The following is a 96,570-nucleotide window of genomic DNA, read 5'->3' as shown; positions in this document are numbered from 1 at the left end:
CGCGCAGGTGCTGGGCCAGGCCGGCACTGCGGGCGGCCCATTCGCGGTGGCAGGCCCAGGGGCGGTCGCCGTGGAACACGGCGGGCGCGTCGGGCGCCAGCAAGGCCTGGCGGCGCAGCAGGTCGGCAAGGCTCACATCGGTCTCCTGTCGTGGTGGGGCACGGCGTCCCACTATAGACGCTGCGGCCCCCGCGGCAGCGGCCGGGGAGTCACCTGCAAGACCCCGGGCCGCGACCCGCTGGCTGCTGCTTAAAATTTCGGCACACCGCCAATACTCCAGGCGCGACAAGCACTTGGCCGCTCCGCCCCCACCTTATCCACAAGCTTGACCACGCCCGCTGGGGGCGGCCCAGTGCCGCGCCAAGGCCGCCAGGGCCGCCTGCAAGCCCTGGTGCCCGGCCTCGGGGCCGTGGACCACCGCCGTCAGGCTGTGCGCCAACATCAGGTTGAGGGGCAGGCCAAAGTCCTCCACGGCACAAGCTTCGGCGTCCTGCGCCACCCCCGCGGGCAGGCCCATGCGCTCCAGCAGGGACTGCGGACCGGGCAGGTAGCCCACCACCGGCTTGCCCCGGGCCAGGGCGTAGGCCGCTTCCCACACCGTGCCGCTGTCGGGTTCGTGGCCGCGGAAATCGCGCAGGTTGGCCACGACGGCGTCGGCCCGGTCGATCATGGCCCGGTTCGCGGTGTAGATGGCATGGGACAACGCCCCGCCCTCGGCCAGCACCGCGGCGTCCAGCGGGTACAGGCCTTCGCAGCCGAAGGCACGGCACAGCGCCTGCATCGCCCGGCCGCGCGCGCGGGCGTCGGGGTAGAACACGTCGGGGCCCGCCAGGTACACCGTTTTCATCAGAACCGTTCCATCCGGGTGGCATTTATGCACACTCGCGTGGCCCGCCCCAGTGGAGCAGCGCGAACACCCACCGATCTGGGGCGGGCGGGCCAGGCAGCGCTAAGTGATTGATTCATATCGGTCGCCACGCCCTGCCCAAAACCTGGGCAAGCCAATGGAGGCCTTGTGGCACAAGCCCTTGGCGGGGGTTTTCAGGGGTTTTCAACAAAGTTACCCACAGATTTTCGGGGCAACTGAAAAAAGCTTTTCGCGACAAAGGGTTAGCCCTCAACGCTGGAAAAATCATCAAGTTTGCAGGCGCCATGCAACCCGGTACCAGCGGCGGCGGGTAGCCCCACGATCGGCATCGGCATCGGCATCGGCATCGGCATCGGCATCGGCATCGGCATCGGCATCGGCATCGGCATCGGTGCAGGCCATGGCGCTGGAGCGGATGTACGGCGCCCAAGCCACCTGCCGCCACTGTACCCCCGTCAGGGGCGGGCCGCGCGGGCCTGGCGGCGGAAGGCCCAGGGCGGCAGCGGGTCGTCGTCGGCCCACAGGCCCAGCCGGTGCTGCCGGGCCTCCTGTTCGGCCGCGGCGTAGGCCAGGCGGTCGGCCAGGGACTGGTCGCGCTGGTAGGCGGTGTAGTGCCAGGCCCAGCCGCCGCGCACCAGGGCCAGGCCCACGTCCTCACCGTCGCGCCAGACCTGCCCGACCAGGCGCCGGTAGCGGTCGCGCTTGCGGTAGGACACCCGCACCTCGCGCTGCCAGACCGCCGCCGCCAGTTGCTGGCGCGCGCGCTGGCTGTGCGCCTGCCGGCGTTCGGGCGCGTCGATGGCCACCAGCCGCACCGTGTGCAGCTGGCCGCCGTCCCAGACCTTGAGGGTGTCGCCGTCGTGGATGGACACCACCCGGCCGGTCACCCAGTCCAGGTCCGAGGCCCACGCGCCGGCCAGCCCGCACCACAGCAGCAGCCCGGCCAGACAGGCCCAGCGCACGCCGGGCCGCAGCCCGCTCCACACCCGGGCTCCGCCCTTCACACCAGCGGCCTCAGTTCGCGCGCCGCGTCTTGCAGCAGGGGCAGCAGTTCGCGCTGCACCACGCCCGACTGCAAACGCTTGTGCGACAGCACCGCGTTGAGCGCGGCCACGGTGTCCCCCGCCATGTTGCGCAGGGGCACGGCCACGGCGTGCACGCCCAGTTCGTGCTCTTCGCTGGCGATGCAGTGGTCGGCCTGGCGCACCGCCGCCACCGTCTGGCGCAAGACCTTGGCCTCGGTGACGGTGTGGGGCGTCAGGCGCGGCAACACCCGGCCTTTGAGCCAGGCGCTGAACGCCGGCCCCGGCATGGCTGCCAGCAGCACCCGCCCGGTGGAGGTGGCGTGCACCGGCAGGCGCGCGCCCAGGTGCAGACCGTGGGCCAGCAGGCGCACCCCGGCGGCGCGTGGCGCCGGCAGGCCGAGCGAGCTGCTCTCGTCCCAGTCGCCGTCGCCGTGCGTGGCCAGCAGCGAGACGCTGCGTGCCACGATCACCACCGCGTCGCCCTCCAGCACCGCCACCGAAAACGCGTCGCGCGACTGGGCCGCCAGCCGGTTCAGAACCGGCTGCACGGCGCGCGGCAAGCGGGCGCTGGCCAGGTAGCTGCCGGAAAAGCGCAACACCTTGGGCGACAGCCAGAAGTAGCCACCGTCGCTCTCCAGGTAACCCAGGTGGGCCAGGGTCAGCAGGTGGCGCCGCGCCGCCGCCCGGGTCAGACCGGTGCGCTGCGCCGCCAGCGTGGCGTTCAGGCGCTGGCGGTCGGTGTCAAAGCTTTCCAGCACCGCCATGCCCTTGGCCATGCCTTCGATGAAGTCGGATTTTTCGATCGCCATGGCGCTGGCCCCCGGATGCGTCGCCTCAAAAGATTGCGCGATCATCGCACAAATCGTTCGTTCATCGCACAAAACCCGCACACCCCCACTTCTGCCGGGCCGGGCCGGCGCCTACGATCGGCGCCACATTCCACCCACAGGAGATTTTCCATGCGCACCCAGGTTGCCATCGTCGGCGCCGGCCCTTCCGGCCTGCTGCTCGGTCAGTTGCTGCACAAGGCCGGCATCGACGCCGTCATCGTTGAACGCCAGAGCCCCGACTACGTGCTCGGCCGCATCCGCGCCGGCGTGCTGGAGCAGGTGACCATGGACGTGCTGGACGAAGCCGGCGTGGGCACCCGCATGCACGCCGAAGGCCTGCTGCACGGCGGCTTCGACCTGCTGTTCAAAGGCCAGCGCCACCGCATCGACATGGCCAAGCTGACCGGCGGCAAGCAGGTCATGGTCTACGGCCAGACCGAGGTGACGCGCGACCTGATGGACGCGCGACAGGCCGCCGGCCTGCCCACCGTGTACGAAGCCGCCCACGTGGCGGTGCACGACTACGGCACCGACCACCCGCGCGTGACCTACGAGAAAGACGGCCAGACGCACACCATCGAGTGCGACTTCATCGCCGGCTGCGACGGCTTCCACGGCGTCTGCCGCGCCAGCGTGCCCAAAGGCGCGATCAAGGAATTCGAGAAGGTCTACCCCTTCGGCTGGCTGGGCCTGCTGGCCGACACGCCGCCGGTGCACCACGAACTGATTTACGCGCACAGCACCCGCGGCTTTGCCCTGGCCTCGCAGCGCAGCCTGACGCGCAGCCGCTACTACCTGCAAGTGCCGCTGACCGACCAGGTGGAGCAGTGGTCCGACCAGGCCTTCTGGGACGAACTCAAGCGCCGCCTCGACCCGCAGGCCGCCGAACACCTGGTGACCGGGCCGTCGCTGGAAAAGAGCATCGCCCCGCTGCGCAGCTTTGTGACCGAGCCGCTGCGTTTTGGCCGCATGTTCCTGGCGGGTGATGCCGGCCACATCGTGCCGCCCACCGGCGCCAAGGGCCTGAACCTGGCCGCCACCGACGTGAAATACCTGGCCAACGCGCTCATCGAGTTCTACCTGGACAAGTCCGAAGCCGGCGTGGACGCCTATTCCGAGAAGTGCCTCAAGCGCATCTGGCGCGCCGAGCGCTTCTCGTGGTGGTTCACCAGCCTGATGCACCACTTCCCGGAAAACGGCGAAATCGGCCAGAAGTTCCAGGAAGCCGAGCTGGACTACCTGATCCACAGCGAGAACGGCGCACGCACCATCGCCGAAAACTACGTCGGCCTGCCGCTGGACTTCGGCCAGTAAGCCTCAAAAGCCGCCCGCCAGCCCACACCCAGTCCGGGGGCTGGCGTGGCGCGCAGTCGCCTCCAGGCCTCGGCCCTGCGGGGCGGCCGCAGCGACTCCGGCCGTCAGCGCCGAGGGGGCCGCCCGAAATTCAGGATCTGCGTCGCCAGCAGCGTTTCGGCCAGGAAGCAAGCCAGCGCCAGCATGAAGCACAGCACCCCGCCCATGAAACTCACGATGGCGGCGCGGTTGCCCTCGAAACCGGTGGTTTCGCCCAGGAACAGCAGCAGGATCGTCAGGCCGATGAGGAAGGCGCACAGCGTCAGGCAGGCGATGGAGCCGTTGGCAATCAGGCCGCGCTGGCGCAGCCGCCCCAATTCCTGCCGGGCGGTGTCGGCAAAATCCGGGTCGCTGGACTGCTTCAGACGGTCTTCGAGCACGCGGGCGCGGTCGATGATGCGGGACAGGCGCCCGGCCACGGCGGCGATCATGCCGGAGACCGCCGTCAGCAAAAACACGGGAGCCACGGCCAGCTGGATGCCGTGGGTGACCGAACTGGGATCGGTGAACAAAGCCATGCGCCGATTTTAGGGGCAGCGCTCGGCGGGCCGGCGTCAGCGTCAGGGCGGCGGGGGCGACTCGGTTGCCATGCCGCGCAGCCATTCGCGCCAGATCGACACCAGCAAGGCCATCAGCACCGGCCCGACGAACAGTCCGACGATGCCCATGGTCTTGACCCCCCGACCAGGCCGAAGAAGGTGGGCAGGAAGGGCAGCTTCACCGGCCCGCCCACCAGGCGCGGGCGCAGCGTCTTGTCGACGATGAACAGCTCCACCGTGCCCCAGACGAACAGCCCCGCGCCGGCCACGGCCTGGCCCGCGCCCACCAGGTAGAGCGAGACCAGGGTGAAGGCCAGCGGCGCGCCGCCCGGAATCAGCGCCATGAAACCGGTGACCACGCCCAGCAGCACCGGCGAGGGCACGCCTGCGATCCAGTAGGCCACGCCCAGCACCACGCCCTCGCCCATGGCGATCAGGCTCAGGCCGGTGACGGTGGCGCTGACGGTGGCCGGCACCACCCGCGAAAAGCGCTGCCAGCGCTCGGCCAGCAGGTGCTCGCCCACCTGGTCGATCTGCTGCACCAGCCGGGCACCGTCTTTGTAGACGAAGAACAGCGTGATCAGCATGAACAGCAGCAAGAGCAGCAGGCCGAACAGGTCGCCCGTGGCCGCCAGCACCGTGCGGTAAATATTGCCCAGGTGCTGCCCGCTGAGCAGTTGGATCCATTCGCCCAGGGCCTGCGGTTCGCCCAGGTGTTCGCGCCAATAGTGGGCCAGTTGTTCACCGACCACGGGCAGGTCGCGGATCCAGTCGGGCACCGGGGCGCCATGGCGGTTGGCGCGGACCAGCCAGTCGAACCAGACGCTGGCCTCGCGGACGGCGTAGTGCAGGGCCAGCGCCAGGGGCACCACCAGCACCCCCAGCACCACCGACAGGGCCAGGCTGGCGGCCCAGGTGGTGCGGCCGTGGCAACGGACCACCAGGCGGCGGTACAGCGGCCAGCTGGCAAAGCCGATGGTGAGCGCGGCCAGCACCGGCACCAGGAAGCCGTGAAAGAACACCACCCCGGCCAGCAAGATGAGCAGCAGCAGGCCGCGGACGACGAGGGGGGCTTGGAAAACAGGCGGCATGGGCGCGATTCTGACCGGCGACTGTGTCAATCCACCGGACTCAACGCCCCTGGGGTTTGCGCAATTTGGTCGGAGCCTTGCCAGGCGCCCCGGTCACACCGGCCCGCGGCGGCAGGCCGGTGTGCTGCGTCAGTAACTGGCCGCGCACCGGTGCCTTGGCGGTGCGCCCCCCTGCGCCAGCGGCCGGGGCGCCGCCCGGCTTGGCCGACGGCGTGGAATTGGTGCGGCGCGGGCTCTGGTAGCCACCATCCGTCAGCGGCTGGAAGGTGGGAATCAGGTGCTGCTTGCCGTTGCCGATCAGGTCGGCACGGCCCATGCGCTTCAAGGCCTCGCGCAGCAGCGGCCAGTTGTTCGGGTCGTGGTAGCGCAAAAACGCCTTGTGCAGGCGGCGGCGCTTGTCGCCTTTGACGATGTCCACCCGCTCGGCGCGCTCGTCGCGGTGGATGCCCTTGAGCGTGTTCAGCCCCGTGTGGTACATGGCCGTGGCGGTGGCCATGGGGCTGGGGTAGAAGGTCTGCACCTGGTCGGCGCGGAAACCGTTGCGCTTGAGCCAGAGGGCGAGGTTCATCATGTCCTCGTCGCTGGTGCCGGGGTGGGCGGCGATGAAGTACGGGATCAGGTACTGCTTCTTGCCCGCTTCCTCGCTGTACTTCTCGAACATCTGCTTGAAGCGGTCGTAGCTGCCGATGCCGGGCTTCATCATCTTGGACAGCGGACCGCTTTCGGTGTGCTCGGGCGCGATCTTCAGGTAGCCGCCGACGTGGTGCTGCACCAGTTCCTTGACGTACTCGGGGCTTTTCACCGCCAGGTCGTAGCGCAGGCCGGAGCCGATCAGGATCTTCTTGATGCCCTTGAGCGCCCGCGCGCGGCGGTAGATTTTGATGAGTGGGTCGTGGCTGGTGTTGAGGTTGGAGCAGATGCCCGGGTACACACACGAAGGCTTGCGGCAGGCGGCCTCGATTTCGGGCGTTTTGCAGCCGATGCGGTACATGTTGGCGGTGGGCCCGCCCAGGTCGGAGATGACGCCGGTGAAGCCCTCGACCTTGTCGCGGATGTCCTCCAGTTCGCGGATGATGGAGTCTTCCGAGCGGCTCTGGATGATGCGGCCCTCGTGCTCGGTGATGGAGCAGAAGGTGCAGCCGCCGAAGCAGCCACGCATGATGTTGACGCTGAAGCGGATCATCTCCCACGCCGGGATTTTGGTGGCGCCGTCGTGGCGGCCGTGTTCGTCGGCGTAGCTGGGGTGCGGGCTGCGGGCGTAGGGCAGGTCGAACACGTGGTCCATCTCGGCCGTGGTCAGCGGGATGGGCGGGGGGTTGACCCAGACGTCGCGCGCGGACGAGCCGCTGCCGTGGGCCTGCACCAGCGCGCGGGCGTTGCCGGGGTTGGTTTCCAGGTGCAACACCCGGTTGGCGTGGGCGTACAGCACCGGGTCGGCCTTGACCTGCTCGAAACTGGGCAGGCGGATAACGGTCTTGTCGCGCGGTGGCTTGCCTTGAAAGGGCAAGGCCGGGTTGCTGACAAAGCGCAGCGGCTGCACCGCGCCGGCCTGGGCCTTGTGGCCGACGGCGTGGCCCCCGGCGGCGTCCAGCGCGGCGTCGGCCGTGCGCTGGGCATTGGCCGCGTCGGCCTGGGCTTGCGCTTCGTCGTCGCGGGCGCAGCTCTGGCCCTGGGCCTTGGCCTGCTCCGACACCATCAGGTAGGGGTTGGTGTGGGCGTCCACCCGGCCTGGCTGGTCCACCTCGGTGGAGTCGATCTGGAACCAGCCCTCGGGCGTGCTGCGGCGCACGAAGGCGGTGCCGCGCACGTCGGTGATGGATTCGATGGGCTCGCGCTTGGCCAGCCGGTGCGCCACCTCCACCAGGGCGCGCTCGGCGTTGCCGTAGAGCAGCAGGTCGCACTTGCTGTCGAGCACCACGCTGCGGCGCACGGTTTCGGTCCAGTAGTCGTAGTGGGCGATGCGGCGCAGGCTGCCTTCGATGCCACCCAGCACGATGGGCACGTCTTTGTAGGCCTCGCGGCAGCGCTGGCTGTACACGGTGGCGGCGCGGTCCGGGCGCTTGCCGCCCACGTCGCCGGGGGTGTAAGCGTCGTCGGAGCGGATTTTGCGGTCCGCCGTGTAGCGGTTGATCATGGAGTCCATGTTGCCCGCGGTCACGCCCCAAAACAGGTTGGGCTTGCCCAGCGCCTTGAACGGCTCGGCGCTGTGCCAGTCGGGCTGGGCGATGATGCCGACCCGGAAGCCCTGTGCCTCCAGCACCCGGCCGATCACCGCCATGCCGAAGCTGGGGTGGTCCACGTAGGCGTCGCCGGTGACCAGGATCACGTCGCAGCTGTCCCAGCCGAGCCGGTCCATTTCGGCCCGGCTCATGGGCAGGAAAGGCGCGGGCCCGAAACGCTTGGCCCAGTACGGCTTGTAGCTGGTGATGGGCTTGGCGGCGCGCGCGAAGAAGGAGACGTCGAGGGGGGCGTTCATGGGCGGGGGATGGGCCGGCACCCCCGGGGCGTGGGCGTGCAACCCCTGATTTTAGGTTTTCGGCGCCCGGCGCGCTGTAGTTTCGGCCATGGCCCCACGGTGGGGCTCAAAGATCGAGCAAGGCGGCGTCGAGCTGTTGCTGAAAGCGCGCGGCACAGCCCAGCGCCTGGGCGTTGAGCAGCGCCAGCTTGACCAGGAACAGCTCGGTTTTCTCCGGACCTGCGCGGTCGATGGCGCTGGCCAGGGCGTCGTACACGGTTTCCAGGCCGGCGATGTCCAGCGTGGGGGCGGCGGTGTGGGGGGTGGCGTTCATGGGGGATTCCTGGTTGGGCCGTGAGGGGGTCTCAGGTGCTGGGCAGGGCTTGTTGCAGGGCCGCGTGCAGGCGTTCGGCGTCCAGCGTCAGCCAGCGGGCACAGACGTGCTGGTCGGGCCGCAGCAGGTAGGCGGCGCCACTGGCGGGCACGCCGTAGCGGGTGCGCACCCGGCCGTCGGCGTCGGGCAGGGTCTGGTCGGCGCCCGGCACGGGGTGGTAGACAGCGCCGATGGCGGTGACGCGCAGCGCCACGCCTTGGACGCGCGCGCGGTCCACCACCGCCTGCAGCGGCTCGGGCACGGCGGCGCCATCGGTGAAGTACAGCAGCTCGAAACCGCCGCCCAGGTGGTCAAGCAGAAAATCATCGGGCGCCAGGCACACGTTCTGCGGCGGCGCCCCGTGGGCCGGGCCGGCAGCGAACAGCGCGTTGTCGTCGTCCGGGCTGTTCAGCGCCGACCGGCGGTATTCGTGCGGCCGCGAGGTGCGCCAGTGGTAGAGCGGGCGCACAAACGCCTGCGTGAGCGACAGCGACAGCACCGCGTCGCGCAGCAGCCGAAAGCCCCGGCTCGGCGGCGTCATGAAGCGGGTGCTCTTGCCGGCCTCATCGACGATTTCGCGCGCCGCGCCCACGCGCTCGGCGCTGTGGTTGGCCAGCAGCGCCGGGCCGGCCAGGCCTTTGAGGGTGTAGGCCAGGTGCCAGCCGAGCGACTGCGCGTCCTGGAAGGCGGTGTTGGCGCCGCGCACCCCGAAGATGGGCAGCAGGTGGGCCGCGTCGCCGGTGAACACCACCCGGCCATGCACGAAATCGGGCAGCGTCAGGGCGCGTGCCGAATACACCGAACTCCAGTCCATCTCCCAGGGCGTGCCACCGAAACCGATCATGTCCAACTGCGCGTCGATGCGGGCCCGCAGCGACTCGGGCCGCAGCGCCTGTTCCGGCGTTTCGCCCTCGGGCAACTGGTAGTCCACGCGCCAGATGCCGTGCGGCTCGCGGTGCATCAGGATGGTGTTGCCCCGGTTCCAGTCGGGGTCGAAAAAGGCCAGGCGCTCGGTCGGCAGCGGCAGGTCGATGCGGATGTCGGCGATGACGAACAGCCCTTCGTAGGAGGCCCCTTCCATCTGCAAACCGAGCTGGCTGCGGATGCCGGAACGCCCGCCGTCGGCGGCGACCAGCCAGTCGGCCTCCAGGGTGTAGGGGCCTTCGGGCGTGTCCACGGTGGCGCTGGCGTGGTCGGCGGCGTTGTGCACCTGGGTGACGAGGTTGCCCCAGCGGAAGTCGATCAGCGGCTGCGCGGCGCAGGCCTCGTACAGGTACTGCTCCAGGTACTGCTGCTGCAGGTTGAGCATGGGTCCATAGCGGTCGTCCGGGTCGTGCGGTGCTTCCATGCGGAACACGCGCTGGCCGCGGTAGAAGGAATTGCCAAAGCGCCACGGCAGGCCGTGGGCCACCATGCGACCGGCCACGCCCACCTGCTGCAGGATTTCCAGGCTGCGCCGGGTGAAGACGATGGCGCGGCTGCCTTGCGAGAACTGGCGCTCGGCGCACAGCACCACGCTGCGCACGCCGTGGCGCGCCAGTTCCAGCGCGGTGACCATGCCCGCCGGCCCAGCCCCGACGATGGCGACCGGGTGCCGCCCCTGAGGCCCGTGCGCCGACGGCAGCCAGGGCGCAAACACCCGGTAAGGGTAGTAGAGAGATGGGCGCGGTTCGCTGCTGGGCTGGTGCATGGGGGCGGTCTCCGGATGTTCTGCCTGCCAGTGTAGGCAGGCAGAACGAAGACCATGTCACTGAAAAGGGACAAAATAAGCTGGCTGGCCGTGGCTCAAGCCCGGTCGGGCTGCACCAACAGGCCCAGCAACTCGCGCTGGCTGCCGATGCCCAGCTTGCGGTGGACGCGCTTGACGTAGGTTTGCGCGCTCGACAGCTCCAGCCCCAGCCGCTGTGCCAGGGCCGCGTTGTCCAGCCCGTCGAGCAGGGCGCGCAGCACGTCCAGGTCGCGCTTGCTCAGCGCCGGGTGGCGGCGGTGCAGGCGCGCCAGCAGCCATTCGGCCAAGTCGGCGTCGAACAGCTGGCCGGCGTAGTGCAGGCGCACCGCGTGCACCACCAGTGGTGCCAGGGCCTCCAAGCGTTGCAGGTCGTCTGCGCCCAGGGGCCCGTGTTCGGTGCCGCGGTAGAAGTTGACCGACAGCCAGCGCCAGCCGTCGTACAGCGCCAGCATGGCCAGGCGCTCGGCCACCTGCGGCAGTTCGTAGCAGACGTGGCGGTAGTCGGGGTGGGCGATGTCCTGCGGGCGCTGCCGGTGCAGCACGGTGTGCGGTTGCGCCGCGCTGGCCCGGCGCGCGGCGTCGAACTCGGCACGCATGGCCTCGCGGCTGCCGTCCAGCAGGTGGTAGCGCGTCACGTAGTCCTGGGTGATGCGACGCAGCGCGGCGGTGCGCGAGCGGTCGCCCACGGCCACGGTGCGCGGGGGCGAGTCGCCCTCGAACGAGAAGATGGTGCACTGCGCCATGGGTACCTGCGCGCCGACGATGCGCAGCAGGTCTTCGGCCACCGCGTGCCGGCCAGACAGGCCCAACTTCTGCAACAGGGCGCTGACCTGGGCCAGCGGCAGCTCGACCGCCGGGCCGGCCGCCGTGGCCGGCGGCAGTACCCACCAGGGGCGTGCGTCGGTCACGGCCGTCAGCCCGGGGCGGCCGGGCCCTCGAAGGCCAGGCGCAGGGCGCGCGCCGCGTCCTGGTGGGCGCGCAAGGCCTCGGGGATGGCGCGGCCCATCTTGATGAACTCGTGCGTCACGCCGCGGTAGATCTCCAGGTCCACCGGCACACCGGCCAGGCGGAAGCGGTCGGCCATCATCACGCCCTCGTCCACCAGCGGGTCGCATTCGGCCAGGCCCATCCACACCGGGGCGGCGCCGTCCAGGTCGGGTGCGTTCAGGGGCGAAAAGCGCCAGTCCTCGCGGTCGGCCGGGGTGTTTAGGTACTGGCCAAAAAACCAGGCGATGCTGTCGGCCTCCAGCACAAAGCCGTGGGCAAAGGTGCGGTGCGAGGGCGTGTCGGCGTGGGCCGCGCAGCCAGGGTAGAACAGCAGCTGCAGCCGAAGCGGCAGGCCGGCGTCGCGCGCCTGCAGGGCGGTGACGATGCCCAGGGTACCGCCGGCGCTGTCGCCGCCCACCGCGAGGCGCGCCGGGTCCAGCCCCAGGGCGGGGGCCTGGGCGTGCAGCCATTGCAGCGCGTCCCAGGCGTCGTGCACGGCGGTGGGGAAGGTGTGTTCGGGTGCCAACCGATAGTCCACCGAGAGCACCGCGCAATGCGCCAGGTGGGCCAGGTGGCGGCACAGACTGGCGTGGGTGGCCACGCTGCCGATGGTGAAGCCACCGCCGTGCAGGTAGAGCAGCACCGGCCAGGGCCTGGGCGCGGGCGTGTGCCCGGCTGCGTGGGCGTCGTCCGGCCCGTGCGGGTGCGGTACCACCAGTTCGGCGTGCAGCGTGGCGCCGTCGCGGGTGGGGATCTGCAGCGCCTCGACCCGCGCCATCTTGTGCGGCGGGATGTCGAGCACGCCGGAGCCCACTTCGTAAAACGCCCGCGCCTGCTGCGGCGTCAGGGCATGCAACGGCGGGCGGCCGGCGCGGGCCATGCGGTCGAGCACGCCGCGCATGGCGGGGGTCAGCTGGGAATGGGGGTGGGCGTGGGCACTCATGCTCCGGATTGTCGCTGCAAGCACGCCCGGCGGGGACGGGCGGCACGGCAGGCCCCAGACCGCTGTCGCACACACAACTTTCGGCAGAAGCGTGCCGGCGTATAGTGCCCCCACAACAAAACCACGCCACACCGGAGACAACGTGTCACAGATCCTGTACCTGACCAACATCCAGATCGACTTTGGCGCGCTGCAGCTGCTGGCCAGCGAATGCGAGCGCACCGGCATGCGCAAGCCGCTGATCGTGACCGACCCGGGCGTCAAGGCCGCTGGCCTGCTGGAGCGGGCCGTGGCGGCACTGGGCACGGGCGCAGGCGCCCTGCCCCACGCGGTGTTCGACCAGACCCCCTCCAACCCCACCGAAGCCGCCGTGCGCGCGGCCCAGGCCATTTACGAGCAGCAGGGTTGTGACGGCCTGGTGGCCTTGGGCGGCGGCAGCGCCATCGACTGCGCCAAGGGCGTGGCGATTGCGGTGGCCCACCCCGGCCCGCTGAAAACCTACGCCACCATCGAAGGCGGCTCGCCCAAAATCACCGACCGGGTGCCGCCGCTGATCGCCATCCCCACCACCGCCGGCACCGGCAGCGAGGTGGCGCGCGGCGCCATCGTCATCGTGGACGACGGGCGCAAGCTGGGCTTCCACAGCTGGCACCTGATGCCCAAGACCGCCCTGCTCGACCCCGAGCTGACGCTGGGCCTGCCGCCACTGCTGACCGCCGCCACCGGCATGGACGCCATCGCCCACTGCATGGAAACCTTCATGGCCGCGCCCTTCAACCCGCCGGCCGACGGCATCGCGCTGGACGGGCTGGAGCGCGGCTGGGCCCACATCGAACGCGCCACCACGAACGGCCAGGACCGCGACGCCCGCCTGCACATGATGAGCGCCAGCATGCAGGGCGCCATGGCCTTCCAGAAAGGGCTGGGCTGCGTGCACTCGCTCAGCCACAGCCTGGGCGGCGTCAACCCGCGGCTGCACCACGGCACCCTGAACGCGCTGTTCCTGCCGGCGGTGATCGCCTTCAACGCCGGCGCCGCCTCGGTGCAGCAAGACCGGCGCCTGGAACGCATGGCCCGCGCCATGGGACTGGCCGGCGCCGCCGACCTGGGCCCGGCCATCCGCGACATGAACGCGCGCCTGGGCCTGCCCAGCGGCCTGGCCGCCCTGGGGGTGACCGAGGCCGACTTCGACCGCGTGATCACCGGTGCCCTGGCCGACCACTGCCACAAGACCAACCCACGCCTGGCCAGCGCGGACGACTACCGCGCCATGCTGACCGCTTCGCTCTGAGGCGCCCGCGCCCGGTCGCTCAGAAACCGGGGGCGCCGTCCATGCGCGCGCCCACGTGCACCTCGCCGCGGGCCTCGGCCAGTTCCACCTGGCGTTGGCGTTCGGCCAGACGGGCTTTTTCTTCCGGGGTGCGCTGGTCGTGGCAGTGGGCGCAGCTCACGCCTTTCACATAGTGCGGCGAGGCCTTGTCCGCCGCCGACAGCGGCCAGCGGCAGGACCGGCACAGCTCGTGCGGCCCCGGCACCAGGCCGTGGCCCACGCTCACCCGCTCGTCGAACACGAAGCATTCGCCTTCCCACAGGCTCTGCTCGGGCGGCACCTCCTCCAGGTACTTGAGGATGCCGCCCTCCAGGTGGTAGACCTCGTCGTAGCCCTTCATTTTCATGAGGGCGGTGGACTTTTCGCAGCGGATGCCGCCGGTGCAGAACATGGCGACGCGCGGCTTTTTCACCGAGCCGTCGGGCCCTGGCTGCGCTTGCAGTTCGGGCTGCGCGTCCACCCAGGCCGGCAATTCGGTGAAGGTCTTGATGTTCGGGTTGCGCGCGCCCTGGAAGGTGCCGATCGCCACCTCGTAGTCGTTGCGGGTGTCCACCAGCACCACGTCGGGCTGGCGGATCAGGGCGTTCCAGTCCTGCGGTGCCACGTACTGGCCCACGGTCTTGTTCGGGTCCAGTTCGGGCACCCGCAGGGTGACGATTTCGCGCTTGAGCCGCACCTTCAGGCGGTGGAAAGGCGGCGTGGTGGCCCACGAGGCCTTGTGCTGCAGCTTGGCCAGTCGCGGATCGGCGCGCAGCCAGTCCAGCACCGCCATCACCCCCGCCTGTGGCCCGGCGATGGTGCCGTTGATGCCCTCGCGGGCCAGCAGCAGCGTGCCCTTGACCTGGCCGGCCTCGCACAGCGCCTGCAGCGGCGCGCGCAGGTCGGCGTGGTCCGGCAGATCGACGAACTGGTACAGCGCCGCGACATAGAACGGCGCGCTTTCGGAAGACGGGACTTGCATCCCCGGATTATCCCCGCTGGTGCCCGAACGCCCAGGGGCAGCGGCGCGGCCCAGGCCCGCCAGCGCACCACACCCCCGCACCAGCGGGGGCTACAGGGGCAGCACCCGCGCCGGGTCGGGGCGCTCCAGCCAGGCGGCCCATTCGTCGGCCAACTGCTGGCTGGCCGACACGGCGCTGCGCCACACGGCCATGCGCCCGGCCAGGTCGTTGCCGTAGCGGGTGAAGTCGGTGCGGTCGGGCAGCTTGCCATGGGGCAGGCGCGCCACCCAGGCCGGGTTGGGCGCGAGCACCACGGTGTGGTCCAGGAAAGGGCTGGCAACGTGGCGCCATTTCAGCGCCTTGTCCAGCCAGCCCGGCACCACCTGGCGCTGGAAATGCGGGTACAGCACCAGGCCCAAGGCCGGGCGGTAGGCCAGGTGCAGGTGGTAGTCGGTGATGCCGCCGTCCCAGTAGGCGCCGGGCGGCGCGCCGGGAATGTGCGACACCGCCTGCAGCACGAAGGGGATGGAGCAACTGGCTTGCAGCGCGGCCATGAAGTTGGTCTCGGTCAGCGGCACCTGTCGGCTGCGGTAGTCGTGGGTGGCAAAGGGCAGTTCGGCCCCGGCGCTGGAGAACACCACCCGCTCCAGCCAAGCCCCCATGGCCCGGCGCCGCAGCGCGTTGGTGGCAAAGGCGCCGGCGTAGCCCAGCGGCGTGCGCCAGGGCCCTTCGCGGCCCAGCACGTGCCGCCCGCGCGAGGCAAGCAGGTGCAGGCGCCAGCGCGGGTGGCCCAGCACCTCGGCCACGCGGCCGCCGTAAAAATCGGCCAGACTGCGGCCGAAGGTGTCGCTCACCTGCTGCGCGCTGGGGCGCTTCTGGCCCGGCGGCAGCTCGTAGTGCTGGGCGATGTAGTCGCGCTCCAGCCGCTGGAACGCCCGCACCGGGTCGTTCAGGCAGGCCGTGGCCATGCGCCAGGCACCGATGGAGGCGCCCACCAGGTGCAGCTCGCGCGTGGCACGGGGCAGCCATTCGCCGAACAGGAAGCGGTCCAGCGGCCCCAGAATCAGCCCCTTGGGGCCACCGGCGGCGCCGGGCACCACGCCCACATCGGCGGCTTGCAGGCCGTGTGCACGCAGGTGGCGCAGGGCGGCCGGTCCGGCGTGGATGTGCAAGGCGTTCACGGGCAGGGCTGGGAGGTGTGGTTCACAGCACAGAGAGCTGGTCCAGCCCGGCCACGTCGGGCGCGACCAGCCAGTCCGGGTCCAGGCCCAGGATTTCGCCCACGGCGTCGGGGTAGGTGTGGATCAGGTCGTCGGGCCGGTTGCCGTTGACCAGCACGCGCGCGCGCCAGGCGGCCATGTGCACCACGGCGGCCAGGGGCTCCAGCCTGTCGTGTGCCAGCGGCTGTCCGTGCTGTTCGATGGCGGTGACCAGCAGCGGCGGCAGGTGCCAGTGGCGCGCCAGGGCGGCGCCGGCTTCGGCGTAGGAATAGCCCAGCGCCCGGTACTCGGCACCGGCGCGGTGCAGGGCCAGCAGGGGCGTGTCGCGGTCGATGGGCTGCATGGCTTCGACCATGCCCATGTGCATCACCAGCTCGCCCACGCCGTGCAGCAGGCCGGCGGTGAAGGCGACGTTTTCGTCCAGCCGGCGCGGGGCGCAGATGAGCCGGGCCACGGTGGCGGCGGCGAAGCTGTAGTGCCAGAAATCGTCCAGGTCCACCCCGACCACGGCGCGGAAGCTGTCCTGCATGGACGCGCCGATGACCAGGGCCCGCACCTTGTTCAAACCGAGCACGGCCACCGCGTCGCGCACGCTTTGCACCGGGCGCGCCAGGCGGAAGAAGGAGGAATTGGCCTGGCGCAGCAGGCGCGCGGCCAGGGCCGGGTCGCGCTCCACGTCGCGGTTGACGGCCTGCAGGTCCACGTCGTCCTGGTGGAAGGTGGCGATCAGCTTGGCCGCCACCTCGGGCACAACCGGCAGGGCCTGGGGCTGCCGCAACAGTTCGGTCAAGCGCATGGGCCGCCGCACCTCAGGCCAGGAAGGCCGACAACTCGCCGGCCGAGGTCCACTCGCTCGGGTCCTTGTCCAGCACCATGTCCAGGTCCAGGCCCAGCAGAATGGCCACCACGTCGGGGAAAGTGGCCTTCAGGCCTTCGCGGTCGAGGTTGATTTCCTGCGCACGGGCGCGCCACGCCGCCATGTGCACCACACCGGCCAGCGGCTCGTAGGTGTCCCCCTCGAAGGGCAGCAGCTGGTGTTTGAGCGCGGCCACGATGGCCTCGGGGAAGTCCCACTTGGCGGCGAAGGCCGCGCCCACGTCGGCGTAGGTGTAGCCCAGGGCGGCTTTTTCGGCCTCGGCGCGCTTCATGTCAAAGGGCGACACCGTCCAGTCGATGCGGGCGATCAACTCGGGCATGCCGATGTGCATGACCAGGTCACCCACGGCGTGGGTCAGGCCGGCGGTGAAGGCTGCGCCGTCGGACATTTTCAGGCTGCGCGCCAGGGTGCGGCAGATCTTGGCCGTGTTCAGGCTGTAGCGCCAGAACTGCTCCAGGTTGACGCCGGGCACGGTCTTGAAGCTGCTGCTCAGCGCCACTGCCTGCACCAGCGTGCGGACGTGGTTGAAGCCGAGGATGCTGATGGCGTCCTGCACGCTGTCGATCTTGCGCGTGAGCCCGAAAAAGGCCGAGTTGGCCAGCTTGAGCATGCGCGCGGTCAGGCCCGGGTCGATGGCCACGGACTCGCTGATCTTGCGCGGGTCGGGGTCTTCGCGGTTGAGCTCGGTCATGACCTCGGACACCACCCGCGGGATGCTGGGCAGTGCCTTGGCTTTGGTCAGGAGTTCTTCGAGTTCCATGGGGGGCTGGGGCCAGAAGGGGTGGCGCGGTGGGTTCGGCGCCAGTATAGACCGGCCAGCCGCGCCCGCACGCACCTGGGCGACGGGGCGGCTGGGGCGGGCCGCGTCAGCGTTTGAAGCCTTGCAGCTTGGCAAAGGCCGAGGCCATGGCGCCTCCGCTGGCCGGCTCGTTGTGGCGCTGGCCACGCCCGGCCTGCTGCTGGCGCCCGGCCGGCTCGAAACGGTTGCCGCCCTCGCGGCGTTCGCTGCGGGCGCCGGTGGGGGCGTCCAGCTTCATGGTCAGGCCGATGCGCTTGCGCGCCACGTCCACCTCCACCACCTTCACTTTCACGATGTCGCCGGTTTTCACCACCTCGCGCGCGTCGTTGACGAATTTGTGGCTCAACTGGCTCACGTGCACCAGGCCGTCCTGGTGCACGCCCAGGTCCACGAAGGCGCCGAACTGGGCCACGTTGCTGACCGTGCCCTCCAACACCATGCCTTCCTGCAGGTCGGTGATGTCTTCCACCCCTTCGTTGAAGCGCGCCACGGCGAAGTCCGGGCGCGGGTCGCGGCCGGGTTTTTCCAGTTCGCCGATGATGTCCTTCACGGTGATGGCGCCGAACTGCGCGTTGGCGAACAGCTCCGGTTTCAGGGTCTTGAGCACATCCACCCGGCCCATCAGTTCGGCCACCGGCTTGCCGGTTTGCTGGATGATCTGCTCCACCACCGGGTAGGTTTCGGGGTGCACGCCGGTCATGTCCAGCGGGTTGTCACCGCCGCGGATGCGCAGAAAGCCGGCGCTTTGCTCGAAGGTCTTGGCACCCAGGCCGGTGACCTTGAGCAAGTCCTGGCGGCTCTTGAACGCGCCGTGCGCCTCGCGCCAGCGCACCACCGACTTGGCCACCGTGCCGCTCAGGCCCGACACCCGGGCCAGCAGCGGCGCGCTGGCGGTGTTCAGGTCCACGCCCACGGCGTTCACGCAGTCTTCCACCACCGCGTCCAGGGTGCGCGCCAGCTCGCTCTGGTTCACGTCGTGCTGGTACTGGCCCACGCCAATGCTCTTGGGGTCGATCTTCACCAGTTCGGCCAACGGGTCCTGCAGGCGGCGGGCGATGCTGGCCGCGCCGCGCAGGCTCACGTCCACGTCGGGCATTTCCTGGCTGGCGAATTCGCTGGCGGAATACACCGACGCGCCCGCCTCGCTCACCACCACTTTTTGCGGGGTCAGGCCGCGGTCGGCCAGGCGCTTGATCAGGTCGGCGGCCAGCTTGTCGGTTTCGCGGCTGGCGGTGCCGTTGCCGATGGCGATGAGCTGCACGCCGTGCTTCAGGCACAGCGCGCCCAGGGTGGCGATGCTGCCTTCCCAATCGCGGCGCGGTTCGTGCGGATACACGGTGGCGGTGTCCAGCAGCTTGCCGGTGGGGTCCACCACCGCCACCTTCACCCCGGTGCGGATGCCGGGGTCCAGCCCCATCACGGCCTTGGGACCGGCGGGCGCGGCCAGCAGCAGGTCGCGCAGGTTGTCGGCAAACACCTTGATGGCCACCTGTTCGGCGGCTTCGCGCAGGCGGGCGAACAGGTCACGTTCGGTCGAGAGGCTGAGCTTGACGCGCCAGGTCCAGGCCACGCATTTGCGGATCAGGTCGTCCGCCGGGCGGGCCTGGTGGCTCCAGCCCAGGTGGCGGGCGATGCGGCCTTCGGCCAGCGAGGGCACGGCGCCGGGTTTGCCCGTGGTCTTGGCGCTCTCCGACAGTTCCGGCTCCGGCACCACCAACTTGGCGTCCAGGATTTCCAGCGCGCGGCCACGGAACACCGCCAGGGCGCGGTGCGAGGGCACGCGGCCGATGGGTTCGTCGTATTCAAAATAGTCGCGGAACTTGGCCACGTCGGGGTCGTGCTCGTTCTTGCCGTCCACCTTCTGGCTTTGCAGCAGGCCTTCCTGCCACAGCCATTCGCGCAGGCCCTGCACCAGCGTGGCGTCTTCGGCCCAGCGTTCGCTCAGGATGTCGCGCACGCCATCCAGCACAGCCGGCACGGTGGTGAAGTCGCTGCCGTCCTCGCCCTTGGCCGGTTTGACGTAGGCCTGGGCCTCATCCGCAGGCACGCGGGTGGGGTCGGCGAACAGCAGGTCGGCCAAGGGCTCAATGCCATTCTCGCGCGCGATCATGCCCTTGGTGCGGCGCTTGGGCTTGTAGGGCAGGTACAGGTCTTCCAGCTCCTGCTTGGTGGGCGCGGCCTCGATGGCGGCGCGCAGCTCCGGCGTGAGCTTGCCCTGTTCTTCGATGCTCTTCAGCACCGCGGCGCGGCGGTCTTCCAGCTCGCGCAGGTAACCCAGGCGCTGCTCCAGCTCGCGCAGCTGGATGTCGTCCAGACCGCCGGTGGCCTCTTTGCGGTAACGGGCGATGAAAGGGACGGTGGCGCCCCCGTCCAACAAAGCCACGGCGGCCTCCACCTGGCGTGGCTGAACCTTCAGTTCCTGCGCGATTTGCGCGGTGATTTTCTGCATCGTACTCTCGGGACCCACCGGCGGCGGCCGGCTTCGCAAGGGAAAAGCGGCGAGTTTGCCACAGCACGGCCCGGCGCCGGCCCCACCCCGGGCACAGGCTTTGCTAATGCGGATGTGCTTGCATTTTTCCCATATCGACACGAGACATGCCCGACCGATCCCCCCTGCGCGTGGACACCTTCCTCCCCTACATGCGGGACGTGAGCCAGTGCGAAACCTCCCTGAACGAGCTGAGCCTGCTGTGGCGCATGATCGAGTCCTCGGCCAAGATGAACTGCCCGACCGAGGCCCGGACCATCCTGCCGTCCATGGCGGCCACGCGCGCCGGCTTCCAGCGGCTGGAACGCGACATGGTGCACAGCCTGGTGGGCGAAAAAACCGGCAATGTGCTGGACGCCATCGGCACCCAGGCGCAGTACGTGATCGACATCGTGGTGCGCAACCTGTACGAACGCACCGCCGACGTGGGCTTTCTGGCCACCGACCGGGTGCTGTGCGAGTTCGTGGCCGCGCCCACACGCCACACCAGCGAGGTCGATGCCATCCGCGAGCGCCTGCGCTCTTACCGCGAGAAATACACCGTCTACCTCGACGCGATGCTGCTCGACACCGAGGGCAACGTGCTGGTGCAGACCGACCCGACCCACGCCACCGAAGGCAGCGTGGACCCGCTGATCGCCGCCACCCTGCAGAGCGACACTCACGTGGAAACCTTCCGCGCCACCGACCTGCGCCCCGGCGCCGGGCCCTGCCTGGTGTACTCGCGCCGCATGCTGCACCCCACGCTGGGCACCCCGGTGGGGCTGCTGTGCCTGTTTTTCGATTTCGACCGCGAACTGCAAGGCATCTTTCAGGCCCACCGCGACCCCGAGGGCCGCAGCAACATGCTGCTGCTGGACGGCGACGGTCGGGTCATCGCCAGTGCCGACGGGCACTGGATCGCCCGCGGCGCCACGGTGCCCCTCAACCCGGACGGCCAGCCGCGCCCCATGCTCTGCGCCGGCCGCGAGTACCTGGTGGCGACCCGCGCCACCCAGGGCTACCAGGGTTACCCGGGCCCGAGCGGCTGGCGCGGACAGGTGATGGTGCCCATCGAGCTGGCCTTCCAGCAGGACGGCAGCGGCCTGCTCGACCGGCTGGACCCCGAGATGGCCGCCGGTCTGCTGACCCACGCCCGCCGCTTCAGCCCGCCCTTGCACGAAGTCATCATGGCCACGGAAACCATCCGCCGGGTGGTCTGGAACGGCCAGGTGGTGACCGCGGGCCAGCGCGACGAACTGCAGCGGCTCAAGGCCATCCTCGATCAGATCAGCGAAACCGGCGCGCGCAGCAACGCCCTGTTCACCCAGTCCATCCGCGAGCTGTACCAGACGGTGCTGCAGTCGAACCTGCAGCAGGTGGCATTCAGCGCCCGGCTGCTGGTGGACCTGCTCGACCGCAACCTGTACGAGCGCGCCAACGACTGCCGCTGGTGGGCCCTGGCGCCCGAACTGGCCGCGGCCCTGACCGACCCGGCCGCCACCGACACTGCCACCCAGACGCTGCGCTGCATCCACTCGCTCTACACCGTGTACAGCCGCCTGGTGGTCTACAACCGCCAGGGCCAGATCGTCGCCGAATCGGCCCGCCCCGGTCACGCGGCCCTGAGTGGCCACAGCGTGGACCGCGACGACCTTGCGCGCGTGCTCGAGCTGAGCACCGAACAGCACTACCATGCGTCGGCCTTCGCGCCCTCGCCCCTGGCCGACGGCCATGCCTGCTACGTTTACCACGCCGCCGTGCGCCACCCTCAGCAAACGCAGCAGGTGCTGGGGGGCATCGGCATCGCCTTCGACGCCCACGCCGAACTGGCGGCCATTCTGAACGGCGCGATCGAGGCCCGGCCCGGGGCCCAGGCCTACTTTCTGGAACGCAGCGGCCGCATCATCGCCAGCACCGACCCGAACCGCCCGGTGGGTGCCCTGCTGGCCCTGGACGCCGATCTGCTGACCCTGGCCAACGGCGACTGCGCCACCCGCGTGACCGTGTGGGACGGGCAGTACCAGGCGCTGGCCTGCAGCGTGTCCAGCGGCTACCGGGAATTCAAGGTGAGCGACGGCTACAGCGCCGATGTGCTGGCCGTGGTGGCGGCCCCGCTGGGGCCGGTGGTCCCAGGTGCCGGACGGGCCGGCCCGTCCGATGCGGCCGACTGGGACAGCGCCCAGCCGCCGGGTGGTGGACTGGAACACGCCAGCTTCTACCTCGGCGGGCAATTGCTGGCCGTGCCCGCCCTGCACGTCCTGGAGGCCCTGCCCGCCGAAGGGCTGGCCGCGGCCCCCCAGGGCGGACACCCCGCACGCATCGGCATCCTGCCGCCGCAGGGGCAGGACGGTCAGGCCCGCTTCCATTGGGTCTACGACCTGGGGACCCTGCTCCAAGGCCAGCCCAGCGCACGACGCGCCCACCAGCAGGTGGTGGTGCTGCGCCAGGGCGAACAACGGCTCGGGGTGCTGGTGGACGAACTCCACGGAGTGCCCGAATTCCAGCCGCAGGATCTGATGCCCTCCCCCTTCGGGATGGGCAGCGGACAGGGGCTGGTGTCCCAGTTTGCCAAAGCGGCCCAGGGCCGGGTGCTGGTGGGGGTACTGGACGTACCGACCCTGTTCCGGGCCCTGGCCTGACCCGCGCCCCGCGGCAGCCTCAGGCGCTGCGCAGGGCGGCGCGCAGCTGCACGCCCACGTCCGGCCGCTCGGCGAACGGGTCGGGCGGGTTGCTGCCGGCCACGATGGCCGACATGCGCGTCTGCACATTGCCCAGCGCCTTGGGGTGGCTGTAAATGTAGAAGGCGTCGGCGGCCATGGCGTCGAACACCTTCTGCGCCACCTCGGCCGCGGTCACCTTGCCGCTGCTCACCGCCTTGTCGCTCATGGCCTGGCCGATGAGCTGGCTCTGGGTCGGCTGGCCGGTGGCCAGTTCGCCCGGTCGGTTGCGTTCGCTCTGGCTGATGCCGGTGGGCACGAAGTACGGGCACAGCACGCTGGCGCCGATCTGGTCGCTCACCAGGTGCAGATCCTGGTACAGCGTCTCGGTCAAGGCCACCACCGCGTGCTTGCTGACGTTGTAGACGCCCATGTTGGGCGGCGTCAACAGCCCGGCCATGCTGGCGGTGTTGACGATGTGACCGCGGTAAGCCGGGTCGGCCTGGGCTGCGGCCAGCATGCGCGGGGTGAAGGCGCGCACGCCGTGGACCACGCCCCACAGGTTCACGCCCAGCACCCACTGCCAGTCGGCCACGGTGTTTTCCCACACCAGGCCACCAGCGGCCACGCCGGCGTTGTTGAACACGAAGTGCGGCGCGCCAAAGCGCTGCTGCACCGCCTCGGCCAGGTCGTCCATGGCCTCGGCGCTGGACACGTCCACGCGTTGCGCCAGCACCGCGGCACCGGCGGCCTCCAGCTCGGTGCGGGCGCGCTCCAGCGCGTCGGCCTGCACGTCCACCAGCACCAGGTTCATGCCCTGGCGGGCGCCGATGCGCGCCACCTCCAACCCGAAACCCGAGCCCGCGCCGGTGATGACGGCGGTCTTGCCTTGGAGTTCTTTCAGCATGGGGGGCTCCTCAGACCAGCTGGACCAGTTGTTTGCCGAAGTTCTTGCCTTTGAGCAAGCCCAGGAAGGCTTCCGGCGCGGCCTCGATGCCCTGCGCCACCGACTCGCGCGGGCGGAACTGCCCGCTGCCCACCAGGCGCCCCAGTTCGGCCAGCGCCTCGGGCCAGACCTCCATGTGTTCGCTGACGATGAAGCCTTCGATGCGCATGCGGTTGATCAGCAACATCGACGGGTTGGCCATGGGCAGGGGCTGGCCGTCGTAGCCGGCGATCATGCCGCACACCGCGATGCGGGAAAACGCATTGGCACGCAGCATCACCGCGTCCAGCACCATGCCGCCCACGTTCTCGAAGTGGCCGTCGATGCCGTTCGGGCAGGCCACTTTCAGGGCCTTGGCCAGCGAGCCGTAGTCTTTGTGTTCGCGGTAGTCGATGCAGTCGTCAAACCCGAGTTCGTTTTTCACGTAAGCGCATTTGTCCGCCCCGCCGGCGAAACCGACCACGCGGCAGCCGCGGGCCTTGGCCAGGGCGCCCACCGCGCTGCCCACGGCGCCGCTGGCGGCGCTGACGGTCACGGTCTGCCCCGGTTTCGGGTCGATCAGCTTGACCAGGCCGTACCAAGCGGTCACGCCGGGCATGCCGACCGCGCCCAGGTAGTGGCTCAGCGGCACGTGGGTGGTGTCCACCTTGCGCAGCTCGCCCGGGGTGTTGGCGTTGACCACGCTGTACTGCTGCCAGCCGCCCATGCCCACCACCGCGTCGCCCGGGGCGTAACGCGGGTGGCGGCTCTCCACCACCTCGCCCACGGTGCCGCCGATCATCACCTCGCCCAGCGGCTGCGGCTGGGCATAGCTCTTACCGGCGTTCATGCGGCCGCGCATGTAGGGGTCCAGGCTCAGGTAGTGGTGGCGCACCAGCACCTGGCCGTCCTGAAGCGCAGGGGTGTCCACGGTTTCGGTCTTGAAGTTGCCGACGCTGGCCTCGCCCTCGGGGCGGTTGTCCAGCAGGATGCGGGTGTTTTGGGGCATGTGGGTCTCCTGTGGCGGCTGGGCCGCCCATGTGGGTTCAATCAAAAGACAGGCCTGCGGGACGGGCCCGGTCAGGCGGACGGCGGAACGGCCCTGGGGGCCTCAATCGGTGGAAATGCCGGCCGGGCCGTTGAGCGGCTGGCTTTCCCTCGCACCCACGGGCAGGCGCTTGACGTACTTGAACGTGCCCGAGGCGTGGGCGCAGAGCTTGCCCTGCGCGTCAAACACGTGGCCTTCGGTGAAGGCCATGGTGGGGGTGCGGTGCAGCAGGCGCCCGGTGGCGCGCAGCGGGCCGCGCGCGGCCTGCATGAAGCTGGTTTTCATTTCGATGGTGACGCACCCCATGTCGGTCTGCACGCTGCGCGCGGCGTGGGCCATGACCACGTCGAGCAAGGTCATGCTGGCGCCGCCGTGCACCACGCTGAACGAGTTCAGGTGCTCGGGCGCCGGGTCGTAGGTGATCTCAGCCTCGCCGTCGGCCCAACGCTGCAGTGCAAAGCCCAGGTGGGCGACAAAGGGGATGTGTACCTGAAATTCCAAACCGTGCTCCTGTCAGCCACCGGTGACGATGCTCACGCCACCATCCACCGCGAGCCACTGGCCGGTGATGTGCTTGCCCGCGTCGGAAGCGTACAGCAGCGTCAGGCCCTTCAGGTCTTCGTCGTCGCCCAGGCGGCCCAACGGTGCGCCGGCGGCCATCTTGTCCTCGCCCAGCGCTTCCAGCGTGCCCTGCGTCATCTTGCTCGGGAAAAAGCCCGGGCAGATGGCGTTGACGCGGATGCCGTGCGGGCCCCACTCAGCCGCCAGCGCCCGGGTGAAGTTGATGACCGCGCCCTTGGAGGTGTTGTAGGCGATGGTGTTCATGCCGCGCGGGTTGCCGCCCAGCCCGGCGATGGAGGCGATGTTGACGATGCTGCCGCGGCGGCGCGCGATCATGCTGTGCTTGGCCAGGTACTGGCTCAGCAGGAAGTAGCCGCGCACATTCAGGTTCATCACCTTGTCCCAGGCGTCGATCGGGTGGTCCTCGGCCGGGGCGCCCCAGGCGGCGCCGGCGTTGTTGACGAGGATGTCCACGTCGCCCAGGCGTTCCAGGGTTTCGGCGCCCAGGCGGTGGATGTCGGCCTCCTTGGCGCAGTCGGCGGCGATCCAGCGCGCGTCGATGCCGGCGGCCTGCAGTTCCTGCACGGCGGCTTCCAGTTCGTCGGCCTTGCGCGCGCTGAGCATGATTTTGGCGCCGGCCTCGCCCAGGGCGTGGGCCATCTGCAAGCCCAGGCCGCGCGAGCCGCCGGTGACCAGGGCCACTTTTCCGTTGAGGTCAAACAGTTGTTGGATGGTGCGTGTCATGTGTGCGTGTCCGTGGGTTCAGAAAGCCGCCTCCGGCAGTTCGGCGCAGGTCATGTCGCGTTGCGACACCACCTGCAGCCAGGCCCCGATCTTGGGCAGCTCGTAGTGGAAGAAGTAGCGGCAGGCGGCCAGGCGGCCTTGTTGTGCGGCATCTGCGGCGGCTTGCTGGGCGGCCAAAGCCACGTCCAGCCAGACCCAGGCCAGCACGGTGTGGCCAAAGGCCTGCATGTAGGGCACGGCATTGGCCAGGGCCTCGGCGGGCTGGCCCGTGGCCCACGCCGCCTTCGTGGCGGCACCGACTTGCTGCAAGGCCTGCGCCAGGGCGTTGGCGTGCAGTGCCAGGGCCGGTTGCTGGATGGCGCGCTCGATGGTGGCCTGCATGCGCCCGGCCAACCGTTGCAGGCCCTTGCCGTTTTCCATCAACACTTTGCGGCCCAGCAGGTCCATGCCCTGGATGCCGTGGGTGCCCTCGTGGATCATGTTCAAGCGGTTGTCGCGCCAGTACTGCTCCACCGGGAAGTCGCGGGTGTAGCCGTAGCCGCCGTGCACCTGGATGGCCAGGCTGTTGGCCTCCAGGCACCACTCGCTCGGCCAGCTCTTGGCAATGGGTGTCAGCACCTCCAGCAGCAGGCGGGCGTCGTCGGCCGCTTCGGGCGCGCCGGTGTGCTGTTCGTCCACCAGGCGGGCGCAGTACAGCTCCAGCGCCAGGGCGCCTTCGCAATAGGCCTTCTGGGCCAGCAGCATGCGCTTGACGTCGGCGTGCTCGATGATGCGCACCTGGGGCTGGGTGGCGTCTTTGCCACCGGCGCTCATGGGTCGGCCCTGCGGCCGGTTTTTGGCGTAGTCCAGGCTGGCGTGGTAACCGGCCATGCCCAGCATGGTGGCGGCCATGCCCACGCCTATGCGGGCCTCGTTCATCATGTGGAACATATAGCCCAGGCCCTTGCCCGGCTCGCCCACCAGGTAGCCCACGGCCCCGGCGCCCTGCCCGTCCAGCCCCGCGCCCACACCGGCGCCCTGCACCGGAAACTTGCCCTCGCCAAAGTTGAGCAAGGTGTTGGTGGTGCCGCGCCAGCCGCACTTGTGGTTCAAGCCGGCCAGGGCCACGTCGTTGCGCACCCCGGTGAGTTGGCCTTGCGTATCCACCAGCTTTTTCGGCACGATGAACAGCGAAATGCCCTTGACGCCGGGCGGCAGCTTGCCGTCCGGCCCTGGGATTTTGGCCAGCACCAGGTGGACGATGTTCTCGGTCAACTCGTGTTCGCCGGCCGAAATCCACATCTTGTTGCCGCGCAGGCGGTAGCGCGGGCCCAGCGGGTCGGCCTCGAAGCCGTCACCGTCGGGCACGGCGCGGGTGGCCACGTCGCTCAAGCTCGAACCCGCCTGCGGCTCGCTCAGGCACATGGTGCCGGAAAAGCGCCCGCTGAAGGTGTTGAGCGCGAACACCTCGCGCTGCAGCGGAGAGCCGTGCGCCATCAGCAGGTTGGCGTTGCCCACGCTGAGCATGCCGGCCCCGATGCTGACCGAAGCCATGGCAAAAAAGGCGTTGCCCGCGGCCTCCACGGTGTAGGGCAACTGCATGCCGCCGAGGGCGTAATCCTGCGCCGCGCTCAGCATGCCCGATTCGGCATAGGCGTCCCAGGCGTCTTTGGTCGCCTGCGGCAGGATCACGTGCTCGCCGTCGAAGTGCGGCTCCTGGGTGTCCACCAGGCGGTTGAAGGGCGCGTACTTGTCGCGGGCGATGCGCTCGCAGGTGTCCAGCACGGCCTCGAAGGTTTCGCGGCTGTGGTCCGCGAAACGCTCACGCTCGCTGAGGGTCTGCGCCCCCAGCCAGTCGTACAGCAGAAAATCGACGGTGGGGCGCAGAGACATGCTCACTCCGTCGTCACAAGACTTCAAACACCCCGGCCGCGCCCATGCCCCCGCCGATGCACATGGTCACGCACACCCGCTTGGCCCCGCGGCGCTTGCCCTCGATCAGGGCGTGCCCGGTCAGCCGCTGGCCGCTGACGCCATAGGGGTGCCCCAAAGCGATCGCACCGCCGTTGACGTTGAGCCGCTCGTTCGGAATGCCCAGCTTGTCGCGGCAGTACAGCACCTGCACCGCAAACGCTTCGTTGAGCTCCCACAGGTCGATGTCGTTGACGGTGAGGCCCAGTTTTTTGAGGACCTTGGGCACGGCGAACACCGGGCCGATGCCCATCTCGTCGGGCTCGCAACCGGCCACGGCGAAGCCGAGGAAACGGCCCAGGGGCTGCAGGTTGTGCTTGGCGGCGTAGTCTTCGCCGACCACCACGCAGGCGCCGGCGCCGTCGCTGAACTGGCTGGCGTTGCCGGCGCTCACCAGCCCACCCGGCAGGGCCGAGCGCAGACCGCTGATGTTCTCTTTCGTGGTGCCTTCGCGGGTGCCTTCGTCCCGGCTCACGGTCACCTGCTTGGTGATCAGGCCGAGCGCCTTGTCGGCCACGCCCATGGTGACGGTGATGGGCGCGATTTCTGCATCAAACAAACCGGCGGCCTGGGCGGCACAGGCTTTTTGCTGGCTGGCCGCGCCGTACTCGTCCATGGCGTCGCGGCCGATGCCGTAGCGCTGGGCCACCTGTTCGGCGGTCTGCAGCATGTTCCAGTAGATTTCGGGCTTGGCTTTCTTCAGCGCGGGGTCGAAGGCCATGTGCATGTTCATCTCCTGCTGCACGCAGGAGATGCTCTCGACGCCACCGGCCACAAAGACCTCGCCTTCGCCGGCGATGATGCGCTGGGCGGCCAGGGCGATGGTCTGCAGCCCGGAGGAGCAGAAGCGGTTGACGGTCAGGCCCGAGGTGGTGATGGGGCAGCCAGCGGCCAGGGCGATCTGGCGGGCGATGTTCATGCCGGTGGCGCCTTCGGGGTTGGCGCAGCCCATGATGACGTCTTCGACGTGGGCGGCGTCGATGCCGGCGCGTTCGATGGCGTGGCGCACGGCGTGGCCGCCGAGGGTGGCGCCGTGGGTCATGTTGAAAGCGCCCTTCCAGCTCTTGGCCAGGGGGGTGCGGGCGGTGGAGACGATGACGGCTTGGGTCATGGTGGTGTCCTTGGTGTTCCGGTGGGTCCGCTCGGGCTTCAGCGGTTGAGGTCGGCGAAGGTCTTGCCTTCGGCGATCAGGCGCTGGATCAGCGGCGCCGGCTGCCAGAAGCGGGCGTCGTCGTGCGGGTTCTTGGCAAAGCGCTTCATGGCTTCGGCGACGTTGAAGAGGCCGGTGAACTCAGCAAAGTGCATCGGGCCACCGCGGTGGATGGGGAAGCCGTAACCGGTCAGGTACACCATGTCGATGTCGCTGGGGCGGCTGGCAATGCCCTCTTCCAGGATGTGGGCGGCCTCGTTGACGAGCGAGAACACCAGGCGCTGGACGATCTCGTCGTCGCTGATCTTGCGCGGGGCGATGCCGAGGTCTTTGCGGTGCTGCTCGATCATGTCCACCACCACGGGGCTGGGGATGGCGTCGCGCTTGCCCGGCGCGTAGTCGTACCAGCCGGCACCGGTTTTCTGGCCAAAGCGGCCGAGTTCGCACAGCAGGTCGGCGGTCTTGCTGTAGCGCACGTCGGGTTGCTCGATGTAACGGCGCTTGCGGATGTACCAGCCGATGTCGTTGCCGGCCAGGTCGCCCATGCGGAAGGGGCCCATGGCGAAGCCGAAGCGCTCAATCGCCTTGTCCACCTGCGCCGGGGTGCAGCCTTCTTCGAGCAGGAAGCCGGCCTGGCGGCTGTATTGCTCGATCATGCGGTTGCCGATGAAGCCGTCGCACACGCCGGAGACGACACAGGTTTTCTTGATCTTCTTGCCGATGGCCATGACGGTGGCCAGCACGTCCTTGCCGGTCTTGGCGCCACGCACCACTTCCAGCAGCTTCATGACGTTGGCGGGGCTGAAGAAGTGCATGCCCACCACGTCCTGCGGGCGCTGGGTGAAGGCCGCGATCTTGTCCACGTCCAGCGTGGAGGTGTTGGAGGCAAGGATGGCGCCGGGCTTCATGACGGCGTCGAGCTGTTTGAACACGGCCTCCTTGACGCCGAGGTCTTCGAAGACGGCTTCGATGACCAGGTCGGCCTGGGCAATGTCGTTGTAGCTCAGGGTGGTGCTGAGCAGGGCCATGCGCTGCTCGTACTTGTCCTGCTTGAGCTTGCCCTTTTTCACCTGGGCTTCGTAGTTCTTGCGGATGGTGGCGATGCCACGGTCCAGCGCTTCCTGCTTCATCTCGAGGATTTGCACCGGCACGCCGGCGTTGAGGAAGTTCATGGCGATGCCGCCGCCCATGGTGCCCGCGCCAATCACGGCGACCTTCGCGATCGTGCGCTGCGGGGTGTCGGCCGGCACGTCAGGGATCTTGCTGGCGGCGCGTTCGGCCACGAACAGGTGGCGCAGGGCCATGCACTCGGGCGTCATCATGAGGTTGACGAAGAGTTCGCGCTCGTGGGCCATGCCGTCGTCGAACTTCTTCTTCGTGGCGGCTTCGACCGCGTCCACGCACTTGGCCGGCGCCGGGAAGTGCTTGGCCATGCCTTTGACCATGTTGCGGGCGAACTGGAAGTAGGCGTCGCCTTGCGGGTGTTTGCAGGGCAGATCGCGCAGGCGCGGCAGGGGGCTGCCGTCGGCGTGCTGGGCGGCTTTGGCTTGGGCCAGGGCGATGGCCTCGCCCAGCAGGCTGTCGGCGCTGGCGGCCATCTGGTCAAAGAGTTTCTGGCCAGGGATCTGGGCGAGCAGTTCGCTGTTGACGGGTTCACCGCTGACGATGAGGTTGAGCGCCGGCTCGACACCGATGGCGCGCGGCAGGCGTTGGGTGCCGCCGGCGCCGGGGATGAGACCGAGCTTGACTTCGGGCAACGCGACTTTGGTGCCGGGCGCGGCGATGCGGTAGTGGCAGCCGAGCGACAGTTCGAGCCCGCCCCCCATGGCGACGCTGTGCAACGCGGCAACGACCGGCTTGGGCGAAGCCTCCAGCGCGTTGATGACGGCGATGAGGTTGGGGTCCTGGTAGGCTTTGGGCGAACCGAATTCCTTGATGTCGGCCCCGCTGGAGAAGGCCTTGCCCCCGCCGGTCAGCACGATGGATCGCACCGACGGATCGTTGATGGCCTTGTCCAGGGCCTGGACGATCCCCTGGCGGGTGCTCAAACCCAAACCGTTCATCGGCGGGTTGTCCAGACTGATCACGGCCACTTCGCCGCGAACTTCGTATTGCGCTGTCATGGGGTCTCCTCGGGTGCGCGTTCAGGTGGGGCGCCGGCCTTCAAAAAAAGAACGACCGTTCGCTTCTATGGATTCTAGGGATCGGTGCGCAGGCAGCTGTCGCCTGTTTGTCTGTCACCCGCGCCAACAGTCGTGCGGGCGACAGGGCCGTCACACCTCCAGCCATTCCTTGCGGACGTAAGGGTTGGCCTTGAGCGCCGCAGGCGTGTCGTCGAACACGATGCTGCCGTGCCCCATCACCAGGGCACGGTCCGAAATGTTCAGGGCAATGGTCAGCTTCTGCTCGATCAGCAGCACCGAAATGCCACGCGCTTTCAGCCGCTGCAGGTACTCGCCCACCAGCTCCACGATCTTCGGTGCCAGGCCTTCGGTCGGCTCGTCGATGATGATCAGGTCCGGGTCGCCCATCAGGGTGCGGCACAGCGTCAGCATCTGCTGCTCGCCGCCCGACATCACGCCGGCCTCGGTGTGCTGGCGCTCCTTCAGGCGCGGGAACATGGCGTACATGTCGTCGAAACTCCAGCGGCTGTTCTTGGCCCCGGACTTTTCGCCCAGCATCAGGTTCTGGTGCACGGTGAGCTTGGGGAAGATCTCACGGTTTTCCGGCACGTAGCCCAGCCCCAAGTGCGCCACCTCGAACGGCTTTTTGCCGCGGATGGGCTGCCCCTTCCAAGCGATGTCACCCTCGCAATCGACCAGGCCCATGATGGCCTTGGCCGTGGTCGAACGGCCCGAGCCGTTGCGCCCCAGCAGGGCGACGATCTCGCCCTGACCCACGTTGAAATGCACCCCGTGCAGCACGTGGCTTTTGCCGTAGTAGGCGTGCAGGTTTTGAATTGCCAGCATGTGTGTCGCTCCGCCTTGTCAGTGTCCCGCTGCCGCGGCTTGTTCTTCGGCCAGCACCGAGCCCAGGTAGGCCTCCTGCACCCGGGGGTTGGCGCGCACCGCTTCCGGCGTGTCGAAGGCGATCACCTCGCCATACACCACCACCGCGATCTTGTCGGCCAGGCCGAACACCACGCCCATGTCGTGCTCCACCGTCAACAGGGTCTTGCCCACCGTCACCTCGCGGATCAGGTCGATGAAGCGTGCCGTCTCGCTCTTGCTCATGCCCGCGGTCGGCTCGTCCAGCAGGATCACGTTGGCCCCGCCGGCAATGGTCACGCCGATTTCCAGCGCACGCTGCTCGGCGTAGGTCAGGTTCACGCCCAGCACGTCGCGCTTCTTGTCCAGGCGGATCATGTGCAGCAGTTCCTCGGCGCGTTCGTTGGCGTCGTCCAGGTTGGCCAGAAACTTGAGAAAGGTGTAGCGATAACCCAGGCTCCACAGCACGCCACAGCGCAGGTTCTCGAACACGCTCAGCTTGGGGAAAATGTTGGTGATCTGGAAACTGCGGCTCAGGCCCAGGCGGTTGATCTCGAAGGGCTTCTTGCCCTGGATCGGCTCGCCGTTGAGCAGCACCTCACCGCTGGTGGGCTCGAAGCGGCCACTGATCAGGTTGAACAGGGTGGACTTGCCCGCCCCGTTCGGCCCGATGATGGCCACCCGTTCGCCGGCCTGCACGGCCAGGTTGGCGCCACGGATGATCTCGGTCTTGCCGAAACGCTTGCGCAGGTCTTTCAATTCGAGGGCGTAAGGGGTGCTCATCAGTGCGTCTCCCGGCGTTTGATTTCTTTTTCAATGTAGGTCTGGATCTCGGCCCAGTGCCGCAGGAAGTGCTGGCGCGTCAGTTCGAACAGGCCCAGGCCGGTCAGGGCCACGAAGGCCGCGCCAAACCAGCTGGTTCCCTGCTGCGCGTGCAGCTCCATGCCCAGGAAGCGCACGGTGTCGCCCATGGCGCTGTTGAGCTGCAGGTGGTAAACCATCTCGATCATGGCGCCGGCCCCCAGCAGCACCACCAGCCCGGTCACGGCCAGGGCCAGGTAGCTCACCCACAGCTCGCGCAGGCGGCCGAAGGAAGCCACGCGCAGGTTCATCATGATCAGGCTGGCGATGCCGCCGGGCGCGTACATCACCATGAACAGGAACACCAGCCCCAGGTACAGCAGCCAGGCCTTGGTCAGCTCGGACAGCAGCACGAAGGCCAGCACCATCAGCACGCCGCCGATGATGGGACCGAAGAAGAAGGTGGCGCCGCCCAGGAAGGTGAACAGCAGGTAGCCGCCGGAACGCGCAGGCCCCACCACCTCGGCGGTGACGATCTCGAACTGGATCGCGCCCAGCCCGCCGGCAATGCCGGCGAAGAAGCCCGCGATGATGAAGGCCAGGTATCGCACCTTCTGGGTGTTGTAGCCGATGAACTCGACCCGCTCCGGGTTGTCGCGCACCGCGTTGAGGATGCGCCCCAGTGGCGTGCGGGTGAAGGCGAACATCAGCGCCACACACACGAAGGTGTAGACCGCGATCAGGTAATACACCTGGATGCTGGGCCCGAAAGTCAGGCCCATGAAGGGCTCGCCCGCCATGCGGTCGGCGGTGATGCCGGCCTCGCCGCCGAAGAATTCCGAGAACATCAGCGACATGGCAAACACCAGTTCGGCCATGCCCAGGGTGATCATGGCGAACGGCGTGCCCGATTTCTTGGTCGTCACGTAGCCGAACAGCACGGCAAACGCCATGCCCGCCAGGCCCCCGATCACCGGAACCAGGCTGACCGGCACGCCCCAGACGCCGTCGGCCACCTTCAGCAGGGTGTGAATGGCCACGTAGGAGCCCAGGCCGGTGTAGACGGCGTGGCCAAAGCTCAGCATGCCGCCCTGCCCCAGCAGGATGTTGTACGACAGGCAGGCGATGATGGCGATGCCCATCTGCGCCAGCATGCTGACCGACAGGTTGCTGGTGAACACCTGGGGCGCGCACAGCAGCACCAGGGCAAACAGGGTCCAGATCACCCAGCGCCCCACGTTGTAGGGTTTGAAACGGTAGTAAGTGCTTGTCATGGTTGTGCGGCCTCAGGATTCGCGGGTGCCCAGCAGGCCCTTGGGCCGGAAAATCAGGATCAACACCAGGAACAGGTAGGGCAGGATCGGAGCGATCTGCGACAGCGTGAGCCGCAGCACCGAGTTCTCCCGCATCGCGTCCGACAGGGTCAGCCCCAGGTTCTGTGCCAGGGTGACGAAGGAGTGGTCCAGCGCCACGGCGAAGGTCTGGATCACACCGATCAGCACCGACGCCAGGAAGGCACCCGACAGCGATCCCATCCCGCCGACCACCACCACCACAAAAATCACCGAGCCCAGGGTGGCCGCCATCGCCGGTTCGGTGACGAAGGTGCTGCCCCCGATCACCCCGGCCAGGCCCGCCAGCCCGGTGCCGGCGCCGAACACCATCATGAACACCCGCGGCACGTTGTGGCCCAGGCTTTCCACCATCTCGGGGTGGGTCAGCGCGGCCTGGATGACCAGGCCCACCCGGGTGCGGGTGATCAGCAACCACAGGCTGACCAGCATCACCACGGCCACCAGCATCATGAAGGCACGGGTGGCGGGGAACGGCGTGCACACCGCACCAGCGGCGGCACACAGCTCGGGGGCGGCCACCCCCCAGATCAGGTCCAAGCCTCCCGCGGCGTCTTTCAGCAGCGTGAAGGCCGGGCCTTGCAAAACCTCGGGCGGACGGAACTCCACCGCCGTGCGGCCCCACACCAGTTGCACCAGTTCCAGGATCACGTAAGACAGACCGAAAGTGATCAGCAACTCGGGCACGTGGCCGTATTTGTGGACCTTGCGCAGGCTCAGCTTTTCAAACAGGGCCCCGAGCACGCCGACCACCAGCGGCGCCAAGACCAGGCCCGGCCAGAAGCCCACCACCTCGGCGATGGAGTAGCCCACGTAGGCCCCGACCATGTAGAAACTGGCGTGCGCGAAATTGAGCACACCCATCATGCTGAAGATGAGCGTGAGCCCCGAACTCAGCATGAACAGCAACAGCCCGTAACTCAGACCGTTGAGCATGGAAATGATGAAGAACTCCATGGTTCCTTCTTTCGCGGCCAAATGGCCAACTTCAGGACGAGCAGGCCCCTGGCCCTGTGCACCGAGGCACAAGCACCGCTCGAATCAAACGAAACTGGGGGATGGAAAAGGGGCCGGTGGCCGACAGGCGGCTGTCACCGGGCCGGCCCCTGGGCGCGTCAGCGCGGACGCTTCATGTCGCAGCTGGTCGGGGTGCTGGCCACGTAGGCCGGGAATTCCTTCACCGGGGCCAGGGTCATGCCGGTGTTCTCCGGGCTGACCGGGTACTTCGCATCGGCCTTCTGCCAGACGGTCAGGAACAGGGCCTGCTGCAGTTGGTGGTCGGTCTTGCGCATTTCGACCTCACCGTTGAAGCCCTTGTACTTGAGCCCCTCCATCGCCGCGGCCACCTTCACCGGGTCGGTGGACTTGGCCTTGGCCATGGCCTCACCCAGCGCCGTGTAGGCGTTGGGGATGGAGCCGGTGAACATGTCGTCGTTGAAGCGCTTCTTGAACTCGGTGTTCCAGGTCTTCATCGGACCGTCCAGGTTGTAGTGCTGGTAGGCGATCTGGAACACCCGGCCGGCACCGCCCTGGCCCAGCGCGGTGGGGGTGCCCGTCACGCCGGTGTAGTAGGTGTAGAACTTGCCGGTGTAGCCACCTTCGTTGGCCGCCTTCACCAGCAGCGCCAGGTCGGAACCCCAGTTGCCGGTGATCACGGTGTCGGCGCCAGAGGCCTTGATCTTGGCGATGTACGGGGCAAAGTCGCGCACTTGGGCCAGCGGGTGCAGGTCCTCGCCGACGATCTGCACGTCCGGGCGCTTGCGCTTGAGGTTTTCCTTGGCGAACTTGGTCACCTGGTGGCCGTGCGAGTAGTTCTGGTTCAGCAGATAGACCTTCTGAACGTCTTTCTGGTCCTTCATGAAGGTGGTCAGCGCCTCCATCTTCATGGAGGTGTCGGCGTCGAAGCGGAAGTGCCAGTAGTTGCACTTGCTGTTGGTGAAGTCGGGGTCCACCGCGGCGTAGTTCAGGAACACCACCTCTTTGCCCGGGTTGCGGCTGTTGTGGCGGTTGATGGCGTCGATCAGCGCACCGGCCACCGACGAGCCGTTGCCCTGGGCGACGTAGCGGATGCCCTGGTCGATGGCGGCCTGCAGCGCGGTCAGGCTTTCGGCCGGGCTCAGCTTGTTGTCAAACGCCACCAACTCGAACTTGACGCCGGCCGGGTTGCTTTGGCTGAACTTCTCGGCGAAGAACTGCCAGCTGCGCATCTGGTTGTTGCCCAGCGGGCCCATCAGGCCGGTCTGCGGGTCGATCAGGGCGATCTTCACCGTCTCGCCCTTTTGCGCCTGCGCCGAGAGGGCGCAAGCCAGCAGGGCGGTGGCGGTGAGGGTCTTCAACACGAACTTCATGGTTTTGTCTCCTTATGGGTGGTTGAATGACATCAAGCTTACAAGGCATGCACGGGCCGGCTCTCAGGGATTGCCCCTAGCCCCTATCGCCTGCGCGACTGACCCGTGCGTCGGGAAAATCACAGGCCGGGCAGGCGGTAGTCGGCCAGCTGTTCGCGCAGCTTCACTTTTTGCATCTTGCCGGTGGCACCCAGGGGGATCGCGTCCACAAACACCACGTCGTCAGGCACCTGCCACTTGGCGATCTTGCCCTCGTAGAAGGCCAGCAGCGCCTCGCGCGTCACCTCGGCCCCGGGCTTCTTGACCACCACCACGATGGGGCGCTCGTCCCACTTGGGATGGCGCATGCCGATGCACGCGGCCATCAGCACCGCCGGGTGCGCCATGGCGATGTTTTCCACGTCGATGGAGCTGATCCACTCGCCACCGGACTTGATCACGTCCTTGCTGCGGTCGGTGATCTGCATGAAGCCGTCGGCGTCGATGGTGGCCACGTCGCCGGTGGGGAACCAGCCGTCAACCAGCGGCGAACGGCCTTCGCCCCGGTAGTACTCGCGCAGGATCCAGGGACCGCGCACCAGCAGGTCGCCGGCGCTCTTGCCGTCCCAGGGCAGCTCGGCGCCTTCGGCGTCGACCACCTTCATGTCCACCCCGAAAATCGCGCGGCCCTGCTTCAGGCGGATCTTCATCTGTTCGGCTTCGGGCAGGCTCAGGTGCTTGTTCTTCAAGGTGCACAGGGTGCCCAGCGGGCTCATCTCGGTCATGCCCCAGGCGTGCAGCACCTCCACGCCGTACTGCTGGCGGAAGGCGTCGATCATGGCCGGCGGGCAGGCCGAGCCGCCGATCACGGTGCGGCCCAGCTTGGGCAGCTTCAGGCCGTTCTGGCCCATGTGGGTCAGCAGCATCTGCCACACGGTGGGCACGCCAGCGGCAAAGGTCACGCCTTCGCCGTCCATCAGCTCGTACACCGACTTGCCGTCCAGCGCCGCGCCGGGGAACACCAGCTTGCAACCCACCGCGCAGGCCGAATACGGGATGCCCCAGGCGTTGACGTGGAACATCGGCACCACCGGCAGCACGCTGTCGCGGGCGCTCAGGCACATCACGTCGGGCAGGGCGGCGGCGTAGGCGTGCAGGATGGTGGACTTGTGGCTGTACAGCGCCGCCTTGGGGTGGCCGGTGGTGCCGCTGGTGTAGCACATGCTGGAGGCGGTGCCGTCGTCCAGCGCGGGCCAGGCGTAGGTGCTGGGCTGGTCGCCGATCAGGGTTTCGTAACTCACCAGGTTGGGAATGCCACCACCCTCGGTCAGCTTGGCCAGGTGGGCGTCGTCGCACAGGGCGACCCAGCGCTGGACCGTGGGGCACTTGTCGTGGATGGCCTTGACGATGGGCCAGAAGGTCATGTCGAAGCACAGCACCCGGTCTTCGGCGTGGTTGACGATCCAGACCACCTGCTCCGGGATCAGGCGCGGGTTCACGGTGTGCAGCACGCGGCCGGAGCCGCTGACGCCGAAGTACATCTCGAAATGGCGGTAGCCGTTCCAGGCCAACGAGGCCACGCGTTCGCCCTGCCCGACGCCGAGCGCGTCCAGGGCATTGGCCAACTGGCGGGCGCGGCCGGCGGCTTCGCGGTAGGTGGTGCGGTGGATGTCGCCCTCGACCCGGCGCGACACGATCTCCACGTCGCCGTGGTGGCGCTGGGCGTGTTCGATGAGGTCGGAAATGAGCAACGGGCGGTCTTGCATCAAACCAAGCATGGGATCTCCTGCAATGCGTATGGGAATCGGTGTCGCTGCGGCCCCCACGCAAAGAGGGGGGCCGGTCAGTCCGCAACTATCCTAGCCGGGGGGTGCGCCCGTCATCGTGGCAAACCCCGAGAGGGCAGCGATAATTGTCGCGAAGCCGACATCTTTCGTTCGGCTCACCGGAGACTCCCCATCCATGCTGCTGGACAAGCGTTCCCCCGCAAGCATCTTCCTGTACGGCCAGCCCTGGTTCGACCGTCTGGCCACACCCGAGCGCTGCGCCCTGCTGGATCTGTTGGTGCTGCGCAAAGCCGCCAAGGGCGAGGTCCTGCTGCACAAAGGCCAGGCCATCGATGGCTGGTACGGCGTCCTCTCGGGCATGGCCAAGCTGCAAACCAGCGGCCCCGACGGCAAGGTCTCGGCCTTCTTGGGAGTGCCCGCCGGCGAATGGTTCGGCGAAGGCTCGGTGCTGCGGGGCGGTGCCTGGCAATACGATGTGGTGGCGATGCGCGACACCACGCTCATCGGCATGCCCCTGGCCCAGTTCCAGGCCCTGTACCGCCAAGACCTGTCGTTCAACCACTACCTGATCGAACGCCTCAACCTGCGCCTGGGCCAGGCCATGGCCATCATCGAATCGGGGCGGCTGCGCTCGCCCGAAGAACGCGTAGCCCAGTACCTGAGCCACTTGTTCTGGCAGGGCATGCGCAAGATCAACCTGTCACAGGAAGACCTGGGCCACCTCGCCGGCCTGTCGCGCCAGACCATCAACCGGGTGCTCAAGCAGTTCGAGGCACAGGGCTGGGTATCGCTGGAGTTTGGCCGGGTTGACATCCTCGACCAGGACGCGCTGGAAGGCCTGTTGCGGGCCATCCCCACCGAAGCGAGCGCCGAACCGAACTGAAGGCCGGGCACAGGCACAACACCCTGGTGCCACCCTGGTCATCCGAAGCGGCCACAATGTCGGCAGCGCCGCACCCCCTGGAGTCCGCCCATGAGCTTTCCCCTGCAAAAAACCGACGCCGAGTGGCAAGCGGAACTGGCCGCCAAAGGCGCCGAGCCCCTGGCCTTCCACGTCACCCGCCGCGCCCACACCGAACGGCCTTACACCGGCAAGTACGAACAGGTCTGGGCCGACGGCACCTACCACTGCATCTGCTGCGGCAACACCCTGTTCGACAGCCACACCAAATTCGATGCCGGCTGCGGCTGGCCCAGCTTTGCGCAAGCGCTGCCCGGCGCCATCACCGAACACGTGGACCGCTCCCACGGCATGGTGCGGGTGGAAACCGTGTGCAGCCAGTGTGGCGCCCACCTGGGCCACGTGTTCGAAGACGGCCCTGCCCCCACCGGCCTGCGTTACTGCATGAACTCGGCGGCGCTGGAGCTGCAAAAGCGATAATCCGGGCATGCGCTTCCTGATCGACTTTTTCCCCATCGCGCTGTTCGTGGTGGCCTACAAGCTGCAAGGCATTTACACCGCCACCGGCGTGCTGATGGCCGCCACCGTGCTCCAGACCGCCCTGATCTACGGCATCGACCGCCGCCTGCAGACCCTGCAGAAAGTCACCCTCGCGCTGGTGCTGGTGTTCGGCGCCCTGACCCTGGTGCTGCAGGACGACCGCTTCATCAAATGGAAGCCCACCGTGCTCTACGCCAGCATGGCCGTGGTGCTGGCTGCTGCCCTCTGGATCTGGAAAAAGAACTTCCTGCAAATGCTGCTGGGCAGCCAGCTCAAACTGCCCGACGGCGTCTGGGCCCGGCTCACGGTGGTCTGGGTGGCCTATTTCCTGTTCATGGCCGGGCTCAACGCCTATGTGGCGGCCCTCTACTCCACCGAGGACTGGGTCAACTTCAAGCTCTGGGGTTACGTGTTCCCGGTGGTGTTCATCGTCGGGCAGGGCCTGTACGTGGCCCGCCACCTGAAAGACGACGCCCCGCACCAGCAACCATGAACCCCGCCGCCGCCCTGCCCACCGCCCAAGCCCTGGCCGACACCCTGCGTGCGACCCTGGCCCCCACCACCCTGGAAGTGCTGGACGAAAGCGCCGCCCACGCCGGCCACGCCGGGGCCAACGGCCTGGGCCGGGGCACCCACTTTCGCGTACGCATCGGCGGGCCGCGGCTGCAGGGCCTGAGCCGGGTGGCCGCCCACCGCCTTGTGTATGATGCGCTGCAACCCTATTTCGAGGCCGGGCTACACGCCCTGGCCATCGACCTCCAACGCTGACTTCTCCCCACCCCCTGCCTTCCCCATGAAACACGCCCTGACCGCGGTCGCCCTGGCCGCCACCTTCGCCCTGCCCGTGTCGGCACAGAACCTGGCCATCGTCAACGGCAAGCCCGTGCCGTCGGCGCGGGTCGAGGCACTGGCCCAGCAACTGGAACGCGCCGGCCGCCCAGTCAACGCCGAAGTCAAGGCCCAGTTGAAGGAAGAAGTGATCGCCCGCGAAGTCTTCGTGCAGGAAGCCGAACGCCGCGGCCTCAAGGCCTCGGCCGACTACCGCACCCAGCTGGAGCTGGCCGCCCAGACCATCCTGATCCGCGAACTGTTCGCCGACTTCCAGCGCAAGAACGTGGTGTCCGACGCCGACATCAAGGCCGAATACGACAAGTTCACCGCGGCCAATGGCGGCCAGGAATTCCGCACCCGCCACATCCTGGTGGAAACCGAAGCCGAGGCCAAGGACATCATCGCCAACATCAAGAAGGGCGGCAAGTTCGAAGATCTGGCCAAGAAGCTGTCCAAAGACCCGGGATCCGGCGCCAACGGCGGCGACCTGGACTGGGCCACCGCCAGCACCTTCGTGCCCGAGTTCTCGGGCGCCATGGTCAAGCTGGGCAAAGGCCAGATGACCGAAGCCCCGGTCAAGAGCCAGTTCGGCTGGCACATCATCCGCGTGGACGACGTGCGCCAGGCCGCCCTGCCCCCGCTGGAGGAACTCAAGCCCCAGATCGTGCAGCAGCTGCAGCAGCAAAAACTGGTGGAATTCCAGGAAGGCCTGCGCACCAAGGCCAAGGTGCAATAAGCCCCACTCAGTGCACCACCCGCCCGAACTGGAAGGTCCCGGGCGCGGTGATCGGATCCACGTCCACCGGGATCTCGCTCTTGGGCGGGAACTTGCCTTCCAGAATCGCCTTGGACAGTGGGTTTTCGATCCGTTGCTGAATGGCGCGCTTGAGCGGCCGGGCACCGAACACCGGGTCGAAGCCCACCTTGGCCAGTTCCGCCAGCGCGGCGTCGCTGACCTGCAGGTTCAGCTCCATCTTGGCCAGGCGCTCGGTCAGCACCTTCAGCTGGATGCGGGCAATGTTGGCGATGTGCTCGGCGTTCAGGCCGTGGAACACCACGGTTTCGTCGATGCGGTTGAGGAATTCCGGGCGGAAATGGTTTTTCAGCTCGCCCCACACCGCGTCCTTGATGTCCTCGGCGTCCTGCCCCACCATGGCTTGAATCAGGTGTGAGCCGATGTTGCTGGTCATCACGACCACCGCGTTCTTGAAGTCCACGGTGCGGCCCTGGCCATCGGTCAGGCGGCCGTCGTCCAGCACCTGCAGCAGCACGTTGAACACGTCGGGGTGGGCTTTTTCCACCTCGTCCAGCAGGATCACGCTGTAGGGCTTGCGGCGCACGGCTTCGGTCAGGTAGCCGCCTTCGTCGTAGCCCACATAGCCCGGAGGCGCCCCGATCAGGCGGCTCACCGAGTGCTTCTCCATGAACTCGCTCATGTCGATGCGAATCAGGTGCTCCTCGCTGTCGAACAAAAAGCCCGCCAGCGCCTTGCACAGCTCGGTCTTGCCCACGCCGGTCGGGCCCAGGAACAGGAAGCTGCCCAAGGGGCGGTTCGGGTCGCTCAGGCCCGCGCGCGAACGGCGGATGGCGTTGGCCACCGCGATGATGGCCTCGTCCTGCCCCACCACGCGCTCGTGCAGCTTGTCTTCCATGGCCAGCAGCTTGTCGCGCTCGCCCTGCATCAGCTTGCTCACCGGAATGCCGGTGGCCCGCGCCACCACCTCGGCAATTTCTTCCGCGCCCACCTGCGTGCGCAACAGCTTGTTGGCCTTGCCGTCGCCGGCGGCCTCCTTGGCCTGGGCTTCTTTCAGGCGCTTTTCCAGCTCGGGCAGCTTGCCATACTGCAGCTCGGCCACCTTGTTGAAATCCCCCTTGCGGGTCAGGTCCTCGATCTCCTGCTTGACGCCTTCAATCTGCTCGCGCACCTCGCCCGAGGTCTGCACGCTGGCCTTTTCGGCCTTCCAGATCTCTTCCAGATCGGCGTATTCGCGCTGCAGCTTGACCAGTTCTTCCTCGATCAGCGCCAGGCGCTTTTGCGAGGCCTCGTCCTTCTCGCGCTTGACCGCCTCGGTTTCGATCTGGAGCTGGATCATGCGGCGCTCCAGCTTGTCCATCACCTCGGGCTTGGAGTCCTGCTCGATGCGGATTTTGGCGGCCGACTCGTCGATCAGGTCGATCGCCTTGTCGGGCAGGAAGCGGTCGGTGATGTAGCGGTGGCTCAGCTCCGCCGCGGCGACGATGGCCGGGTCGGTGATGTCCACGTTGTGGTGCTTTTCGTAACGCTCCTTCAAACCCCGCAGGATGGCGATGGTCGCCTCCACGGTCGGCTCGTCCACCAGCACCTTCTGGAAGCGGCGCTCCAGCGCGGCGTCTTTTTCGATGTATTTGCGGTACTCGTCCAGCGTGGTGGCGCCAATGCAGTGCAGCTCGCCCCGGGCCAGCGCGGGCTTGAGCATATTGCCCGCGTCGATGGCGCCTTCGGCCTTGCCGGCACCCACCATGGTGTGGATTTCGTCGATGAACAGGATGATGCGGCCCTCGTCTTGTGCCACCTCTTTCAGCACGGCTTTCAGCCGTTCTTCGAACTCGCCGCGGAACTTGGCGCCGGCCAGCAGGCCGGCCATGTCCAGCACCAGCACGCGCTTGTCCTTCAGCGTGTCGGGCACCTCGCCGTTGACGATGCGCTGCGCCAACCCTTCCACGATGGCGGTCTTGCCCACACCGGGCTCGCCGATCAGCACCGGGTTGTTCTTGCTGCGGCGCTGCAGCACCTGGATGGCACGGCGGATTTCGTCGTCGCGGCCGATCACCGGGTCCAGCTTGCCTTGCGCGGCGCGCTCGGTCAGGTCCAGGGTGTACTTTTTCAGCGCTTCGCGCTGGCCTTCGGCTTCGGGGTTGTCCACTTTCTGTCCTCCGCGCACGGCGTCGATGGCTTCGCTCAGGTTCTTGCGGTTCAGGCCGGCCTTGCGGGCGCCGTCGGCCAGGGCGGTTTTGCTGTCGGCCAGGGCCAGCAGGAACAGTTCGCTGGCCACGAACTGGTCGCCGCGCTTGATGGCCTCTTTCTCGGCCGTCTGCAGCAGCGTCACCGTGTCGCGGCCCACCTGCACCTGCTCCTGGCCTTGCACCTGCGGGCATTTCTGCACCGCGGCGTCGGCGGCTTGGCCCAGCGCGGCCACATTCACGCCGGCGCGCTGCAGCAGCGCCTTGGGGCCGTCCTGCTGGCGCAGCATGGCCAGCAGGACGTGCGCCGGTTCGATGTAGGCGTGGTCGTTCCCCAGCGCCAGGGTCTGGGCTTCGCCCAGGGCTTCCTGGAACTTGGTGGTCAGTTTGTCGATGCGCATGCAGACACTCCAATGTGTTTTCCAACTGGGGCACACATGAAGGCCCGCCTGGCCATTTCAAGGGCCCCACGCATCGTCGGCCCAGACCGGGACCTTTGGCTTTGATCTGGCGCAAAGAATCGGCACCGGCGGTCAGGCACCGCGGGCACAGGGACGGGCGGGCTCAGCGGCGCACCGTTCCACCGCGATCAGGCGTTGCTGGCCTGTATGCCCCACTTGGCCAGCGCCGCGTCGTCGCTCACGCGGGCGTCCACCCAGCGGGCGCCCTCGGGCGTCTGCTCCTTCTTCCAGAACGGGGCCTGGGTTTTCAGGTAGTCCATCAGGAATTCGCAGGCCTGGAAGCTGTCGCCGCGGTGGGCCGAGGTGACGGCCACCAGCACGATCTGGTCCAGCGGTTGCAGCAGGCCGACGCGGTGGACGACGCGGGCGCCGAAGATGTCGAAGCGGCGCTGCGCCTCGTCGATCATGGCCTCGATGGCCTTTTCGGTCATGCCCGGGTAGTGCTCCAGTTCCATGGTGGAGACGCTTTGGCCGTCGTTCCTGTCGCGCACGGTGCCGACGAAAGTGCAGACGGCGCCCACGCGCGCGTCCTGGCGGCGCAGGGCGGCGACCTCAGCACCGAGGTCGAAATCGCCGGTCTGGATGCTGACGCGGGGGGTGTTCATGGGGCGCTCCGGCTCAACCACCGGTCACGGGCGGAAAAAACGCCACTTCGGCGCCGGCCGGCAGCGGCGCCGTTTCGTCCACCATGGCCTGGTTCACCGAGGCGCGCACCGCCTTGCCCCGGGCCAGGGCGTCGGCCCAGGGGCCGCCGCGGGCGATCAGCTCGTCACGCAAGGCGGCCACGGTCGTGGCCGAGGTGTCCAGCGCCAGGGACGGGGTGCCCACCGCTTCGCGGATGGCGGCGAAAAATCGGACGTGGATGGTCATGGTCGGCTCAAGACAGCAGCGCATCGAAAGGCAGGAACTGGACCACGTCACCATGCGCGATGGCGCGGCCCGGCGGGTTGTCCACCAGCCCATCCCCCCACGCCACCGAGGTCAATACCCCGGAGCTCTGGTTCGGGAACAGGTCCAGCCCGCCGGCGGCGTTGCGGCGCACGCGCAAGAATTCTCGGCGCTTGTCGCCTTTGGGCAGGTCGAAATGCGCCACCAGGGCCTGCGCAGGCGGCAAACCCTGGGCCGCCGCACCGACCACGCCCTGCAGGCGCAGCAAAAAGGGCCGCACCAGCAGCAAAAAGGTGACAAAGCTGGACACCGGGTTGCCCGGCAGGCCGATGAAATGGCAGCGGCCATCGGCGGCTGCGCGACCCACCCAGCCGTGGGCAAAGGGCTTGCCCGGCTTCATGCCGATCTGCCACAGGTCCAGCCCGCCCAGTTGCTGCACGGCGGGTTTGATGTGGTCTTCCTCGCCCACCGAGACACCGCCGCTGCTCAGGATCAGGTCGTGCGCCTCAGCCGCCGAGCGCAGCGCGGCCAGGGTGGCGTCGCGCTGGTCGGGCACGATGCCCAGGTCGCTCACCTCGCAGCCCAGCCGCTGCAGCAGGGCGCGCAGGAAAAAGCGGTTGGAGTTGTAAATGGCGCTGGGCTTCATTTGCGCCGGCGGCACGTCGCCGGGCATGACCAGCTCGTCGCCGGTGGACAACAACGCCACGCGCACACGGGGCGCCACCGGCAGCTGGGCAAAGCCCATGCTGGCGGCCAGCCCCAGTTCGGCCGGGCCCAGGCGGGTGCCACGGGCCAGCACCACCGCGCCGCGGCGCACGTCTTCGCCCTGGCGGCGTATCCACTGGCCCGGCTCGGGCCGCACCTGGAAACGCACCAGCGGCAGGCCACCGGCCTCGCCCGCGGGTTCGGCCTCTTCCTGCATGACCACGGCGTCGGCACCGGCCGGCAGCGGTGCGCCGGTGAAGATGCGGGCCACCGTCCCCGCTTGCAAAGCCGCACCGAAATGGCCGGCGGGAATGCGCTGCGACACGGGCAAGGCCCCGCCGGCAGCGGCCTGCAAGTCGGCCACGCGCACGGCGTAGCCGTCCATGGAGGAGTTGTCGTGCCCCGGCACGTCCAACGCGGACACCAGGTCCTCGGCCAGCACACGGCCATCGGCGTCGAAGGTGGGCACCGACTCGACACCTGCGACCGGACCCGCCGCGGCCAGCAAGGCGGCCATGGCGTCTTCCAGCACCATCAGGCCGGGGCGTTGGGGCGGCTGCATCGGGGATGGCGTGCTCATGCGGCGGCGTCCCGGGCTCAGGCTGGGCAGTGCTGGGCGATGTAGGCCTTCACCACCGCGGCGTCGGCCGGCATCACCTGCACGCGCTTGGGCAGGGCTTCGATGCCTTCGAACTTGGCCGGCCGCTCGGGCTCGCGCCCCAGGGCTTCCACGATGGTGGCAGCGAACTTGATCGGCAGCGCGGTTTCCAGCACCACCATGGGCACGTTCGGGGTCAGGTGTTCGCGCGCCACCTTCACGCCGTCGGCGGTGTGGGTGTCGATCATCTGGCCGAAGCGTTGCCAGGTGTCCTGGATGGTGGCGAGGCGGTCGGTGTGGGTGCTCTTGCCGCTGACGAAGCCGTAGCGGCTGGCGGCCTGGGCGAAGTGCGGGTTGGCGCTCAGGTCGAAGCGGCCCTCGCGGTTCAAAGCCTCACCGAACAGCGCCTGGGTCTGGGCGGCGTCGCGGCCCAGCAGGTCGAACACGAAGCGCTCGAAGTTGCTGGCCTTGGAGATGTCCATCGACGGGCTGGAGGTCTCGAAGGTGTCGGCGCTGCCGCGCACACGGTACACGCCGGTGCGGAAGAACTCGTCGAGCACGTCGTTCTCGTTGGTGGCCACCACCAGCTGGTGGATGGGCAGCCCCATCATGCGCGCCACGTGGCCGGCGCACACATTGCCGAAGTTGCCCGACGGCACCGTGAAGCTGACCCTCTGGCTGTTCGACTGCGTGGCCTGGATGTAGCCGGCAAAGTAGTACACCACCTGGGCCAGCAAGCGCGCCCAGTTGATGGAGTTGACGGTGCCGATCTTGTACTTGCGCTTGAATTCCAGGTCGTTGGACACCGCCTTGACGATGTCCTGGCAGTCGTCGAACACGCCTTCGATGGCGATGTTGTGGATGTTGTCGTCCAGCAGGCTGAACATCTGCGCCTGCTGGAAGGGGCTCATGCGACCGTGCGGGCTGGTCATGAACACCCGCACACCCTGCTTGCCGCGCATGGCGTACTCGGCCGCGCTGCCGGTGTCGCCACTGGTGGCGCCCAGGATGTTGAGTTCTTCGCCACGGCGACCCAGTTCGTACTCAAACAGGTGGCCCAGCAACTGCATGGCCATGTCCTTGAAGGCCAGCGTGGGGCCGTTGGACAGGGCCTCGATCCAGATGGCGTTTTCCAGGTGGCGCAGCGGCACGATTTCGCCGGTGCCGTAGACCTCGGCGGTGTAGGTCTTGGCGCACAAGGCGCGCAGGTCGGCGGCCGGGATGTCGTCGATGTAGAGCGACAAAATCTCGAACGCCAGCTCGGCGTAACCTTGCTGGTGGTACACCTTGCGCCAACGGCTCAGGGTGGCGTCGTCCACCTGCGGATAACGCTCGGGCAGGTACAGGCCGCCGTCGGGCGCCAGGCCCTCCAGCAGGATTTCACAGAAACGCTTGCGGTCCGGGTGCCCGCGGGTGGACAGGTACAGCATTACGCCAGTTCCTCCTTGCGGATGCGGGTGATGGGCGCCAGCACGGTGGGCAGCGCCTGCATCTGGGCGATGGCGGCGTCCATGCTGCCTTCGCGGGTGCCGTGGGTCAGGATGATCACGTCGGTCTGGTTCTCGCCCTCGGCGGCTTCGCGCTGCAGCACCGCGTCGATGCTGATGCCGGCCTGGCCCAGGATGCCAGTCACCGTGGCCAGCACGCCAGCCTGATCGGCCACGCGCAGGCGCAGGTAGTAGCTCGTCACCACCTCGCTCATCGGCAGCACCGGCAGGTCGCTCAGGGCGCCCGGCTGGAAGGCCAGGTGCGGCACACGGTTCTGCGGGTCGGCGGTGTGCAGGCGGGTGATGTCCACCAGGTCGGCGATCACCGCGCTGGCGGTGGGCTCGCTGCCAGCGCCCTTGCCGTAGTACAGCGTGGTGCCCACGGCGTCGCCCTGCACCATCACGGCGTTCATGGCGCCTTCGACGTTGGCGATCAGGCGCTTGGCCGGCACCAGGGTCGGGTGCACGCGCAGTTCGATGCCCTTGGCGGCGCGCTTGGCAATGCCCAGCAGCTTGATGCGGTAGCCCAGTTGCTCGGCGTACTTGATGTCGGCCGCGCCCAACTGGGTGATGCCTTCCACATAGGCCTTGTCGAACTGCACCGGGATGCCGTAGGCGATGGCGCTCATCAGCGTGGCTTTGTGTGCGGCGTCCACGCCTTCGATGTCAAAGGTCGGGTCGGCTTCGGCGTAGCCCAGGCGTTGAGCCTCTTTCAGCACCACGTCAAAGTCCAGGCCCTTGTCGCGCATTTCGGACAGGATGAAGTTGGTGGTGCCATTGATGATGCCGGCCACCCACTGGATCTGGTTGGCGGTCAGGCCTTCGCGCAGCGCCTTGATGATGGGGATGCCCCCGGCCACGGCGGCTTCGAACGCCACCATCACGCCCTTGGCCTGCGCCGCGGCGAAAATTTCGGTGCCGTGCACGGCCAGCAGCGCCTTGTTGGCGGTGACCACGTGCTTGCCGGCGGCGATCGCCTCCAGCACCAGCGCCTTGGCGATGCCGTAGCCACCGATCAGCTCGATCACGATGTCGATATCGGGGTTGGCGATCACGGCACGCGCGTCGTTCACCACCTGCACGCCCGCGCCCACCACCGCTTGGGCACGCGCCACGTCCAGGTCGGCGACCATGGTGATTTCAATGCCACGGCCGGCGCGGCGGGTGATTTCTTCCTGGTTGCGCTTGAGCACGTTGAAGGTGCCGCTGCCCACGGTGCCAATGCCCAGCAGGCCCACTTGAATCGGTTTCATATCGGTCGGTTCTCGGTCAAAAAACGGGTAACGGTGGGGCCAGCGGCTCAGGTGCCGTGGCGCTTGCGGTAGTGCCCCAGGAAGCGGGCGATGCGGCCCACGGCATCGGCCAGGTCGTCCTCGTGCGGCAGGAACACCAGGCGGAAGTGGTCCGGCGTCGGGTAGTTGAAGCCCGTGCCCTGCACGATCAACACCTTTTCCTCGGCCAGCAACTCGTAGGCGAACTGCTGGTCGTCGGCGATGGGGTACATCTGCGGGTCAAGGCGCGGGAACATGTAGAGCGCGGCCTTGGGCTTGACGCAGGTCACGCCCGGGATGTCGGTCAGCAGCTTGTGCGCCAGATCGCGCTGGCGGCACAGCCGGCCTCCGGGCGCGACCAAGTCGTTGATGCTCTGGTAGCCACCCAGCGCGGTCTGGATGGCCAGTTGCCCCGGCGTGTTGGCGCACAGGCGCATCGAAGCCAGCATGTTCAGGCCCTCGATGTAGTCCTTGGCGCGGCGCTTGTCGCCCGACACGATCATCCAGCCGGCGCGGTAGCCGCAACTGCGGTAATTCTTGGAGAGACCGTTGAAGGTGACGAACAGCACGTCCTCGGCCAGCGAGGCGATGGAGGTGTGCGTGTGGCCGTCGTACAGCACCTTGTCGTAGATTTCGTCTGCGAACACGATCAGGTCGTGCTTGCGTGCCAGGTCCACGATCGCGCGCAACACCTCGTCCGGGTACAGGGCACCGGTCGGGTTGTTGGGGTTGATGATGACGATGCCCTTGGTGTGGGACGTGATCTTGCGCTCGATGTCGGCAATGTCCGGCGTCCAGCCGGCACCTTCGTCACACATGTAGTGCACCGGTGTGCCACCGGACAGCGACACCGACGCCGTCCACAGCGGGTAGTCGGGCGCCGGCACCAGGATTTCGTCGCCCGCGTTCAGCAGGGCGTTCATGCTCATGGTGATCAGCTCGCTGGCGCCGTTGCCGAGGTACACGTCGTCCACCGTCACGCCGGCGATGCGTTTTTCCTGGGTGTAGTGCACCACCGACTTGCGCGGCGCGAACAGGCCCTTGCTGTCGGTGTAACCGGCCGCGTTCGGCAGGTTGCGGATCATGTCCTGCAAGATCTCGTCCGGCGGCTCCAGCCCGAACACCGCCAGGTTGCCGATGTTGAGCTTGATGATCTTGTGGCCTTCTTCCTCCATCGCTCGCGCCTTGTCCAACACGGGCCCCCGGATGTCGTAACAGACATTGGCCAGCTTGGCGGATTTTTGAATGGAGGGGGCTAACATGGCAGCTCTGAGGTGAAACCTATAATTTCACCACACTTTTCCCGGACCCCGACGATGAAGCTCCAACCCGACCGCATGGACACCCTGTCCATCACCGCCCACGGCCCCGGCTGGGTGGCGGTCAACGGCCAGCGGCACGAACGCAGCGTGGTGGTCAGCTCGCAGGGTCGGCTCAGCGACTGGGTCTGCGCCAGCGCCGCCGAACTCACCGCCGAACACTTCGCCCGACTGGCCGAAGACGGCCCCGAACTCGTCATCTACGGCAGCGGTGCCCGGCTGCGCTTTCCCGCCCCCGCCCTGCTGCGCCCCCTGATTGAAAAAGGCATCGGTGTGGAAACCATGGACACCATGGCCGCGGCCCGCACCTACAACATCCTGGCCGGCGAAGGCCGGCGCGTTGTGGTCGCCCTTCTGGTCGAGCCGGCGACAGCTGGATAGCCTTGCTTCAAGCTTGCGGGTAAAATAGCAGTTTCCGCCTGGCAACCCGGGGCGATTGACACAGCATCGCCCCAGCGGGCGCTCCCACGAGCGCCCACGTTGCCCACCAACCACGCAGGGGATCCGCTTCATGGCCGTTGTTGTCAACAAACCCATTCCTGAATTCGAAGCCAACGCCACCGGCGGTGTGAAGGTCACCAACCAATCGCACCAGGGTCAAACCGTTATTCTGTATTTTTACCCCAAGGACAACACGCCCGGTTGCACCACCGAGGCCATGCAGTTCCGCGACAAGTACAAGGACTTTGAAAAAGCCGGCGCCCAGGTGTTCGGCGTGTCGCGCGACAACATGAATTCGCACAACGACTTCAAGGCCAAGCTCGAACTGCCCTTCGAGCTGATCGCCGACACCGAAGAAAAGATGTGCCACATGTTCGGCGTGGTCAAGAACAAGATCATGTACGGCAAGAAGGTCAAGGGCATCGAGCGCAGCACCTTCCTGATCGGCCCCGACGGCATCCTGTTGCAGGAATGGCGCGGACTCAAGGTGCCCGGCCACGTCGAAGAGGTGCTCAAGGCCGTGAAAATGCTGAAAAAAGCCGCCTGACCGCCAGGTCCGGAACCCCGCGGAGGGTGGTGCATAATGAACTCATGCTTTTGAGTTTTCAACCGCAACACCCCCGCACAATCCAAGCAGCCGCCCGGTGACCCCTGGCGGCTTTTTGTTTTCTGGTCCCTGCCCACGCGACACCCGCTCACGCACATGCCCCCCCTGCCTCCCGCTCCCAACCGCAAAGCCGCCCGCGTCCAGCCCAGCGCCCTGAGCGACGCCGCCCAGACCGCCGTCATCAGCACACCTGCGGCCGTATCGCCCCCTGTGGCCGAGGCCCCACCCGCCCCCCCAGCCACACGCCGGCCGGCGAAAACGGTCAAGGCCCCCAGCGCCGGCAGCGCCAAGACCGTGGCGATGCCGGTCGTGGCCAGTGCAGCACCGACCGTGCCCACCGCGGTGACCGCACCGGCCGTTGCCCGGATACCGCCCACGCCCCGCCCCAAAGCCGCGGCCAAGCCCAAGCGCAAAACGGCCCCGGTCGCCAGCGGGCCCAAGCGCCTGTTCGTGCTCGACACCAACGTGCTGATGCACGACCCGATCAGCCTGTTCCGTTTCGAGGAACACGACATCTACCTGCCGATGATCGTGTTGGAAGAACTGGACAGCAACAAGAAGGGCATGAGCGAAGTGGCCCGCAACGCGCGCCAGGCCAGCCGCTCGCTGGACAGCCTGGCCGCGCACAACGGCGGCGACATGACCCAGGGCCTGCCCCTGGCCGCCCTGGGCAACAAGGACGCCAGCGGCCTGCTCTTCTTCCAGACCGAACCGCTGAGCAACACCCTGCCCACCGGCCTGCCGCAAGGCAAGGCCGACAACCAAATCCTGGGTGTGGTGCAGGCCCTGACCGACAAACACCCCGGCCGCGAGGTGGTGCTGGTGTCCAAGGACATCAACATGCGCATCAAGGCCCGCGCCCTGGGCCTGGCCGCCGAGGACTACCAGAACGACAAGGCGCTGGACGACGACGAACTGCTCTACACCGGCGCCCTGCCCCTGCCGCCCGACTTCTGGACGCGCCAAAGCAAGACCATCGAAAGCTGGCAACAGGGCGGCCACACCTTCTACCGCATCGGCGGGCCGATCGCCGAGCAGATGGTGATCAACCAGTTTGTCTACTTTGAGGCACCGGGCGAGCCGCCGCTGTACGCGCGCGTGACCGAGGTGCGCGGCAAGACCGCCGTGCTCAAGACCCTGAAGGACTACACCCACCTGAAAAACGCGGTGTGGGGCGTGACCAGCCGCAACCGCGAGCAGAACTTTGCGCTCAACCTGCTGCTCGACCCCGAGGTCGACTTCGTCACCCTGGCCGGCACCGCCGGCACCGGCAAAACCCTGATGGCCTTGGCCGCCGGTCTGACCCAGGTGCTGGACGAGCGCCGCTACACCGAGATCATCATGACCCGCGCCACCGTGAGCGTGGGCGAGGACATCGGCTTTCTGCCCGGCACCGAGGAAGAAAAAATGGGCCCCTGGATGGGCGCGCTCGACGACAACCTGGAGTTCCTGGCCAAGGGCGACGGCGGCAACGCCGGCGAATGGGGGCGCGCGGCCACCAACGAACTGGTGCGCAGCCGCATCAAGGTCAAGAGCATGAACTTCATGCGCGGGCGCACCTTCATGAACAAGTACGTCATCATCGACGAGGCGCAGAACCTGACGCCCAAGCAGATGAAGACGCTGATCACCCGCGCCGGCCCCGGCACCAAGATCATTTGCATGGGCAACCTGGCGCAGATCGACACGCCCTACCTGACCGAAGGCTCCAGCGGCCTGACCTACGCGGTGGACCGCTTCAAGGGCTGGCCGCACGGCGGGCACATCACCCTGGCGCGCGGCGAACGCTCGCGCCTGGCGGACTTTGCCAGCGACGTGCTCTGAGCGCGCCCGTTGTCACAACAAAAATCCCGGGCACGAAGCCCGGGATTTTTTTTCTGCATCCGGCCGGGCTGGTGATCAGAAATCGTCCGAGTAACCGGCCAGGCTCTCGAAACGCGTGAGCATGTTGAGGAAGGCCAGCTTGACGGTGCCCGTGGGGCCGTTGCGCTGCTTGCCGATGATGATCTCGGCCACGCCGGGCTCCTTGCAGGCGTCCTTGGTGTAGTACTCGTCGCGGTAGATGAACATGATAATGTCCGCGTCCTGCTCGATGGCGCCGGATTCGCGCAGGTCCGACATCATGGGGCGTTTGTCGGTGCGCTGCTCCACGGAACGGTTGAGCTGCGACAAGGCGATCACCGGGCACTGCAGCTCCTTGGCCAGCATCTTCAGGCCCCGGGAAATTTCGCCCAGTTCGGTGGCGCGGTTTTCGCCGTCGCTGTTGCTGCCGCTCATCAGCTGCAGGTAGTCCACCACGATCAGGCCCAGCTTGCCGCACTGGCGCGCCAGGCGGCGGGCGTTGGCACGCAGCTCACTGGGCGTGAGGCCCGGCGTTTCGTCGATGTGCAACGACACGGTGCGCAGCCGTTCGATGGCTTCGGTCAGGCGCGGCCATTCGTCGTCGCTCAGCTTGCCGGTGCGCAGGTGGCCCTGGTTGATGCGGCCGATGGAGCCAACGATACGCACCGCCAGCTGGGCGGCGCCCATTTCCATGGAGAACACCGCCACCGGCAGGCCCTCGTTCAGGGCAACGTGTTCGGCGATGTTGATGGCGAACGCGGTCTTGCCCATGGAGGGGCGCGCGGCCAGCACGACCAGGTCGCCGCCCTGCAAGCCGGCGGTCATGCGGTCCAGGTCGATGAAACCGGTGGGCACGCCGGTGATGTCGTTCGGGTTGTCGGCCATCTCCTGCACCCGGTCGAGCAGGTCCACCACCAGGGAGTCCATGGACTGGAAGCCCTGCTTCATGCGGCTGCCCTCTTCGCCGATGTTGAAGATCTTCTGCTCGGCTTCGTCGAGGATGTTGGCCACCGCCTTGCCCTTGGGGTTGAAGGCGTTGGTGGCGATTTCGTCGCTCACAGTGATAAGCTTGCGCAGGATGGCGCGCTCGCGCACGATCTCGGCGTAGCGGCGGATGTTGGCCGCACTCGGCACATACTGCGCCAGGGTGTTGAGGTAGCTCAAGCCACCGACCTCGTCGGCCTTGCCCTGGCTGCTGAGGTGCTCAAACACCGTGATCACATCGGCCGGCTTGTTGGCGTTGATCAGCGCGGCGATGGCGCCGTAAATGAGCTGGTGTTCGGCGCGGTAGCAGTCCGAATCCTTGACCAGGTCGGCCACGCGGTCCCAGGCCGCGTTGTCGAGAAGCAGGCCACCGAGCACGCTGGATTCGGCCTCGATGGAGTGCGGGGGCACGCGCAACTGGGCGATCTGGCGGTCTTCGCTGTAGGACACGCTGTGCGCGTCCAGTTCATCCGGGGGGAAAATGGCTGACATGGGTATCCTCTTGCCGGACGATCTTACAGGCTGAGCAGCGGCCAGAACCGGCGGGGTGATGGCGCCGGCGCACGCACAGGTCCGACCACTGCCAGTGGCAGCGCCCGCAAAAGGGTTGCGATTTTACCCCGCCCTCAACGCACGCGCGCGGCGACCGGACCCCCGCCCCCCACCTCGGAGAATTCCACCTGGCAGCGGATGCCGCCCGGCAACTGCCCTTGGGGATTGGGCAATTCCAGACGCACGCCGTAGGTGCCACTGGCCGCGTCGAGCACCCGGTCCACCACCTTGATCGTGGCTTTCTGGGGCGCCCCACCTTCCGGGGTCACCTGCCCGACCATGCCTGGACGCAATTTGCCAAAGGTGGACAAGGGCAACACGGCCTCAACCCGCAACGGGTGGATCTGCGCCAGCTTGAGGATGGGTTTGCGGCCATTGCCGGCCTCGGCCAGGTCACCCGGGTTGAGCATGCGGTCCACGACGATGCCGTTGAAAGGGCTGCGCAAGGTCTTCTGGTTCAACTGGTCGACGGCGCGCTGGTACTCCAAGCGGGCCAACTCCCGGTTCTCCATCGCCTCTTTCAGTTCGGATTCGGCCAGGTTGTGCTCGGTTTCGGCTTCGTCCCGGGCCTGGGCAGAAATGAAACTCTGCTGGTGCAGTTCGTTGGAGCGCTGCGTCTTGCGCTGGGCGTACTGCATGCGATTTCGGGAAGCGGCAATGCGGCCCTCGGCCTGCGCACGGTATTGGGCGACAGCCGCGGACGAACGCTCGACCGAGGCATCCAATTCGACGAGCACCTGGCCGGCGCGCACATCGTCCCCACGCTGGACGTGGATGCGGCGCACCAGCCCCTCGACCGCGCTGCGGATTTCGACGGTTTGCGCCGGCTCCAGCAAGCACTCGAAAGGGGCCGCCCCCACCCCGCCCGGCCAGGCCAGCACGGTCAGACCGGCGAGAAAACAGCGGTTCACGTTCATGGTTGTCTCCCGGAAAACGAAAGCACTTGGTCGAGCTGCCGATCCACCTTCAGGTTCTGGCGGCGGATGCCGACATTTTTGCGTTCCGCCTGCCATTGCGCCAGCCGTCGCAGGCCGTCAATGGCCCAGGCGGGCAAGGCACGCCCCTGCCGCAGCCAAGTGTCCACCCAAGCGCGGGCCCAGGGTGTATGGAGGGAAAAAATTTCATCTTCCAGTGACACGAAGACCGAACAACTGCCGGGGTCGCCCTGCCGGCCGCAACGGCCATACAACTGGCGGTCGATGCGCGCGGATTCGTGGTACTCCGTCAAGATGACGTGCAGGCCGCCAGGCGACAAGGTGTCGGGGCTCAGGCGGATGTCGGTGCCGCGGCCGGCCATGTTGGTGGCGACGGTGATGCGCCCGGCCTGCCCAGCCAGGGCGATCACGGCGGCCTCGAACTGGTCTTGTTTGGCGTTGAGCAAGGCATGCGGCAGACCGCGCGCCGTCAGCACCGCGCTGATGGTTTCCGAGGCCTTGACCGAACGCGTGCCGATGAGGACGGGCCGGCCCTGTTGCTGTGCCAGGCCGGCGGCCGCATCGGCCACGGCCTGCCACTTGTCGGCCGGGGTGGCAAACAGACGCGGGGCTTCGTGCCTGCGGGCCAAAGGCCGGTGCAAGGGGATGACGGCCACGTCCAGGCCGTACACGGTCCGAATTTCGGGGGCCACCTCCCGGGCAGTTCCGCTCATGCCACTGAGCAACAGGTAGCGCTGGAACAGACGCTGGTAGGTGATGCGCGCCAGGGTCTTGCGTTCGCTGGTGGGCTCGCAACCCTCCTTGGTTTCGATCATCTGGTGCAGGCCACGCTCCCAACTCCGGTCGGGCAGGATGCGCCCCGTCGATTCGTCCACGATCTGCACCTTGCCGTCGGCCACGACGTAATGCTCGTCGCGGTGAAACAGGTGGAGGGCACTCAAGGCTTGGCGCACCAGCTCCTCCCGGCCGCGCCGGGAGGTCCACACCCCGCCCAGCGGTTCGGCGAAAGCGTCGACCTTGTCGATGGCCTGGGGACACAGCCGAACCTGGCGGGTGCGGGCATCCAGCCGGAAATCCTCGTGGAGCTCCAGCAGTTCGGCCAATTCGAGCGCACGTCGGCAGTTGTCGGCGGTTTCACCCTGCGGGCCGCTGGCCGACAGGATCAGGGGCGTGCGGGCCTCGTCGATGAACACGCTGTCGGCCTCGTCCACGATGGCGAAATGCAGACCGCGCAGCACCAGTGACCGCTGCTGGGCAGCGCCACCGATCTTTTCCAGGGCCAGGTGCAGGCTGCCCTCCCGATCGCCCAGGGCGACGCGGTCGCGCAGGTAATCGAAGGCCAGCTCCTTGTTGGTGCAGTAGGTCAGTGGCTGGGCGTAGGCTTCGCGGCGGGCCTGGGGCGACATGCCCTGCACCACGCAACCCACGCTGAGGCCGGCGAAACGGTAGAGCGGGGCCATTTCCTCGGCATCGCGGTGGGCCAGGTAGTCGTTGACGGTGACGACGTGCACCGGCTGGCCGGCCAGCGCCGCGGTGCAGGCCGCCAGCGCCGCGGTGAGGGTCTTGCCCTCGCCGGTGGCCATCTCCACCAACCGCCCCTGCAACAAGGCCCAGGCCCCCATCAGCTGGGTGTCGAAATGCCGGCGCCCCAAGAGGCGGTGCGAGGCCTCCCGCAACACGGCGAAGCAGGCCCCCACGGGCTGCAGCGCATGGCCCTGGCGGCGCAGTTGGGGCCGCAGATCTTGCAGGCGTTGCTGCAATTCGGCATCGCTGAGGCTGTGCAGCCCGGCTTCGTGCTCGCGCACCGTGTGCAGGATGTCGCGGTAGCACCCCGAGCCCTGGCGCACCAGGGCCGGCCACGGGGCCACGGCGTGGGCATAGAGAGACTGGGCCAGGCGGTCGTGCCAGCCGGGCACGGCCTCGGCCCGTTCGGGGAAGGGGCGCAGGACCCGATCCACCCGGCTGGAATGGGACAAGGCTCTAGACATGGAAATGCGACAGGAAGACCCGCCGGACCGTGCGGAACCACTGGACGGCCAGCGGCTCCCAATCGTGCTCAAAACGGACGTGCACACGCTGGCCAAAGAGGTAAAGGCGTTGCGGGTGGTCGAGCTGCACGTCGAACTGGAACAGGCGCTCCAGGGTCTTGGTGCCCTGGGGGTCCTTCGGGTCGACGGTGATGCGCCCTCCCCCCGTCACCGACAAGGCTGGACTGGGCAGGCGCTGATCGCCGGCGGGCACCTCGCGCACCAGGCGGCCCTCGATGACCTGGGCCAGGCCATGCGCGAGCCGCACCTCGACATGGCGGGTGGCTTGGCGCACCACGTCGACCTCGGCCTGGGTGACAACGACCCGAGCCACGTCGGGCGGGCGGTCGGTCACGTAGCCCACGATTTCGCCCTTGCGGTAGTAGCGCCCGGGGGCATCCTGGGCCCGCGGCAGGTGAAAAGTGCCCTGCCCGCGGGACAGCACGAGCATGGCCGCGGCGCGCTCCCGCTCCCGGGCCAGGGCCGCCTGTTCGGCCCAGACGCGCTCGCGCAGCACCGCCGCCTGGCCAGGGTCGATCGCGAACTGGGCGTGGTAATTGGCCTCGGCTTCTGCCAGACGGGCCTCGGCCAGGGCCACCTCGGCGTCCAGCGCCGGGTCATGCAAACGCAACAAAGGCGCGCCCGCCGACACGCGCGCACCGGGCTCGGCGAGCAAGGTTTCGACGAAACCGTTGCCGCCGGCACGGACCACCGCCTCGTCGGGCAGCCAGACGACGCCTTCGGCCTGAGAGCGGAACGGCACGGGCACCAGCAACACGAACAGCAAAAAGGTGGCCAGCACACCCCCCACCAGGGTCAGGCCGTGCCGGCGCTGTCCCCCCAGACGGGGGCTGGTGAACAGGTAGCGCAGGCCCTTGAACAGCGGCAACCCAGCCATGCTGAACACGGCCCAGAAGGCCAGCAACACCCCAATGAAGAAAAATTCGCCCGCGATGAACAACGCGATCGCGACGGTGATGACGATCCGGTACACCGTGGACGCCACACCGTAAAAGAGCAGCCAAACCCGCTCGCCAGCGGCATGCACCGGCGGTTCGACATCGGACAGGCGCAACACATGGCGCTCGAACACGTAGGCCCAATACCGCAGGGAACGCTGGGCCAGGTTGGGCATCTCGATCAGGTCCACCAGGATGTAGTAAGCGTCGTAGCGCAACAAGGGATTGCCGTTGAAGACCAGGGTGGACACGCCCGCCACCAGCATCACGTTGAACAGGATGGCCCGCCACACGCCCGGTTCGACCAGGAGCCAGAGGTAAAACGCCAGGGCGGCCACGAACAATTCCACCAGCATGCCGGCGGCCCCCACCACGGCCCGCTGGGTCTTGGACCGGAACACCGTGGCCGCCGAGGCTTCCACATAGGGAACGGGCATCAGCACCAGGAACATGAGCCCCATGTCGTGCACCTCGCCGCCCCCCACCTTGGTGGCGTAGGCATGCCCCAGTTCGTGGAGGGCCTTGAGGGCGGGAAACACCAGCCACAACAGCAGGAGGTTGTCCACGGCGAGCACACGGTCGCTGAAATTGTGGGTGAGCGCGGTCCAATGCGCCGGCAACAGGAGCAGGGCCGGCAACACCACCGCCACCCACAACAGGGCCCCCCAACGCCCCCAGAGCGGACCGGCCAGGGCCCGGGTGCGCTCCAAGAAGACATCGGGGTCCCACAGCGGCAGGCGCAAGGCCATGGGGTTGCTCCAAGACCGGCGACGCCGGGTTTTGCTCTCGCGCTCACCGCGCTGGAACAACTCGGCGGCGTCGGGCGTGGCGTTGCTTTGCAGCAGATCGGCCGCGTGCAATTGGCCCAGGAGTTGAATCACCTCGTCCTGGGTGGGGGCCTCATCGTCCAGATGGCGGTTGGCTAGCTCCCACAACTGGTCGACGGTGCGGCGCCCGTCCATGGCCGCGATCAGCAGGCGGGCCGCCGGGGTGAAGCGGTGGACGCGACCCGTGGCGGGGTCTTGCAGCAGGTACCAGACCTCGTCGCGGTAGCGGTGCCGGTACAAACGGGCTTGCGAACGCAGGCGGGGCTTCAAGCCGGCCACCCGGTGCCAGGCATTGCTCGTGACCGGGGCCTGGTGGCTCATGGCATCCAGTTCCAGAAGGCCAGGCGCAGCCAGTCCATCAGGCCGTGGGTCCAGATCCAGATCAGGCGCCGTTCGCCGACACCGACCTTGCCCACCCCCTCCATGCCGGGACGCAAGCGGTCGGAAGCGGCGTCCACCTGGGCCTCCACCCGAAAAAGGTTGCGTCCGTCCTGTGTCGAAGTGACCGGGGTGATCTGCTTGACGGTGAACGGCAGGGCCTGCCCAGGCAAACCGGAGAGCACCATATCGCCGCGTTGCCCGGGACTCAGGTCGGCGATGTCGCGCTCGTCCACCTCCAGGATGACGCGGTAGGCGTCCAGCGGCGCCACCTCGAACAAGACCTTGCCCTGCTCGACCGGGGTGCCCAGCAACTGGCTGAGATCGCCGGAGACGACGATGCCATCGAACGGTGCAGTCAGGCTGGCCCGCTCCAGCCGTCCCTGGACCAGGGAGAGCTGGGCCCGGGCCTGCTGGGCCTGGGCCTGGGCCTGCATCCAGGCCGCGCGGTCCTGCACCGCCATGGCCTGGCGCTGCTTGCCCTGCAGTTGTTGCAGCTCGGCAGACCAGCGGGTCTGCTCCAGCAGCAAGTCTTTGTCGTCCAGCCGGGCCAGCACCTGCCCGCGGCGGACCGTGTCGCCGGCGCGGACCAGGCTTTCCACGACGTAGCCGTTGAAAGGCGCCACGGCGGCACGCTGCACCGCACCCTCCACCACCGTGCGGGCGGACACCCGGTAGTCCCCCGACACCACGCTGAACACCAGCAATACCAGGCACAAGGACAGCGCGATCAGCTTGGCCCCCGGATGGCGCGGCCCAAACAAAACGCGCTGGGCCTCCTGCCCACGCTCGATCAGGCGTTGGACCACGCTTCTTTCGCTGGACTGTTTGAGCGCCACCACCGGCCCGAGGGCCAACCCCAGCGCCCGGCACACGTCGGTGGCGGCGGCATCGAAGGGGGGGCCGGCGGTGCGCTCGAACGTGACAACCCCCAGCGCTTGCCCCTCGCTCACCAACGGCACGGAGCAAATGGCCGCGACCTGCGCCTCACGCGCCAGCGCGGCATGGGCCAGCAGGCCGAGTTCGTCGCCATCGGGGGGCGGGTAGACCATGGTCAGGTCGAGGTCCAGCACCTCGTCCATGGCATCGCCCAGCAGGCGAACAAGGTTGGTGCGGCGGTCGAAGGTGGCGGTGTGGGAAATGACGAGCACTTCGGCCTCGCCGTCCCGGTCCAGCCCGAGGCTGACCCGGTCGCACTGCAGACGGGAGGCCAGCATGTTGACCACGGCGGTGGCCGAATGCGCCAGCAACGGTGCCTCCATGGCGGTGGCCAGGGCATCGGCGACGAGGGTCAACCGGTCGAAACGCTGTTGCTGCAAGGCCTGCTGCTGTTGGCGGAAGTGGTCCACCAGCCAGGCGGTGCCCCAGTGGACCAGGCGCAGGGCCTGCTGCAGTTCGGCATCGGCACAAGGGGACAGGTGCACCACCACCGCGCCGAATAGCACGCCCGACACCTCGATCGGGTACGCGATGTGCACCGCCTGCCCCCGGTTCGGCGGCGAAACACCGTCCTGGGCCACCACGGTGCCCGCCTGGTCCCGCAGGGCTTTGGTGGCGGCCGGCACCAGGTACTGCATAGGCCTGGACGCATCGGGCCACACCGCGGCGGCCAGGTAGCTGCCATCGTCCGCCCCATCCGTGGCACGCAACAAGAGCAAGGCCCCTTGCGCCAGGTGGATTTGCGCGCAGAGGATGCCCAGCCAGCTGTTGGTGAAGTCCCCGGCGTGGGTGGGCGCGGTGAAATGCGCCCAAGCCGCGGACTCGGCCCGGCTGCGGTCCTCTTGGACCAGGGAGTGGATGGAGGCGGTGTTTGACATCGGCAGCTAGGCGCAAAAAAGCCTGGAGCTGCGTCGCGCCCGCCGCCTCAGGCGGGTCCGCGGCGCACGGGTTGGGCGTGGCCGTTCAGGCCGCGGCCTGCTGCCCGGACTTTTTTGCAGCGGCCACCTCCGCACTCGCCGCAGGCGCCGTGTCGGCGTTGCCCCCTGGGATGACCACCAACCGTTCGCGCACGCTGGAAAAGTTGCGGATGGACTCCAGGTGGAGGTAGATCAACTCCATCTCGTCGGTGCGCACCAAGTCGCTCAGGGCCTCGCCCGACAAGGCCTTGAGGCGCTTGCGATCGACGGCCATGAACCCGGTGAGGGCGAGTTTCTCCCCTCCAGGCAGGGTGACAGAAGCTTGCATGGACTCGAGCAGATCCAATTCCTTGAGCTTGCGGCAGAAGGCCTGGGTGCGCTGGAACTGCACCTGGTAGTTCTGCAGGAATTTGAGGACGTTGTCGACGTAGGGGGTCGGCTGGCCCTCCTCGTTGAACAGGCGTTCGCCCCGCCCGGCCTGATTGAAGCCTTTGAAGGCTTCATCGATGCACAGCGTCAGGGTCTTGCCGTCGCTGTCGCTGGAAAAAATGAAGGGGTAGCGGCGGATGAAGGCGGGGATGTATTTGCCCTTCCAGCCGCCCTCGGCATCGAGGTAAACATTTTCGTTGCCGCGCATGCCCAGGATGACGACCGGCATGATGCTCTCGCCAGCGCCAGCGAAAACAATCGCGTACTCGCTGGCCGCGGGTGGGAATTCCACCGCCATCAGGGGCACCGAATTCACCTTGCGACTGAAGGCGTAGTCGCCCCCGGCCTCCACACACCAATTGGCGTGGCGACGGGCCGACACGGGAAATGCGGTTTCATAGATCAACATTTGCGTGCTCATGACGAACCTTTCCTGGGTTGTTGCGGACACATGGCAGGCTGACTTCGCTGACGAGTCCTCCCGTCTGAACCATGCTAAGAGGGCGCAACGTAGATATGACCTAGAAATGCGCAAAACAAACGGCCCGTGCACCGCCCCCTGCGGGGCAGCACACGGGCCGCAAGCCCTGCGCCCGGTTCAGAGCACGCGGGCCGACGGTGCGGCCTCCACCGTCACGGGCAACTGCACCCGCAAGCTGGCGTTGGGGTTGCGAGCAGACTCGCTCTGCCCCAGGTGTTGCACAAAGTCGCTGACCCAGGCGGCCCGGGCGGCCGGCGGCACCACGTGCGCCGAGGGCGCTTGCTGGTCCCACAGGATGCGCAGCCCCACCGCCTCGGCCGCCGGAGCCGGCGTGGGCGGCAGGGGCATGTCGAACACCGGGGCGCCGAAGGTGGACACGGCCGCGGCCATGGCCGGCTGCCCCGCTGCCGGGGCCGGTGCGCCGTCGTCCAGCAGCATGGTGCGCGAGCCGGTGGCCAAGGTGTCGTCCATCCAGCCACCGTCCTCGTGGTCCAGCCCCAGACCGTGGCCCAACTCGTGCGCCAGCACCGAGAGCAGGTCCATGCGCGTGGTCGCCGCGCCTTCGGTGGCCTGGCCATCGGTGCCGAACTCACGGTCGTCGCCCGGGGTGTGGTCCACGAACCAGCCGTGGCCGGCAGCGTTCACGTCGATGGTGATGACACCGTCTTCGTAGCGGCCCAGTTCGGCACCGGCCAGGTCGTCGATGCGCACGGTGACGTCGGCCAAGGCCGCGAGCAGCGCCGGGTCTTCGGTCAGGCTGAGGCGGCGCAGCGCTTCTTGCAGCAGGGCCTCGGCCTGTTCCTGGGTGACGCGCTGGCCCTTGGCATGCTCGGCCTCGCCCTGTGCCGACACCAGCGAAGCGCCGGGCACGTAGCCTTCGAAGGCCGGGTCGTTGGTGCGGACGCGGAAGTCGTCGAACGAGGCACTGCCGTTCTGAACCATGAGGCCGAACTGCCCGTCCACCAGGGCGGAGTTGAAGCTGTGGGTGCCGACGAATGCACCGCCCACGTAGATGCTGGCCGACGCACCGTTGAACACGAGCTTGAGCGCGTAGTCGGTGCCGGCGCTCAAGGTGCGGGCGTAGGTCTTGTCGATGCGCAGACCGTCTTCGGGCGACACATGTCCAACGATGACGCGGTCGTTCGCGTCGTCCAGGGCGACGAACTTGAAGTCGTTGTTGCCATAGACGTCGAACGCGATGCCCCCGATGGCGCCGGTGCGCACCTTGGCCTCCAGTTCCAGGTACGCGTCCACCGACAGAGGCTGGCCCAGGTCGGCCAGGCTGAGGGCGGTGCTACCGGTCGCGGCGGTGCCGTTGTAGCGGTCGCTGACCAGCGACCAGGTGCCGGTGGCCGGCTCGAAGATCTGGGGCGACGTGCTGCCGGTGAAGGTGTTGACGTAGTCCAGCGACAGGTCGGGCGGCAGCACCTGCACGGTGAAGTTGTCCACCGTGCCCTTGGCACCGTCCAGCGCAAAGCCAACCATGCCCTGGTTGAGCGGCACCGCCTCGCCGTCGACGATGCGCGGCGCGAAGGTGTAGGTGAACCAGTTGACGCCCGCCACCGACACCGTCACGTTGGTGCCGTTGACGGCCACCAGCATCTGGTAGTTGGTGCCGGGCTTGAGCTGCACGGGCTTGTTGGACTGCACCACCTGGTGCCAGCCGCTGGCATCGCGGTAGCCCATCTCGATCTTGTTGGTGGAGATGTTGATGCCGGCGTACTTGAAGTCGGTGGGCGACTGGTAGTCGAAGATGACGTAGGCATTGGCCTTCCAGGTGCCGGTGGGCTTGTCGGCGGTGATGACGGCGCTGATCTCGTAGTACGTCGGCAGGTAGCTGTCGAGGTAGTACACGGCCACGGCCTGATCGCTGCCGTTGGCTGCGGACGCCTTGAGCTTGCCGCTGCTGACGCTGAAGGTACCGGAATCGGGGGCGAAGCCGCCGGTGGTGCCGTCGTTGAAGTCGGAGGTGCGCAACACGTCGCGCCGGCCGCCGGGGATGTTGCCGGGCTGCGGGTCGGTGGGGCCGCCGGTTTGGTCTTGCCAGTAGCCGTGGTCCTGCTGGGTGATGAGCCCGATCTCGCTGTTCACACCGCCCATCAGCTTATTGACATTGCTGTAGCGGTCGGTGCCGTTGGATTCGCCGGTGTCGGCGGTTCGGGTGATGTCGGCACCGTCGCTGTGGGCCTGGGCGTAGAGGAAGTCGAACAGCTGCGGCGGCACCTGGCGGCTGACCGTGGCGATGCCAAAGGGCGCGAAAGGCACGATGTAGCTGTTGAATTCACCCACCCAGTCAATGAGGCGGTCGCCACCGGTGTTGCCGACGAGGACATCCAGCCCAGCGCCGCCGAAGGCACGGTCCTCGTATGCGACGTGGCTGTCGGGCACGTCGTTGAGGGCCTTGCTGGTGTCGTAGGTCTTGCTGTAGGTGCGCACGCCATTCGCATCGACGAAGACGTTGCGCCCGCCCATGACGTCGTCGGCGTTGAGCAGGTCGTTGCCCCAGCCGCCGTAGAGGTGGTCGCGGCCCGTGCCGCCCACGATCCAGTCGTTGCCCAGGTCGCCGAAGATGGCGTCTTTGCCGTCGCTTTCGCGCAGCTGCCAAGACGTGGTGACCGGCGTACCGTTCGGGTTGAACTGGGTGTAGCCACCGATCTTGACGCCTTCGTCCTCGGCGAAGTTGAGGAAGTACTGCCGCAGGTCGGTGAGCTGGCCACCCTGGGGCAGCGGGTTGTTCTCGTCCCACACGGTGCCGTCGGGGTGGAAGAGGATGGTGCGGCGCGGGTCGTATTCGTCGTAGAGGAAGAATTCACCGAGACGCGGCACGATGGGTTTGGGTGAGTTCCATGGGTTGGTGTCGTCGCCGAAGTAGAGGATGTTGCCGGGGTTCCAGGGCCGGGTGTAGTCGATGCGCACCAGGCCCGCCACGGGGGTGGCCTGCTGTTCGAGCTGGCCGGTGTTGACCCCGTCGCCAAAGCGCACGGTGTAGGACACGGTGAGCGCCTCGGCACCGCTGATGGCGTCGTTGCCAGCCCCACCGTGCAGGAAATCGTCGCCCAGGCCGCCGAAGATGATGTCATCGGCGAAGAGCGGCGCGTCAAGCTGTACGGTGAGCGGATCGGACGTGCCCAGTTCGCCTTGCGGCACCAGCAGGTAGGTGGTGAGGTCCACCGACTTCTTGAGTTCACCGCCGATGTTGATGGTCTCGGTCTGCACCTGCCCCGGGGTGTAGATGAACTCGTTGAGCACGTTGCCCTGGCTGGTGCGGGTGTCGGGGTCGCTTGCAAGCAAGGCCTCCACACCGAACAGGCTTTCGGCCTTGTTCGTAAGGGCGGTGTTGCGGCTGGTGAAGATGCGCCCGTCGTCGCCGATGACGCCGTCTTCGCCAGTGCCGCCGGAGATGAAGTCGGCTCCCCAGCCGCCGACGATGTCGTCGTCCTCGGCGTCGCCGAAGGCGATGTCGGCCCCGCCGCCCAGATAGATGGTGTCGTCACCGGTTTCGCCGTGCACCTCGTCGTGGCCGCCGATGTCGTGGCGGGCATAGAGGCCGAATTCCTTGCGCATGGTGTCGTTGGGCAGCACCTCGCCGGGCTCACCGGTGGGCAGGTAGAAGTCCGCCGGGACGAAGTCGGGGCCGCCCGGGGTGTAGTCGAGCAGGCTGACGCCGCGGACCACGATCTTCTGGCCCGCGTAGACGTCGTAGTTGAAGGTGACGTAGTTCTGGGCCAGCGGGCTGAGGTCGGGGCGCGGATTCACGTCCACCCCGTTGATGCCCACAATGCGCACGATATTGCCGTTGTCGCCGACGATGGTGTCGGCGTCTTCGGCATGGCGCGAGGACTCGGCCAGCGTGTCAGACAAGGACCCATCGGCGTTCTTCGCGTTGTTGCGCGAGATCTGCGTGCCCGAACCGCCGAAGATGATGTCGTCGTCGTCGGGTCGGCTGTCGGCGCTGGTGAGGCTGAAGAAGCTGGAGGAGCCGCCCACCAGGTCGTCCTGGCCCAGGTTGCCGAAGATGACGTCGCAGCCGCCACCGCCTTCGATGTAGTCTTGGCCGTCGTGGTTCTGCCCGTTGGTGCTGGTTTGCGGGTTGTCGAAGCTGGCCACCACCTTGAGCGCGCCAATCGGGTCATTGGCATCGCCGCCCGCCCGGGCCGCCCCCACGTGGGCCGTGGCCGCCACAGCGCTGGCGATGGAGCCGTCGCCCTGGATGACGTCATGCCCAAGCTGGCCGAAGATCTGGTCGTGCCCGGCGCCACCGGCGATGTAGTCGTTGCCGAAGCTGCCCACCCCGGTGTCGCCCTGGTCCATGGAGAAGGTGTGCAGGTCGGCGTAGTCGATCTTGTACTCGGCCCACCATTGCGGTCCATTCGGGTCGCGGTAGGCACGGGCGATGCCGTCGGTGAGAAGAACGCCACTGGTGTACTGGGTGATGCCGACATCGGTGCCCCCCGGCGGCACGTAGCCACCAGCCATGCTCTCAGCCTGACGGTCGGTGCGGCTGTAAAGCAGGCTGCCATACAGCGTCTGGAAGCGCAGGCTGGCAATGTCGTCGATCAGGCTGTTGTCGTAGGCGCCACCCATGCGGGTGAGCCGCACGTTGTCGCCAAAGATCAGGTCGTCGCCCTGGCGGCCGTCGATCATGTCGTGGCCCGCACCGCCAATGAGGATGTCGTCGGTGTCGGTGCCAAAGACGGTGTCGTCGCCGCCGTTTTGCAGCTCCACAGAGTTGATGGCAATGATGGACGCCAGCTCGGTGGTCTGGATCTTTTGCAGCAGCACGGGCGGCAGGTTGGGGTCTTCCACCGCCTGCACCACCTCGCCGTGGTCGCCGAAGACGATGTTCTGCACGTCGGCGTTGCCGCTGCCGTTGCCGTCGAGGGTGTCGCGCCCGGCCTGCAGGTCGTCGCGCACGGGCGAGGCCACGGGCTTGAAGGTGCTGTCGGCCTTGGCAATGTTCTTGTCCACGGACGGGCCGGGGCTGTTGTCCACCGTGGTAATCTGCAGGGCGCGCGTGAGGATGTTGACGTTGACGCCGCTGTCGCCATAGATGTGGTCGGTGCCGAGCTGGCCGAGGATGGTGTCGTCGCCCGAGCCGCCAGCCAGGTGGTCGCCGTTCTGGCTGCCGATGATGAAGTCGTTGCCCGCACCGCCGTAGGCCGTGATGCCGACCGTGGCGCCGTTGTTGAAGAGCGCGCTGGCGTCGATGACGTCGTGGCCCGCCAGCTTGTAGGGGTTGGCCACGGGGAAGATCCACTCGTCGTCCTCGTTGTCCTCGTCGGGCAGTTGCGGGAAGGGGTCGAACGGTTTTTCGCCGAACTCCAGGCCCAGCCGGTCTTGCGGGCGGCCGCTGTACCACACGCCGTCCTGGCTGGTGTCGCCGTAGATGACGAGCGGGCTGTCGGGCCCGGCGCCACCGTTGACGATGAAGTGGTCGCCGCCGACGCGCTTGCTGCCGTCGCGGGTGATGTCGTAGCCGAAGATGGTGAGATCGGTGGGACCGTGGCAGCCGCAGTCACTGAGAGCGGCGTTGCCCAGCACTGCCGTGGTGCCACTGTCGCGGAAGCCGGTGATGGTGAAGCCGCCCGCGTAGCCTTCAATGTAGATGACCTGACCAACGTAGAAGCCCTCGGCCTCCCAGGTGCCGCCACTGCGGGTGACGGTGGTGTGCAGGTCGTCGATCAGCGGGTCAGCGTTGAAGTCGGTGAGCTGGACGGTGACCTGCTCGCTGACCTCGGTGCGCAGCGCCTCGGTCACATGGATGTGCAGCGCCACGTCGTCACCCGTGGCCAGCGGATCGCCTTGCGTCGGCACCAGCACCAGCATGGAAGCCGTGCCCCAGGCGGCGAAGGGTTGGTCACCGTCGTTGGCGACCCACTGCGCATTGCGGATTTCGGCGATGCGGTAGGTGTGCGGGCCATCGCCCAGTTGCAGGTACTGGCCGACCTGGTAACGGTCTTCGGTGAAGCTGCGGCCGTCGGTGCGGGTGAGCGAGACGGCACCGGTGGACGAGCCGTTGACCTGGGTGGTGGTGCCCACGTCGAAGCTGCCGTTGGTCTCGATCCAGCGGTTGCCGCCGCCGTGCGTGACGGTGAGGCCGCCGTGCGGGCCCTGAACAAAGATGGCGTTGTAGGTGACGGTACCGCTGGTCATGGCCAGGCCTTCGAGCACCATGCCCAAGCCGTCTTCGGTGAAGGACAGCACGCGGTACTGCTGGTCGCCGCCATTGCTGCGCAGGGTGACGAGGTGGCCTTCCAGGAAGCCTTCGCTTTCCCAAGTACTGCCGCTCTTGGTGAGCGTGCCGCCCGTGGCGCTGCCAGCAACGTCAACCTCTTCACCCAGCAGCATGACGAGCCGGTCGATGGCGATGATCTTGTGCTCGCCAGTGAGTGCCGGCAAATCGACACCGTTGGCGTTTTCCACCACCAGGATGGAGTTGTCGTTGGGGTCGCGGTAAGGCAGGCCGGTGTCGGGGTTGATGATGGGGGTGACACCATCCGCCTCGAAATATTCGATGGCATCTTCAATGGCCACCACGCGCCATTGCATGCCGGCGTAGGCAGGGTCGTCGATCTCGATGAGTTGGCCGACCAGGAAGCCCTGGGCCTTCCAGTCGAAGCCGTCGCGGCGGATGGTGCCGTCGCCCACCTCGGGGGCGCCTGGTTTGGCCACATAAGGCGCGGCCTGGAAGGTGAACACGTTCTGCGCCTGCACGAAGGGCGCGGGCTGGAGGGTGCTGTTGATGGTGAGCTGGTCGTTGCCCTCGCCCAGCATGAGGTTAACGACCTCGATGGTGGACTGCTGGAGGTTGGTGTCGAAGCCGCCAGCACCGAAGTTGACCTTGCCAAAGCTGATGCCACCGGGCACCACCAGGCTTTCGCCGAAGGTGTCGGCGTCTTCCTGGCTGACGCCATAGACGAGTTCGGAGAAGTCCAGCTCGTCGGCCATGTTGAAGCCGGTGAGCGTGGTCTGGGTCATCACGCCGGTGCCGTTGGCCTTGCTCGTGTCATTGAAGATGTTGAGCACGTCGATCTGCTGGCTTTCGGGCGCCTGCGTACCGATGGCGATGAGGAAGCCGTCGGCTTCGCCAGGCAGCTTGACACCGTTGGTCAGCGAGCGGTCGGCCCCGGTGGGCCCGCCTTCCACGGCCAGCGGGCCGCGCAGGTTGGCCAGGTAGTGGCCCGACACGGGGAAGGCCTTGACGCCTTCGCGCACGGTGGGCACCTCGAAGTACGGGTCGGCCTCCAGCACCACGGTGTGCTGCTGATGCCAGGCGCTGGGGTCACTTTCAATGCTGTTGAAGGTGATGATCTTGGCGATGCGGTTGACTTCGACGTCAAGCGTGCCGGTGAGCCAGCCGGGCAAGGCACCACCGTTTTCCAGGGTGAACTGCAGGCGGTCGTCCTTGGTGTCGTTGTCGCCGCGAATGATGGCGATCTTGAAGTCGGCGTGGTTGCCGGTGCGCTCTCCGTTGTTGTCCAGCTCAAACACCCGCACGCGCTGGCCTTCCAGGAAGCCTTCGGCCAGCCAGCCCTGCACGTCGCCCGTGGCGGATGTGCGGAACAAGCGGTCCACCTGCACCCCCAAGAACTCGTCGTACTCATTTTCCTCGACTTCGACCTGCCCTTTCCACACCCCTTCGGGCGCCAGCACCGACAGGCTGACCGTGTCCTGCACCTCGGTCTCCGTACCCACGGACAGGGCCGCACTGAGGGTAATGCTGTCATCGGTCACGGCGGTGACGACGTAGTCGCCGTTGTAGGCCACACCCGCGCCGCCGATGCGGATCTGGTCGCCCACCTGCCAGCCTTCTTCAATGAAGCTGCCCAGGTCGGCGCCGGTGCCGCGCGTGAGGGTGCCGAAGCCGCCCACGTTCTCGAACACGATGGAGCCCGCGAAGCGTTCGCTCGGGCGGATGGCACCGATGGTCTGGTACGTGGGGCTGAGCGAGACGCCGTTGCCGTCGAGGATGTCAGCCACGTCGGCCAGGCCATCGGTGAGGATGGCCACGTCCACGGTCTTGCCGTCTTCGACGGGCCGCGTCAGGCGGATGGTGTAGGTGTCGTCCTGGCTTTGGTCGCCAGCTTCATCGGGGTCGTCGTTGATGACCAGCGTGCTGCCGCCGCTTTCCAGCACCACGGCGCCTTCGGTCTCGTTGTCAATGACCTCCACGTCCAGGATGCCGGTGCCGGAACGCAGGTTGGGGATGACGTAGTCGCCATCTGCGTCATCGTTTTGGCCGTCGTATATCAGCTCATCGTCTTCGTTGTAGACGTCGTTGTCGAGAACGAACTTGAGCACGGCCGTTTCGGGGTCTTCGGCCACGAAGTCGTCCAGCGCCTGCACGTTCACGCGCACGGCATCGTTCCAGTTGGTGCTGTCAAACGAGATGGTGCGGGTGGACGCGTTGAAGCGGCCCGATCCGCCGTCGCTGAGCGCGATGGCCGCGTCATCACCCGCGCCGAAGTCGATGCGGATGACAATGGTGTCGCCCAACTCGGGGGCGCGGCTGAGCTGCACCAGGAAGGCGTCCTGCAGTTCGGTGGTGCCGTTGCCTTCGATCACCAGCGTGCGGCCGTCCACCTCGGCAGGGTTGTTGGGGTTGATCTCGGTGATCTGCACGCCGGGTGTGTCGTTGTCGATGACGGTGGCTTCGACGTTGCGCACGTCGATGGCGTCGTAACGCTCGTCGTTGGAGATGACGGAGTGCTGGATGACCACCACGCGATCGCCTTCGGAGCGCGGGTCGTCTGGCGCATAGACGAAGACCGATTGCTCGTCGTCCCAGTTGCTGGCGTCGAAACGCAGCACGATGGCACGGTTGGCGACCTTCGTGGCCACGCCGTCCACGTAGATGGTGCGCTGGAAGTCGCCACGGACCACATCGGCACCGTCAGCACTCAGCAGCCCCGAGGGGTCGTACTGGCCGAGCCAGATGGAGTCGCCCTCGCCATCGACCAGCGGGTCGGGATTGAGGTCGTAGCCGTCGCGCTCTTCCTGGTTGGAACGGGACGCCGACACCGTGACATAGACCACCTGGTCACCGGTGAGCGCCTCGGCCAGCCGCACGGTGTAGAAGTCGAACACGCCGGCCTGGTCGTCGGTGCGTTCGGCCACCACGGTCCGGCCGTCGGTGGCGCCACCCGTTTCTTCGTTGATGACCACCAGCCCCTCGCCCGTGACCGGCACGTTGTAGTCGATGCCGTCGATGACGATGCCGTTGTAGAGGAAGTCGTCGGAAGTGACGAGGTGGTCCACCGTGCCCGAGGCGCCTTCCAGCTCGCGGGTGACGATGTCCTCGGTCACGTCGCCCGCGACGTTGATGGTGTCGGAGCCCAGGCCGCCGATGACGCGGTAGGCCACGCCGAATTCGGTGGACTGCACGAAGAACTCGTCGTCGCCTTCCAAGCCATCCACCTCCACCACCTCGATGGTGGTGTACTTGACGCTCAGCCCCGCGCCATAGATGCCGTTCTTGGTGATGACGATGTCGTCGGCGAATTCGGTGCCCAGGATGACGAGCTTGTCGAAGCCCGTGCCGCCATCGACCGAGACCGGCGCGTTGACGTTGTAGCGCACCTCGTCGGCGCCGCCGCCGGTGCGGATGTCGGGCGCCTGCGCGACCGAGAAGCCGCGCCCGATCTGCGGTGTGGCCACGCCGTCCTCGTCGAGCACGATGGTGTCATCGCTGACGTTGCCCTGTGTGAGGTTGAGGTCAACGTAGTTGATGGTGAGGTCGCGGTTGACGTCGAAGGGGCTCTGACTGCCCACCGGCAGGGGCAAGGCGTTGAGCTTGGCGGCCAATGCCGTTTTGTAGTCGGCCAGCGGAATGAAGGTCCCCACCAGCGAAGGCGGCAACTGGGCCACCACCTCGACGACGGTCTGCGTCTCGTCGTCGCGCCAGATCTCGTCCAACGCCTTGAGCACCGCCACGCCGTCGTCCAGATCGGCCTGGTTCATTTTGCCATCGTTGTTCCAGTCGAAGTCCACCGTGGCGGCCAGGGCAAAGGCGCGCACGATGAAGAGGTCGTTGTCGTCGTCGCCTTCCAGCCGGAGGGCGGACTGGTTGGAGTAGACGCGGAACTCGTCGTTGCCGCTGCCGCCGAGCGCCACCATGGGCGCCGTGGCACCGGCAGACAGCCAACCGCGCGTGGTGGCCACGAGGTTGGCGAACACGTCCTCGGGCAACAGGTTGCCGTCGGCTTCGTTGCGGTTGCTGCCAAAGATCTGGCCCACCTGGAAGGTGTCGAAGCCTTCGCCGCCGTCAAGCGTGGTGGTGACGGTGGCGTCGTCGCTGTAGAAGGCGTCGTTGCCGCCACGCCCTTCCACGACCAGCCGGCCGTTGAGCCCGGTGTCGTAGTTGATGCGCTGGACTTCGGTGGAGCTTTCGTTACCAACGATGACGTCTTCGTAGGTGGACACCTGGCCGTGCAGCATGGCCACGTAGCCGGGTCGGTCGGCATCTGGCTCACCGGGAATGTACTGGCCCGCGCGCAGCAGGAAGATGTCGTCGCCGGGCTTGTTGCCCAGGCCGTCCAGGCCGTTGACGTCGCTGTCGAAGCCGTAGATGAAGGCCTCGTCCACGCCGTCGTCTTCGTGGCCGTGGTCGAGCAGGTTGATGATGTAGTTGCGGTTATCCACGCCGTTGGAACCGGTGGTGTGGATGAAGTAGCTGTCGCTGCCGGCCTGGCCGTCGAGCGTGAGGGTGTGCTCGGCCACCACGCCAGCGGTCTCGGGCGAGGTGCGGGTGGCGGCGTCTTGCAGGTAAAAGACGCTAAAAGAATCTTCGCCGTCGTTGCCATGGTCGCCGGGATCGGTCACCAAGTTGTCGCCATCACGGACTTCCGGGTCCACCGTGGCGTCGGCGGAGCCGTACACCCGGGTTTTGCTGCCGATGAAGATGTAGCCCGCATCGCCCTGGCTGGCGCCACCTTCGATGCCGGTGGGGTCGCCGAACTGGAAGAAGTCCTCGTCGGCGTTGCCGAAGATCTGCGTCAGGTGCAAGGGGCTGGCCAAGCTGGGCGTGGCGGTGCCCTCGGGCGAACCGATGCCCTCACTGCCCAGAGTGGTGACCACCGCGCCCGCAATCAGGCGACCGCGCAGGATCATGTGGGTGCCAAAGTTGGCGTCGTTGTCGATGTGGTCGCCACGGATGACGATGCCCTGGGCAGCCAGGATTTCAGCGTTCTCGTCGGTGAACACGTTGTCACCCACGCGCAGTTCCACGCTGCCCTGCTCGGCAAAGATCTGCCCGTGTGGCACGTTGCGTTGCGCGTCGGGCTGGTTGCCGCCTGCGTTGCTGGCGGTGGTGTCGTCCTCGGCGAAGCGGGCTTGACCGTGGTCGATGAGGTAGAGGTTTTCGTCCACCGAGGTGTCGCCTTCAACACCATCCGCCTCGCGCACGGTCAGGCGGATGTTTCCGCTGTAGCTGTGCGCCAGCACCAGGCGCAGCTCGTCGTCCACCTCGGTCAGGTAGATGCCGCCGGTGGCCTCCAGGCCCACGTCGTCGTCGTCGCTTTCCAGCCAGTCGTCCAGGTTGGGCAGGTAGTCGCTGACGGGGGGCTGGGCCAGCGGGTCGCCGTGATCGGTAGAGGCACGGCGGCTGTCGATTTCCACGTCGTTGCCCACTTGCCCGATGCTGCCGCCGTTGGCGTCCAGGTCCACGGACTGGGCCAGCACGTTGGCGTCGCCGTCCACATCGTCCAGAACCTTGGCGTCGAGGATGGAGCCGCCCGTGGTGCGCAGCGAAACGTCATCGGACGTCTTGACCGTGTGCAAGTAGAGGTTGCCGCTCATCTCGTCGATGAAGATGCCCTGGGTCTGCGCGGCGCTGGCCATGTCGTAGGCGCGCAGCACGCCGGTCGCGTTGTCCACCTTGGCAACGTTGATTTCCAGGAAGTTGTCGCTACGGCCAATGCCGCCCAGCGGGTTGCCGGCGCCTACGGTACGGGTTGGATCGAGCACCTCGCCCGGCACCTCGGACGCATCGGGGTTGACGAAGCTGGACGCCGCCACCATCGTGATGTTGCGGCCCGCCACGTCGGAGGTGGCGTTGCTGTCGCCCGTGGCGTCGATGATGCGCTGGGGCGAATACAGCAGCACATCACTGAAGTTGGAGGTGATGCTCTCCACACGCAGGTCGTCGGTCTTTTCGGTCAGCGCCACCCAGCCGTTGGTCAGCACGGTGATGTGGCCTGTGCCGGTCTGCGAGCCGGTCACGTCAAGCTCGGTAATGCCCAGCACGTTGACCGTGCGGTTGGCCGTGCTGTTGGCGTTTTCCACCGCCACCACCTTGACGTTGTTGCCTGCCTGCAAGCCCGCCAGCTCGTAGGCGCCCTTGACGGGGGTGCTCAGCGGGTTGCGACCGCGGAAATCGTAGGTGGAGGCGATGTTGCTGCTGCTGTTGGCATACACCCCGCGGTCCCTGGGCTGCTGAGCACCATCGTTCTGATCGAAGAAGGTGTAGTGCGTCTCGCCGCCGGGCTCGTTGTCCCACTTGACCAGGATGCCGCCATACAGGCCGCCCCCGGTCTGGTTCAGGCTGGACTGCAGCAACAGGTCGATGTCGTTGCCCGCGCTCACGCGGTCGATGTCGACGATGTAATTGGCACCATCCATGCGCTGCAGGGCGCGCAGGTCCATGCCCACGTTGTCACCGGCATCCACCGTGAATTGCTCTTTGGCCGTCAAAGTGTGGGTGTCGGTCGGGCTGCCCGCCGCGCCAATTTCGATAACTTCCCCTCCGAGGGTCTCAGCAAGGCCAACACTCAGTCCATCGTCAGACACCACGGTGTAGTAGTAACCACCACTGGTCAGTCCGGTGATGTCGGCACCGCTGGTCTTGACGTATTGCACCAGTTGACCGGTCACAAAGGGGTTGGATTGCCCCAGCACGATCTGGTGGGTGGTGCTGTTGACCAGGTTGGTGCGGAAGTTCGCACCCTGTGGCAACCCTGCCGCATCCACGATGTCCACGTTGACGCGGTCGGCCGAGTAGCCGGGAATGCTTTCGGAGCCCAGTGTCACGGTGCCCACATTGTCGCGGGCGTCGATCTTGAGGATGTTGGTGCGCACCAGCGAGTTGCTGTCGCGGTTGCCCGTGCCGTACACCGATCCCACGGTGTTGACGATGGACGTGGTGCCGATGGGGTTGTTGATGGTGCCGTTCAGGTAGACGTCGCTGCCGTCCCCATCGGCGTCGGGCCCCAGGTTGAGGATCTCGATGACCGTGGGCGACACGTCCTGCACGATGTTAAAGCTCATCGCTCCCGGCGTGCCCCCCACCGCCGTGGCCTGCGGATCGAACCACACCAGGGCCTGGTCGCCGCCGGTCACGTCGATGCGGTTGATGACAATGTCCTTGTCGGACCGGTTGGTGATCTTCACGCGCGAGAGCGTCTCGCGGAAGGTCCAGGTGCCGCCGGCGCCAGCAATGGCGGCCGAAACGAACACCACATCGCCCGGGCCGGGGTTGGTGATGTCGTTGACGACGATGGTGTCGCTGTCGACGTTCTGGCCCTCGCCTTCCGCCGAGGCACCGCCACCCGCACTGTCGTTGACCGTGACCTCCACCGCGGTGAGGATCTTGCCGTCTTCGGCAATGCTCAGTTCCTTGACCAGCAGCTCCGGCGAACGGCCCGAGAGGATGAGCACATTGGAGTCGAAGTCGATCTGGTCGGTGACCGTGTCCGGGTTGGGCGACTTGCTCGACCCACCCAGGGCCAGCGAGCGCTTGCTGGTGCTGGCCCGCACCTCGTTGGAGATGCTGCCGTTGTCGGTGGACACATAGAAGGCCAGGTGCTCCTCGTTGCCGGTGGGGATGCCGGTGCCCGTGGGATGCCCCATCGGGTCGCCGCTCACCTCGCCACTGCGCGGGCGGGGACCGGCGGTCACCAGCGCGCCACCGGCGCCCAGCACCGCCGAGTCCAAACGGATGTCGGCCCGGGTGGTCGAGTCCACATAACCGAACAGCCCGGTAGAGCGCGAGAAGGTCTTGGTCAGGGTGTCGACGTTGTCAAAGCGGGTGATGAAGTCCACCCCCTCCCAACCGGTCACCTGGGCGCCGGCCTTCAGGTCGATGGTCAGGTCGATGTCGGCGTACAGCGCGGCATAGGCCGTGCCCTCGCCGTAGAAGCCGGCCCCACGGCCATCGGCCTCCACGCGGGCGTAGAACTTGTCCATGGTGGCGCTGAGCAGCACCTGGTTGCCTTCGAGGATGGCGTTCTGCCCAATCACCACCTCGCTCTTCGAACTGGCCACGTCGATCTGCACATCGGCGCTGGCGTCGCCACCGAAGCCGATACCCGAACCGGTGGATTTGCCAGTGATGGAAACCGAGGCGTTGGCGTCCACCCGGGCCAAGCCGTTGATGGCCCGCACCACCGCGTTCTGGCCGATGCGGGCCACGGCGGCGAACTTCAGGTCGTTGGTGTCCTGGTCGATGCCACCGCTTTCGGCGTAGTCGGTGTTGGGGTAAACGGTGCCCACAAAGCCGCCGGCGCTGGAACGCGAGGTCGAGGCCGAGCGGGCCACCACATCGGCCTCCACCGTCACGTTGCCCAGCGCTACCACCGAAGCGTTGTCGGCGATGCTGGCGGTGCTTTGGAGGTATTGGTCGCTGTCGGCGTTGGCCGAGCCCACCGCCACGAAGCCGCCGGTGCCGTTGACCGCGAAGGCGGTGGTGTGGGTTTCGGCCAGGCTGCCCACCACCACGCTACCGCTGGTGGTGAGTTGTGCCGCCGCCACCACCGCACTCACGGTGGGGTTGCTGGTGACCTTGGCTTCGTTGGCGCTGGAGCCCACAAAACCGCCGCCCGAGCCCTTGGCGTAGGCGGTGGTGATGCCATCGCCGGCGTTGGGTACCAGTTCGCTGAGCGATACGCCTTCTGGGCCGGTCAGGCTGTGCACCGGGTTGGTGCCGTCCACGTAGGTGAAGCTGGCGGCAATGTCGATGCGCAACTGCTGCACCGAGGCCGTGGCCTGGTTGGCCACCAGGTCCACCGCCAGCTGGCCGATGAAATGGTTGGCAAAAGGCAGACTGGGGTCGGTGGCGCGCGGCGCCAGGTTGAGCGTGCCGGCCGCGCTGGGACTGAGCTTGAGGCGGAAGTGGTCGGCGTCGATCACGTCCACGTAGTAAGTGGCGTTGCTGGTGAGGCCGCCAATGGCCACGTCCTGCAGGCGCACGAAGGCATGGGTGTCCGGGTCGAGGATGGTGTTGGCCGGGGCGTCGTAATACTGGCGCGCGAGCTGGATCACCGCCGGTACATCTACCGTGGCGTTCACCGTGCCACGCGTGACGCTGGAGAGGTCGGAGGCCACGCTGTACAGGCGCTGCGAGGCAGTAAGCGTGAGGGTGTTGCCGCTGATGGCGTCGATGGTATAGAACTCGCCCGAGCCGGTGCTGTTCAAGCCGGCCGCACCCACGTGGATCTGCTGACCCACCGCAAAGCCTTCGGCGGCCCAACCGCTGCCACCGATCCAGACGATCTGGTCCTTGTCCCCGGGGTTCGCACCCCGGATGTACTGGAACTCGTCGGTGATGCGCTGGTTCTGCACGTCCGGCCCACCGGTGAGGGTGAGCGTGTCGCCACTGACAGCGCCGATGGTGTAGCTGCCGTTGTAGCCGGGAGCACCTGTGATCTGGATCACCTGCGTGGCGGCAAACCCGTTGTCGGCCCAGTTTTTCTGGTCGCTGCGTACCAGTTTCTGCACACCGTTGTCGGACACAAACCAGAAATCGGTGGTGACGACGTCGTTGACCTTGAGCTGGATGCTGGTGGGGCTGACCACCTTCACCCGGTACACGCTGTTGTGGACCAGACCGCCAATGGCGGTGAGTTCGCCGTCGTTGAACAGACCGGTGAAGTCGGGGTGATCGGGGTCGTTGGCGCGCGGGTCGGGGTTGACGAAGTCCTTGACGGTGTAGAGCACCTTGTCGCCGCTGCTGAAACCATGGGCCGTGGCGAAGGTGATGCTGTCGCTGACCTCGCTCACACCCGCCATACCGACGGTGGCCGGGGCTGGAGCGATGTAGGTGACCGCGTCGCCACTGCTCAGGCCGTGGCCGACTTGGGTGATGACATTGGTGGTGTCGTTGATGTCGGCCGGGGTGAAGGTGTCCAGCGAAGCGGTGGGGTTGGTGGCCTTGGCCAGCGAATCTACCAGTTGGATGGTGCTGGCGTCGAGCACGCGCACGTAGTACAGGGTACCGGCGTCGTCGCCCTCGCTGGCGGCCGCAATGCCCACCCCCGCGCGGTAGCGCAGGGTGTCGCCGCTGCTGTAGCTGTGCCCGCCGTTGAGGAAGGTGATGGTGTCGGCCAGGGCGTTGATCTGCACGCCGTCGGTGATGTACTCGATGGCGTCGAGGTCCACCGCGAATTCGGCCAGGCGGTGGCTGTTGAGCGTGCGGGTGCCGTCGGGGTCGGACACCGGCTCGATGTTCGCCACCAGCGTGCGTTCCGCGTCGTGGTAGAGGCGGATGGTGTCGTTGTTGATTTTCTCGACGTAGTAGCTGTTCTGGTCCTGCAGGCCGCTGAGCGGCAGGTCTTTTTCACGGATCAGGGTGTGCGTGTCGTTGGACTCGCGCAGCACAAAAGCGCCGGGGTTGTCGATGTCGGGCACCGAGTCCTGCGGGCGGCCAATGGCGATGGCGTCCTGGTCGAAGGCAATCTGGCTCAGGTTGCCGCGGTCGATCACCGCCGAACCCGAACCAGCGGCCAGCACCGAACCATCGACCAGGGAAATCTGGTTGCCCGACACCGCCGCAATGGTGTACTGCGTGGTGACGGCACCGCGTGTCACGTCGATCGTCTGCAGGGCTGCGAACCCCTCGTTGGCGAAGTTGCCCTCGGACCAGACGATGGTGGCCAGGTCACTGCCATTCTGGGCGGTGAAGGTGAAGGAGTTGTCGGCGATGCGCGTAGCCTGGAAGTTCGGGCTGCTGGCCACCGTCAAGGCACTGCTGCTCACACCGGTGATGTCCCATTTACCGAGGAGGGCGTCCAACGGATCGAAGTAAAGGCTGACGTCCTCGGTGGCGGTGAAGCCGTCGGTGATAAAACTGCCGCCGTCGTTGCGCAGGAACTTCTGTGTCCCGTTGTCGAGGAAGAAGTCCACGTCGTTGAGTACGATGCGCTCGCTGCGCACCAGTTGAATCGCATAGTCACCCAAGGTGCGCACGCGGTAGGTCTCGCCGTTGACCAGACCCGTCAGGGCCGAGGCCTGGGCCGGATCACCGCCGGCATCCACCGCGCGGTACACCACCAGCTCGTTGTCGGTAAAGCCGTGTTCGTACAGATTGCCTTCGTCGTCGAGGAAAACGATGGTGTTGTTGTCCTGAAACACCAGCTTGAGCTGGCTGTCGACGTAAGTGACCGAGGCGTCCACCTGCCCAGTGGCAAAGGTGATGGGGTCGGGGGCGTCGTAGATCACCAGGTCACCGGTCTCGAAGCCGTGACCGGTGATGGCGATGGTGTTGGCCCCGCCGTTGACACTGCTCAAGGCGTCGAAAGCCTTGTAGTAGGCATCGGGGTTCAGCGCACGGGCTCGGGCCGCGTCGCGCTCGACCTGGGTGGCGTAATCGCCATACACCAGGCGGATGCGGGTGTCGTCAATGCGCTGCACGAAGTAGAGCTTGCCCTCTTGCAGGCCAAAATTGGCCAGTGCCTGGTTGTCGCCGGGGTAGTAGCGCACTTGGTCGCCGGCCAGGAAGTTGTGTGGCGCCACGAAGGTGATGATTTCGGTGTCGCTGTCCACGTTCGCGGTGTCGAAGGTGGCGCCCAGGTAGATGCGGTCGCCATTGACGTTGCCCTGGTCGTCGGTCACGTTGATGACCCCGTACTGGCGATGCACATTGACCACCACGTCGCCGACGATGGGAATTTCGATCACCACAGCGTTGGGCAGGAACTGGTCCAGCCCACCGATTTCCTGGTCTGTGGTGCCGTTGCTCACCAGGTACTCGACCACTTGGCCGGTGCTCAAGCCGTGGCCCAGCACCTGCAGCGATTCGTCGTCCGCACTGGCCGAGCGGATGATGAAACCCGAGCCCTCCCCGTCTTGCGGGCCGCCCAGGGCAACCACGCTCACCAGCCCGGTGGCGCTGATGCGTGCTCCGGCACCGATCAGGGCGTTGACGGTGGGGCTGGCGGTGGCGGTCGAGTCGGACGAGCCCGCCCCCAGCAAGCCGCCAATGGCCACCCCTTCCACCCGGGCGTCGGCTTCGCCGTCGCCCACCGCGCGCACCGTGATGTGGCGCACGCCGTCGATCGAGGTATTGGGCAGGATGGAGGCACTCACCGTTGGGCTGGCGGTGGCCTTGGCGTCGTTGATGCTCACCCCCACCAGCACACCGCCGGCCGCGGCCTCCGAGGTGGCACGGGCGTCCGAAGTGCCGATGGCCTGAACCTCCACATCCTGCGCGGCGCTGATCTTCGCACCGAATTCGGTGGTGGCGCCACCGTTGGCCTGGGCCACGGTCTGGGTCACGCCGATGGCCGCTCCGCCGAAGGAAAACACGTCGGTGTCGGCCTTGGCGTAATTGGCCACGTTGCCGACGACGCTGAGGTCGCCGCTGAGGGCTATGTTGCCGCCCGTACCCACGCGGGTGGTGGCGCTGGCGTTGGAGCGCGCCTCCGGCACCGCACCCTGCCCGCTGAACAGTCCACCACCGGCGGCCTCGGCCGTGGCATAGGCGCCGCGGCCGCTGTCGGTCACGTTGTGGCGCGAGCGCATGGTCAGGCTGGCGGCCTGGATGTCGGGCGAATTGCCGATGGACGTGTTCAGTGTGGAGTTGACGCGCGTGTCGGCAAAGCTGGTGCCCACCACGCCCAGCCCCACCGAGAGCGCGAACACGTCCGTTTCGCCCCGGTGGCTGGTTTCATTCGTCAAAGACAGCGCGCCGGTGGCATCCACCGTCACGCTGTGGCCCATCGACACCTCGGTGTCGGTGTTGATCTCGACGAAGGCGAAGTTGATGGTGGCGGCGATGGCGCCACCGGCCAGGGCAAAGGTGTCGGCGTTGGCATCCACGGTGGATTGGCTGCTCAGCGTCAGGCTGCCGATGGCATCGACCTGACCGATCTGGGCGTTGTCGGCGATGGCGACCTTGGCCTCCTTGGTGCTGTCGCTCGTGTCGCCCACCGTGACCTTGGTGAACGAAGCCCCGGCGGCCACTGCCCCCACCTGCACACCGGTGGAGGACACCTGGAAGTCCTGGTCGGCCTGTGCCGACAGCACCACCGTCTGCGCGCTGTCCAGCGCGGCGGCGGTGCCGGCGCCGTTGTCGCCCACCAGGGTGCGCACGGCGCTGGTGTCGTTGACCACCACCACCGAGGCCCCCAGGCCCACGAAGCCACCCTGCAGCGCGACGGACAGCACGTTCACATCCTGCTGGAAGTTGGCGTCCACCGTGATGCTGTCTTCGGCGCGAAGTTTGCCGTGGGCCTTGGCGTTGACCTGGCCCGACACGTTGAGCACCGCCACCGAAGCACCGGCGCCCACCAGACCCACCCCCAGGTTGCCCAGCAGCAGGTCCACCTCCATGTGCTCGTTGGCGGTGATGGCGATGTCGTCGCCGGCACGCACCTCGGCGCCTTCACCCACGCTGGCGGTCGTACCCCTGTCGTCGGAGATGGCTGCATTCAAGCCATTCGTCAGGTCGGACTGGCTGAACTGGCGACCGGTGACGCGGGTGTTGATGCCCTGCATGCCGGCCTGCACGCGCGAGTCGGCGGTCTTGTCGTTGGCACCGGCGCCGAAACCCCCCAGTTCGTTGGTGAGTGAGCTCACACCGCCTTCGGCCTGGCTGCCGGCATCGCTCACCGCGCTGGAGCCACCCTCGCCCTCCAGCGCGTTGGCCGAATCCTGGCTGCCTTTCTCCGAATCTTCGTACTGCGCGGAGAAATTCTCACCCACCGACCACACCGAAACCGAGGCCCCAAGCCCCACCACGCCACCGGCCCCCGAGAAGGTGTAACCGGTGAGCGAACGGTCGGCCACGGCGTGCACCTCCACGTCGCCACGCGCCTTGACCTTGGCGTTGTTGCCCACCTGGGCCACTGCGTCGTTCTGGATGCTGCCGAAGTCCACCGCGCCGGCCAGGCCCACAAAACCCACGCCCAGCGCGCCGGCAAACGAGGTGATGTCGGTGCGGTTGCCTGCGTTCACGTACACGCCCTGGTCGGTACCGACCGTATTGCCTGGGTTGAGGTAGTTGGCCGACCCCTGGTTCACCTGGGCGCTGTCGCCGATGCGGGCGATGGTGTCGGAATCGATCAGTGTCACCGTCACGCCACCGGCGATGCCGGCGTACAGGCCCACACCGCCGGCCACCGCGATGTGCGTCACCGCCTCGCTGGAGGTGGCCTGCACCACGACACCGTGGCGGCCGTCGCCACTGCCCAGACCCGAGCTGCCCACTGAGCCGTCGAGCACGTCGTCGATGCCGCTCACCCCCTGGCCACGCGCATCGATCTGAGCGCGGTCACCGATGGAAGCCGTGGTGTCCTTGAGCAGGCTGGTCACCCCCACCGAGCCGGCCGCACCGGCCCCACCCACGCCCACAGCCACGGCGCCGGAGATCACCGTCAGACGCGTGTCGTCGTTGGCCACAACGGCCACGTCACCGCCGGCCTCCACCACCGCATCGGCGCCGATGCTGGCCGTGGTGGTGTCTTCCAGCGACAACACCGACACCCCACCGGCCAGGCTGACCGTGCCACTGAAAGCCAAGCCAGCCGAGACGATCAGCACCTTTTCGCTGGCGTGCGCGCTCACCAACACGTCGTCGGCCGCATCCACCAGGGCCCGGTCACCGATGCTGGCGGACGTTTCGATGTCCAGCACCGACACGTCCACACCCGGTGCGCCCGCACCCGAACCGGCAATGGCCACACCGGCCCCCACGCCCACGTGGTTGAAATCGCTGGCCGCGTGCACCGCCACCGACTGGCCGGCTGCGCCGGTGCCGTTCTGGTTGATGCGGGCATCGCTGCCGATGGCGGCGGTGGTCTTCACGTCCACCACGTTCACCGCCGCCCCTACGGCCACGCCCACCGAGCCACCACCGCCCACACTCACCGCCACGGTGGCGATGTCGCCTTCGCTGTTGGCCGAAACGGCCACGCCGCGCACGGCGCTCTTGGTGGCGTTGTACTCGCGCCGACCGCTCAGGCCGGGGTCTTTCTGGTCGGCGCCGTCGTCGGCACCGTCCTGGTCCAGGTCGTTGAACTGGTTCATGCCCGAGGGCGCACCGCCTTCAAGCTGGTCTTTGGTCGGGCGTGCGCCGGCGGCGCTCTGCGTTTCATAGTCCGATGGGGCATCTGCCACATAGCTTTCGCTGGCCAAGCCCACACGGGCCTGCACCACGTCGGCACCCCGGCCTGTCACCTGGGCGTTGTTGCCGATGAGCGCCTCGTTGGTCTTGTCCACCACCACCACGCCCGCGGCCACGCCCACCCCGGCGCTGCCGCCGATGGCCACACCCCCGACGATCAGGTCCAGCTCGGTTTCGTCGTTGCTTTGCACCAGCACGCTGGCATCGGTGTCGATGTCGGCGTTGGCGCCGATGGCCGCCCGGGTGGTGGGCGTCAACACAAACACATCGGCCGTGACCGTGATGCCTGCGCTGCTGCCCACGCCTGCGGCCACCGAGAAGGAGCCCACGTCCTCGCGGCTGTCGGCCTCCACCACCACGTTGCCGTCGGCGTCCACCTCGGTACCGGCGCCCACCAGGGCCTCGGTGGTCTTGGTGAGGGTGGCCACGTTCACGCCGGCACCCACGCCGGCGCTGCCGCCCGAGACCGCCAGCGAACCGGCAATCGTCAGCAACTCGCTGTGCGACTCGGCATAGACGTCCAAACCGGGGTTGAGGGTACCACCGTCCACCTCGGCGGTGATCACGCCGTCGGCGCCAATGGTGGCGCGGGTGGTTTCGGTCAGCACCGTCACCGCCACCGAACCGGCCACCGCCGCGCTGCTGGCTGAGCCCGCGCCCGCGGCGGCGATGGTGGCCACCGCTTCGCTGGAGGTGGCGCTCACGCTCAGGCCATTGGCGCCGTTGGTGTCCACCTGCGCATAGTCGCCGATGCTGGCCACCACGTCGTCCTCGTGCACCAGCACGATGGTGGCCACGCCCACGCCGGCACTGCTCGCGCTGAAGGCCGCACTGCCGGCCAGCATGAAGGCGTCGAGCGTTCCCTCCGCGCTCACCGTCACGTCACCCCCGGCCACCAAGCGGCTGCGGTCGAGTGCGTTGCCGCTGGCCAGGGTCGCCTGGGTCTGCGTCAGCAGCACCAGCACCCCCACCGAACCGGCCACGCCCGCGCTGCCACTGCTCAGGCCCACGGTGGCGGCAATGGAGGTGACGATGTCGCTCGAATCTGCAGTCACGGTGATTTCGCCATCGTCGGATTCCAGGTCCGAACGTGCGCCCACAGTGGCCAGGGTATCGCGCGTGATCACCCCGACGTCGAAGCCCAGGCCCACCCCGCCGCCGTTCATTGAGGCGCCGATGCTGCCAGCGGCCGACACCACGCGCAGTTCGTCCATGGCCGACACCGTCACCCCCGCGTCGCCACGCAGCAGGCTGTCATGGCCAACCTGGGCTTCGGTGGTGATGAAAAACACGTTCACGCTGGCCGAACCGCCCACGGCCACATTGCTTCCGCCCGAACCCGCCAGGCCCGCCGCGAAGGAGGTGAGGTCAATGTCCACGCCACTCAGCGGGCCCAGTTCGCTGACGTCCAGTTTCTGGGGCAGCAAGGTGAGGTCGGCCTTCACGCTGACCTCACCACCGGCATCCAGCGTGCTGCGGTCGCCCACGGTGGCCCGGGCCTCCAGGCCATTGGCCACGTTCACCGCCACGGCAATGCCCACGCCGGTGCCATTGGTGGAGAAAGCCGCGCCGCCGGTCACGTTCTGCAGGCCGTTGCGGTTGGTGGCCTCGACCCGCACGTCGCCGCTGGTGCCGGTGACGGTGCTGTCGTCACCGACGCTGGCCTGGGCCAGGGTGTCCACATAGTTGACGCCGATGGAGCCCCCCACGGCAGTGTCTTTGCCCACCGCGCCCGAGAGCGCGCGCACCCTGTAGCTGTTCTGGTCGCTGCCGGGCATATGGGCGCGCACGGCCACGCCGCTGCCCTGCACGTCGGCATTGTTGCCAATGGCGGCGATCGCGTCCACCACCACCACGTTCACCGCCACGGCCGCCGCCACGCCGGTGTCCGACGAGGTGTTGGTGGCGGTCGAGTCGGAATCGACATGCGCGGTGATGCGGTGTTCGGTTTCCACGCGTACCGCGCCGCTGGCGGCCACGCTCACGCCATCGGCGATCTGGGCCTGCGCGATACCACCGATGAAATTCACGCCCACGGTGGCCGCCACCGAGGTGCCGCTGGAGCCCCCCGAGCCAGAGGAATTCACCGTCTGCCCGCCCTGGCCGCTGGTCTGGGTGTTGGCGCTGTTCATGGCGCCTTCGCCGCTTTGCGTGGGCGCCTTGTCGGCGGCCGCACCGGCCTTAGAGCGCGCCAGGTTGCCCTGGTTGGTGGTCTGCTCGTCCGACTTGCCCTGCGAACTGGAGCCGCCCTTGGCACTGGCGGTGGTGTCGATGGTGGAACTCAGCAAGGAGCGGGTCTGCACATCCAGGGTATCGGGCGTGCCCGAAATGCTGCGCGCGAGCAAGGCGCTGGTGTCGTGCGTGCCGATGTTGACAGCCACCGAGGCGCCCACGCCGGTTTCGCCCCCCGCAGCCTCTCCATCGGCGGTGCTGGCCAGGCTGGACACATGAAAGGCCAGGATGTCGATGTCCCCATCCACCGCCAGCACACCGGCGCTGCTGCCGAGCTGGGCGCGGGTGAGGTTTTCGCTGTAGGTCACCGAAATGGCACCGCCCACGGCGGTGCTGCCGCCCGCACCGGCCTTGCTGTCGGTCTTGACGGTATTGCTGCTGTCGGCCTTCACCGTCACGTCGTCCAGTGTCTGCCCCAAGCCCGTGGTCACGCTGCTGCCGTGGGTGGTTTCGGCGATGGTGTCGTGGATACCCACATTCACCCCCACCGACACGCCTGCACCCAAGCTGTCGCTGCCGGCCGAGGTGGCGGACGAGGTGGCCAACACGGTGTCGCTGTGGTGGCTGATGGCCTGCAGACTCAGGTCGCCATTGCCACCCAGCACCGCGGTGGCGGTGCCGCCATCGCCGAACACCGCACGGGTGGAGGTGATGGCCACGTTGATCGAAACCGAGCCCGCCACGCCGGTTTCGGCGCCGCTGGAACCCGACTGGGTGGTGGCCTCAAAGTCGTGGCTGGCATTGCCGGTGGGGCGCATGGTGGCTTCCAGGGCCAGGCCATCGGCCCGCACCGTGGCACCGTTGCCCACCAGGGCCTCATTCACCAGCTCGGCCACATTGATGGCCACTGCAACACCCACAGCCGTGCTGCCGTCGGACGAAGTGGCTTTGGCCGAGCCGTCGGCGTCGGCACGGGCATCCATGTGGTTCGAGGAACGCAAGGCCACATCTCCCGCGCCCACACCATCCCCAGCGATGACGGTGCGCCCGGCCAAGACGGCCGTGCGCGCGGTGGCCTCGGCCACGTTCAGGCCCAGCGAGGCCGCCACACTCACTTGCTGTTCACCTCCGCCGGTGCCACTGGTGTTGGTGGAGGCCGAGGGACCGGTGTTCACATTGCTGCCCGCACCGTTCTTTTGGTCGGCCAGCGATTTTTGTTGCGAGATCTGGCCGTCGGCCTTGCTGTTGCCGCCGTCGTCTTTCTTGGCCCCTGCGGCCGAGGACTCGGCCTTGGCAAAGGAGGCCCCACCCACCACCGCCTGCAGCAACACATCGCCATCGGCCGTGAGGTTGCGGTTCAGGGTGGCCGCGCCCTGGTCGTCCACGATGTTCAAGGCAATTGCCGCGCCAATGGCGGTGTTGCCCGTGGCATTGCCCTTGGCCGTGGTGTTCGTCACGCCCGTGTGCGTGGCGCTGGCACTGTAGTTGCCGGTGATATCCAGGGCCGTGCCGGAGGTGCCCACGCTGGCGTCGGTGTGGTTGCCATCGGCCACGGTGATGGCGAACGAGCCCCCCACGCTGGTGCCCCCGCCACTGGCGCCGCCCGCGGCATAGGTGGTGGTGGTGTGGTGGCCGGTGGCGGACAGGGTCAGGTCGTCCCCGCCACGCAGCACACCGCCACTCTCAATGCGTGCTCGCACATCGTTGTCAACCACGTGCACCGCAATCGAGGCGCCCACCCCAGTGGCATCGCTGCCCCCGGTGGTAGCTGCCTCGGCGCGCACCTTGGAATCCGTGGTGCTCTCGGCCCGAATGACGACATCGCCGGCTCGGGCATCCACATCGGCCCCCGAGCGGATGGCGGCCTCGGTCACAGACGCCGCAGCCGGGTTGACAATGTTCAGTGCAAAGGAGCCTGCCACACCGGTTTCCGTGTCGGCCCCCCCCGCACCCGAGGTGGCTTTGGCCTCGTAACGGTGGGTGCTGTCACCGTTCACCGTCTTCATCAAGGCCCGTGCCGAGAATCCATGGCCATCCACCTCGACCCCCGTGGCCACGGCAGCACTGTTGCGCATGTCCGCCACGTTGACGGCCACGGCAATCCCCACCGCCGTCGTGACCGTGCCCCCCACCGCTTGGCCGTCGGCGATGGCCCGGGCGTCCATGTTGTTGCTGGACAGCAGCGTCACGCCACCGGTGGCATCGTCATCCGCATCGGCCACGATGTGGGTGCCGCCCCCAAGGATGGAGGCCTCTGCGGTGCTCTTGGCAATATTGAGCGCCACCGCCGCACCGACCCCGACCGAACCTCCGCTGCCGTCGTTGGCAGACGCATTTGCCCCAGCAGACTTGTCCGCCCCGGCGTTCTTGCTGTTGGCCACTTGCGTCTGTTTGCCCACCTGCTGGTCGGCACTGTCGCCGCCAGCCTTGGCAGATTCCTCATCCTTGTCCGCCCCCTTGGCGGAAGCAGTGGCCTGGGCCAGGGTGACGCCGTCGGTGCTGGCCGTCAAGGCCACCGAGCCATCGGCCGTGATGCTGCGCGACACCGTGGCCTTCGCGGAATCGTCCACGAAGCTCAAGGCAATGGCTGCGCCCACCGCCGTGTCGGCCGCTTCGGCCTTGCCTTCGGCCTCGGTCTCGGTAAACCCGTGGTGCGTGGCCGTGGCGCTGAAGCTGCCGGTGATGTCCAGGCCCGCCCCAGTGCCCACGCTGGCCAGCGTGTTCTGGTCGGCAATGGTCAGGGCGAACGAGCCGCCCACCGCGGTGGTGGCGTTTTCGCCTCCCGCACCGCCCTGGGCGTAGGTGGTGTTGTCGTGCTGCCCGGTGGCGCTCAGGGTGACGTTCTGGCCCTCGCTGAGCGTGGCGCTACTTTCGATCTGCGCCTCGGTCACGTGGTCGATCACATGAATAGCGATGGACGCGCCCACGCCAGTCTTGCCTGCAGTGGCAGATGCCTCGGCGCACGCCTCGCTCTCACTGAGATTCCCAGCCGTGATGGTGACGCTGCCAAAGTTTGCATCGACAGAAGCCCCTGTCTTGACCGCCGCCTCCGTCACCGACCCGCTGGCCGGGTTGACGATGTTCAGCGCGAAGGAGCCAGCCACGCCGGTCTCGCCGGCCGCGGCGCCCGACTTGGCCATGGCGCCAAAACGGTGCAGCTCGTCGCCCTCCACGTCCTTCATCGTGGCCGTGGCGCTGAAGCCCACACCGCTCACCGTGACGCCGCTGGTCACCAACGCCACGTTGCGCATGTCGGCCACGTTGATGGCCACCGCCGCGCCCACCGCCGTGGCGGCGGGGTCGCCGGGATCGGCGCCCGGGTCCAGTTCCACGGGCGAGCCGTCCGCACTGGCCAGGGCGTCCATGTTGTTCGACGAGGCCAACGTCACCGCGCCGCCGTCCGCGGTCACCACCACGCTGGGCCCGCTGAGCAGCGCCTCGGCGCTGGCACTGGACACGTTGAGCGCCAACGCCGCCGCCACGCCGACCGAGCCGCCACTGCCATCGTCGGCACTGGCCTCTGTGGGCGTCGTGGCCGCACCAGGGCCAGCCTTGTCGTTGGCGGTGCTCTTTTGCTTGGTCAGTTGTTCGTTGGCGGTGCCGCCGCCTTCATCTTCGTCGCTGCTGGCCCCGGCCACCGAGGCCGTGGCCAGCGCCTCGGCGCTGCCGTCCGCGTGCGCGGCAAAGCCCACCGCCCCATCGGCGGTGATGCTGCGCAGCGTGCTGGCTTCGGCCACGTCGTCCACAAAGCTCAGGGCAATCGCAGCCCCCACCGCCGTGCTGCCAGCGGCATCGCCGTCGGCGTGGGTCAGGGTGTGGCCGTGGTGGTGGGCGGAGGCCGTCAGGCTGCCGCCGACGTCAAGTGCATCGCCCCCGTCCAACTGGGCCAGTGTGCGGTTGTCTGCCACGGTGATGGCAAAGGAGCCACCCACACCCGTGGCATCTGGGGCGGTCGGGTTGGCACCACCCGAGGCGGTGGTGGTGGTGTCGTGCTCGCCCGTCGCCACCAGGGTCACGTCGTCACCGCCGGTGAGCGCGCCCAGGATCTGAGCCTCGGTCACGTTGTCCACCACGTGGATGCCGAGGGACACGCCCACGCCCGTGGCCGCGTCGCCAGTGACCGCTGCCGTGGCTTCCACGGTGTTCTCGGTCAGGTTCTCGGCTTCGATCCTCACGTCGCCGTTGCCCGCTTCCACCGAACCGTCGATCGCGGCGCGCGTGCCCGAAGCGCTGCCCTGGTTGCTCACGTTCAACGCGAAGGAACCGGCCACACCGGTCTCGCCCGCGCTGGCACCCGAGGTCGCCTTGGCCTTGGTTTTGTGCCGCGCCGTGTCGCCCCCCTTCATGGTGGCGCTGGCGCCAAAGCCCTGGCTGGCCACGAAGGCTCCGGCCCCCAGCAAGGCGGTGTTCTCCACGTTGGACACGTTGATGGCCACGGCCACGCCCACCGCGGTGTCGCTGGCCTCGCCCGTCGTGGCCGCCCCGTCGGCCACCGCCTCGGCGTCGGCGTCCAGCGCGCTGCTCAACACCACCTCGTCACCGGCCGTGACCGTGCTGCCCCCGAGGATGAGCGCCCGCGCACTGGCCGACGACACGTTCAGCGCCAGTGCGGCCGCCACGCCCACGGAGCCTCCGCCACCGTCGCTGGCGGACTGCCCGGTCGAGTTGCTCTTGCCCGACGTGTCGTTGGCCAAGTCCACCTGCTTGCCCAATTGCTTGTCGGCCGTGTCGTCGGTGCTGTCGCCGTTGTTGTCGGAGTCTTCCTCCGCATCGGCACCACCCGCCGACGCGGTGGCCGTGGTGCTGACGCTGGCGTCGGCATCCACGTGCAAGTTCACGCGGCCACCGGCCGTCACATCGCGCGCAAGGTAGGCTTCGGCCACGTCGTCCACAAAGCTCAGCGCAATGGCCGCCCCCACCGCCGTGTCACCGCCCAAGGCATCGCCGTCGGCAGTGGTCGTGGTGGCACCGTGGTGCTGCACCAGGGCCTCCAACGAGCCGCTGATGTCCAGCAGGTCGCCCGTGCCCACATAGGCCTGGGTGGTGTTGCTGGCCACGGTGATGGCAAACGCCCCACCAATACCCACGCTGGAACCGCCACCGCCCGCCGTGGCCGTGGTGTCGAGGGTGTAGTGGCCGGTGGCAGACAGGGTGACATCGCCCGCGCCGCTCAGCGTGGCGCCATTGGCCAGGCGCGCGGTGCTGCTGTTGTCGATGGCCGCCACGGCCAGCGAAGCCCCGATGCCGTTTTCCGACACCACGCCGGTGTCATGGGGCGCCGCGGTGGTGCTGGCGTGGGTGGTGTTGCTGGCACTCACCGTCAGGTTGGTGCCTGCATCCAGCACAGTGGTGCCCGTCACCTCCGCCGTGGCGGCCGTGTCCAGCACATGGATGGCCACCGCGCCCGCCACGCCCAGCTCACTGGCATCACCGGCGCCCGACACCGCGCTGACGGTGAAGCTGTCGCCCCCCGCCAGTTCGGCATCCACGTCCACGCCACCCGCGGCATGAATCAGGGACGAACCACCCACCACCGCGCGGGTGTGGCTGTCGGTCTTGGCAAAGGCCACGGCCACGCCAACCCCATCGGCCGTGTCGCCGGTGTTGGTGCCGTTGGCGCTGGTGCTCACGGTCTCGGTGGCCAGGGCGTGCACCGCCAGGGCGTTGGCCGAACGCAAATTGCCCCCCGTGTCCACCCGGGCCTCGGTGTCGCTGTCATAAAACGACAACGCCAGCGCACCGGCGAAGTTGAGCCCGCCGTCGCCAGTGGACACCTGGTCGCTGGTGTCGGCATCGCCATTGGGGTCTTGCAGGCGTTGCTGCGAACGGTTGCTGCCACCGCCGTCGGTTGCGCCACCGGTCGTGGACGTTGCGGTACTGGTCATGCTGCTGCCCAGCGTCGCGGCCACCGTCACGCTGTCGGGGTCGTCGTTGTTGTTGCGCCCGGTGATGGCGGCGCTGCCGGTCACCACCGCCTGGGTGCTGAGGTTGACGATGGTCAGCGCCATGGTTGCACCGAAGTCGGCACCGCCACCGTCGGCCGTGGCCGCCACATTGGCCAGCGTGCTGGCGTTCAGGCCCACGGCCCCGTCCACCTGCAAACTGGCGTTGCCCGACACCACGACGCTGGACACGGTTTCCAGGTACACGATGGTGACCGCCGCGTCCTCGCCGTCGTTCGTCGGCGTCTGCCCGCTGGTGGCGAGTTGGTAGGTCACGTCCATCACCGTGTCGGCGTCCAGGCTGGCGGCGCTCAAGGTGGTGTTGTGCATCTTGATCTCGGCCGAACCCAGCACGGCCAGCCCGGTGAGGGCCAAAGCACCATTGCCAAAGGTGGCCGGATTGGCGACCACGTCCACGTCCGTGGTCGCCGTCAGCACCACGGCCCCGACAATGTCCAGGGTGGCGCCACTCAGGTCGATCGACGCGTTCGCGTCCGCCACCAGGTACAGGCCAAGGTAATCCGTGGCCAGCGGCACCGAGCCGTCGGACTGTGCCAGCGCCGTGAACGTCAGCGAATCGGCACTCAGCGAGCCCATCGCGGTGATCTGTTCCGCCTCAACGGTCAACGCCTTTCCCGCCGCGCCCTCCCCGGTTACCGTCAGGTCGTCGTTCCCCGCTCCCCCCACAATCTTGATGCCTGACACGCCGACAGCGTCCGTCAGGCTGGTGTCCAGAAGCAAGGTCACGCCGTGGCCGTCCGAATCCAGGGTCAGATCGATCCGACCGTCGTCACCCACGATGCTGGCCAATGCGATGTCGTCGTATACGAACGAGGAGCTGGAATCCACCAGTTGCACCATCTCGGTGCCATCGTCAAAGCGCAAGGTCAGATCGCTGTCGGCCACGGCCGTGTACGACAAATCCGCCGACAACAGCAAGCGCGGCTCCACCGCTTCCAGGCCAAACCCCTGGCCGTGCCGGGCGCGAGCCTTCATGCGGGCCCGCACGCGCGCGGGCGGTTGACCGGTCAGATCGGCACCATGCACGGCCGTTTCGCGCTTGTCGCGCCATTGGCTGTAGGTGTCCTGCAGCTTCGACCACAACTGGCTGGGCTGAAAGCCCAAAGGCAGCAGAGATGGGGTGCGCGGGCCGCCGTTGCGGCGGGATGGACCTTGATTTTCCATATGACGCTCCAACCCGGGCGTGGCCAGCGCCCGCTGAAAAGCAGGCAGAATCCGCCACACCGCGGAAATTCAGGCCATGCTAGGCAGGTGCCACCTAGCGATCACGTAGAAATGGGAAAGATCGTGGAGTCCCGCCGGCCGCCACCCCGCGCGACCCTGGGGTCAAGGCGCCATCGACAGGGACACGCGGCGCAGGCTTTCGGTGCGGGGCGAAGGCGCCACCCCCAGCACGATGGACAGCAACTCCCGGCACCGGCGGTACACCCGCAGGGCCTCGGCGTGCTCGCCCATGCGCTGGTGGCAAGCCATCAGGTGCTGGTAGAACACCTCCGCCAGATTGTCGACTTCCAATCCCCGCTCGTAAATCTCGGCGGCGCCCTCCCAATCCCCGGCCTGCTCCAGGTGTTCACCCAGGACCCGGACCAGGCGGTGGAAGCGGTTGCGCAAGCGGTCTCGGTAAGGCAAAGACCAGGGCTCTTCCGATTCGGACTGCAAAAAATGGCCCGAATACAGGCGCAGGGCGGCGCGGGCCTCGGCCTCCGACACAGGGGCCCGCTCGTGGCCGGGCTCCACCAGTGCCGCAGCGCACGGCGCAGTCAGACGGTTGAACGCCCAGGCATCCACCCAACAACGGCTGGCGTCGAGCGTCAGCTTGGCGTTGTGGACGTGCAGCACCTCCTGCGGCCCCAACAGCTTGCGCAAACGGTGCAAGGTGTTGTCGAACAGGTTGCGCAGATTGCTGCTGCTCTCCTCGGGCCACAGGCTTTGCATCAACACGGTGGTGCGCACCTCGCGGCCGCCGTGGGCGATCAGGGCCTGCAACAGCTCCAGCGCCTTGCGCGGGGACTTGCCCGTGAACGTCAGCGGCTTGTCATCACAAAACACCGCAAACCGGCCCAGGGTGTGTACCCGCACCGGCCAAGGCCAGTTCAGCGAGGCACCCGGCTCCGGCGCCAGTTCACAGTGCGCGATGAAGCGCCGAACCACCGGCGGCTCGATGCCCGCATCCAGCGCCTCGGCACACAGCCTGGCCAGCACCGGCTTGGCTATCGAAGGCACCGGCCACACCGAACCCCGGGCCAACTCAGCGAACACCTCGTGCAAACAGCCCCGCGCCGCTTCGGCGTGAACACCCGCCTGTGCGACCGCCCGCTCCAACAGATCGTCGATCTGAACTTGCGCATTGCTGGGATTTCGCGACATACCCCTCCCGCCCATTGAAGGCCAGTGGACCACGCCTCACACGACGGTAGCCATGGCTCTGTCGGCGCCATGCGTGGGCGCCATGCGGGATTTTGCGGGCAACCTTTCGAACCTGGCCACCACAAATCAACGAATTGTTACAAATTTATCAAAATAAGGCGTCGCATGCCCCATACACATGTCGTTGACGGCTTGACACAGGTTGGCCACAGCGACAGGGCCAAAAAATCCCATTAAAATCAATCACTTGAGTTATTTTTTAGCGGTGGTAATGGTCACTGCAAAACCGCTCTCAGCCCTACTTTGAGGAATTGCCCGTGGCTGCCGCCGAACACACTATTGCCGACTGCTGCAAAGCCGTTGCCGGGCAGCGTGTTTTATCCGGCTCGATGGCTTTGGGCTATCGCAGACTTCCGCCTGCGTGAGGGGCTGGAAATCCCCTCGGCTTCCCGCAGGACCGACTCGCTGCTGTCTGCGAGCTGCTCGCTGAGCGCAAAGGCGCTGCGCACCCCCGAGATCGCCTCGGGCGTTACGCCTGCAGCCGCCAGATCACGCTCCCAGCGCTGGGCCACCCGGCCTGCGGCCTGGATCAGCCACTGGGCGGCCTCTGTGGCAGATGCATAGCCCATGCGCAAAGAGGCCTCCAGCAGTCGCTCGACGCTCACGGCGGTGCCCCCGCGGATCTCGACCCCCATGCTGAGGGAGCCCCGGTAGCCGACCAGTGGTGTGATGTCGAAGGCTGGGGCCAGGCGCCAAGCCTCGTTGACTCGGTAGAGGGCATGGTTGAGCGGGTGGTCGTCACCGTTGCCGACCAGAGCGTTGAAGCACATGCGGCGCCAGAGCTCTCGGATGTCGTTCTGCACATCGTCGCTGTGACGCGACCAGGTCCTCAGCTTGTCGGCCAGTGCCAGGTACGAGCGCGCTGGGGCTCCAGCGACAGCACCGGGCTGCAGTTGCAGCGCCGTGTGAGCGGAGGCATACAGGCGCTTGCGGGGCGCCTTGGGGTCGCCGTGTCGGTCAAAGCGCTGCACCAGGAGGACGGCCACATCGGCGACGGTCTCAAGACGAATGTCCGGGACGGTGATGTCGCACTCGCCCGCCAGGGTCATGCAGACGAATTCCTTCGTCGGCAAAAACGGCATGTCGTTGCGGGCCTGCATCTTGGCGATCCAAAGGCGGCCATCGAACTCAACCGTGGCCTTGGGCCTGTCACCACCAGCGCTGGTGGCCATATCGCCCAGCATGTCCTTGATCGCCCTCGCTCTGGGCTGGCCAGCCTCCAGTTGTTCGATGTGGTACTTCAGAGCGTCGAGGCTGTGCGCCTGACTGCGAAGCTTTCGGTCTATGTCGGCGCAGGCCGCAACAGCCCCCGCTGCGTCCCCTGCGCCCAGTTCCAGAAGCTCGATCCGGGTCAGCGTCCTGTCTCGACCATGGAGGTTCTGCAAAAGGTCTTCGCCGTACCCGGCGGGGCAAGCGTCCATGACCACGCCTGGAATGCCCTCTGGAGCGTTCACAGGAACGCCATGGGCGCCCGCCATCCTCAGTGACACCGGATCCAGAGGCGTGGCCTTGGGATGCAACCTGAAGTCCGTGGAGTACAGGAAGCGCCCCCTATGGGGCCCTTCGATTCGCAGCTCTCCAGCCAGGATGGGTTCGGTCTCTTCGGGCATCCACACCCAGACGGGGACCGAATTCATCGGGAACTCCCGCGCATCAGATCCCCACGGACAGTGGACGAGGCGGTGGTGGAGCCCATGAGCTTGGTGACCCCCGCCTCTGTGACCATTTCATCGCGGGCAGGGTCCAGCAGGGAATCCACCTGGCCGAGCAACTGCAGGACATCCAACAACCGGAAGACATTTCCGATGGACGCACCGGGGTGACCGCCCTCGATGCCCACCACAGTAGAGAGTCCAACGCCCGCGGCTGCAGCCAACTCCGGCTGGGTGTAGTCCCGTGCTTTGCGAGCGATGGCGATGCGGCGACCCAGGTCGAGCATGGCTTGCTCTACGGAAAGGGGGTAAGGCGTGCGCATGATTCTGTTATTGGAACACATACCAACAACAAATGCTCCAAAAACAACATTTACAAACCAACATCCTCTTCGACAGTCTTGCTGGCGGCGCACTCAGCGCGGTACCGCTTTGTGAAGAAGGTAAAAGGGCACGTCAAAAGTCGTTGGTCGATGCCCCCATCTGCGCGGCCACGTCGGCCTGGCCCCGGCGACGTCGGCGGCACGCACTTCATGTGTGGATACCCAGTTGTCCGAGCGCGCGCTGGACGGGCGGCGCATGGGATGAGGGCCTGGTGGACTCCGCACCGAAACGCTCACCAGATCCCTGATGGCCACCCAAAT

Annotated in this window: 56 protein-coding genes and 1 pseudogene; 11 read left to right on the top strand and 46 right to left on the bottom strand. The window is 67.4% G+C overall.

Annotated elements, in window-relative coordinates:
- Positions 1-313 precede the first annotated feature (313 nt).
- The 4 genes from CON77_RS03700 to CON77_RS03690 all read right to left on the bottom strand — a co-directional run bounded on the left by CON77_RS03700 (position 314) and on the right by CON77_RS03690 (position 2,702).
- The gene (locus CON77_RS03700) at positions 314-847 is read right to left on the bottom strand and encodes a nucleoside 2-deoxyribosyltransferase (RefSeq protein WP_198552257.1); all 534 of its coding nucleotides are present in this window, start codon (positions 845-847) and stop codon (positions 314-316) included.
- Between the two features lie 288 nt (positions 848-1,135).
- Positions 1,136-1,303: a hypothetical protein gene (locus CON77_RS15330; RefSeq protein ID WP_198552256.1), complete on the bottom strand. Its 168-nt coding sequence runs from the start codon at positions 1,301-1,303 to the stop codon at positions 1,136-1,138.
- Between the two features lie 20 nt (positions 1,304-1,323).
- Complete coding sequence (locus CON77_RS03695; RefSeq protein WP_198552255.1) at positions 1,324-1,872, bottom strand: thermonuclease family protein; 549 nt, start codon at positions 1,870-1,872, stop codon at positions 1,324-1,326.
- The gene (locus tag CON77_RS03690; protein ID WP_101047793.1) at positions 1,869-2,702 is read right to left on the bottom strand and encodes an IclR family transcriptional regulator domain-containing protein; all 834 of its coding nucleotides are present in this window, start codon (positions 2,700-2,702) and stop codon (positions 1,869-1,871) included. The genes CON77_RS03695 and CON77_RS03690 overlap by 4 nt, the downstream gene beginning before the upstream one ends.
- A 150-nt stretch (positions 2,703-2,852) precedes the next feature.
- Here CON77_RS03690 and pobA point away from each other — a divergent pair, with 150 nt between their 5' ends.
- Positions 2,853-4,037 (top strand): 4-hydroxybenzoate 3-monooxygenase, encoded by a 1,185-nt coding sequence (gene pobA, locus CON77_RS03685; RefSeq protein ID WP_101047791.1) that lies wholly within the window; start codon positions 2,853-2,855, stop codon positions 4,035-4,037.
- A gap of 104 nt (positions 4,038-4,141) precedes the next feature.
- Here the strand turns inward: pobA and CON77_RS03680 are convergent, their stop codons facing one another.
- The 7 genes and pseudogenes from CON77_RS03680 to CON77_RS03650 all read right to left on the bottom strand — a co-directional run bounded on the left by CON77_RS03680 (position 4,142) and on the right by CON77_RS03650 (position 12,193).
- A complete protein-coding gene (locus CON77_RS03680) occupies positions 4,142-4,594 on the bottom strand; it encodes a DUF2721 domain-containing protein (protein ID WP_101047790.1) in 453 nt (150 codons plus the stop codon).
- A gap of 42 nt (positions 4,595-4,636) precedes the next feature.
- Positions 4,637-5,706: pseudogene (locus tag CON77_RS03675) on the bottom strand (AI-2E family transporter).
- A gap of 40 nt (positions 5,707-5,746) precedes the next feature.
- Positions 5,747-8,182 (bottom strand): YgiQ family radical SAM protein, encoded by a 2,436-nt coding sequence (locus CON77_RS03670; RefSeq protein ID WP_101047789.1) that lies wholly within the window; start codon positions 8,180-8,182, stop codon positions 5,747-5,749.
- Positions 8,183-8,288: 106 nt separating this feature from the next.
- Entirely contained in the window at positions 8,289-8,495 is a 207-nt protein-coding gene (locus tag CON77_RS03665) for a DUF2783 domain-containing protein (RefSeq protein WP_101047788.1), read from the bottom strand.
- Positions 8,496-8,526: 31 nt separating this feature from the next.
- Positions 8,527-10,224: an FAD-dependent monooxygenase gene (locus CON77_RS03660; protein WP_101047787.1), complete on the bottom strand. Its 1,698-nt coding sequence runs from the start codon at positions 10,222-10,224 to the stop codon at positions 8,527-8,529.
- Between the two features lie 95 nt (positions 10,225-10,319).
- Positions 10,320-11,171, bottom strand: a complete 852-nt coding sequence (locus CON77_RS03655) for a helix-turn-helix transcriptional regulator (RefSeq protein ID WP_101047786.1) — start codon at positions 11,169-11,171, stop codon at positions 10,320-10,322.
- 5 nt (positions 11,172-11,176) lie between these two features.
- Complete coding sequence (locus CON77_RS03650) at positions 11,177-12,193, bottom strand: alpha/beta hydrolase (protein ID WP_101047785.1); 1,017 nt, start codon at positions 12,191-12,193, stop codon at positions 11,177-11,179.
- Positions 12,194-12,335: 142 nt separating this feature from the next.
- On the opposite strand from CON77_RS03650, the gene gbd reads away from it, so the two are divergent.
- A complete protein-coding gene (gbd, locus tag CON77_RS03645; RefSeq protein WP_101047784.1) occupies positions 12,336-13,484 on the top strand; it encodes a 4-hydroxybutyrate dehydrogenase in 1,149 nt (382 codons plus the stop codon).
- Positions 13,485-13,503: 19 nt separating this feature from the next.
- Here gbd and trhO read toward each other — a convergent pair whose 3' ends face one another.
- From trhO to CON77_RS03620, 5 genes are all read right to left on the bottom strand, one after another.
- Positions 13,504-14,484, bottom strand: a complete 981-nt coding sequence (gene trhO / locus CON77_RS03640; RefSeq protein WP_101047783.1) for an oxygen-dependent tRNA uridine(34) hydroxylase TrhO — start codon at positions 14,482-14,484, stop codon at positions 13,504-13,506.
- A 90-nt stretch (positions 14,485-14,574) separates the two neighbouring features.
- Positions 14,575-15,645: a patatin-like phospholipase family protein gene (locus CON77_RS03635; protein WP_101047782.1), complete on the bottom strand. Its 1,071-nt coding sequence runs from the start codon at positions 15,643-15,645 to the stop codon at positions 14,575-14,577.
- Positions 15,646-15,667: 22 nt separating this feature from the next.
- Positions 15,668-16,480 (bottom strand): HDOD domain-containing protein, encoded by an 813-nt coding sequence (locus tag CON77_RS03630; protein WP_101047781.1) that lies wholly within the window; start codon positions 16,478-16,480, stop codon positions 15,668-15,670.
- Between the two features lie 13 nt (positions 16,481-16,493).
- Positions 16,494-17,321, bottom strand: a complete 828-nt coding sequence (locus tag CON77_RS03625; protein ID WP_101047780.1) for an HDOD domain-containing protein — start codon at positions 17,319-17,321, stop codon at positions 16,494-16,496.
- A gap of 106 nt (positions 17,322-17,427) precedes the next feature.
- On the bottom strand, positions 17,428-19,809 hold the full coding sequence (locus CON77_RS03620; RefSeq protein ID WP_101047779.1) for a Tex family protein: 2,382 nt from the start codon (positions 19,807-19,809) through the stop codon (positions 17,428-17,430).
- A 146-nt stretch (positions 19,810-19,955) separates the two neighbouring features.
- On the opposite strand from CON77_RS03620, the gene CON77_RS03615 reads away from it, so the two are divergent.
- Complete coding sequence (locus tag CON77_RS03615; RefSeq protein WP_101047778.1) at positions 19,956-22,469, top strand: chemotaxis protein CheW; 2,514 nt, start codon at positions 19,956-19,958, stop codon at positions 22,467-22,469.
- Positions 22,470-22,488: 19 nt separating this feature from the next.
- Here CON77_RS03615 and CON77_RS03610 read toward each other — a convergent pair whose 3' ends face one another.
- From CON77_RS03610 to CON77_RS03550, 13 genes are all read right to left on the bottom strand, one after another.
- Positions 22,489-23,394, bottom strand: a complete 906-nt coding sequence (locus CON77_RS03610) for an SDR family oxidoreductase (protein WP_101047777.1) — start codon at positions 23,392-23,394, stop codon at positions 22,489-22,491.
- 10 nt (positions 23,395-23,404) lie between these two features.
- The gene (locus CON77_RS03605; RefSeq protein WP_101047776.1) at positions 23,405-24,421 is read right to left on the bottom strand and encodes an NADP-dependent oxidoreductase; all 1,017 of its coding nucleotides are present in this window, start codon (positions 24,419-24,421) and stop codon (positions 23,405-23,407) included.
- 102 nt (positions 24,422-24,523) lie between these two features.
- The gene (locus tag CON77_RS03600) at positions 24,524-24,961 is read right to left on the bottom strand and encodes a PaaI family thioesterase (RefSeq protein ID WP_101047775.1); all 438 of its coding nucleotides are present in this window, start codon (positions 24,959-24,961) and stop codon (positions 24,524-24,526) included.
- 12 nt (positions 24,962-24,973) lie between these two features.
- Positions 24,974-25,765, bottom strand: a complete 792-nt coding sequence (locus CON77_RS03595; protein WP_101047774.1) for an SDR family oxidoreductase — start codon at positions 25,763-25,765, stop codon at positions 24,974-24,976.
- Between the two features lie 18 nt (positions 25,766-25,783).
- Positions 25,784-27,637, bottom strand: a complete 1,854-nt coding sequence (locus tag CON77_RS03590; RefSeq protein WP_101047773.1) for an acyl-CoA dehydrogenase — start codon at positions 27,635-27,637, stop codon at positions 25,784-25,786.
- 13 nt (positions 27,638-27,650) lie between these two features.
- Positions 27,651-28,826: an acetyl-CoA C-acyltransferase gene (locus CON77_RS03585; protein ID WP_101047772.1), complete on the bottom strand. Its 1,176-nt coding sequence runs from the start codon at positions 28,824-28,826 to the stop codon at positions 27,651-27,653.
- Positions 28,827-28,864: 38 nt separating this feature from the next.
- Positions 28,865-30,988, bottom strand: a complete 2,124-nt coding sequence (locus tag CON77_RS03580; RefSeq protein WP_101047771.1) for a 3-hydroxyacyl-CoA dehydrogenase NAD-binding domain-containing protein — start codon at positions 30,986-30,988, stop codon at positions 28,865-28,867.
- 150 nt (positions 30,989-31,138) lie between these two features.
- On the bottom strand, positions 31,139-31,834 hold the full coding sequence (locus CON77_RS03575) for an ABC transporter ATP-binding protein (protein ID WP_101047770.1): 696 nt from the start codon (positions 31,832-31,834) through the stop codon (positions 31,139-31,141).
- Between the two features lie 18 nt (positions 31,835-31,852).
- Complete coding sequence (locus CON77_RS03570) at positions 31,853-32,635, bottom strand: ABC transporter ATP-binding protein (protein WP_101047769.1); 783 nt, start codon at positions 32,633-32,635, stop codon at positions 31,853-31,855.
- Positions 32,635-33,927, bottom strand: coding sequence for a branched-chain amino acid ABC transporter permease (locus CON77_RS03565; protein ID WP_101047768.1), 1,293 nt, complete (start codon positions 33,925-33,927; stop codon positions 32,635-32,637). The genes CON77_RS03570 and CON77_RS03565 overlap by 1 nt, the downstream gene beginning before the upstream one ends.
- A gap of 12 nt (positions 33,928-33,939) precedes the next feature.
- The gene (locus tag CON77_RS03560) at positions 33,940-34,962 is read right to left on the bottom strand and encodes a branched-chain amino acid ABC transporter permease (RefSeq protein WP_101047767.1); all 1,023 of its coding nucleotides are present in this window, start codon (positions 34,960-34,962) and stop codon (positions 33,940-33,942) included.
- Positions 34,963-35,120: 158 nt separating this feature from the next.
- Positions 35,121-36,353, bottom strand: coding sequence for a branched-chain amino acid ABC transporter substrate-binding protein (locus CON77_RS03555; RefSeq protein WP_101047766.1), 1,233 nt, complete (start codon positions 36,351-36,353; stop codon positions 35,121-35,123).
- Between the two features lie 119 nt (positions 36,354-36,472).
- A complete protein-coding gene (locus CON77_RS03550; RefSeq protein WP_101047765.1) occupies positions 36,473-38,110 on the bottom strand; it encodes a 3-(methylthio)propionyl-CoA ligase in 1,638 nt (545 codons plus the stop codon).
- A gap of 184 nt (positions 38,111-38,294) precedes the next feature.
- On the opposite strand from CON77_RS03550, the gene CON77_RS03545 reads away from it, so the two are divergent.
- From CON77_RS03545 to CON77_RS03525, 5 genes are all read left to right on the top strand, one after another.
- The gene (locus CON77_RS03545; protein ID WP_101047764.1) at positions 38,295-39,002 is read left to right on the top strand and encodes a Crp/Fnr family transcriptional regulator; all 708 of its coding nucleotides are present in this window, start codon (positions 38,295-38,297) and stop codon (positions 39,000-39,002) included.
- A gap of 90 nt (positions 39,003-39,092) precedes the next feature.
- Entirely contained in the window at positions 39,093-39,500 is a 408-nt protein-coding gene (gene msrB / locus CON77_RS03540; protein WP_101047763.1) for a peptide-methionine (R)-S-oxide reductase MsrB, read from the top strand.
- A gap of 7 nt (positions 39,501-39,507) precedes the next feature.
- Positions 39,508-40,053 carry a septation protein A gene (locus CON77_RS03535; protein ID WP_101047762.1) on the top strand — a complete coding sequence of 182 codons (546 nt, stop codon included), beginning with the start codon at positions 39,508-39,510 and terminating at the stop codon, positions 40,051-40,053.
- On the top strand, positions 40,050-40,328 hold the full coding sequence (locus CON77_RS03530) for a BolA family protein (RefSeq protein WP_101047761.1): 279 nt from the start codon (positions 40,050-40,052) through the stop codon (positions 40,326-40,328). The genes CON77_RS03535 and CON77_RS03530 overlap by 4 nt, the downstream gene beginning before the upstream one ends.
- Positions 40,329-40,353: 25 nt before the next feature.
- Positions 40,354-41,127 (top strand): peptidylprolyl isomerase, encoded by a 774-nt coding sequence (locus CON77_RS03525; RefSeq protein ID WP_101047760.1) that lies wholly within the window; start codon positions 40,354-40,356, stop codon positions 41,125-41,127.
- Between the two features lie 7 nt (positions 41,128-41,134).
- Here CON77_RS03525 and clpB read toward each other — a convergent pair whose 3' ends face one another.
- From clpB to CON77_RS03490, 7 genes are all read right to left on the bottom strand, one after another.
- Entirely contained in the window at positions 41,135-43,732 is a 2,598-nt protein-coding gene (gene clpB, locus CON77_RS03520; RefSeq protein WP_101047759.1) for an ATP-dependent chaperone ClpB, read from the bottom strand.
- A gap of 188 nt (positions 43,733-43,920) precedes the next feature.
- Positions 43,921-44,397 (bottom strand): molybdopterin synthase catalytic subunit MoaE, encoded by a 477-nt coding sequence (moaE, locus tag CON77_RS03515; RefSeq protein ID WP_101047758.1) that lies wholly within the window; start codon positions 44,395-44,397, stop codon positions 43,921-43,923.
- A gap of 13 nt (positions 44,398-44,410) precedes the next feature.
- Positions 44,411-44,662 (bottom strand): molybdopterin converting factor subunit 1, encoded by a 252-nt coding sequence (moaD, locus tag CON77_RS03510; protein ID WP_101047757.1) that lies wholly within the window; start codon positions 44,660-44,662, stop codon positions 44,411-44,413.
- A gap of 7 nt (positions 44,663-44,669) precedes the next feature.
- Positions 44,670-45,947 (bottom strand): molybdopterin molybdotransferase MoeA, encoded by a 1,278-nt coding sequence (locus CON77_RS03505; protein WP_101047756.1) that lies wholly within the window; start codon positions 45,945-45,947, stop codon positions 44,670-44,672.
- A 35-nt stretch (positions 45,948-45,982) separates the two neighbouring features.
- A complete protein-coding gene (gene thrC, locus CON77_RS03500; protein ID WP_101047755.1) occupies positions 45,983-47,413 on the bottom strand; it encodes a threonine synthase in 1,431 nt (476 codons plus the stop codon).
- On the bottom strand, positions 47,413-48,723 hold the full coding sequence (locus CON77_RS03495) for a homoserine dehydrogenase (protein ID WP_101047754.1): 1,311 nt from the start codon (positions 48,721-48,723) through the stop codon (positions 47,413-47,415). The genes thrC and CON77_RS03495 overlap by 1 nt, the downstream gene beginning before the upstream one ends.
- Before the next feature lie 47 nt (positions 48,724-48,770).
- Complete coding sequence (locus CON77_RS03490; RefSeq protein ID WP_101047753.1) at positions 48,771-50,003, bottom strand: pyridoxal phosphate-dependent aminotransferase; 1,233 nt, start codon at positions 50,001-50,003, stop codon at positions 48,771-48,773.
- A 54-nt stretch (positions 50,004-50,057) separates the two neighbouring features.
- Between CON77_RS03490 and CON77_RS03485 the strand changes: the two genes are divergently transcribed.
- The 3 genes from CON77_RS03485 (at position 50,058) to CON77_RS03475 (ending at position 52,932) form a co-directional block, all read left to right on the top strand.
- A complete protein-coding gene (locus tag CON77_RS03485; RefSeq protein WP_101047752.1) occupies positions 50,058-50,441 on the top strand; it encodes an Mth938-like domain-containing protein in 384 nt (127 codons plus the stop codon).
- Positions 50,442-50,571: 130 nt separating this feature from the next.
- Positions 50,572-51,048: a peroxiredoxin gene (locus CON77_RS03480; protein ID WP_101047751.1), complete on the top strand. Its 477-nt coding sequence runs from the start codon at positions 50,572-50,574 to the stop codon at positions 51,046-51,048.
- A gap of 156 nt (positions 51,049-51,204) precedes the next feature.
- A complete protein-coding gene (locus tag CON77_RS03475) occupies positions 51,205-52,932 on the top strand; it encodes a PhoH family protein (protein ID WP_101047750.1) in 1,728 nt (575 codons plus the stop codon).
- Between the two features lie 75 nt (positions 52,933-53,007).
- Here CON77_RS03475 and dnaB read toward each other — a convergent pair whose 3' ends face one another.
- The 10 genes from dnaB to CON77_RS03425 form a co-directional block, all read right to left on the bottom strand.
- Positions 53,008-54,426, bottom strand: a complete 1,419-nt coding sequence (gene dnaB / locus CON77_RS03470) for a replicative DNA helicase (protein WP_101047749.1) — start codon at positions 54,424-54,426, stop codon at positions 53,008-53,010.
- A 134-nt stretch (positions 54,427-54,560) separates the two neighbouring features.
- Positions 54,561-55,403, bottom strand: a complete 843-nt coding sequence (locus tag CON77_RS03465; RefSeq protein WP_157826831.1) for an efflux RND transporter periplasmic adaptor subunit — start codon at positions 55,401-55,403, stop codon at positions 54,561-54,563.
- The gene (locus CON77_RS03460) at positions 55,400-57,397 is read right to left on the bottom strand and encodes a preprotein translocase subunit SecA (protein WP_232788390.1); all 1,998 of its coding nucleotides are present in this window, start codon (positions 57,395-57,397) and stop codon (positions 55,400-55,402) included. The genes CON77_RS03465 and CON77_RS03460 overlap by 4 nt, the downstream gene beginning before the upstream one ends.
- Positions 57,398-57,401: 4 nt before the next feature.
- On the bottom strand, positions 57,402-59,555 hold the full coding sequence (locus CON77_RS03455; protein ID WP_101047747.1) for a PqqD family peptide modification chaperone: 2,154 nt from the start codon (positions 59,553-59,555) through the stop codon (positions 57,402-57,404).
- Positions 59,552-61,429 (bottom strand): efflux RND transporter periplasmic adaptor subunit, encoded by a 1,878-nt coding sequence (locus CON77_RS03450; RefSeq protein ID WP_101047746.1) that lies wholly within the window; start codon positions 61,427-61,429, stop codon positions 59,552-59,554. Before CON77_RS03450 ends, CON77_RS03455 begins: the two co-directional genes overlap by 4 nt.
- An 85-nt stretch (positions 61,430-61,514) precedes the next feature.
- Complete coding sequence (locus CON77_RS03445; RefSeq protein ID WP_101047745.1) at positions 61,515-62,318, bottom strand: SapC family protein; 804 nt, start codon at positions 62,316-62,318, stop codon at positions 61,515-61,517.
- Between the two features lie 177 nt (positions 62,319-62,495).
- Complete coding sequence (locus tag CON77_RS03440; RefSeq protein ID WP_101047744.1) at positions 62,496-93,011, bottom strand: LEPR-XLL domain-containing protein; 30,516 nt, start codon at positions 93,009-93,011, stop codon at positions 62,496-62,498.
- A 162-nt stretch (positions 93,012-93,173) separates the two neighbouring features.
- Complete coding sequence (locus CON77_RS03435; protein WP_198552254.1) at positions 93,174-94,214, bottom strand: AfsR/SARP family transcriptional regulator; 1,041 nt, start codon at positions 94,212-94,214, stop codon at positions 93,174-93,176.
- Positions 94,215-94,591: 377 nt separating this feature from the next.
- Entirely contained in the window at positions 94,592-95,911 is a 1,320-nt protein-coding gene (locus CON77_RS03430) for a type II toxin-antitoxin system HipA family toxin (RefSeq protein ID WP_101047742.1), read from the bottom strand.
- Positions 95,908-96,249 (bottom strand): helix-turn-helix domain-containing protein, encoded by a 342-nt coding sequence (locus CON77_RS03425; RefSeq protein WP_157826830.1) that lies wholly within the window; start codon positions 96,247-96,249, stop codon positions 95,908-95,910. Before CON77_RS03425 ends, CON77_RS03430 begins: the two co-directional genes overlap by 4 nt.
- Between the last annotated feature and the right edge of the window lie 321 nt (positions 96,250-96,570).

The sequence above is a fragment of the Macromonas nakdongensis genome, assembly GCF_002837145.1.
GTDB classification, from domain to species: Bacteria; Pseudomonadota; Gammaproteobacteria; order Burkholderiales; family Burkholderiaceae_C; genus Macromonas_B; species Macromonas_B nakdongensis.
Note: the sequence above shows the minus strand (reverse complement) of the source record. Positions and strands in the feature narration are given on the sequence as shown.

Excerpts from the sequence above, each read along its gene's own strand:
- CON77_RS03700 (WP_198552257.1), bottom strand. The coding sequence starts at position 847 with ATGAAAACGGTGTACCTGGCGGGCCCCGACGTGTTCTACCCCGACGCC.
- CON77_RS03690 (WP_101047793.1), bottom strand. The coding sequence starts at position 2,702 with ATGGCGATCGAAAAATCCGACTTCATCGAAGGCATGGCCAAGGGCATG.
- pobA (WP_101047791.1), top strand. The coding sequence starts at position 2,853 with ATGCGCACCCAGGTTGCCATCGTCGGCGCCGGCCCTTCCGGCCTGCTG.
- CON77_RS03680 (WP_101047790.1), bottom strand. The coding sequence starts at position 4,594 with ATGGCTTTGTTCACCGATCCCAGTTCGGTCACCCACGGCATCCAGCTG.
- CON77_RS03670 (WP_101047789.1), bottom strand. The coding sequence starts at position 8,182 with ATGAACGCCCCCCTCGACGTCTCCTTCTTCGCGCGCGCCGCCAAGCCC.
- CON77_RS03665 (WP_101047788.1), bottom strand. The coding sequence starts at position 8,495 with ATGAACGCCACCCCCCACACCGCCGCCCCCACGCTGGACATCGCCGGC.
- CON77_RS03660 (WP_101047787.1), bottom strand. The coding sequence starts at position 10,224 with ATGCACCAGCCCAGCAGCGAACCGCGCCCATCTCTCTACTACCCTTAC.
- CON77_RS03650 (WP_101047785.1), bottom strand. The coding sequence starts at position 12,193 with ATGAGTGCCCACGCCCACCCCCATTCCCAGCTGACCCCCGCCATGCGC.
- trhO (WP_101047783.1), bottom strand. The coding sequence starts at position 14,484 with ATGCAAGTCCCGTCTTCCGAAAGCGCGCCGTTCTATGTCGCGGCGCTG.
- CON77_RS03630 (WP_101047781.1), bottom strand. The coding sequence starts at position 16,480 with ATGCGCTTGACCGAACTGTTGCGGCAGCCCCAGGCCCTGCCGGTTGTG.
- CON77_RS03625 (WP_101047780.1), bottom strand. The coding sequence starts at position 17,321 with ATGGAACTCGAAGAACTCCTGACCAAAGCCAAGGCACTGCCCAGCATC.
- CON77_RS03620 (WP_101047779.1), bottom strand. The coding sequence starts at position 19,809 with ATGCAGAAAATCACCGCGCAAATCGCGCAGGAACTGAAGGTTCAGCCA.
- CON77_RS03615 (WP_101047778.1), top strand. The coding sequence starts at position 19,956 with ATGCCCGACCGATCCCCCCTGCGCGTGGACACCTTCCTCCCCTACATG.
- CON77_RS03610 (WP_101047777.1), bottom strand. The coding sequence starts at position 23,394 with ATGCTGAAAGAACTCCAAGGCAAGACCGCCGTCATCACCGGCGCGGGC.
- CON77_RS03605 (WP_101047776.1), bottom strand. The coding sequence starts at position 24,421 with ATGCCCCAAAACACCCGCATCCTGCTGGACAACCGCCCCGAGGGCGAG.
- CON77_RS03595 (WP_101047774.1), bottom strand. The coding sequence starts at position 25,765 with ATGACACGCACCATCCAACAACTGTTTGACCTCAACGGAAAAGTGGCC.
- CON77_RS03590 (WP_101047773.1), bottom strand. The coding sequence starts at position 27,637 with ATGTCTCTGCGCCCCACCGTCGATTTTCTGCTGTACGACTGGCTGGGG.
- CON77_RS03585 (WP_101047772.1), bottom strand. The coding sequence starts at position 28,826 with ATGACCCAAGCCGTCATCGTCTCCACCGCCCGCACCCCCCTGGCCAAG.
- CON77_RS03580 (WP_101047771.1), bottom strand. The coding sequence starts at position 30,988 with ATGACAGCGCAATACGAAGTTCGCGGCGAAGTGGCCGTGATCAGTCTG.
- CON77_RS03575 (WP_101047770.1), bottom strand. The coding sequence starts at position 31,834 with ATGCTGGCAATTCAAAACCTGCACGCCTACTACGGCAAAAGCCACGTG.
- CON77_RS03570 (WP_101047769.1), bottom strand. The coding sequence starts at position 32,635 with ATGAGCACCCCTTACGCCCTCGAATTGAAAGACCTGCGCAAGCGTTTC.
- CON77_RS03565 (WP_101047768.1), bottom strand. The coding sequence starts at position 33,927 with ATGACAAGCACTTACTACCGTTTCAAACCCTACAACGTGGGGCGCTGG.
- CON77_RS03560 (WP_101047767.1), bottom strand. The coding sequence starts at position 34,962 with ATGGAGTTCTTCATCATTTCCATGCTCAACGGTCTGAGTTACGGGCTG.
- CON77_RS03555 (WP_101047766.1), bottom strand. The coding sequence starts at position 36,353 with ATGAAGTTCGTGTTGAAGACCCTCACCGCCACCGCCCTGCTGGCTTGC.
- CON77_RS03550 (WP_101047765.1), bottom strand. The coding sequence starts at position 38,110 with ATGCTTGGTTTGATGCAAGACCGCCCGTTGCTCATTTCCGACCTCATC.
- CON77_RS03545 (WP_101047764.1), top strand. The coding sequence starts at position 38,295 with ATGCTGCTGGACAAGCGTTCCCCCGCAAGCATCTTCCTGTACGGCCAG.
- msrB (WP_101047763.1), top strand. The coding sequence starts at position 39,093 with ATGAGCTTTCCCCTGCAAAAAACCGACGCCGAGTGGCAAGCGGAACTG.
- CON77_RS03535 (WP_101047762.1), top strand. The coding sequence starts at position 39,508 with ATGCGCTTCCTGATCGACTTTTTCCCCATCGCGCTGTTCGTGGTGGCC.
- CON77_RS03530 (WP_101047761.1), top strand. The coding sequence starts at position 40,050 with ATGAACCCCGCCGCCGCCCTGCCCACCGCCCAAGCCCTGGCCGACACC.
- CON77_RS03525 (WP_101047760.1), top strand. The coding sequence starts at position 40,354 with ATGAAACACGCCCTGACCGCGGTCGCCCTGGCCGCCACCTTCGCCCTG.
- clpB (WP_101047759.1), bottom strand. The coding sequence starts at position 43,732 with ATGCGCATCGACAAACTGACCACCAAGTTCCAGGAAGCCCTGGGCGAA.
- moaE (WP_101047758.1), bottom strand. The coding sequence starts at position 44,397 with ATGAACACCCCCCGCGTCAGCATCCAGACCGGCGATTTCGACCTCGGT.
- moaD (WP_101047757.1), bottom strand. The coding sequence starts at position 44,662 with ATGACCATCCACGTCCGATTTTTCGCCGCCATCCGCGAAGCGGTGGGC.
- CON77_RS03505 (WP_101047756.1), bottom strand. The coding sequence starts at position 45,947 with ATGCAGCCGCCCCAACGCCCCGGCCTGATGGTGCTGGAAGACGCCATG.
- thrC (WP_101047755.1), bottom strand. The coding sequence starts at position 47,413 with ATGCTGTACCTGTCCACCCGCGGGCACCCGGACCGCAAGCGTTTCTGT.
- CON77_RS03495 (WP_101047754.1), bottom strand. The coding sequence starts at position 48,723 with ATGAAACCGATTCAAGTGGGCCTGCTGGGCATTGGCACCGTGGGCAGC.
- CON77_RS03490 (WP_101047753.1), bottom strand. The coding sequence starts at position 50,003 with ATGTTAGCCCCCTCCATTCAAAAATCCGCCAAGCTGGCCAATGTCTGT.
- CON77_RS03485 (WP_101047752.1), top strand. The coding sequence starts at position 50,058 with ATGAAGCTCCAACCCGACCGCATGGACACCCTGTCCATCACCGCCCAC.
- CON77_RS03480 (WP_101047751.1), top strand. The coding sequence starts at position 50,572 with ATGGCCGTTGTTGTCAACAAACCCATTCCTGAATTCGAAGCCAACGCC.
- CON77_RS03475 (WP_101047750.1), top strand. The coding sequence starts at position 51,205 with ATGCCCCCCCTGCCTCCCGCTCCCAACCGCAAAGCCGCCCGCGTCCAG.
- dnaB (WP_101047749.1), bottom strand. The coding sequence starts at position 54,426 with ATGTCAGCCATTTTCCCCCCGGATGAACTGGACGCGCACAGCGTGTCC.
- CON77_RS03465 (WP_157826831.1), bottom strand. The coding sequence starts at position 55,403 with ATGAACGTGAACCGCTGTTTTCTCGCCGGTCTGACCGTGCTGGCCTGG.
- CON77_RS03455 (WP_101047747.1), bottom strand. The coding sequence starts at position 59,555 with ATGAGCCACCAGGCCCCGGTCACGAGCAATGCCTGGCACCGGGTGGCC.
- CON77_RS03450 (WP_101047746.1), bottom strand. The coding sequence starts at position 61,429 with ATGTCAAACACCGCCTCCATCCACTCCCTGGTCCAAGAGGACCGCAGC.
- CON77_RS03445 (WP_101047745.1), bottom strand. The coding sequence starts at position 62,318 with ATGAGCACGCAAATGTTGATCTATGAAACCGCATTTCCCGTGTCGGCC.
- CON77_RS03440 (WP_101047744.1), bottom strand. The coding sequence starts at position 93,011 with ATGGAAAATCAAGGTCCATCCCGCCGCAACGGCGGCCCGCGCACCCCA.
- CON77_RS03435 (WP_198552254.1), bottom strand. The coding sequence starts at position 94,214 with ATGTCGCGAAATCCCAGCAATGCGCAAGTTCAGATCGACGATCTGTTG.
- CON77_RS03430 (WP_101047742.1), bottom strand. The coding sequence starts at position 95,911 with ATGAATTCGGTCCCCGTCTGGGTGTGGATGCCCGAAGAGACCGAACCC.
- CON77_RS03425 (WP_157826830.1), bottom strand. The coding sequence starts at position 96,249 with ATGCGCACGCCTTACCCCCTTTCCGTAGAGCAAGCCATGCTCGACCTG.